The following is a 113608-nucleotide window of genomic DNA, read 5'->3' as shown; positions in this document are numbered from 1 at the left end:
CCCGGATGCCCTCGTCGTCCCCGTCCGGTCCCAGCAGCAGCCGCAGCACCGGCAGTACGGCGTCCGCCCGCGCGCCGTCCAGGCCCGGCCCGAAGCCGGGCGCCCCGGCCGTCGCGCCGGCCGTGCGGCCGTGTCCCCCCGGCCCGCGGCGCACCAGTTCGCCGAGCGTGCGCCGCACCCCTGGCTCGTACGCCGCGAACGTCCGCCGCAGCAGCGGCAGTACGTCCGTGAACGCCTCCGCCGGGACGGCCGTCAGCCACTGGTCGACCAGGCCGAACAGCCGCTCGTCGTGGACCAGGAGCAGCCCGCCGCCGGGGCCGCCGACGAACCCGTCGATCCACGCGGCCGCGTGCGCCGGGGGTGTGCCCGGCGACAGTACGAGCCCCATGAGCCGCGCGGCCTCCTCCTGCGCCAGCCGGCCCTCGTCCAGCAGCAGCCGTACGGCCCGGCCGCGCAGCACCCCCGGGACGGTGTCCCGCGCCGACAGCTTCCGCAGCACGGACCGCCACCGCTCGCGCAGTCTGCCGTCCCCCGCCGCGTGGCTGTCGCCGAGCAGGCCCAGCGCGCCGTGCACCGCGTCGACGTGGCCCCGCATCTCCTCGGCCGCCTCGGCGTCCAGGGAGACACAGGCGGGCGGCAGTCCGACGAAGACCCGCTCGGCGAGACCCGCGGCGACCTCGGTGAGCGCCGCGGTGCCGGTGCCGCGCACGTCGCCGTAGCGCAGCGAGCGGACCAGGGCGGGGAGGGCCTGGGCGAGGTGGGCGACGTCCGTGTCGAGGGCGGCGCGGTCGGCGAGGACGCGCATCACCGTCGGCAGGGCCCCGGGCAGGGCGGCCAGCAGGCAGTGCTCCGCGAGGCCGGTGACGTCGGCGAGGCCGCGCGCGGCGATCGCGTCGCTCTCCGCCTTGGCGGTCGCGGCGGCGAGCACGGTCGTCCCCCACACCCCCGCCTCGGCGGCCCGTACGGCCAGCTCCGGTTCCCAGCGCAGCCGCCAGGTCTCCCGGAAGGTGCCCGTGCCGCCGCGCGATGCGGCGGGCCGGCCCCAGGCAATGCCGAGCAGCCGCAGCCGGTGCAGCAGCCGGCTGCGCTCGGCGTCGGTGTCCTTGCGCAGGTCGAGGTCCAGCTCCCGCTCGGCCGCCTCCGGTTTCAGCCGCAGCCGGCGCCGGGTGCGCTCCAGGTCCCGCTGCAACGGCACCGCGGGCACGGTGGGCGGCACCTCCCCCAGCACGTCGCCGACGACCAGCCGGTCGTGCACCAGCGCCAGGGGGACGTCGGAGCCCTCGCACATCACCGCCCGTACGGCGTCGGTGGCCTCGCCGAGGCCGGGCAGCGGACGTCCGCGCAGCGCGGCGAGGGTGTCCGCGAGCCGTACGGCCTCGATGACGTGCCCGGGCGAGACGGTCCGGTCCTCGGCCCGCAGCAGCCGCGCGACCTTGGTCAGCCACCGCTCGACCGGCCGGTCCGGGGCATCGAACAGGTGCGCGTACCACCCCGGGGAGGTGACGCCCGCGCCGTACCCGCCGGCCCGGGACAGCCTGCGGTGCGTCCACGGCACCCACGTCAGGTCCGTCTTCACACGAGGCAGCCCCTTCAGCAGGGCCCGGTCTGCGGCCACGGTCGTACGGTGCCGCAGCGCCGGCACGTGCCACGCTCCGCAGACCACGGCCACGCCGTCCTCGAACTCCCGCTGCGCGTCCCGGACACGCAGCCGCATATGGGCCTCGCGGATCAGGTCCCGGCCGTGTCCGCCGCTGCCGTACTCCTCCCGCAGCGCCGTCATCGCCTCCTCCAGGGCCGTGAACGGCGCGAGCGCGTCGCCCTTGCCCGCGCCCCGGTGTTCGACGACGTCCTCCCACCAGCGCTCGGCGTCGTCGTACCCGGCGGTCTCGGCGAGCACCCCCAGCGGATCGACCCGCATGTCCTCGTCCGCGGCCCCGGCGCCCCGCTCCGGGCCGTCCTCCCCCTCCGCTCCTCCCTCCCCCTCCTCTTCCTCCCGCTCCCAGGCCAGCGTGTGCGTGGCCGGCAGGTCGATGAAGCGGGCGGGCACCCCGTGCTCCAGCGCCCAGCGGAGCGCGACCCACTCCGGGGAGAACGCGGCCAGCGGCCAGAAGGCCGACCGGCCGGGCTCGTCCACGGCGTGGGCGAGCAGGGCGACCGGCGGGCGCATGTCCTCCTGCGCGGCGAGCGGGATCAGCGGGTCGGCCTCGGGCGGTCCCTCGATCAGCACGACGCGCGGCCGGGCCCCGTCCAGCGCGGCCCGCACGGCCCGCGCCGACCCGGGGCCGTGGTGCCGCACCCCGAGCAGCAGTGGCCCCGCGTCCGGTGCCTCGCGACCGTTCACGCACCGACCTCCCGGCAGGCCCGGTAGAAGTCCGTCCAGCCCTCGCGTTCCCGCACGACGGTCTCCAGGTACTCCTGCCAGACGACCAGGTCCGCCGCCGGGTCGCGGACGACCGCGCCGAGGATGCCCGCGGCGACGTCACCGGCCCGCAGCACGCCGTCGCCGAAGTGCGCGGCGAGGGCCAGCCCGCCCGTGACGACGGAGATCGCCTCGGCGGTCGACAGGGTGCCGCTGGGCGACTTCAGCTTGGTCCGGCCGTCGGCGGTCACGCCGTCGCGCAACTCCCGGAAGACGGTGACGACCCGGCGGATCTCGTCGATGCCGTCGGGCACGGCCGGCAGGTCGAGCGAGCGGCCGATCTGCTCCACACGGCGCGAGACGATGTCGACCTCCGCCTCGGGTGTCCCTGGCAGCGGCAGCACCACCGTGTTGAAGCGGCGCCGCAGGGCGCTGGACAGCTCGTTGACCCCGCGGTCGCGGTCGTTGGCCGTGGCGATCACGTTGAATCCGCGGACGGCCTGCACCTCCTGCCCGAGCTCCGGTATGGGCAGGGTCTTCTCCGACAAGACGGTGATCAGGGAGTCCTGGACGTCGGCCGGGATGCGGGTCAGTTCCTCGATCCGGGCCGTCCGGCCCTCGGCCATGGCCCGCATGACCGGGCTGGGGACGAGGGCCTCGCGGCTGGGGCCCTGGGCGATCAGCCGGGCGTAGTTCCAGCCGTAGCGGATGGCTTCCTCGGGGGTGCCGGCCGTGCCCTGCACCAGCAGGGTCGAGTCGCCGCTCACGGCGGCGGCCAGGTGCTCCGACACCCATGTCTTGGCGGTGCCGGGCACACCGAGCAGCAGCAGCGCGCGGTCGGTGGCGAGGGTGGTCACCGCGACCTCCACGACCCGGCGCGGTCCGACGTACTTCGGGCTGATGAGGGTGCCGTCCGGCAGGGTGCCGCCGAGCAGGTAGGTGGCGACGGCCCAGGGCGACAGGCGCCAACGGGCGGGGCGCGGGCGGTCGTCCTGGGCGGCCAGCGCGGCGAGTTCGTCCGCGAAGGCGTGCTCGGCGTGCGGGCGCAGGGTGTCCGCCGGCCGCGTGTCCGCGGGTGCGGAGCCGTTCCGCCTCGGGTCGACGGACGTCGGTTCTGCGGACACAGACATGGCTGGGTCCCCCCTCCAGCTCGGCCGGTTCGGATCTGTCACCCACCGTGCACCACGCCACTGACAATCGCTCCGACCTGGGCACATGCCCACCCCGACGCGACTGTCAGTGGCGGGACCTACCGTCGGGGACATGACTGATCAGGGGGTGCGCCGGACGACGGACCAAAAGCCGGCACGGGCGTCGGGCGGAGGGTCCGGCGGGGGACCGGACGGGACGGGGACCCAACTCGGCGTGCCCGCGGCGCCGGCGGCGCTCGCGGCGCTGCGGCGGGCGGAGCGCCGGGCCGAGCGGATCACGGCGGGCGCGGCCGAGCTGGAACAGCGTCTGGAGGATCTGCTGCGTGGCGGGCTGGCGTCGGCCGAACGGTCCGGCCCCGCCGTGTGGGAGGAGACCGCCGCCCGCATGGTCGACGCGCAGGCACAGGGACTGGCCAGTCGCGTACGGGAGTTGGGGACGCTCCCGGCCTGCGGTGCGGGCGCCCCGGTGCGGCTGCTGGAGGAGACCGCGCTGCTCCATCTCCTCGCCAGGGCCTGGCTCCGCCGCGAGCGGCTGCCGGAGGATCTGGCGGCGACGGTCCGCTCCCGCGTGGGCCTGACCGCACCGGCGGACGGCCCCGCGATACGGGACGACTGGCTGGTGCTGGCCCAGTACGACCGGTCCGACGGCCACCTGACCACCCGTCGCATCTGGCTGCACGGCGCGGGCTCGGGCCGTACGGCGCTGCTCCTCTCCTACGGTGCCGCGGGCCGCTCCCCCGATCTAACGCTGCCGGCCGGGCTGGCCGTCGACGCGGAGCTGTCCGCGTATCCGGGTGCCGGGCAGCCGCGGATGGCACTGGTCGAGCGGTTCGCGCCGCCCGCGCCGACGACAGTGCGCCCGCCGGGCACGACGACGGCCGGGGCGCTCGCCCGTTACGGCGCCGCGCTGCGTGACGACCCGTGGTGCGAGTCGGTCCCGGTGACCCTGGACCGTGTCGTGCCGGTCCCGGACGGTGACGGCTGGCAGCTGGCGGACGCCGACGAGGACCACGCCCTGCCGATCGGGCAGGCGGGCCGGTCCCGCCCGGGGCTGTGGCGGCTGGTGGCCCTGTCCGGCGGGGCTCCGGTCCGGGTCTTCGGCGAGTGCGGCCCGCACGGATTCACTCCTCTGGCGGCATGGCCGCAGGGCCCCGGTGAGGCGGTTCCCCTGTGCTGACGCGTCCCGCGGGCCCCTCGGGGCCCACCCGCCCCGACACCCCCATGCATCTTTCGGACATCACTGGACACTCGGTGCGCGTGAGTCTTCGACCGCGCCGGGACCCCCGTCGGAAAGGAAGCTCATGAGCAGCACGACCGCCGCCGTGGACGCGTCCCTCCCGGACCGCTGGGAGGAGCTGGTGACCACGGCTCTGCTGGGCACCGACCGGCGCACCCCGCCGGGTGTCGCGCCCGGCCCGCGGGCGCCGTCGGCCCTGCTGGACGCGGCGGCCGTCGCGACCGTACGGCGTCGGGCCGGGCTGCGCCCCGCACCCGCCGCGGAGCGTCTGCGTCCTGCCCCCGACGACCCGCGCCCCGCGCTGCCGACCGCCGCGGCGCGCCGGCTCGCGGTGCTGCTCTCCGACCGGCCCGGTGCGTCCGGCGGCGGCCGCCGGGGCACGGCACCGGACCTCATGGAACTGCTGCCCCAGTGGCTCCACGCGGCGAACGCCCGTGGCTTCGCGGCGCCCCCGCAGGCGCTGCCCGCCCTGCTGGACGCCGCGCGGGGCCGTACGGACCTGCGTCCGGCGACGCTGCGGTTCGCGGGCCCGCGCGCACTGTGGCTGGCCCGGCTCAACCCGGACTGGCGGTTCGCCCTGCGCGCGGCCCCGGGCGGCGGCGCGTCCGCACCCGACCCGAAGGACGGGGAAGGCATACGGAGGCTCTGGCAGGAGGGCCTCTTCGCCGAGCGGGTCACGCTGCTCACGGCGCTGCGTTCCCGTGACCCGGCCGCCGCACGCGATCTCCTCGCGGAGACCTGGGCGGTGGAGCGGGCCGAGGACCGGCTGATGTTCCTGGACTCCCTGCGCGCCGGGCTCCACCCCGACGACGAGACCTTCCTGGAGCGGGCGCTGGCCGACCGCAGCCGCAATGTGCGGGCGACGGCGGCCGAGTTGCTGTCGGCGCTGCCCGGGTCGGCGCTGGCCGCGCGGATGGCGGTACGCGCCGCCGCCTGTGTGGCCGTGGACCGCACGCGGGACGTGCCGACGATCGTCGTGGAGGCGCCGCACGAGTGCGACGCGGCGATGGAACGCGACGGGGTGGTGGCCAAGGCCCCGGCCGGCCGGGGCGAACGGTCCTGGTGGCTGGGTCAGCTGGTGGAGGCGACGCCCTTGGACACCTGGCCGCGGCGCCTCGGCGGGCGGACGCCCGAGGAGATCGTGGCGCTGCCGGTGGCGGACGGCTGGCAGGACGAGCTGCACGCGGCCTGGTGCCGGGCGGCGGTGCGGCAGCGGGACGCGGCGTGGTCCCGGGCGCTGCTCGGGGAGCCCTCCGCGCCGGAGGCCGGCGGTCCGGGGGCGGTGTCCCTGGCGGAACGCGCACGGCTGCTCGCCACCCTGGACGCCGGCGAACGAGCGGTGTGGGTGGCGGGGTTCATCGAGACGCACGGCCTGTCCGAGGCGTTCCAGCTGCTCGGGGTGTGTGCGGTGCCCTGGGCCGCGCCGCTCGGGCGGGCCGTGGTCGACGCGCTCAACATCGCGCGGGACGCAGGGAGTTATCCATGGAGCTTCAGCGGAGTCATGGGCCTGGCCGAACGCTGCCTCGACCCTTCCGAGGCGAGCCGCCTCGACGCCCTGCTGGCGGTACCGGACGAGCCGGAGGACGCGGCCCCCGGAGCCGGGGGCTACTGGTCCGAGGCGTTCCAGCGCCTGGTCACCACGCTGCGTCTGCGCGCCGCGATGCTGGCCGAGCTGACCCCGCCGGTCCCGGCACCCTGACCGGACCGGTCCGTCGCGCCGCGCCGCCGCTCACGGCCCACGCCGGGAAGGGCGGCACCGCTGCCACCACCCGCCCGCACCGCATGAATCCCGGTACGGGGCCGCCCACCGCCACGAGGGCACGAACGGGCGCCGCCGCACGGGCGCCCGAGCCGCGCACCAAGCCGGCACCCGCCGACCCGCCCACGAGGAACCTTCGACACGCCCCGGCCCGTCACCGGCCCACGGGCCGCCCGCTCCGCCGGGACCACGCCCCGACGCCGAGCACCCCCGTACAGGCGGGCCCGGCGGCGCCCCGCCTCCCGGGTGCCGGCCTACGCCTCCGCGGGCTGACGGGCGTTCGCCCGCACCCAGTCCACGATGGACGCCGTGGTGGCACCCGGCGTGAAGATCTCGGCGACACCCTTCTCCTTCAGCGGAGCGATGTCGGCCTCGGGGATGATCCCGCCGCCGAAGACGAGGATGTCCTCGGCGTCCCGCTGCTTCAGCAGGTCGATGACCGCGGCGAACAGCGTGTTGTGCGCGCCCGAGAGGATGGACAGGCCGATCGCGTCGGCGTCCTCCTGGATCGCGGTGTCGACGATCTGCTCGGGGGTCTGGTGGAGCCCGGTGTAGATCACCTCCATACCGGCGTCCCGCAGGGCCCGCGCGATCACCTTGGCCCCGCGATCGTGGCCGTCGAGCCCCGGCTTGGCCACCACCACGCGGATCGGACCGGCTGCCACACCCATCACTGCCTCCATGAAGCGACTACATCCATCCGTATCGACCAGTACCGCACACATCGCACGGACACCCCGGCCCGAACCGGCCGTGGAAGTGAACGAACGTTATCTCCAGCATCCCGCAACCGGCAGTTTCACGGTGCGCAGGGAGGGGGAAATCACACGGTGGGACACGTCCGTCGCGCAGCGTTCCCGGGCCCGCGGTGCGAACCGAGTGCCCGTGCGACACAAGGACATCAGTGGGAACATGCGCATAAGGGATGCGCATCGAGGTCGACCCGCCACCGCGCACCGTCCACGCGTCACCGGCGCGCGCGGCCGACCGCTTTCGGAGCGGCATCCCACGAGGGCACACGGGGGACGAGGCTGTCCCTGCACGTGCCGACAGGAGGTCGGCCATGAAGGTCACCCAGGCAGCTCTTCCGTTCCTGCCCCTCTGCCGGCGCCTCCTGCCGGCCCGGCTGGCGGATCTCTCCGTGACCCTGCTGAAGGCGACCGCCCTCGAGCTGGCGATCCTCGCGGGCCACGTCCTCCTCTATCCCGCCGGGATCATCCAGGAGCGCCGGGGCCCTGACCGCTCCGCGCTGCCCGCACCGGAGGGGACGGCGCAGCTGCCTGTCCGGGCCAAGCCCCCGGTCGTGCTGCTGCACGGCTTCATCGACAACCGCTCGGTCTTCGTCCTGCTGCGCCGCAGTTTGGCCCAGCACGGCAGGCAGCAGATCGAGTCGCTCAACTACTCCCCACTGACCTGCGACATCCGTATCGCGGCCGAACTGCTCGGCCGCCACATCGAGCAGGTGTGCGAGCGCACGGGCAGCACCCGGGTGGACGTGGTGGGACACAGTCTCGGCGGCCTGATCGCCCGGTACTACGTGCAGCGGCTGGGCGGCGACCGCCGGGTGCGCACGCTCGTCACGCTCGGCACCCCGCATTCCGGCACCCGAGTCGCGCCGCTGGCCAACGCCCACCCCATCGTGCGGCAGATGCGCCCGGGCTCACCGGTCCTGGAGGAGCTCGCCCAGCCCGCCCCCGGCTGCCGTACGCGCTTCGTCGCGTTCTGGAGCGACCTCGACCACATCATGGATCCGCTGGAGACGGCGTGCGTCGAGCATCCGGACCTGACGGCGGTCAACGTGCGGGTGAGCGGCGTGGGCCATCTCGCGCTGCCGGTGCACCCGGCGGTGGCGACCGGCATACGGCAGGCGCTGGACACGGCCCACCCGGGTGAACCGTCCGACGGACGGGCGAACGGCCTGACGGTCGCCTGAGACGGCGGGCGCTCGACACGCCCGGCACGCTCCTCCCGACGCAAGGCGATCCTTCGCGTCCACAAGCGATCAACTTCGGTCGGTCACGGCCGACTTGCCGACGCCGACGCGTCACAATTTCGAACAGCCGTCGAACATAGAGCCAAGACCGCGCCCGTGGACCGCCAAAACCCGACCGAATGCCCGTTTCCTGCGGCCGTGAAACCTGGGGAAGATTGTCGCGCCCGCATACCGCCGGGTACAGTCGCCGCACTGCTCTGGCAGCCCCTGTTGTCGAGGCGAAAGAGAAGTTGGTGAACGACCGTCACCCGTCGGGGACCATGGCCCCGGCCCCGGCTTCCGATGCCGCCTCGGCGCCCTACGCGTCGTACGGCACTCAGGAAGCCCAGTACGGCGACTTCACCTCGTACGGCGGCTACGACGCCACGTACTACGGCACCGGCGAGCACACCGCCGGCACCTTCGCCGCCGATCCCCTCTTCGGAAGCCTCCCGGGTGACGACCCGGCCGCGGCCGCCTACACCACCGGTCACTGGTCGGTGGACGGCCAGGACACCGGTCACTACGACGTGTACGCGGCGCAGCAGACCTCCCCGTACGACACCGGCGGCCACGACGCCACCGCCTGGACCACCGGCCTGCAGCCGATGGCGGCGGTCCCGCAGCAGGGTGGTTCCCCCGAGACCGGCCAGTGGGACGCGAGCGGATGGCTCCAGCCCGACCGCACGGACCAGCCGGCGGACCCGACGCAGCAGTGGGACTGGGGCACACAGACCTTCGACAGCGGCGTGTACGACGCCACCCAGTGGAACTCCGACGGCGGCGAGACGGCCGCGAGCCCGCAGGCCTCCGACACCTACGACCCGCAGACCGGCTCCTTCGACCAGGAGACGTACGGCGGGGAGCCGTACGAGCAGGAGAACCTCACGCCGGAGTCGTACGGACAGGAGTCCCTCGGCCAGGACGCGGCGGACCAGCCGTACGCCGAGGACGCCTACCGTGGGGAGCCCGGCCCGGACGAACCCGGGGCCGGTGAACCGGCCGACACCGGCGAACTGCCCGCGGTGTCCCTGCTCGACGAGCAGGAGGAGGTCCTCCCCGCTTCCGCACCGCGCGCCGCCTCCCGTTCCCGCTCCCGCCGCCGCACCCCTCCCAAGCGTTCCGCGCTGCTGACGGTGGCCGTGCCCTCCGCCTGCGTGATGGGGGTCGCCGGCATCGCCGCGGCCTCGGTCGGCGACCTCACCGAGGACGGCGGCCAGGAGACCAGGACGACCGCCGCCGACGCCGCGCCGGTCAAGCCCTCCGCCGCCAACGTCAAGCTGGACACCCAGCTGGAGAGCCTCGCCGCCGGCGCCGACGACTTCGCCGACCGGGCCAGTCGCGCCCAGGGGCGCATCGACCTCAAGGCCCAGCAGGACGCCGAGCGCAGGCGGGCGGCCGAGGAGGCGGCCCGCAAGGAGCGGCTCCGCCCGAAGTTCGCGCTTCCGGTGGCGCAGCACGGCCTCAGCGCCTACTACGGCCAGTCCGGCATCAACTGGATGTCCGTCCACACCGGTATCGACTTCCCCGTCTCGTACGGCACGCCCGTGCTGGCCGCGACGGACGGCACGGTGCGCACCCAGTACAACTCCGCCTACGGCAACATGCTGATCGTGACGGCGATGGACGGCACGGAGACCTGGTACTGCCACCTCTCCACCTACCAGGTGCCCTCCGGGGCGACCGTCAAGGCCGGCGACCAGATCGCGTTCTCCGGGAACTCGGGCAACTCCACCGGCCCGCACCTGCACTTCGAGGTGCGCCCCGGCGGCGGCTCCTCGATCGACCCGCTCGCCTGGTTCCGCAGCCACGGCCTCGAACCGACGTAAGGGCTGCCGGGCCGGAGCGGACTCCGGCCCCGCGACGGGCCACCGTGTCCGGTCGGCTAGAGCTTCTCCACCGGCGCGTACCGCAGCAGCAGGCGCTTGGGCTTGGTGTCACCGAAGTCGATCGTCGCCTCCGCGTTCGCCCCCGTGCCCTTCACCGCGACGACCGTGCCCAGACCGAACTGGTCGTGCGTGACCCGGTCCCCGACGGCCACCGACACCACCGGCTTCTCCGAGGCGCGCCGGGTGGCGAAGCCCGAGGCGCCCGACGCGGACGAACGGGAACGGGACGACGACAGCGACGCCGCCACCCCGGACGCCGGACCGGACGACACCGGCGCGCTCGCGCCCGTCCGCTTCCACTCCAGGTGCGCGGCCGGGATCTCCTCCAGGAACCGCGAGGGCGGGTTGTACGACGGCTGGCCCCAGGCGCTGCGCAGCGTCGACCGGGTCAGGTACAGCCGCTCCCGGGCACGCGTGATGCCGACGTACGCCAGCCGTCGCTCCTCCTCCAGCTCCTTGGTCTGGGCGAGGGCGCGCATGTGCGGGAAGACGCCGTCCTCCATGCCGGTGAGGAAGACGACCGGGAACTCCAGGCCCTTGGCGGTGTGCAGGGTCATCAGCGTGATGACGCCGGAGCCGTCCTCCTCCTCGTCGGGGATCTGGTCGGAGTCGGCGACCAGGGCGACCTGCTCGAGGAAGTCGGCCAGTGTGCCGGTCTCGCCCTCGGCGCGTTCCTGTTCGAACTCCAGGGCGACGGCCGCGAGTTCCTGGAGGTTCTCGATGCGGGTCTCGTCCTGGGGGTCGGTGGAGGCCTGCAACTCGGCCAGGTAGCCGGTCCGTTCCAGGATCGCCTCAAGGACCGTCGCCGGTCCCGCCCCCGACTCGACGACCGTACGGAGGTCCTCCATCAGCGTGTTGAACCGCTTCACCGCGTTCACCGACCGCGCGGCCATGCCGTACGCCTCGTCGACGCGGCGCAGCGCCTGCGGGAAGCTGATCTTCTCGCGCTGGGAGAGGGCGTCGATCATGGCTTCGGCACGGTCGCCGATGCCCCGCTTGGGGACGTTGAGGATGCGGCGCAGCGGCACCGAGTCCTCGGGGTTGGCGAGCACCCGCAGGTAGGCCAGGACGTCCCGGACCTCCTTGCGCTCGTAGAAGCGCACGCCGCCGACGACCTTGTAGGGCAGGCCGACGCGGATGAAGATCTCTTCGAACACACGGGACTGGGCGTTGGTGCGGTAGAAGACGGCGACGTCGCCCGCCTTGGCCTCGCCCGCGTCCGTGAGGCGGTCTATCTCGTCGGCGACGAACTGGGCCTCGTCGTGCTCGGTGTCGGCGACGTACCCGGTGATGAGCGCGCCCGAGCCGGCCTTGGTCCACAGGTTCTTCGGACGGCGGGACTCGTTGCGCTCGATGACCGCGTTGGCGGCGGAGAGGATGGTCTGGGTGGAGCGGTAGTTCTGCTCCAGCAGGATCGTCGTCGCGTCCGGGTAGTCCTCCTCGAACTGGAGGATGTTGCGGATCGTCGCGCCGCGGAAGGCGTAGATCGACTGGTCGGCGTCGCCCACGACGCACAGCTCCGCGGGCGGCACCTCGGCCTCCGGCGGCACGTCGACGGGGTGCTCCGAGGCGCCTCCGACGAGTTCGCGCACCAGGGCGTACTGGGCGTGGTTGGTGTCCTGGTACTCGTCGACCAGGACGTGCCGGAAGCGGCGGCGGTAGTGCTCGGCGACGTCGGGGAAGGCGCGGAGCAGGTTGACCGTCGTCATGATCAGGTCGTCGAAGTCCAGCGCGTTCGCCTCGCGCAGCCGGGACTGGTAGAGCGCGTAGGCCTGGGCGAGGGTCTTCTCGAAGCCGTCGGTGGCCTGGGCGGCGAAGTCCTCCTCGTCGATCAGCTCGTTCTTCAAATTGCTGATCTTGGCGCTGAAGGACTTCGGCGGGAAGCGCTTGGGGTCGAGGTCCAGGTCGCGGCAGACCAGGGCCATCAGCCGCTTCGAGTCGGCGGCGTCGTAGATCGAGAAGGACGACGTGAAGCCGAGCTTCTTGGACTCCCGGCGCAGGATGCGGACGCACGCACTGTGGAAGGTCATGACCCACATGGCGTTGGCCCGCGGGCCGACGAGCTGCTCGACGCGCTCCTTCATCTCGCCCGCGGCCTTGTTGGTGAAGGTGATCGCGAGGATCTGGCCCGGGTGGACGCCCCGCTCGGCGAGCAGGTGCGCGATGCGGTGGGTGAGCACACGGGTCTTGCCGGAGCCGGCTCCGGCCACGATGAGCAGGGGGGAGCCGGAGTGCACGACGGCGGCGCGCTGGTTGTCGTTCAGGCCCTCCAGCAGCGCGGCGGCGTCGATCACCGGGCGGGGGGCGCCATCCCGGTAGTAGGCGTCCCGCTCCGGGGGCGCGTCGAACTTCCCGCCGAACAGGTCGTCCGGAAGGGGCTCCGGGGCGTGCTCGTCCTCGGGTGGCGGCGGGGGCTCGTCCGCGGGGCCCCGCTGGGCCTGGAGGTCCGCCAGGAAGCTGTCGTCAAAGAGGCTGCTCATCGCTCTCCGAGTCTAGGGCGCCGCACCGACAACCCGGGGCCGCCCCGGAAACATCACACGGCTTCCCTCGCGGTCCTGCGGCGGGCACCCTCCACGCCCGCCGTGTCACCGAGAGCGACATCACGAACAAGGTCACGAAAATGTATCGGGCATATCACCCATCAACCTTCACAGGGGCCACACCAGTTGGCTACGGTGCGGTTCGGGCCGCTCGTCCCCCGCCGGCGAACCTCGCCGGGCCGTGCGGCCCCCGCCGAATCCGTCACTGTCCGCCGTGGCAGCCGGAGCCGGGGACCCACCGAGACATGGGGTGAATCGGACCACTCCCTCAGGGAGCGGGCCGTAGGGCAACCCTTCCGAACCACCCGCCCGAACCCGACAGCTAACCCGGTAGGCGGAGCACTGGAAGGAGTCGCCTCCCTTGGCGTCGCACCGCAAGTCGCGCACCCCCGGCGCGCGCGTCGCAGGCATACGCACCCCGGCCCTGGCCACGGCCGCGCTCACCTCCGTGGCCCTGCTCTCCCAGACCGCCCAGGCCGCTCCCACGGACGACGACCGGCCGAGCCTGGAGGAGGTCGAGAAGAAGGTCGGCGACCTGTACCGCCAGGCCGAGTCGGCGACCGAGAAGTACAACGCGGCCGAGGAGAAGACCACCAAGCAGCGCAAGCGCGTCGACACCCTGCTCGACGACGTGGCCAAGCGCACCCAGTCGCTGAACGACGCGCGCGAGGAGCTGGGCTCCTACGCCGCCGCCCAGTACCGCACCGGCGCGGGCCTGCCCGACACGGCGACGTTCCTGCTCGCGCAGACCCCGCAGGACCTCTTCGACCAGCGGCGGGTGCTGGACCGGATGACCGGGCGGCAGAAGGACGCGGTCGACGACTACGTCACCCAGCAGTCCGAGACGATGAAGAAGCGCAAGGAGGCCACCGAGAGCCTCCGGACGCTCACCGAGACGCAGGGCGACCTCAAGACGGCCAAGGCCACCGTCCAGAAGAAGCTCGCCGACGCGCGCGGGCTGCTGGCGCAGCTGACCGCAGAGGAGAAGGTGCGGCTCGCCGCGATCGAGAAGCGGAAGCAGGAGGAGGCCGCCCGCAAGGCGGCGGAGCTGGCCCGCCGGCAGGCCGAACAGCAGCAGGCCCAGGACGAGGCCGTGCAGCAGGGCGGCGGCACCTCGGACGGCTCCGGGTCCACGGGCTCCGGGTCCACCGGCTCGACCGACACCCCGCCGGCCGACTCCTCGTACGCCACCAAGGCCGAAAAGGCCCTCGCCTTCGCCCGCGCGCAGATCGGCAAGCCGTACGTCTGGGGCGCGACCGGGCCGGGCTCCTACGACTGCTCCGGACTCACCCAGGCCGCCTGGAAGGCCGCCGGCGTCTCCCTGCCGCGCACCACCTACGACCAGGTGAACGCCGGCACCACCGTCCCGGTGTCCCAGGCCCAGCCCGGCGACCTGGTCTTCTTCTACGACGACGTCACCCACGTGGGCCTCTACATCGGCAACGGCATGATGATCCACGCCCCGAAGCCCGGCACGTACGTGCGCGAGGAGTCCATCTACTACGACGGCGACTCCGCGATCCACAGCATCGTCCGCCCGGCCTGACGGACAGCCGGTCCCGCCTCGTCGCCCTGCCCCCGGCCCGTCCGCGGACAGGGCGACGGCCGGGACACGGCGGTGATCGGTCGGCGCCCTGGCGCTCACGGCCTCCCGGAAGCCAGACTGGCCCCGATGAACGCCGCCGACCTGCCCTTCTTCCGCTATCACCCCGACCCTGTCGCCACCGGGGCCGTCCGCGAGGGCTCCGAGGAGTGCGCCCGCTGTCACCGGCGGACGGGGTGGATGTACACCGCGACCTTCTACACGGCGCAGGACGTCAGCGGGGACTTCTGCCCCTGGTGCATCGCCGACGGCAGCGCCGCCGAACAGTTCGACGGCGATTTCAGCGACACGTACGGGCTCGACGGCGTCGGCATGGAGACGGTCCGGGAGGTCACCCGGCGCACCCCTGGCTTCCGCTCCTGGCAGGACCCGCACTGGCTCGTCCACTGTGACGACGCCGCCGCGTTCCTCGGCGAGGCCGGCCCCACCGAACTCGCGCGGTACCCGGACGCTCTCGACCGGCTCCGCGCCGACCTGCGCGAGGACGGCCTGCGCGACCCGGACGAGCTCGAACGGTTCCTGGCCTGCCTCGGCGAGGACGCGATCGCCCTGCTGTTCCGCTGCATCCGGTGCGGGACCCACCTGGCCTACGTCGACGCCTCGTGAGCGGGAACGGGGACGTGCCCCGGGGTCAGGTCCAGAGGACCGCAATGAAGATGTTCGCCACGGTCAGCAGGCCGACCAGGCCGAAGACGCCCTTGTCCACCTTCTCCTCGTCCCGCTTCACGTAGACCAGGCCGAGGATCACGATCAGCACGGCCAGCTTCACGCCGATCTTCATGTTGTCGACGGAGTGGTCCTGGGCCTGGTTGAGGCCCACCAGCACGACACCGGTGACCAGCATCGTCAGCGCGCCGTGCAGCATCGCCGGGACGAAGCGGGCGGTGCCCGCGCCCATCGCCTTCATCTGGGTGAGGAAGCCGCCGAGCAGCGACGCGATGCCGATGATGTGCAGACCGACGAACAGGTGGATGAGTACGTCCATGAGGCCGGAGCCTAGCCAGGGGCGTCTCATAGCAGTCCGGCGCCCTCACCCTTCCCGCCTTCACCACATCGGTCATCACCCAGAGTGAGAACGAAGCATCGGGAACACGATCGCTGTCACTTACGGTCACCCGGCGCTCCGTGGGTGTCAGTTCCGCACAAGCCGTATCCGATCCCGCGCGGCCCGGCCTAGCGTCCTGCACCAGGTGACCGGCTCTGCATCGCCGCTCGGACCAGGAGCGGCGGCCGGACACCACCGCCGAAGAAAGGTCCGGCGGCGGACGGCTCCCCTGTCACCCCGCCGCCGGACCGCCGGACGAGAGCCCGGCCGCGGCGGGCGGTCGTGGAAAGGACGGCAGCGAGGGTGGCAGCGCACCGCAGGGTCCGACAGCGTCCGGGGGGCGGCACCACGGCCCGTGCGGCCGTCACCGTCGTCCTCGCCGGAGCGGCCACCGCGGCCGGCTTCGACGGAGCGGCACACGCCACGCCGCAGCCGGCGCCGGCCGGGGCCGACGTGGACCGGCTCTACCGCGAGGCGGAAATCGCCACCGAGAAGTACAACGGCGCGAAGGAGAAGGCGGACTCGGCGCGGCAGCGGCTGAGCGACCTGCAGGACGAGACGGCCCGGGCGCAGGACCGGCTCAACACCGCGCGGGAGTCCCTGGGGACGGTCGCGGCGGCCCAGTACCGCGCCGGCGGCCTCGACCCCGCCCTGCAACTGGTCCTGTCCGACGACCCGGACGCCTACCTCGACGGTGCGGCCCTCGCCGAGCGCGCGGGCAGCCGCCGGCACGCCGAACTGGGCCGGGTGCGCGCCCAGCTGCGGGAGGTCGAGAAGCTGCGCGGTGCCGCCCGCGTCGAGGTGAAGACGCTCACCTCCCGCCGGGCCGAACTGGAGCGGCACAGGAGGACCGTCACCGAGAAGCTGTCATCCGCCCGCAGGCTGCTGTCCGGGATGTCACCGGAGCAGCGCGCGGGGCTCACCGGCGGCACCGACCGCGCCACGCGCTCGGCGGGCGCCCGCGAGGACGCCGCCCCGGCGCAGGCCCCCAACGCCCGCGCCGCACAGGCCGTCGCCTACGCCTACCAGAAGCTGGGCAGCCCCTACGTCTGGGGCGCGACGGGGCCGGACGCCTTCGACTGCTCGGGGCTGGTCCTGGCCGCGTACCGCTCCGCGGGCGTCTCCCTGCCGCGCACCACCTACGCGCAGATCAACGCGGGCCGCCGGGTCTCCCGCTCCGAACTACTCCCCGGCGACCTGGTGTTCTTCTACTCCGGCATCAGCCACGTCGGCCTCTACGTCGGCAACGGGCAGATGGTCCACGCCCCCAACCCCTCGGCTCCGGTCCGGGTGGCCCCGGTCGACCAGATGCCGTTCGCCGGGGCGACGCGGGTGGTGTGACGGGCTCGGCCTCCGTACCGAGGGGCGTGGCGCCGGTTCACACCAGTCGGCGTGCCGTCGCCCAGCGGGTCAGCTCGTGGCGGTTGGACAGTTGGAGCTTGCGCAGCACCGCGGAGACATGGGACTCCACCGTCTTCACCGAGATGAACAGCTGCTTGGCGATCTCCTTGTACGCGTAGCCGCGGGCGATCAGCCGCAGCACCTCCCGCTCCCGCTGGGTAAGGCGGTCGAGGTCCTCGTCGACCGGCGGGGCGTCGGTCGAGGCGAAGGCGTCCAGCACGAAACCGGCCAGCCGCGGTGAGAAGACCGCGTCGCCCTCCTGCACCCGGAAGATCGAGTCGATCAGGTCGGTGCCGGTGATCGTCTTGGTGACGTAGCCGCGGGCGCCGCCCCGGATGACCCCGATGACGTCCTCCGCCGCGTCCGACACGGACAGCGCCAGGAAGCGCACGGGCTGCTCGGTGTCCCCCATCAACGGGGCGCAGCGGCGCAGCACCTCCACGCCGCCGCCACCGGGCAGATGCACGTCGAGCAGGACCACCTCGGGGCGGGTCGCGGTGATGACCGTGACCGCCTGGTCGACGTCGGCGGCCTCGCCGACCACCTCGACGCCCGTCTGTTCGGTCTGCCCGATCTCCGCCTGGACCCCCGTACGGAACATGCGGTGGTCGTCGACGAGGACGACGCGCACATGGCGCCCTCCGGTGCCGCCGGCCGGCTCCGCGGGCCCGGCCCCCGGTGCCGCTCCCGCGGTTGCGTTCGCTTCGGTCGGCTCGCTCATGACGTCTTCTCCGCCCTCTCCATCTCCAGCTCGACCTCCGTGCCGCCGTCCGGCACCGCGCGCAGCCGCGCCGTGCCGCCGTTGCGCTCCATGCGGCCGATGATCGATTCTCTGACGCCCATGCGGTCGGCGGGTATCGAGTCGAGGTCGAACCCGGGACCGCGGTCACGGACGGACACGAACACCGTCTTCCCCTCGACCTCCGCGTAGACCTGGACCGCGCCTCCCTCGCCACCGTACTTGGCGGCATTGACCATCGCTTCCCTCGCGGCCTGCATCTGTGCGCCGATCCTGTCGTCCAGGGGGCAGTCGCCCACGACGACGACCTCCAGGGGGACGCCGTGCTTGTCCTCGACCTCGGCGGCGTTGCGCTTCACGGCCTCGGCGAGGGTGGTGGGCTCCTCGTCCTCGTCCTTGCCGTTGCCCTCGGGCTTGTAGAGCCAGGCGCGCAGGTCGCGCTCCTGGGCCCGGGCCAGCCGGCGCACCTCGCCCGCGTTGTCCGCGTTGCGCTGGATCAGGGTGAGGGTGTGCAGCACCGAGTCGTGGACGTGGGCGGCGACCTCGGCCCGCTCCTGCGCCCGGATGCGCATCAGGCGCTCCTCGGAGAGGTCCTGCGTCATGCGCACCAGGTAGGGGCCGGCGAGCAGGGTGATGCCGACGAGGACCGCGAGCGCGGCCTGCAGCACCGCGCCGAGGTGACTCCCGGAGCCCCGCAGGACGAAGATCCCGGACGCGCCCGCCGTCACCAGCAGCACACCGGCGACGGCCCGCAGCAGCGTCATCGTGCGCCGGCGGCGGCCGACCTCCATCCAGCGGGCCCGGCGCGCGTTGTCCGCCTGCCGCCACACCAGGGCCACGCCCGCGCCGACCAGGACGGTCGGCCAGAGGTAGGCCCGGGCGCCGTTGGTCAGGTTGACGCTGCCCACGAAGATCATGGCCACCACGACCATGAGGAGCAGGGCGACGATCTGTCCCTTGTCCGGTTTCCGCGTGACGAGTCTGCGCCGGCCGTCCGGAGAGGTCTCGGTGCCTATCGGCGAGGGGGGCTTCTGCGCGTCGACGCCACCGACGCCGAGCGGGACGAAGAACCAGAACGCGGCGTACAGCAGGGCCCCGAGACCGTCGGCCATGAACAGGGCGACGAACGCGAGGCGCACCCAGATCACGGGCAGGCCGAGGTGTCCGGCGAGCCCCCGTGCCACTCCACCGAGCCAGCGTCCGTCACTGCTGCGGTAGAGCTTGCGCGGCGGCCGCGGCTCGGCGAGGGGCGCTGCTGCGGCTTCCGACATGGCAACGATGGTCACATGCCGTGCGAGGGAGGGCATCAGGGTCGGCCCCTAGAACTCCCCTGATCCCGTTCTCGGGGACGGCCGGACGCTCCCCGGGCCGCCGCTCGGGGACGGATATCAGGGTCCGGCCAGGGTCGTTCCCACTGCCGCGGGGGCTGCTCGCCCGTCACCATGGACCCATGACGGATCACCAGCATGCCGCGGCGGGTCCGGGCGCGGGTCAGGACCCGCGCCCCGGGCCCCGGTCCGGCGCGACCGCCGCGGACGCGCCGCGTGCGGGCGGACGCGCGGGCGCGGGGAAGGAGGGGACGGCCGCCGCGGCGGCCGGAGCCCCGGGCGGCGCGGAGCCGTCGGCCCCGGAGCCGCACTTCCGGCGCGACCGACGGCACCAGATGTTCGGCGGGGTGTGTTCCGGGCTCGGCCGGCAGTACGACATGGACCCGGTGATCTTCCGGATCACGCTGGCGGTGCTGTCGGCCACCGGCGGCATCGGCCTGATCTTCTACGGCTTCGCCTGGCTGTTCGTCCCGTACGACGACGAGGAGGAGAACCAGGTCCGCAGGCTGCTCACCGGCCGGGTCGACGGCCACACCCTGGCGGCCGTGCTGTTCGCGCTGGTCGGCTGCGGCGTCTTCCTCTCCATGCTGAGCAACGACGGCGTGCTGAGCTTCGCCGTCATACTGTCCCTGCTGCTCGGCGGTGCCGCCTACTGGTCGCGGCGGCGCGGCACCGAGCGCCCGGACCCCATAGCCGCACAGGCCGCCGCCGACGCCCCGCCGGAGCCCCAGGCTCCGCCGATCCCGGCCGCCTACCCGTCGTGGTGGCGCGAGCCCATCGTCAAGGACGGCACCTATGTCGGGGGGACGGGCTATCTGTGGGGCCCCGAGGACTCCCGCGACCTGGACATCGCCACCGCCGTCGGCGTCGGCGTCCGCTCCGGCACCCGTGGGGGCGTCCGGGACGGCGTGCGCCCGCCGCAGGCGCGCCCGCCGAGACAGCGCGGGCCGCGCGGGATCGGCGGCTGGGTGTTCCTGTTCGCCCTGCTCGCGGCCGGCCTGGGCATCGGCCTGACCTGGGACACACAGCCCCTCGGCACCAGCCTGCAGACCGGTCTGGCCGCCGCCCTCGGTGTCACCGGCCTCGGCGTGGCCGTCAGCGCCTTCCTGGGCCGCACGGGAGCCGGATCGATCGTCCTCGCGATCCTCACGGCGGGTCTGCTCGCGGGTTCCACCGCCGTGCCCGAGGACATCGGCACCGACTGGACCCGCACCGGCTGGCAGCCCGCCTCGGTCGCCCAGATACGCCCGCTGTACGACCTGGGCGCGGGTGAGGGGGAGCTGGACCTGTCGGCGATCCGTGTCCCGGCGGGCGACTCCGTCTCCACCCAGGTCGAGGTGGGACTGGGCCGGATCCATGTGATCGTCCCCCGGGACGTGACCGTCCGGCTGAACGTCGAGGTGGGAGTGGGCGACATCCAGTTGCCGGGCGACGGACGGAAGGACGTGGACGTGGCACCGGGCAAGCATCAGCGGATGACCCTGGAGCCGCCCGCCGGTTCCGCGAAGGCCGGCACGCTCCGCCTCGACCTCAGGGTCGGCGCGGGACAGGCGGAGGTGACCCGTGCTACGTCATGAGTTCCAGCCCGGCAGGCTGATCGCCGGCACCGCACTCGTCGCCGCCGCCGTGGTCTACGGCGGTGACGCGGGCGGCGTCTGGGACACCCCCTGGTTCGTGGTGATCCCGGTCGTCGTGGGTGGCCTGTGTCTGGCCGGTGCGGTGGGCCTGATGACCGGACAGGTCCGCCGCCGCCGTGCCCGGCGGGTCCCCTGAGGAGCCGACCCCGACTGCCGACAACTGACAGCCGACAGCCGACAGCCGACAGCCGACAGCCGACAGGAGGTTATGCGACGCCGCGTCGCCGCCGGGCGCGCAGGACGGCGTCCACCGACAGCAGCGGCGCCCCCGCCAGGATGAGCGGGATCCAGCCCATGAGGTAGGGCAGGTCGTTGCCGTAGTAGTAGGGGTCGGCGGCCCAGCTCACGGTCAGCCACAGGCTGAGCGAGATCAGCGCGCCGCCGAGGGCGGCGATCCGGGTGAGCAGGCCGAGCAGGGCGCCGATCCCGACGGCCAGCTCACCGAAGGCGATGGCGTACCCGAAGCCGACGGGGCTCTCCAGCGCCATGTCGACCAGCCCGGGGACGGCGGAGGAGTCCCGGACGGCGCGCATCATGTCGCCGATCGATCCGGCCCCCGAGCCCTTCAGGAAGGCGCTGTCGGTGAGCTTGTCGAGACCGGCGTAGACGAAGGTGACGCCGAGGAAGATCCGCAGGGGCAGCAGGGCGTAGCGGGCGGCGCGGTCCCGCAGGTCGCCGTCGCCGTCTCTGTCGGGACGGGGGGAGTACGTGTCTGCGCGCGTGCCGTGCGTCATCTCGTCCGCTGCCTCTCACTGCCGGGCCCACCTGGACAGACCGAACGTACGGCACCCGGCGCCGCTTGAACCCGGCCGACAGCGTTTTCTCAGGAAGCGGCCGGCCCCCGGCGCCCGGCCGCTCAGGGCTCCTCCGTCCACTCCGGCCCCTCCGGCGTTCTCTCCCGGCCCTTCGCCCTCCGGCCCTGTCCCCTTCCGGCCGGTCCGGCCCCTCCGCTCCGGCCGCTACTCGGTGACGTCGATGGCGTACCGGTTGGTCTCGACGCCGGCCGCCGTGACGACCTGCACCTCGACCCGGCCGGGCTCCACCTCCGCGGGCACGGGCACCGTCAGCAGGTCGTCGGCGGGGTTGTCGAAGCCGCCCACCACCGGCACCAGCGGCACATGGACGTTCACCGCGCCGACCCGTACCACCATGCGCGCCAGCCGGTCGGCGCCCTGCGCTCCGGCCGGTACGAAGCCGGTGCCCCGGATCTCGATGTCGTCGCCGGTCCGGATCGGCCCGTCCAGGTCACCGGCCTCCCGGGCCCGCACCACCGACAGGATCACCGGGCGCCCGCCCTCGGCGTACTTGCCCGCGAGGTAGGTGCCCGCCGACACCAGCACCACCACGGCCAGCCCCCACGGCAGGTCCGGCAGCTGGTCCGGCCGGCGCGCCAGCCGTACCGCCGCGAACGCCAGGGCGACGGCGTTGATCACGACGTACTGGATGTCGGCGAAGGAGCCCCGCCCGGAGTCGTCGGTGAGCAGGTCCGCCGCCCTGGGCCGGTGGGCGCGCACCTTCTGCAGCCGCTGCCCCTGCACCCGCAGCCCGACCACGCGGCGCACCAGCACCGCGATACCGCTCACCACCGCCAGCACCGTCACCACACCGGCGCCGCGGGCGAGGTCGAGCCCGTCGATCAGCGCGTCCCGCTCCCGGGGCCCGGAGGCCGCGGCGAGCCTCCCCACCAGCACGAGCACCGCGAAGGCGAGGAACAGCACCCAGGAGCCTGCGACCGCACGGGACGTGGAGAGGCGGTTGTCCTCCCCGACGACCGGGGCCAGCGCACCACCACGCGCCCGGTGGAACCAGGACGCCGCGGTGAGCGCCCCCGCGACCAGCACCGCGGCCAGCAGCCCGGCCGTGCGGGCGCTGGTCCACCCGGCGCCGATCGCGGTGAGCGCCTGCCCGAGCAGCAGCAGGACGACGCACGCCCAGACCACCACGGCGGTCCGCCGCCACAGCCGGGCCAGCCAGGCCGCGCCCTCGGCCCGGCCGCGTTCGGCGACGGCCTCGGCGGCCTGGGCGAGTTCCTCGGAGACCCACTGCCGGGAGGCGGACGGGGAGTGGGCCACCGCGGCCGGAAGGCCCTGCCCGGTGGCGTACTCGTCCCGCTTCAGCAGGAACGCGGCGACCGCGCGCCGATGTCCTTCACGCGCCCCGTGCGGACAGTCCCCGCAGGTGCAGCCGCCCTCGTGGGCGGCCGCGTCCGCGCCGCCCTGTCTCGCCTCCTGCACCGCCACGCCCGCAGCCGCCTTCCCCACACCCGACATCTCGACACACCACCACGACCGGCGTCGGTGACCGCGTCGGCGGCCACCGGACAACTCCCCCGTGACGAGAGCGAATTGTGCCCTACGACACGGCCCTGCCGTTCCCCGGGCCCGGTCGCCACGGGTGAACCCGCGGGCGCCGGGTTGACGCACCCCACCCGGCGGCGGACACCGCGCGCTCAGTCCAGCAGATCGGGCTCGCTGCGGGTGATGTCCCGCCACATGGGCTGGTAGTTGATCCACGCCACCAGGTCCCCGCCCAACTGCTCCCGGGTGGCGACCGCCTGCCGGTGGTCGATCCGCACGGGCCGGCCCGCCGCCCGCGCGGTGAGCTGCACCTGGCAGGAGCGTTCCATGGTCACGAACCACCAGGCCGCCGCGTCCACCGAGTCGCCCACGGTGAGCAGCCCGTGGTTGCGCAGCACCAGCGCCTTGCGGGAGCCGAGCGCGGCGGCGATGCGCCGGCCCTCCTCGGGGTCGACGGTGACCGAGGTGTAGGCGTCGTAGAGGGCGTGGTCCTCGTAGAAGGCACAGCTCTCCTGGGTGATCGGGTCGAGCAGCTCGCCGAGGGCGGCGAGGGCGCGGCCGTGCACCGAGTGGCAGTGGGCGACGGCGACGACGTCGGGCCGGGCCGCGTGCACCTGGGCGTGGACGGCGAAGGCGGCCTGGTTGACGTGGTGCCCGCCCTCGACGACCTGACCGTCCTGGTTGGCGAGCACCAGGTCGCTCACCGTGACGTGCCGGAACGGCATGCCGAACGGGTTGACCCAGAAGCAGTCGCTGAACTCCGGGTCGCGTGCGGTGATGTGCCCGGAGACACCGTCCTCGTAGCCGAGCCGCCCGAACAGCCGCAGCGCTCCCGCCAGCCGCTCCTTGCGGTGCTTCCGCTCGTCCTCGACGGACTCGTGCATGGGCGGCATGGCGAACTGCAGCTTGTCGGTGGGCACCGGCAGGGGCGGAGTGGGCCCGTGCATGAGTCCTCCCGCGGGGGGGGTTCGCGTACGGGGCGGAAGTTACCCGTGGGCCGCGCCGTACGACAGCTCTGTTCCGTAACACCGGGTACCCGCGGATAACCGACAGAAGATGTCGGGTATCGGGGCCACACTCATCCCATGAGCACGAACACGGGCAGTACGGACACGGACGGCACGGGCACGAACGGCACGAACGGCACGAACAGGGACGGCACGGACACGAGGTCGGGCGACGGACTGAGCTGGCGGTCCTTCGCCGCGGCCGAGCCCGGGCTGGCGAGAACCGTCGAGGAGCGGTTCGCCGCCCACACCCACCACGTCCTCGCGACCCTGCGCAGGGACGGCTCGCCGCGCACGACGGGCCTGGAGGTCCGTTTCGTGGACGGGGAGCTGTGGTTCGGCATGATGCCGGACTCCCTGAAGGCGCTGGACCTGCGGCGCGACCCCCGTTTCGCGCTCCAGGCCAATCCGGGCGAGGGCACGACCATGGGCGGCGGTGACGTGCGGATCTCCGGCCGGGCGGCCGAGGTCCCGGAGGAGGACACGGGGACCCGGTCCAGGTACGCCGAAGAGGTGGAACCGCCGGAGCCGTTCCACCTCTTCCGCACCGAGATCACGGAGGTCGTACGGACCTCCGTGGAGGACGAGAAGTTCCTCGTCGTCCAGGTCTGGAAGCCCGGAGAGCCGGTGCGCACTCTCAAACGGACGTGACCGCGGGGACTACTCCCACTCGATGGTGCCCGGCGGCTTGGACGTGACGTCCAGCACGACCCGGTTGACGTCCCGCACCTCGTTGGTGATCCGGGTGGAGATCTTCCCGAGGACGTCGTACGGCAGCCGCGACCAGTCGGCGGTCATGGCGTCCTCGCTGGAGACCGGGCGCAGCACGATCGGGTGACCGTAGGTACGGCCGTCGCCCTGGACGCCGACGCTGCGGACGTCCGCGAGCAGCACCACCGGGCACTGCCAGATGTCCCGGTCCAGGCCGGCCGCGGTCAGCTCCTCGCGGGCGATGGCGTCGGCGTCGCGGAGCAGGTCGAGCCGCTCCTTGGTGACCCCGCCGACGATGCGGATGCCGAGGCCGGGGCCCGGGAAGGGCTGGCGGTGGACGATCTCCTCGGGCAGGCCGAGCTCCTGGCCGACCATCCGGACCTCGTCCTTGAACAGCTGGCGCAGCGGCTCGATCAGCTTGAACTCGAGGTCCTCGGGCAGGCCGCCCACGTTGTGGTGGGACTTGATGTTGGCGGTGCCGGTGCCGCCGCCGGACTCGACGACGTCCGGGTAGAGGGTGCCCTGCACCAGGAACTCCACCGCGGGGCCCTCGTCGGCGATGATCTCGGCCTGGGCCTGCTCGAAGACCCGGATGAACTCCCGGCCGATGATCTTCCGCTTCTCCTCGGGGTCGGAGACGCCCTTCAGGGCGGTGAGGAAGCGCTCCTCGGCGTCGACGACCTTCAGCTGGACGCCGGTGGCGGCGACGAAGTCCTTCTCGACCTGCTCGGTCTCGCCCTTGCGCATCAGGCCGTGGTCGACGTAGACGCAGGTCAGCTGCGAGCCGATGGCCTTCTGCACCAGGGCGGCCGCGACGGCGGAGTCCACACCGCCGGACAGGCCGCAGATGGCACGCTTGTCGCCGACCAGCTCGCGGATAGCGGCCACCTGCTCGTCGATGACGTTGCCGGTGGTCCAGTTCGGCTCGATGCCCGCGCCCCGGTACAGGAAGTGCTCCAGCACCTGCTGCCCGTGCGTGGAGTGCATCACCTCGGGGTGGTACTGGACGCCGTAGAGCTTCTTCTCGTCGTTCTCGAACGCGGCGACCGGCACGACGTCGGTGGACGCGGTGACGGTGAAGCCCTCGGGGGCGGCGGAGCAGGCGTCGCCGTGCGACATCCAGACCGCCTGCTCCTCGGGGGTGCCCTCGAAGAGGGTGGAGGAGTTCCGGGCGACGTGGAGGTCGGTGCGGCCGTACTCACGGGCGCCGGTGTTGTCCACCTGGCCGCCCAGGGTCTGCGCCATGAGCTGGAAGCCGTAGCACATGCCGAAGACGGGGACGCCTGCCTCGAAGAGCTCGCGGTCGAGGCGGGGGGCACCCTCCTCGTACACGGACGAGGGGCCGCCGGAGAGGATGATCGCCGCAGGGTTCTTGGCGAGGATGTCCGCGACCGGCATGGTGCTCGGCACGATCTCGCTGTAGACCCGCGCCTCGCGGACGCGACGGGCGATGAGCTGGGCGTACTGCGCGCCGAAGTCGACGACCAGGACGGTGTCGGGCGCGTTGGCAGCGGGAGTCGCTGATGACACGAGGTGCCTTCCGGCGGTGGGGAGGGGTCTTGTGCCTCCCGATTCTACCGAGGTGGCGGCGGGGTCGGTCCCGGACCGGGAACCGCCCGGCTCCGAAGACCCCCGTCTCAGCATCCGGCCGGGCTTTGGACCAACCCGCCCTGCCGGGCATACTGGCCGCATGCTCACGCACCCGACCTTCCTCTTTACCTATGGCACCCGGCCCGCCGGCTGCCATGGTCGTGCTGCTTGAGCAACTGACAAGCGACTTCCCAGGCGCCCCGGGCCGACAAGGTCCGGGGCGCCTGTCGTTTCCCGGACCGTTTCGCTCCGGAGGCTCCGCACCACCACTCACCGAGGAGCCCCGAGATGACCGCCACCACCACCGAGCCCACCGAGAAGACCGGCGCCCGCACCGCCGAGGCCGCCGAACTGATCAGCGACGCCCGCGAGCGGATCGACGCGCTCGACGACCGGATCATCGGTCTGGTGCAGGAACGGATGGCCGTGTCGGCCGTGATCCAGAAGGAACGGATCGCCTCCGGGGGCCGCCGGGTGAACCTCTCCCGCGAGATGGAGATCCTCGCCACCTACCGGAACGCCCTCGGCAAGCCGGGCACCGCGCTCGCCATGACCCTGCTGGAGCTGTGCCGGGGCAAGATCTGATTCCACGATCAGAATCCGCGTGTCCGGCGCTGAATCCGCGTTCCCGGCACTGAGGACGCGTTCCCGGTACTGAGGACGCGGGCACTGAAGGCGCGCTCCAGGTACTGACGTACGCATCGCCTCTCACCCGTCCGGCGCGTGACCGGCGGCCCGGACGGGTCGTTGGTACCGGTGTCCGCGCCAGCCAGGGGCGGGCCGGAGCAGCGCCACGCGTGGCTCGCCGGAGCGATGAGACGCACGGGTCATGCCGTACGTCGTGGGACCTCGCTCCGGACAGGTGACCGGGCGGCAGGGGACAGCCATTCCGGTCACGCGAGAAAACGGCCGGCTCCGGGGACGCCCGGAGCCGGCCGACGCATGTTCCGGCGCCGTTCGGCCGCGGGTCTCCCCCCGAGCGCGCACTCCCCTGTGACCCACATCACGTAAAGATTTCGTGAGAGTCAGGACAACCATCCGCGGGGCTCGGTGATCGAACTCACCGACATCTCAGGGATCACACCTGTGCGCCCCGCACGGAGGCGCTACCCCCCGTGTCGCGACCGCGCGGCACACCGGACTCACCGAGGTCTTCATGAAGCTTCGCCGCGCCCTGGCCGCAGCGGCCGCGACGGCAGCGATAGTCCCCGCCGCGCTGCTCGCGGCCCCGGCCGCCCACGCGACCGACCCCGCCCCCGCCACCTCCGCGAGCCGTTCCGCGGAGGACGGCACGACCGAGACCTCCGTCTCGGCCTCCCCGTCCACGACGGAGTCCACCGGCGCGCCGGAGACCGAGGAGACGCAGCCCGGCACCGACGCGACCTCGTCCGCGCCGGCCGGCCCGTCCGCGACCGTCTCCACCACCGCCTCGCCGTCGGCCGGCACCCCCACGCCGAGCCCGAGCGCGAGCACCCCGGTCGAGGAGGACCCCGAGCTCTGCGTCGACGAGGACGGCGAGAGCACCGCCGGGCTCAGCGAGGACCTCCGCAGCGGTCTGTCGGGCCTGCCCGAGACGGTCGTCGCGGGCAGCGGCTGGACCACGTTCTCCTTCGACGTCTCCAACCGGGGCGACGAGGAGATCAAGAACATCAAGCCGCTGATCGGCGTGGCCGCCATCGGCTGGGAGGACGCCCGGGACTACTCCGGCAAGATCACGGTCCAGGCGTACGACAAGGGCACCGGCAAGTGGAACACGCTCGCGGAGGCCGCGGGCGAGGGCGCCACCTTCGCCGCGTTCTCGCTCGGCGCGGGCCAGTCCGTCTCGTACCAGCTGCGGCTCTCCGTGAGCGGCCAGGTGCCGGACGCGCTCGGCCTCACCGGCGGTTTCGCCGAGTACGCGGACACCGAGGGCTGCTGGGTCGCCGACGACCCGAACGGCTGGCTCTACTTCTTCGACATCCTCGCGGCCGGCTCCGACGCCGGTGAGCCGGACGACGCCAAGCCGCAGACCGGCGGCGTCAAGGAGCTCGACAAGGTCAGCGAGGTGAAGGTCACCGGCAGCCTCGCCGAGACCGGCTCGAACTCCGCCCTGCCGGTGATCGGCCTGGTCGGCGGCGCCGCCGTCGTCGCCGGTGCCGGTGCGCTGGTCGTGGTCCGCCGGCGCAAGGCCGGTGCCGAGGCGTAACACGGCGCGCCCGCGCCTCGCGCGGCAACCCAGGACAAGAGGAAAGGACCTGAGCTCGGAGGGGGGCACAGGTCCTTTCCTCTTCGACGTGCGCCGGCCGTTCCCACGGCCGGCACCGCGCTACTTTTTCGGCGGCACCGTCGGCATCCCCAGGAACGGCAGCTTCAGCGCGCCGAACGCGTCCGCCGGGACGGCCGGGGCCTTCGGCTCGACCGGCGTCAGCCGCCGGTACTCCTCCCCCTGCGCCGGACGCGCGTCGGCCTCGCCCTTGTTGGGCCAGAACGACATCGCCCGCTCCGCCTGCGCCGTGATGGTCAGCGAGGGGTTGACCCCGAGGTTCGCGGAGACGGCCGCCCCGTCCACCACCGAGATGCCCGGGTGCCCGTACAGCCGGTGGTACGGGTCGATCACGCCGGTCTCACGGGAGTCGCCTATCGCGCAGCCACCGAGGAAGTGGGCGGTCAGCGGCATGCCCGTCAGCTCACCGACGTTGGAGCCCGCGAAGCCGTTGATCTCGGCGGCCAGCGTGGACGCGCCGTCGGTCGCCGCCTTGATCTGCTTGGGGTTCGGGGCGCCGTGGCCCTGTCGCGCGGTGAGCAGCCCGCGGCCGACCCCGGACGGCTTCAGGTACGTCGTCAGGGAGTTGTCCAGCGACTGCATCACCAGGCCGATGATGGTCCGCTCCGACCAGCGCCGGTTGGACAGCGACCGCAGCATCAGCCAGGGGTGCCGGGCCGCGTTGCCCAGCCAGCCCAGCACCCGGACCGCGCCCGAGGCGTTGTCGGCGTAGGGCACCTGGAGGATGGACAGCGAGCCCATCGAGTTGGAGCCCTTGCCGTAGCGGACCGGCTCTATGTGGGTGTTCTCGTCGGGGTGGATCGAGGACGTGATGGCCACCCCGCGGGTGAAGTCGGCCTTCGGTTCGCCGGTGGCCTTGCGGTAGCGGCGGTCGTCGGTCTGCGCGCCCACCAGGGCCTCGGAGTTGGTGCGGGTCATCTCGCCCAGCCGCTCCGAGAGGTGCGGGAGCTGCCCGCCCGTCCGCATCCGGTGCAGCAGCGTCTGGGTGCCGTAGGTGCCGGCCGCCAGCACGACCCGGCGGGCGGTGAAGGTGCGGCCCCTGCCCTTGCGGCGGTCGTGGGTCGGGAGGGTGGCGACGGCGAACCCGCCGCGCGAGTCCTCCGTCACCGACACGACCGTCGTCATCGGGTGCACGACCGCGCCGGCCTTCTCGGCGAGGTACAGGTAGTTCTCGTTCAGGGTGTTCTTCGCGCCGTGCCGGCAGCCGGTCATGCACTCGCCGCACTCGGCACAGGCCCGCCGCGAGGGCCCCGCGCCGCCGAAGTAGGGGTCGGGCACCTCCTGTCCCGGCTTCGCCTTCACCGTCCCGTCGGCGTCCTCGCCGTCGCCGAAGAACACCCCGACGGGCGCCATGTGGAAGGTGTCGCCCACACCCATCCGCTGGGCCGCCGCCTTCAGGTGCACGTCCGAGGGGGTCATCGTCGGGTTGAGCCGCACCCCGAGCATGCGCCGCGCCTGGTCGTAGTACGGCGCCAGCTCGTCCTGCCAGTCGGTGATGCCGCCCCACTGGGGGTCCTCGAAGAACGGCTTCGGCGGGACGTAGAGGGTGTTGGCGTAGTTCAGCGAACCGCCGCCCACGCCCGCGCCCGCCAGCACCATCACGTTGCCCAGCAGATGGATGCGCTGGATGCCGTACATGCCGAGCCTGGGTGCCCAGAGGTAGTTCTTCAGGTCCCAGGAGTTCTTCGGCAGGGACTCCCGGGTCCAGCGGCGGCCGGCCTCCAGCACGCCGACGCGGTAGCCCTTCTCGGTCAGCCGGAGCGCCGAGACCGAACCGCCGAAGCCCGATCCGACGACGAGGACGTCGTAGTCGTATCCGGCGTCGTCGTCCGGGGCGGGGGCGGGGTTCTCCTGTGACACGTGCTCTCCTCGTCGAAAGCTCTGCGGAAGCGGGGTGCCGGGGGCGGACCTGGCGGGAAGAACCGGCGGAAGGGCCGGGGCCTAGCGGAAACGGAACGCCTTCATCAGGCGCAGGCTGCGGCTCATGAAGGCCGCGTACTTCTCGTCGTCCATGCCGAGCGACGGCGCCATCGGCAGCACCCGCTGCTGGGCGACGGTCTGGGCCTCGGTGTACTTGAGGATCCCCTCGGAGCCGTGCCGGCGGCCGAGGCCGGAGTCCTTCATGCCGCCCATCGGGGACTGCACACTGCCGTACGCGGGCGCGTAGCCCTCGTTGACGTTCACCGTGCCGGTACGCAGACGGGCGGCGACCGCGCGGCCGCGCCGGGCGTCCTTCGTCCACACCGAGGAGTTCAGCCCGTACGGCGTGCCGTTGGCGCGCTCGACCGCCTCGTCCTCGGAGCAGAAGCGGTAGACCGAGACGACCGGGCCGAAGGTCTCCTCCGTGCACACGCTCATCGGGCTCTCGACGCCGTCGAGGATGGTCGGCTCGTAGAAGTAGGGGCCGATGTCCGGGCGCGCGGTACCGCCGGCGAGCACCTGGGCGCCCTTGGCGACGGCGTCCTCGACGTGCCGGGTCACCGCGTCCAGCTGGCGCTGCCCGACCAGGGAGCCCATGTCGGCGCCGTATGCGAGGGAGGTGCCCAGGCGCAGCGCCTTGGTGCGGGCGGCGAAGCGCTCCAGGAAGGCGTCGGCAACGGCCTCGTGGACGTAGAGCCGCTCGATGGAGATGCAGAGCTGGCCGGCGGAGGAGAAGCAGGCCCGGACGGCGCCGGCGGCGGCCTTGTCCAGGTCGGCGTCCTCCAGCACGAGCATGGCGTTCTTGCCGCCGAGTTCGAGGGAGACGCCGACCAGGCGGGCGGCGGCGCCCTGGGCGACCTCGCGGCCGGTGCGGGTGGAGCCGGTGAAGGAAACGTAGTCGGCGTGCCGGACGACCTCGGGGCCGACGACCGGGCCTTCGCCGAGGACCACCTGGAACACGTCGGCGGGCAGACCCGCCTCGATCAGCAGGTCACGGGCCCACAGTGCGGTCAGGCAGGTCTCCGTGTCGGGCTTCATCACGACGGCGTTGCCCGCGACGAGCGCCGGGAGCGCGTCGCCGACGGAGAGTTCGAGGGGGTAGTTCCAGGGCGCGATCTGGCCGATCACACCGCGCGGGTGGCGCAGTTCGGTGACCCTCGTCAGCACCGGCATGGCGCCCGCGTGCCGCTTGGGCCGCAGGTAGGCGGCGGCCCGGCGGCCGTAGTGGCGGGCGGCGACGGCGACCGCCTGCACCTCCTCGTGGGCGTGCAGGCGGGCCTTGCCGGTCTCCAGCTGGATCAGGTCGAGCACCTCGGCCTGGCGGCCGAGCACCAGGTCGTGGAAGCGCAGCAGCACGGCGGCGCGGTCCCGGACGGGGATCTGCGCCCACACGGCCTGGGCGGCGCGGGCCGCCTCGTACGCCTTCGCCACGTCCTCGGGTGTCGACTCGGGGAGGTCGGCGAGCTTCTCGCCGGTGAAGGGCGTGTGGTTGGCGGTGCGGCCGGAGCCCACCACGCCCTTGGTCAGCTGGGCGATCAGCTCCGGCGTGACCACGTCGGCAGCGGTGCGTGCGCCCTGGGGGGCGGGGGCCAGGGGATTGGTGCCGGTGGTTGCCCGGGTCTGCGCGTCCGTCATGAGGCGCAGGGTATGCCCGGGCGCACACTTTGTGTACCCGTCGGTAACAGATTCCCGCAGGCCTCACACAACGCCAGTGAACGCTGGCAACGCACCCGCTGATCAGCACGTTGCCCTCACGCCCGCCCGGGACCCCTGTGATCCCGGTCCGCTCCCGGCCGGACTCGGACCACCACGGGACGGGGCGGGACCTGGTCCCGACTCCCGTGGGAGGTGGGACGGGTCACCTCTTGTGGACGTCCCAGGTGTCGAAGACCGTGCGGGCGATCTCGCGGCCGTCCTCGGCGAAGTAGCCCTTCGCCGGGTGGACGACCCACAGGCGGTACATGTCGCCGGCCGTGTTCCGGTAGTACAGGACCTGGGCCTCACGCTCCAGCGGCGGCGTGGTGGTCGTGGTGAAGACGATCGTGTTCGTCGCCGCGTCCCGGTCCTCGTACGTCGTCTCCCGCGGTCGCCCCTGCGGCGCGGGCCTGTCGGCGATGCCCCAGGAGAACTCGCCGTCCTTCAGCTCGTTCCAGTGGGCGAACGCCTCTTCGGACGCGGACGCCGGGAGCTGGTTGTCCTTGTCGTCGGCCTTCAGGTCGCGGTCGGTCTCGATCCGCACCGTCCCGCTCGGGTCGGTGAAGCCGACCACGGTGCCGTCCCAGTCGTCGGCGGGCTCGTCCTTCACGAAGCCCTCCGGCACCGCCAGGGTGACGCCCACCCGGTCCCCGAGGTCGTGCCGCTTCCAGCCGTCGGGCAGCGGTCCCGCGAAGGGGTCCACGACCACCAGGGTCACCGCGACGGCCGCCGCGACCACCGCCGCGCCCAGGCCCAGCAGCGTCTTGCGGCCGATCCGGATGCCGCCCTGCCGCCCCGGGACGGGCATCGCGGCCACCTGCGTGGGCTGCGGGGCGGGCGGGTTGGCGGCCGCCTCCAGCGCGGCACGCACCTGGGCCGCGTTCGGGCGGCGCGCCGGGTCCTTCTGCAGCAGCCCGGTGATGACCTCGGCGAGCGGCCCCTGTGCGGAGGCGGGCGGCGCCGGCACGGCGTTGAGGACGGACTGCAGCGTCGCGGGGGTGTTGCTGCGGCGGAACGGCGAGACGCCCTCCGTCGCCGCGTACAGCACGACGCCGAGCGACCACAGGTCCGAGGCGGGTCCGGGCCGCTGGCCCAGCACCCGCTCGGGGGCGATGTACTCGGGCGAGCCGACGAAACCGCCGGTGTCGGTCAGGTTGGTCTCGCCCTCGATCTGGGCGATGCCGAAGTCCGTGAGGACGACCCGGTCGTACCGGCCGAGCAGCACGTTGTCCGGCTTGACGTCCCGGTGCAGGATGCCCGCCGCGTGCGCCGCCTCCAGCGCGCCGAGGACCTCCAGGCCCACCCGGGCGGCCTCCCGCACGGAGAGGGTGCCCTCCTCCTGGAGCACCGCGCCCAGCGAGCGGCCCTGGACGAGTTCCATGACGATCCACGGCCGGCCGTCGACCACCGCGACGTCGTGGACGTTGACCACGGCGGGGTGGTCGAGCCGGGCGGCGGCGCGGGCCTCGCGCCGCATGCGCTCGGAGGCGTTGGCCCGTTCACGTTCGGGAAGGTGCTCCGGGACGCGGGGCTCCTTCACGGCGACCTCGCGGTCCACCGTCTCGTCCTTGGCGCGCCAGACCGTGCCCATGCCGCCGTGCCCGAGCTTGGCGAGCAGCCGGTAGCGGCCGGCGATGAGCCGCCCGGCCCCGGGATCGGCCGCCGCCGGACCGGAGGGGTCCTGCCCGCGCGCCGGGCCGGGTCCGGACTGCCGCGGATCCTGCCCGCGCCCGCCGTCCTGTCCCCGACCGCCGTCCGGTTCCCGCACGCCGTCCCGCGCCGGATGCCGCGGCCGGTCGTGCGCGTGCGGCTCGTCGCCACCCTGCGGCGGGACGACGACGGTCGGCGCCGCGTACGGATTGCCGGGGTGCGGCACGGCCGCCGGCGGTTTCGGGTTGGGCGGTTGCAGACCAAAACTGGTCGGCTCTTCGGCCCCGTTGCGGGCTCCCCCGTCACTGCTCATGGGTCCATCCATATCGTGCCGGACCGTCACGCTTCCACAGCGGGCCGCCACCGGTCACAGACCCGTGACCCATGACGGGCCTTATGCCGTCTTCATGGCGCTATGCGGCGGAGGGTGAGGCGTCGTCAGGTGTCCCGGAGGTGCCCGGTGACGCCGAACCGCCGGACTCCGTCGAAGTGGGCGGGGTGCCGGCGCCGGCCTCGGTCGGCCCCGTCCGCGAGGGCACCGGCCGCTGCGGGGTGGTGGTGGAGGGCGGCCGGGGTCCGGGGGCCGGCTCGGTCACGGGTGTGTCCGGAACCGTGGTCGTCGGCGTGCCGCCCCCGTCACCGTCGCGGTCCTGCAGCAGCAGCGCCCCCGCCGACACCCCCGCCCCGGCCATCGCGGCCACCACCAGCGCCGCGACCAGCGCGCCCCGGGTGGGCTGGCGCCGTACGGTACGCCCCTCGGGCGGGCCCGGCGGGCCGGCGACCGGCACCTCCCGCCACACCGGCAGCCGCCTGCGGGGCGGGTCGCGGTCCGGAAGCAGGTCGAGCGGGGCGGTGGCGGGCGTGCGGCCGGTCGCCAGGAACGCCCGTAACATCCGTTCGGCCCGGTCGGCGTCCAGCCGGCGGTCCGGGTCGCGCTCCAGCAGGCCGAGGACCACCGGCAGGATCGGCCCGGCCTGCGCGGGCGGGCGGATCTCGTCGACCACCACCGCGTGCAGCACACCGCTCAGAGAGTCCCGCCGGAACGGCGACTCGCCGCTGAGCGCCTCACAGAGCAGCGCTCCCAGCGACCACAGGTCCGACTCCGGCCCGGTCCGCGCGCCCGACATCCGCTCGGGGGCGGTGTACTCGGGCGAGCCGACGAACATGCCGCTCTCGGTGAGCGTGGTCGAGCCGGGCATCTGCGCGATGCCGAAGTCGGTGAGCAGCACCCGGTCGGTGCCGTTCTCCAGCAGCACGTTGGCGGGCTTGAGGTCGCGGTGCAGCACACCGGCGGTGTGGGCGGCACGCAGCGCGCCCAGCAGGTCGACGCCGATCCGCGCCGCCTCCGCCGCGCCCACCGGCCCGTCGGCGGCGATACGGTCCGCGAGGGACGGCCCATCGATCAACTCCAGCACGATGTACGGCCGTTCGTCGTCCTCGACGACGTCGTGCACGACGATGATGTTCGGGTGGCTGAGCTGGGCGAGCGCGCGTGCCTCCCGCAGGGTGCGGTCACGCTGCCGCCGAGCGTCGGCCGCGGTGAGCGTCTCGTCGAAGGGCAGCTCCTTCACCGCGACACCCCGGCCCAGCAGTTGGTCGGTGGCCCGCCAGACCACGCCCATGCCGCCGCGCCCGAGCTGTCCCTGAAGACGGTAACGACCCGCGATGACGCGGGCGTTGTCCCCGTCGTTCCCGTTGTCCGGCTCCCCCTCGGTCACCATGCGCCCATCATGCCCCACCGGATGTGTTCGCTCCGGTACGGCGATTCGGCCAACGGGCGCACGTCCGCGCACGCCGGGGGCGTCAGGGCTCGCGCCAGCCCTTCAGGATGGTCTCGAACTGCTCCCGGGTGGTCTCCCAGTCCTCGGCGGGAGCGGCCATGTAGAAGGCGTACTCGACGCCGTCGCGCGTGATGTACATCTGGTCGATCGCCCGGTAGGGACCGGGGAACTCGGTGTCCTTGGCCAGCGCGGTCCAGCTGTACTCCAGGCGCGCGGCCTCACGGTCGCGGTACGTGAGCCGCTGCAGGTCCACTCGCCGGTAGTCGACCAGCCGCCGGCCGACCTGCTGGTCGAGGTCGCCCAGGTGCTCGTACGGGTCGTCGAAGTCGGGGGCGTCGTCGGCGGCGATGCGCAGGAAGTGCTTGCCGCCGTCGGGCGTGTAGTCGACCTGCCGGGTCTCCTCGTCGAACACCACCCGCTCCCAGTCCTCACCGGGCAGCACGACGCTGAAACCGAACGGGTCGGTCCGGCGCACCCAGCCCTCGGGCAGGCCGCCCGCGGCGGTCGCGCCCTGGTCCGACGCGTCCGGCGACGGGGTCGGGCGGGCATCGGCGGTCCCGGTCGGGCCAGCCGTGGTGCGGTCCCGTTCCCCGTGCTGCTGGAGCACCACCGCCGTGCCCCCGCCGATGATGGCGGCCAGCGCGACGACCAGGGCGACCGTCCGCGCGCGCGTGCGCCGGCGCGACACGGCCGGCGGCCCGTACGGCGCCTGCACGGACGTCTGCCCACCGCCCCGAGCATGTTGCCGGGTCCCGGCGCCGCCCGGGTACGGCGGTGCCACGGCGCCGGTGTGCTGCCCCGGCGTGGGTGGGCGCGGCACGCGCGCGTCGACGGCCTCGGTCGGCACGTACTCCTGCGCCGCCCGCGGTCTGCGTCCCTCCGCGGCCTCGGCGAGCATCTGCTCGGTCTGCGCCGCGTCGGGACGGGTGGCCGGATCCTTCCGCAGAAGTGCGCTGATGACGGGCGCGAGCGGGCCCGCGTGCTGCGGCGGCTCGGCCTCCTCCTCGACGACGGCCTGCATGGTGGTGATCGGCGAGGTGCGGCGGAACGGCGACAGGCCCTCCACCGCCGTGTACAGCGTCGCGCCGAGCGCCCACAGGTCGGACGCGGGGCCGGGGTCGTGGCCGCGGACCCGCTCGGGCGCCAGGTAGTCGACGGAACCGACGACCTCACCGGTGCGGGTGATCGCCGTGTCGCCGTCTATCTGCGCGATGCCGAAGTCGGTGAGCAGCACCCGGCCGTCCCGGCCGAGCAGCACGTTGCCGGGCTTGACGTCGCGGTGCAGGACACCGGCGGCGTGCGCGGCGCGCAGGGCGCGCAGCACCCACAGGCCGATGCGGGCGGCCTCGCGGGGCTCGACGCGCTCGCACTCCTTCACCGCGTCGGCCAGCGAGTGACCCTCGACCAGCTCCATGACGATCCACGGCCGGGCGTCGTGCTCCAGCACGTCGTGCACGGTGACGACGGCGGAGTGGTTGATCCGCGCGGCGGCGCGCGCCTCCGCGCGGGTACGTGCCAGCAGGGTGGCCTGTTCGCTGTCGGAGACGTAGAGCGCCGCGGTCAGTTCCTTGATGGCGACGGACCGGTGCAGCACCTCGTCGTGCGCACGCCACACCCGGCCCATGCCACCGTTCCCGATGGATTCGCCGAGTCGGTAGCGGCCCGCGACGAGCGAGCCCTGCATCTGATTCACGTTGCCCCGCAATGGTCTTGACAGGGTCAGGGTAGGTACCCGGGACCCTTCCTGGGAACGGAGGGGGTGCCAAGGAGACCGCACTGTGATGGTTCGTGGTGCCCTCTCCGCGGTGCCGCGCTAAGAGCCGGCCCGCCCGGCCGTCTCCCTCTCTACCTGCGCCTTCTCCTCCGCTTCGGCCCCGGCGGTTCAGCCGGTGAACCGGTACGTCGCGGCCGCCTGTTCGTAGAGCCGTGTCACCTCGTCCCGCTCGCTCTCCGGTCCGCGCACCTGCACCACGTGGTAGCGGCCGTCGATCAGCGCGGCGAGGTTGCGCACGTACAGCTCGCCCGCGTCGCCGGTCCAGGTGAACTGGCCCTCGGCCATGGTCCGTCCGCCCACCTCGATGGTCTTCAGCCCGGTGGAGGTGGCCCAGCTGGAGTCGCGGTACGGCTGGAGCTCACGCTCGGTGTCCCGCTGGTAGGCCATGGGGTCGCCACCGAACTGCTGGGCGCTGTCCCGGCCCGGCACCACGATGAGCTCGAAGTCGCCCTTGCGGTACACGACCTGCCCGCTGCCGTTCTTCGCGGTACGCTGCCAGCCCTCGGCGACGGCGACGCTGAAGCCCTCCGGGTCCTTGCGCAACGTGAAGCCGTCGGCGGCCTCGGGGCGGGTGGTCTGGGTCTCCGCCGTGCCCGCCGACTCCTCCGGGCTGCTCTTCGGGCTGTCCCCGGCGCTCGGCGAACCGGCGTCGCCCGACGGGCTCGGCGCGCCGCCGGTGCCGCCGTCGGCAGCCGTGCGGTCGGACGACGGCGACCCGGAGGTCTTCTCGCCGGCCTTCGGCATGAACAGCATCGCGTACGCGATCGCCGCCGCCAGCGCGAGCAGCACCAGCAGAAGAAGGGTACGGCCGAGGCTGCGCGGTGAACCGCCGCGCGGCGCGGCCCGCTTGTGGCGTCCGTGCTGCGCGGGGAGCCCGGCGCGCCGTCTGCGCACCAGCTCGCCCCGGCGCCGTATGACGGGCAGACGGCGGGCGTCGACCGGCGGGGCCGTGACGACGTTCAGGCCCGCCTCCGGTTCGGGCGCCGAACGCACCAGCGACCGCAGCCAGCCGCGCAGCTCCTCGAAGTCCGGTCGCTCGGTGGGGTCCTGGCGCAGCAGGGACTCCACGACCGGCCGCAGCGGGCCGCACTCCTCGGCGAAGGCGGGCGGCTCGGCGCAGACCATCTGCACCAGCTCGGCCGTCGACTCCTCCGGGTAGGGCGCGTGCCCCTGCACGGCACGGAACAGCAGGGCGCCCAGCGCCCACAGGTCGGTGGCGGGCCCGATGGGCGCGGCGAGCTGCCAGTTCTCGTGCACGGGGCCGGCCTGTTCCGGTGCCCAGCGCTCGGTGACGGCGCCGACGACGGCCATCCGGGCCTGCCGGGCGCGCTCGGCGGCCAGCGCGGTGGCCGGCCCCCGGCGCGCGGGGGCGGTCCGCGCCGCCGGGCCGTCCCAGCGGGCACCCGGGGCGGCGGTGGCACCGGTCGTCCCGGCGGGGGCGGCGGGCGCGGGGAGGGCGGGGGTGGCGCCCGTGTCCGTGCCGATGCGAGGGGTGGCACCGTGCCAGCCGGAGGCGGCCACCCCGTAGGGGTCGGCTATCTGTCCCGGCGGCGTCTGCCCGGTGCCCTCGTCGGGGGCGGGCCGGGCGCCGGGCAGGGCGGCGCGGGTGCCCTGCTGGGCCTCCTGGATCCGGGCCGCGGCGCGGGCGCCCGCCCGGTAGGCGGCGATGGCCCCGGCACGTGCCGCCCGGACGTCGCCCGCGCTGTCGAGGGCGCGGGGCGCGACCACGGGCGACAGGTCGCCCGGTGCGCCGGACCGGCCGCCGTCCGGCAGCCGGCCGGCCCGGGCCTCGATGGCCGCACGGCGCGCCGCGTCCGGATCGGGGTCGGCGGTGAACCCGGGCGGCCAGGCCGGTCCGCGTCCGCCGTCCGTCCCGGGGCCGCCCGCCGGGCCCAGCGCCTCGAGCGCGGTGCTCGGCTCCGGCTCGTCGTCGGGCGGCGGCACCGGGTCGTAGCCGCACAGCGCCTCCTCGGCGGCGCCGACAGCCAGCCCGGTGAGCATCACCCGGCCGTCGTCGCAGACCAGCACCGTGCGCGCGGTGATGTTGCGGTGCACCCAGCCGTGCGTGTGCAGCACCCTGAGGGCCGTGAGCACGTCGGAGGCGACCTCGGCGGCCCGGTACGGCGACAGCGGCTTCTCGGCGAGCAGCGCGGCCAGCGGGCGCGCGGCGACGTACTCGCTGACGATCCACAGCGAACCGCCCTCCGCGAACACGTCGAAGACCTGGTCGAGTCGGGGATGGTCGGGCAGGGCGGCCGCGGCCTGCGCGGCCTCAACGGCGCGCCGCACCACCGGGTCGGCGGGCCGCCGCGCGGCCCCCCGGGCGCCGCCGGGCGCGGATCCGCCGCGGCGCGCGCTCCCGTCCCGGGCGGTGAAACCGTCGGGCAGCCCTTCGGCGTCCAGCACCTCGGCCTCGACGACCTCCGGCAACGGCACCTGCCGCACCAGGACCTCGGAACCGCTGTAGGTGTCGAAGGCCCGGGTCTCGGTCAGTTCGTACTCGTCGGAGGGGGGCAGGGGCAGGCGGTAGCGGTCGGCGAGAACCCGTCCCGCATAGTCGTCCACGATGCCTCCCCCGGCACTACGGTCGGTCAGTTCCGCTCTCCGGACGGGCCGTTCCGGTTCCGTACGGTCCGCAACCACTCACGATACGTGCCGGAGGCAACCCGCAGAGAGGGGATGCCACATCTGGTTCCCCGATCCGCGGGCCGGTCACGCTCAGGACTTCGGCCGGAACGTCTCCGTCAGCGTCCGCCAGGTGTTCCGGCGCTGCTCGCCGTCCCACGCGTCGGCCCTGGCCGTGTACATCAGCCCGTACCCCAGGCCGTCGTTGACGACGGTGCCCCGGTCGACGGAGCGGAACGTGGTCCCGCCGTCGACGTAGGTGAACTCCCAGTCGGCCGTCTTCCAGCCGCGGTACTCCACCGCCACGATCCGTATGCGCTTGTACTGAGGACGCACCATGGCGCCCTCCTGGTTCTTCCAGTCGGCGACCGGGTCGTCCTTGGGCGTGGTGGTCCAGCCGATGAGCAGCTTCTGTCCGTCCGGCCCTGTGAAGCGGTCCCCGGCCCCGTCCGACGACTTGTACTTCCAGCCCGCGGGCAGGCCGATCGAGTAGCCCTGCTTCCCCTTGTACGTCGTGTACGGCTCGGGCTTCGTCGCGCCGCCGTCGGCCGAGCCGCCGGCGCCCGCGCCCGGGCCCGTCCCGGTGCTGTCCGGGGTGGCTCCCCCGGTCGCTCCCGTGCCGGACGACGCGGTGGCCGAACCGTCGGTGCCGGTGCCGTCCTTGTCGTCGTTCCTGGTGTCGGCGCTCGGGGTGCTTCCGGCGGTGGTGCGGTCGCCGGTGCCGCCCTGGGCGCCCTTGCCGTCCTCGTCGCCGCCGCCGAGCGTCAGGGCGAGCACGGTGCCGATCACGGCGAGGACCACGACCAACGCGATGACGACCAGAGTGCGGCGCGGCACCACGTCGGTGATCGGGGCGCGTGGCGCGGGCCGGGCGGGCAGGTCCGGCGGGGTCATCACGGGCCAGCCCGAACTGCGGCCGCCGGAGTCGGCGTTGCGGTGGGCACCCGTCTGGGGTACGGCGTCCGCGGCGGGACCGGTGGCGGTGGACGGCGCGGGGGCGGCAGCACCGGCGCCGGACGCGCGGGTCGCCGCGTCGGGCGCCGAAGCGGCCGTGCTGCCGCCGGACTTGGTGCGGGCGGCGCCCGCCGCGCCGGCCCCCACGGCGGCCTTGCGCACGGAGCGCAGGGCGCCGCGCAGCTTCTCCGCGGCCTCCTCGCCCCGCTTGGGGCCGGCATCGCGCTCGTCGGGCTGCTCGGGCAGCGGCACCACACGGGTGGCGTCCGACGGCTGCCCGTCGGAGCCCTTGGTGTCGGGTGCCGCGATGACGGCGCTCAGCATGGCCCGCGCGGCCCGGTCGTCGAGGCGCTGGGCGGGATCCTTGTTCAGCAGGCCGTGGATGACGTCCCTGAGCGGTCCGGCGTTCTTCGGCTCCTCGAGCGGCTCGGTCATCACCGCCGTGAGCGTCGCGATCGCGGAGCCCTTGTCGTACGGCGGGGAGCCCTCGACCGCCGCGTAGAGCAGTCCGCCGAGGGACCACAGGTCGGCGGCCGGTCCGGGCTTGTGACCGCGGGCCCGCTCCGGGGAGATGTAGGAGGGGGCGCCGACGAGCATGCCCGTCGAGGTGATGGAGGGGTCGCCCTCGACCTGGGCGATGCCGAAGTCGGTGAGCACGACCCGGCCGTCCTCCGCGATCAGCACGTTCGACGGCTTCACGTCACGGTGCAGGATGCCCTCGCGGTGCGCCGACCGCAGCACGTCGAGCACGGCGAGTCCGACCTCGGCCGCGCGGCGCGGCTCCAGCAGGCCGTCCTCCCGGATGACCTCGGCGAGCGACTTGCCCTCGACGAGCTCCATGACGATCCAGGGCCGGTCGTCCTCCTGGACCACGTCGAAGACGGTCACGGCGCTGGTGTTCCGGATCCGCGCGATCGCCTTGGCCTCGCGCAGCGTCCGGGTGATCAGCCGCCGCTTCTCCTCGTCGTCGATGTTCCCCGGGAAGCGGAGCTCCTTGACGGCGACCGTGCGGCCCAGGGTTTCGTCCTCGGCCCGCCACACCGTCCCCATGCCGCCGCGGCCGAGCACGTCTCCCAGCCGGTACCGCCCGGCGAGGAGACGTGCGCTCTTGTCCTGACGGGATGTCCCCGCCCGCTCCGCCTCCGACATGCGTCCCCTCATGCAACCCGCCCTGACAGAGCCTTCATTGTCCCTCACCCGACAAGTGCTCGACGCCCAGGGTGCCCCTGTCCGCACACCGGACACGGCGGGCGGAGGGACCGGGGGAACGAAGTGTTCCCCACCCTGCCGGACGGGTCCCGACAAAGAGGGACCCTGAACCATGCGGTTTTGGACACAGATGGGCCGCCCTGCGTCACCCGGCGAGGCCGCCCGGCCGGCCGTCACCCCTGCTCCGGCCTCGTGTCCGTCCCGGCCCGACGTCCGACGCGGGTCCCGAAGAGGTCCGAGCCGTGGCCGACTTGTGCCCCCGTCACGCCCGCGACGACCACCGCTGCGACGAAGAACGCGACGAAGAACCGCGAAATCCCGGCTCTTACAGCGGCACGATGTCGGGCGCCCCCAGGCGGGCCGCGTCCGCCGTCAGGTCGTCGGGCTGCCGCTGTGACTCCCGCTCGGCCTCCACCCGCTTCTCGTAGTGCCGCACCTCGCGGTCGATCTGGCCGCTGTCCCAGCCCAGCACCGGCGCCATCAGTTCGGCGGCCTCGCGCGCGCTGCGCGTGCCCCGGTCGAAGGTCTCGATGGATATGCGGGTGCGCCGGGTCAGGACGTCCTCCAGGTGCCGCGCGCCCTCGTGCGAGGCGGCGTAGACGACCTCGGCCCGCAGGTAGTCGTCGGCGGCCCGCAGCGGCTCGCCCAGGGAGGGGTCGGCGGCGACGAGGTCCAGCACTTCCTCGGCGAGCGACCCGTACCGCTGGAGCAGATGCTCCACCCGGACCGGGTGCAGGCCGGTGCGGGCCGCCGTGCGGGCACGGGAGTTCCACAGCGCGTGGTAGCCCTCGGCGCCCACCAGCGGCGTGTCCTCGGTGACGCAGTCCGCCACGCGCAGGTCGAGCCCGTGCACCGCGGCGTCCACCGCGTCCTTGGCCATCACCCGGTACGTCGTGTACTTGCCGCCCGCCACCACGACCAGGCCGGGCACGGGGTGGGCGACGGTGTGCTCGCGGGACAGCTTGCTCGTGGCGTCCGACTCGCCCGCGAGCAGCGGCCGCAGCCCCGCGTAGACCCCTTCGACGTCGTCGCGCGTGAGGGGCACCGCGAGAACCGAGTTCACGTGCTCCAGGACGTAGTCGATGTCGGCGCTGGAGGCGGCCGGGTGGGCCTTGTCGAGGTCCCAGTCGGTGTCCGTGGTGCCGACGATCCAGTGCCGGCCCCAGGGGATGACGAACAACACGGACTTCTCGGTGCGCAGGATGAGCCCGGTGGTGGAGTGGATGCGGTCCTTGGGCACCACCAGGTGGACCCCCTTGGAGGCCCGTACGTGGAACTGGCCGCGCTCGCCGACCATGGCCTGGGTGTCGTCGGTCCACACCCCGGTGGCGTTGACCACCTGCTTGGCGCGGATCTCGTACTCGCCGCCGCCCTCCACGTCCTGCACCCGGGCGCCGACGACCCGCTCGCCCTCGCGCAGGAACGCCGTCACCCGGGCCCCGTTGGCGGTCTTCGCGCCGTAGGCCGCGGCGGTGCGCACGAGGTTCAGCACGAAGCGGGCGTCGTCCATCTGGGCGTCGTAGTACTGCAGGGCGCCGACCAGCGCGTCCTTCTTCAAGCAGGGAGCGACACGCAGGGCGTGACGACGGCTCAGGTGGCGGTGCACGGGCAGGCCCCGGCCGTGGCTGTGGGTCATCGCCATGGTGTCGTAGAGCGCGACGCCCGCACCGGCGTAGAGCCGCTCCCAGCCCTTGTGCTGGAGCGGGTAGAGGAACGGCACCGGCCGCACGAGGTGCGGGGCGAGCTTCTCCAGCAGCAGGCCGCGCTCCTTCAAAGCCTCACGGACCAGGGCGAAGTCGAGCATCTCCAGATAGCGCAGGCCGCCGTGGATCAGCTTGCTGGACCGACTGGACGTGCCCGCCGCCCAGTCACGGGCCTCGACCAGTCCGGTGGACAGGCCGCGCGTCACCGCGTCGAGCGCCGTGCCCGCACCGACCACTCCGCCGCCCACCACCAGCACGTCCAGCTCGCGCTCCGCCATGGACGCCAGTGATTCGGCGCGCTGCGCCGGACCCAGTGTCGCTGTCCTCACCGCTGCCTCCCGCTCATCGGTCGCATCGGCCGCACCCGTGGGGCGAAGCCCGGTCCCACACCCTCATGCCCAAATTCTGACCGGCTTGCCCGACTTCAGCCACACGCCGCCACGGCCTGTGGACAACCCTGCGGGACGAATCACCGAAAACGAGCCGATCAATCCCACATATCGGTCATATTTACTCCTAGTCTGACATTGCGCTCGCCTGTCCAGTCCACGGCGCTTGCGCACCTGTCGCACTCCGGCTATCGGGAAGGACGGCCTACGCCATGCCCGCAGATCTCGCCGTCATCGGACTCGGCCCCTACGGACTGCCTCTGGCGCAGGCCGCCGTCGCCGCCGGCATCCCCACCGTCGGGTTCCGCACCGGCCCCGAGCCCGGCTCCCTCAGCCCCGCCGAGCAGCGCCGCATGCTCGCACAGGGCTTCCGGGTCACCACCAGCGCGGCCGAGCTCGGCCGGGTGCGCACCGCCGTGATCTGCGCGCCCACCCCGCCCGCCGCGGACGGCGGGCTCGACCTCTCCCAGGTCGAGACGGCCGCCCGCACCCTCGCCGCGCAACTGCGCCCGCACACCACCGTGGTCCTGGAGTCCCCCGTGCCGCCCGGAACGACGGAGGGACCGCTGCTGCGCCTGCTGGAGTCCGGCTCGGGCCTGCGCGCGGGACGCGACTTCCACCTCGCCCACTCCCCCAGTCGGGTGGACCCGGGCAACCGCGACTTCACCCCCGCCAACACCCCGAAGGTCATCGGCGGCCTCACCCCCGCCTGCACCGAGTCGGCGGCGGCCTTCTACGGCCGGATCACCGACAAGGTGGTCCGCGCCCGCGGCCCGCGCGAGGCGGAGACGGTGCAGCTGCTGGAGACCAACTTCCGGCACGTCAACATCGCGCTGGTGAACGAGATGGCGGCCCTCTGCCACGACCTCGGCATCGACCTGTGGGACGTGCTGCGCTGCGCGGAGACCAAGCCCTTCGGCTACCTCGCGTTCCGCCCCGGCCCCGGCGTCGGCGGTCACACCGTCCCCCAGGACCTCACCGCGCACGCCGGCCGCACCCTGCGGATGGCGGAGCTGGCGCAGGAGGTCAACGGCCGCATGCCCCGGTACGTCGTGCAGCGCGCCGCCGCGCTGCTCAACGAGCACGGCAAGTCCGCCCGCGGCGCGCGCGTGCTGCTCCTCGGGGTCACCTACAAGGCCGACCTCGCCGACCTCCAGGGCAGCCCGGCACAGGAGATCGCGGTCCGCCTGATGGAGCTGGGCGCCTCCATCAGCTACCACGACCCGCACGTGCCGTCCTGGAACGTGGACCGCCCCGTCCCCCGCGCGGACTCCCTCTACGAGGCGGCAGCCGACGCCGACCTCACGATCCTGCTCCAGCAGCACCGCACCTACGACCTCCAGGGCCTCTCGGTGAAGGCCCAGCTCCTCCTGGACACCCGGGGCGCGACCCCGACGGGGGCGGCGCAGCGGTTGTGAGAGAGGGTCCGAACATCCGAGATCCAAGATCCACCTCCTCCGGCACTTCACCGTCGACAGACGGAGCCGATGCCAGCGGGTAGGCCGGTGGTGGCGCCCCAGGGGCGCCGTCCAGGACACCAGCGGCCTCCACCGGGCACATCGTCGTGAACAGGCGCCGGCGCCACCGCGCGCCCCCGCAACGCCACGGGCGCTCCTCGCGACCTCCTGGGCACGCAGAGGGGCCGGTCACCCGTTCAGGTGACCGGCCCCTTTCGCGTGCCGTGGGAAAGTCCGCCCGGCGACTACCGGCGGTGCTGGGAGTCCGCCACCGTCACCTCGACGCGCTGGAACTCCTTCAGCTCGCTGTAGCCCGTGGTGGCCATGGCGCGGCGCAGGGCGCCGAACAGGTTCATCGAGCCGTCGGGGGTGTGGGACGGCCCGGTGAGGATCTCCTCCAGCGTGCCGACCGTGCCGAGGTCGACCTTCTTGCCGCGCGGCAGCTCCTCGTTGACGGCCTCCATGCCCCAGTGGTGGCCCCGGCCCGGCGCGTCCGTCGCGCGGGCCAGCGGGGAGCCCATCATCACGGAGTCCGCGCCGCAGGCGATCGCCTTGGGCAGGTCGCCGGACCAGCCGACGCCGCCGTCCGCGATGACGTGCACGTACCGGCCGCCGGACTCGTCCATGTAGTCGCGGCGGGCCGCGGCCACGTCGGCGACGGCGGTGGCCATCGGGACCTGGATGCCCAGCACGTTGCGCGTGGTGTGCGCGGCGCCGCCGCCGAAGCCGACGAGGACGCCCGCCGCACCGGTGCGCATCAGGTGCAGCGCGGCCGTGTAGGTGGCGCAGCCGCCGACGATCACCGGGACGTCGAGCTCGTAGATGAACTGCTTCAGGTTGAGCGGCTCGTGCGAGCCGGAGACGTGCTCCGCGGAGACCGTGGTGCCGCGGATGACGAAGATGTCCACGCCCGCGTCGACGACGGCCTTGGAGAACTGGACGGTGCGCTGCGGGGAGAGCGCGGCGGCGGTGACCACGCCCGAGTCGCGCACCTCCTTGAGGCGCTGCCCGATCAGCTCCTCCTTGATGGGAGCGGCGTAGATCTCCTGGAGGCGGCGGGTGGCCGCGTCGTCGGGCAGGCCGACGACCTCGTCCAGCAGCGGCTGCGGGTCCTCGTGCCGGGTCCACAGGCCCTCGAGGTTCAGCACGCCGAGGCCGCCGAGCTCGCCGATGCGGATCGCGGTGGCCGGCGAGACGACCGAGTCCATGGGAGCGGCCAGGAACGGCAACTCGAAGCGGTAGGCGTCGATCTGCCAGGCGATCGAGACCTCCTTCGGGTCCCGCGTACGGCGGCTGGGGACGACGGCGATGTCGTCGAAGGCGTACGCCCGGCGGCCGCGCTTGCCGCGCCCGATCTCGATCTCAGTCACGTCTGTGGCCTTTCCCTGATGCGTTGCAGCGCCTTCCAGTATCCCCGACGGCCACGGCGCCCACCGCCCCGGACGTCACGCGAGGGCGGCCCCGGTGGCCCGGAGCCGCCCTCGGGAAGCCCGCCGCTACTGACGGCTGTAGTTCGGTGCCTCGACCGTCATCTGGATGTCGTGCGGGTGGCTCTCCTTGAGGCCCGCGGAGGTGATCCGGACGAAGCGGCCGTTGTCCTGGAGCTCAGGCACGGTCCTGCCGCCGACGTAGAACATCGACTGGCGCAGGCCGCCGACCAGCTGGTGGACGACGGACGACAGCGGACCGCGGTAGGGCACCTGGCCCTCGATGCCCTCGGGCACCAGCTGCTCGTCGGAGGCGACGCCCTCCTGGAAGTAGCGGTCCTTGGAGAACGACTTGCGGTCGCCGCGCGTCTGCATGGCACCGAGCGAGCCCATGCCGCGGTACGACTTGAACTGCTTGCCGTTGATGAACATCAGCTCGCCCGGGGACTCCTCGCAGCCCGCGAGCAGCGAGCCGAGCATCACCGTGTCGGCGCCGGCGACGAGCGCCTTGGCGATGTCGCCGGAGTACTGCAGACCGCCGTCGCCGATGACCGGGACGCCGGCCTCCTTGGCGGCCAGCGCGGCCTCGTAGATCGCGGTGACCTGCGGGACGCCGACGCCGGCGACGACGCGGGTGGTGCAGATGGAGCCGGGGCCGACACCGACCTTGATGCCGTCGCAGCCCGCGTCCACCAGCGCCTTGGCGCCGTCACGGGTGGCGATGTTGCCGCCGATCACGTCGACGCCGGAGGAGTTCGACTTGATCTTGGCGACCATGTCACCGACGAGCCGCGAGTGGCCGTGCGCGGTGTCGACGACGATGAAGTCGACGCCCGCCTCGATCAGCGCCTGGGCGCGCTCGAAGGCGTCACCGGCGACACCGACGGCCGCGCCGACCAGCAGGCGGCCCTCGCCGTCCTTGGCCGCGTTGGGGTACTTCTCGGCCTTGACGAAGTCCTTGACCGTGATCAGGCCCTTGAGCACGCCGTGGTCGTCGACCAGCGGGAGCTTCTCGATCTTGTGCCGGCGCAGCAGCTCCATGGCCTCCGGACCGGAGATGCCGACCTTGCCGGTGACCAGCGGCATCGGCGTCATGACCTCGCGCACCTGACGGGAGCGGTCGGTCTCGAAGGCCATGTCACGGTTGGTGACGATGCCGAGCAGCTTCTTGTTGCCGTCGGTCACCGGGACACCGCTGATCCGGAACTTGGCGCACAGGGCGTCGGCCTCGGCGAGCGTGGCGTCCGGGTGGATGGTGATGGGATCGGTGACCATGCCGGACTCGGACCGCTTCACCAGGTCGACCTGGTTGGCCTGGTCCTCGATGGACAGGTTGCGGTGCAGCACACCGACACCGCCCTGGCGGGCCATCGCGATCGCCATGCGGGACTCGGTCACCTTGTCCATGGCGGCGGACAGCAGCGGGATGTTGACCCGCACGTTCTTCGAGACGTACGAGGCGGTGTCGATCTCGTCGGGTGCCATGTCCGACGGGCCCGGCAGCAGCAGCACGTCGTCGTAGGTCAGCCCGAGTGTCGCGAATTTTCCGGGCACTCCGTCGACGTTGGCAGTCATGACACCTTCCCCAAATGGCCTTGATCGGTGCGGATGTCCATGCTAACGGGAAGCGTGGGTGTCTCATTCCACGGTTCCGCACGACTCCCGGCTTCGTATGTTCGTACGGGAACGGATGATCGTCCGTTCATGTGCGTCTCGCGCCTACGCGAAGAGACGGTGCCCGGGCGGGTGTTACTGCTCCGCCAGGGCTCGCAGCCGGCTCAGCGCGCGGTGCTGGGCCACCCGGACCGCGCCGGGTGACATTCCCAACATCTGACCTGTCTCCTCCGCGGTGAGTCCCACGGCGATGCGCAGCAGGATCAGCTCACGCTGGTTCTCGGGGAGGCTGGCCAGCAGTTTCTTGGCCCACTCGGCGTCGCTGCTGAGCAGGGCGCGCTCTTCCGGACCGAGGGAGTCGTCGGGCCGCTCCGGCATCTCGTCGGACGGCACGGCGGTCGATCCGGGGTGCCGCATCGCGGCGCGCTGGAGGTCGGCGACCTTGTGGGAGGCGATGGCGAAGATGAACGCCTCGAAGGGCCGGCCGGTGTCCTTGTAGCGGGGCAGCGCGAGCAGCACCGCCACGCAGACCTCCTGTGCGAGGTCCTCGACGAAGTGCCGGGCGTCGCCCGGCAGCCGGGACAGACGGGTCCGGCAGTAGCGCAGCGCGAGCGGGTGGACATGGGCGAGCAGGTCGTGCGTGGCCTGCTCGTCTCCGTCGACCGCGCGATGGACGAGCGCACCGATGGCGCCTGGGGCCGTGCCCGCCTCGTCGTCGCGCATCGGTCCATGGTGCCCTGCCGACGTCTGGTCCGCGGCACCGTGTCCCTGGTTGTGCACCGAAGCGTTATGAGCAGGTGCGCCGGAAGTCATCCCTTGCGCCCTCCCCTTCCGCTCGACCGACTCGTCCCCGAGGAACTCCACACCTCAAGGATGCGGCATCCGCCGCGAAACGAGCAGTGGGTGCCTCCCGGCCGCGGCGAACACCACGTCCGGGCCGTGCGCGGGCCCACACGGCGAGGCTGCCGCGAGGGTCTCCCGGCCCAGGTCCGGAGGGGTCCCCGGCACCGGGTGCGCTTCCCGCGCCGCGCGGGAAGGAAGAATCCGTCACACCAGCAGGGGCGTTCGGTGCACCGGCGTTCGGAACATCCCACCCGGGTCGGCAGCTCGGCACCACCCACACATCCCACCGGGTCGGCCGATCGGCACCGCCCACTGTCCGCATGACGCGCAGGGCCGACGACGCCGCCGTCCGTGCGCAGCGGGAGAGCGGCGACGCGACCGTCGGTACGACACGGGAGACCACGGGCCCCGACGCACGCGCGACGCGAGAACCCCCGGACGGCGACGCACGCATGATGCGAGCACCCCAGGGCATCGCCACGCACACAGCGAGGGAAATGCCGGACGCCGCCATCCGCGCAGCGAGGGAGACCCTGGGCGCCGCCCGTCGCACCGCAACGGGAACCTCGGGCGCCGCCACCCGTACCGCGTGGGAAACCGGCGCCGACGTCCGCCGCATCGCACACAGACGTCCGCGTGCCGGCCGTACCCACGGCCGTCGCACCGCCTCGTGCCGCGCACGGACCACCCGCCCGCAGCGCCGCACCCGCGGACCGCCCGCGACACCACGCCGACGGAACGCACGCACGCGCCCCGGCGGGGCTGCCGCTGGGCCGCCGTTCGCCGGACCCGGGCTGGGCACCGTATCGCGCGCCCGTCCGGGTCCGAGGGACGGGGCCTAGCGCACCAGACCCCACCGGAACCCGAGCGCCACCGCGTGCGCCCGGTCCGAGGCGCCGAGCTTCTTGAAGAGACGCCGCGCGTGGGTCTTCACCGTGTCCTCGGAGAGGAACAGCTCGCGGCCGATCTCCGCGTTGGAGCGGCCGTGGCTCATGCCTTCGAGGACCTGGATCTCACGCGCGGTGAGCGTGGGCGCCGCGCCCATCTCGGCCGAGCGCAGCCGACGCGGGGCGAGCCGCCAGGTCGGGTCGGCGAGCGCCTGTGTGACCGTGGCGCGAAGCTCCGCGCGCGAGGCGTCCTTGTGCAGGTAGCCGCGGGCCCCGGCGGCGACCGCGAGGGCCACGCCGTCCAGGTCCTCGGCGACCGTGAGCATGATGATCCGTGCTCCGGGATCGGCGGAGAGCAGCCGCCGCACTGTCTCGACGCCGCCCAGACCGGGCATGCGTACGTCCATCAGGATCAGGTCCGAGCGGTCGGCACCCCAGCGGCGGAGGACTTCCTCGCCGTTGGCCGCCGTCGTCACGCGCTCGACACCGGGCACGGTCGCGACCGCGCGGCGGAGCGCCTCTCGGGCAAGCGGGGAGTCGTCGCAGACGAGGACGGAAGTCATGGCCGCCCTCCGCAGCTGATGCGCGTCACCTTGAGCCTCCAGGCTGGTACGAAATCGTCACCTGTGCGGTCGACCGTCTCGGACGCCTGCCCGAGCGCTTGTTCCTTCAACCGCCTCGCACTCTCAACGACGGTCACTCGAAAGAGTTACGGGGCCGTCTGCCATCTTCGGCACTCTACGTGAGGAGGTGCTCACGGTGGAGACATGCGCGACGTACCCCCGAACTTTCATCACAACCCATGCCCCATTTAGACCCTTTTCTTCCCCTTCGTCGGTGTCCGGAGCTAGATTCGCAATGAGTCATATTTTCATCTCCTTTGATCGTAGTTGTACGGTCGTGGACATCGGATCCGCCCGAGTAACGGCTACAAGGGGTCACGCAATGGCAGATTTCTCCCGCCTTCCCGGACCGAACGCGGACCTGTGGGACTGGCAGCTCCTGGCTGCCTGCCGCGGGGTGGACAGCTCGCTCTTCTTCCACCCGGAGGGCGAACGCGGCGCCGCGCGCAGTGCACGCGAGAACTCGGCCAAAGAGGTGTGCATGAGGTGCCCTGTGCGCGCCGAGTGCGCCGCCCACGCGCTGGCCGTGCGCGAGCCGTACGGCGTGTGGGGCGGCCTGACCGAGGACGAGCGCGAAGAGCTGATGGGGCGGGCCCGCAACCGGCTGGTCTCCGCGTCGGGTGCCGCCGGGCACGCAACCGCCTCGAACACCTGAAGGAACGTTTCTCCAGAAGGAACCGTCACCAGAACCGGCGGGCACGCGCGCGTGCCCTTCATCCGTCACCTGGCGGCCGTCGCCGCCAGCTTCTCCAGCGTCGCGGTGACCGCGGGCACCTGGGCGAGGTCCGGGAGGGTGAGCGCGACGATCTCCCGCCGCACGGCGGGCTCCAGGGCCACGGTCCGCACACCGCGGGGCCGCACCGACTCGAGTGCGAGCTGGGGCAGGACCGCGACACCCAGTCCCGCGCCGACCAGGCCGGCCACCGCCGGGTAGTCGTCGGTGGCGAAGTCGATGCGCGGGGTGAAGCCGGCCGTCTCGCACACCTCCACCAGCTGACCCCGGCAGCGCGGACAGCCCGCGATCCACGGTTCGTCCGCGAGTTCGCCGATCGCGACGGACTCCGCGCGCGCCAGCTTGTGCCGTTCCGGCACCAGCGCCACCAGGCGGTCCGACAGCAGCGGCCGCACCACCAGGTCGTCCCACTCCTCCGCGCCCTCGTACCGGAAGGCGAGGGCCACGTCGCAGTCGCCCTCGCGCAGCAGCTCGACGGAGCGCGGCGGTTCGGCCTCCTCCAGCGAGACCCGGGTGCCGGGATGCGCGTCGCGCAGGGCGGCGAGCGCGGTCGGCACGAGCGTGGAGCTGCCGCTGGGGAACGACACCAGACGGACTCGTCCGGCGCGCAGCCCGGCGATGGCCGCGACCTCCTCCTCGGCGGCGGTGAGCCCGGAGAGGATGCCCGCCGCGTGCCGCACCAGCGCCTCACCGGCCTGGGTCAGCCGCATCTCGCGGCCGGAGCGGATGAGCAGCGGCGTGCCGACGGACGCCTCCAGGGCCTTCATCTGCTGGCTGACGGCGGGCTGGGTGCATCCCAGCTCGCGGGCGGCGGCGGAGAAGGAGCCGGTGGAGGCCACGGCGCGCAGCACACGGAGGTGGCGGGCTTCGATCACCCTGCCAGGGTACCCGCAGGGATAAGCCACCCTTTGGTCAACGGGGCATTATTGCGTCGACGCTTTGATGCACATGGCTTACCGTGCAGCGCATGAAGCTTCTCTCTGTGAACCTGGGCCGCCCCAAGGCCGTGCCGTACACGGGCCAGCGCGACGGTCTGACCGGCATCGACAAGCGTCCGGTGGACGGGCCGGTGCGGGTGGCGGCGCCGGGGCCGAAGAGCGTCGGCGGGAGCGGCCTGGCCGGTGACGCGGTCTGCGAGACGCGGCACCACGGCGGGGACGACCAGGCGGTGTACGCGGTGGCCCGCGAGGACCTCGACGAGTGGGAGCGCGCGCTGGGGCGCACACTGTCCAACGGCTCCTTCGGCGAGAACCTCACCACCGAGGGCATCGACGTGTCCGGCGCCCTGATCGGCGAGCGCTGGGCGGTGGGTCCGGAGGTCGTCCTGGAGGTCACCTCGGGACGCATCCCGTGCCGTACGTTCCAGGGCCATCTGGAGGAGAAGGGCTGGATCAAGCGGTTCACGGAGCGGGGCGCGCCGGGGGCGTACTTCCGGGTGATCACTCCCGGCGAGGTGCGCGCGGGCGACGCCGTACGGATCGTCCACCGCCCGGACCACGAGGTGACGGTGGCCCTGCAGTTCCGTGCCGTGACCACGGAGCGCGACCTGCTCCCCCGGCTGCTGGCGGCCCATGAGGCGCTGCACCCGGAGGCGCTGGCGCGGGCGCGGGCACACGTGGAGAAGTACGAGGCGGCCGCCGAGGTGTGACGGTGCGTCGGACTCCGCCGGGATCGGTCGGCGGAGCCGCCGCACCCGGAACCGACCGCGACCGAACGCAGAGCGGACGGCGAACGCATGCGGGGCGAATGCACGGCGCATGCGGGGCGGATTCAGAGCGGACGCTTCCGCTCCGGGGTCACTAGTCTTGCGCCATGACAACGGCTCTGATTACGGGATCGACGGCTGGGATCGGTGCCGCGTTCGCGCGGCGGCTGGCGGCCGACGGGCATGACCTGGTGCTGGTGGCCAGGAACACCGGCCGGCTGCGGGAACAGGCCACCGAGCTGCACGACCGCCACGGCATCGAGGCGGAGGTGCTGACCGCCGACCTGGCGGAGGACAAGGGCATCGAAGCGGTCGCCCAACGGCTCGGTGACCGCAAGAACCCCGTCGACCTGCTGATCAACAACGCCGGTTTCGGGCACAAGGGCCGCTACCTCGAAGTCCCCATGTCCGACGAGCTGATGATGCTCAAGGTCCACTGCGAGGCCGTGCTCCGGCTCACCTCGGCGGCGGTGGAGGCGATGCGGGAGCGCGGGCGGGGCGGTGTCGTGAACGTCGCCTCGACGGCCGCGTTCCTGCCGCGCGGGACGTACGGCGCGTCGAAGGCGTGGGTCGTGCAGTTCACCCAGGGCGCGGCGCAGGACCTGGCAGGCCAGGGCGTGCGTCTGATGGCGCTGTGCCCCGGCTTCGTACGGACCGAGTTCCACCAGCGGGCCGGGATGGGCACGGACAACATTCCCGGGTGGATGTGGCTGGACGCGGACAAGGTCGTCGCGGCGGCGCTGGCGGACCTGGCCCGGGGCAGGACGCTCTCCGTCCCGGACCCCCGGTACAAGGTGCTGCTCGGGGCGTCCAAGCTGGTCCCGCGCGGAATGATGGGCGGGCTCTCCTCGCGGACGGGACGCAAGTACGGCCCCCGCTGACGACGGCGGGACGCGGACCTCCCCCCGGAGGAAGATGGGACGTGACAGCCCAGCCCAGCCCGGACCGACGGGGGCCGGAGGTGACGTCATGACCTTTGTACAGCTCATCGACTGCAGGACGAACCGGTTCGAGGAGATGGACCGGCTCCTGGACCAGTGGGTGGAGCAGACCAGGGGGAGGCGGACGGCGACGCACGCGGTCGTCGGAAAGGACCGCACCGACACGTCGCACCTGGTGGAGATCGTGGAGTTCCCGTCGTACGAGGAGGCGGTACGGAACGCGCGGCTGCCGGAGACGGACCGGATCTTCCGCGAGATGAGCGCCCTGTGCCAGGGCACGCCGACCGTCACCGACCTGGACGTGGTGCGCGACGCGCGGCTGAACGGGGACACGGCACGGCGGTTCTTCGAGGTCGCGACCGCCTCGGACGACCTGTCCCCGCTGACGGGCCTGGTCGAGGAGGACTACCACGACCACGATCCGTCCAACGAGCAGGACGTCCACGGCCTGGACCGGCTCCGCCGCGAGCTGGACACGTGGCGCGCCGGCTTCGACTTCACGTTCCGCGTCGAGGACCGGATCGCCCAGGCGGACCGCGTGTGCACCCGATGGAGCTGGGACGGCATCCACAAGGGCGACTTCCTCGGCCTGCCGGCCACGGGCAACAGGGTCACCATGACCGGCGCGACGATCCTCCGCTTCAGCACGGAGGGCAAGATCGCCGAGGGCTGGTGGCAGTACGACCGCCTGGGCCTGATGGCGCAGTTGGGGGCGGTGGAACCGGCGGGACGGTGACCGGGAGGTGCGCGCGCCCGCCCGGTGTCCCGTTCTTACGGCCGGTCCCCACGGCCCCGTGGGGGCGAACACCGATCTCCCTGCCCGTGGGTGTGAGGGGGTTCTCGTCCGAGGCCCGCACGGGCCGTCACGGGAGGGGGTTACAACCATCCCCGATCGTCGCGCGTCACAGACGCAGAAGTGGAGGTGAGGTCCCCGACCAGGGCGGGCGCTCCCTCCTGAGGATCGCACCGAAGGACGTGGGCGCCATGGCCGTCCGTACCCCGTACCGCTCGCCTCGCGGGCTCACCGCTGTCGTCGCGCTGGTCGCACTCGGGGCCGTCGGCTGCTCGGACGTGTCCGAGGCTGTCGACGGCGCCAAGGACGGGGCGAAGAAGGCCGCGCGTCAGCGGTCGGTGTTCTCGCTGGACGTCGGGGACTGCTACAACCCGAACGGCAAGGCGGAGGGCGAGGCGTACCTCGTGGAGATCGTGCCCTGCGCCGAGGCGCACCAGGGCCAGGTCATCGGTGAGTTCGAGATGGAGCAGGGCCGGAAGTACCCCGGCGAGGACGCCGTCACGACGATCGCGGACACCCGCTGTCCCGTCGAGGCGCAGAAGTACGCCCCGGACACCTGGGCACTGCCCCAGGGTGTCGGCCTGTCCTACTACACCCCGACCGCCGAGAGCTGGGCGACGGACGACCGCCTCGTCAGCTGCACGTACAGCCTGGACAAGGGCACGTTCAAGGGGTCGCTGGACACCGCGAAGACCTTCGAGCCGGAGCAGCTCACGTACCTCAAGGGCTCCAACGCGGTGTACGAGGCCCTGTGGGCCAACCAGCCGGAGACGGACGACATCGAGGGTGACCTGGACGCCTACCAGGCTCAGGCCAAGGCCCTCGCCGCCGCCCTCGACACCCATGTCAAGGGGCTGAAGGGCGTCCGGGGCGCCGAGGTCGGCACGCTGCGCGGGACGCTGGCCAAGGCGGCCGGCGAGTGGCGGAAGGCCGCGAACGCCGGCGACCTCGACACGTTCTACGTCGCCTACGACGCCGGGTTCACCCTCATCGACCCGAACAAGTCGGTCGCCGCCCGCAAGGAACTGGGCCTGGCCACCACCGTCCCGGCCGACGAGGCCGAGGTCTGGGCCCCCTGACCTCGGGTGACCGGTCGCCCGGCCCTGGCCTAGTCGCCCCCGCCGCCCCCTCCTCCCCCGTCGCTCCCTCCGCCGTCGCCGCCCCCGTCCCCGGCGTCGCCGCCGTCGCTGCCCCAGCCGTCGCCACCGCCGGGTTCGTTGTCGTCGCGGCCGCGGCCGAGGTTGGTGAACCAGGGCTGGTCCCAGGCCGTGTCGTCCACCGGGTGGCGGGGGTTCGTGGTGCGGAACCTCGCCAGGCCCGTCGCGTCGCCGAGGCCGAAGGACACCGCGACCAGGTGGGCCAGCACGGCGTCCAGCGGGTCGGGGCTCTCGTGGCGGACGTCAACCAGCGGTAGCAGCAAGGTGCCGGGGGCGGGGGCCGCCCCGCGGGGCGGGCGGGTCAGCAGGGCGACCCGCGTCTCACCGCGCAGCAGCCAGGAGCTCGCCGCGTCCTCACGTCGCAGGGTCCACTGCCGGTCGGGCAGACGGATCTCCACCGTGCTCCTGGACTTGCGGAACTTCTTGCGCAGCGACAGCTGTGCGACGGCGTCCCCCACGGTCAGGACCAGCCCCGTGCCCCCGGCGCCGTCGTTGCCGAGGAAGCCGTACGGTGCCCGCAGCCGTACGGCGGGTGCGTACGGGCCCCAGACGTCCGCGCGGACCTGGCGGCGGTCCACGGCGACCGTGACCGGGCCGGCCGGGCCGGGCGCGTGGCGGCGGGCGATCCACAGCGGCACGCCCTCCTCCCGCGCCCGCGCGGCGAGGGCGGCGACCTGCCCGGGGCCGCCGCACCGGCGCACCGCCAGCTCGCCCAGCGCGCGGGCGAACGCGGCGGCCTGACGGGTCCTCACGGGCCCGCAGGTGCCGGTGGCCCGGGTGACGGGCACGGCGCCGGCGCCCTGGGGCAGCGATTCCAGGGGCCGTTCGGCGCCCCCGCCGCCGAGCCAGGCACCCCGCAGGAACGCATCCGCCATGGCGGCGAGGTTCAGCTCCTCCAACGGGGTCGTCCGGCCCCCCCGGCGCAGCCCGGCCTCGCTGAGACGCACGGTCCGCGCGAGCGGATTGCGTGAGCGTTCTCCGTAGAGCGCCTGGTCCATCGCCGTCCCCCTGAGTCGTTCCGGCCGCCGTGTGCACAGACTCCGGGCGGGGCATGATCGGTTCCAGGACGGGCGGGAGCGTCCGCCGGGCCCGCGGTGGGTACGGCGAAGGCCCGGCTCCGCGTCCGGGTGGACGGGGAGCCGGGCCCTCACTCGGTGTCCGGCGACCTCAGGTCGTCGGTGCGGCCTCGGGGTCGTCACGGCCTCGCGGCCGTCAGTGCGACGTCCGGGTCGTCAGTGGGCGTGGCCGTGGCCGTGACCACCGGCGGCCGGCTCTTCCTCTTCCTTCTTCTCGACGACCAGGGTCTCGGTCGTCAGGAGGAGGGAGGCGATGGAGGCGGCGTTCTCCAGGGCGGAGCGGGTCACCTTGACCGGGTCGATGACGCCGGCCTTGACCAGGTCGCCGTACTCGCCGGTGGCGGCGTTGTATCCGCTGCCCTTCTCCAGCTCGGCGACCTTGGAGACGATGACGTAGCCCTCGAGGCCGGCGTTCTCGGCGATCCAGCGCAGCGGCTCGACGGCGGCCTTGCGGACCACGGAGACACCGGTGGCCTCGTCGCCGGTCTTGCCGAGGTTGCCCTCGAGGACCTTGACGGCGTGGACCAGCGCGGAGCCACCACCGGAGACGATGCCCTCCTCGACCGCGGCGCGGGTCGCGGAGATGGCGTCCTCCAGACGGTGCTTCTTCTCCTTCAGCTCCACCTCGGTGGCGGCGCCGACCTTGATCACGCACACGCCGCCGGCGAGCTTCGCGAGGCGCTCCTGGAGCTTCTCGCGGTCCCAGTCGGAGTCCGTGGCCTCGATCTCGGCCTTGATCTGGCCGACGCGGCCGTGCACGTCCTCCTTCTTGCCGGCACCGTCGACGATGGTGGTGTCGTCCTTGGTGACGGTGACGCGGCGGGCGGAGCCGAGCACGTCCAGGCCGACCTGGTCGAGCTTGAGGCCGACCTCCTCGGAGACGACCGTGGCGCCGGTGAGGACGGCCATGTCCTGCAGCATCGCCTTGCGGCGGTCACCGAAGCCGGGCGCCTTGACGGCGACGGCGTTGAAGGTGCCGCGGATCTTGTTGACGACGAGGGTGGACAGGGCCTCGCCCTCGACGTCCTCGGCGATGATCAGCAGCGGCTTGGAGGCGTTGGCCTGGATGACCTTCTCCAGCAGCGGCAGCAGGTCCGCGATGGCGGAGATCTTGCCCTGCGTGATCAGGATCTGCGGCTCGTCGAGGACGGCCTCCATGCGCTCCTGGTCCGTCACGAAGTACGGCGACAGGTAACCCTTGTCGAAGGCCATGCCCTCGGTGAAGTCCAGCTCCAGCCCGAAGGTGTTGGACTCCTCGACGGTGATGACACCGTCCTTGCCGACCTTGTCCATCGCCTCGGCGATGAGCTCGCCGACCTGCTGGTCCTGGGCGGACAGCGCGGCGACCGCGGCGATGTCGGACTTCTCGTCGATCGGGCGCGCGGTCGCGAGGAGGTCCTCGGACACGGCGGCGACGGCGGCGTCGATGCCCTTCTTCAGGGCGGCCGGGGAAGCACCGGCGGCGACGTTCTTCAGGCCCTCGCGGACCAGCGCCTGGGCCAGCACGGTGGCGGTGGTGGTGCCGTCACCCGCGATGTCGTTGGTCTTGGTCGCCACCTCCTTCACCAGCTGCGCGCCGAGGTTCTCGTACGGGTCCTCGATCTCCACCTCGCGGGCGATCGTGACACCGTCGTTGGTGATGGTGGGGGCGCCGAACTTCTTGTCGATGACGACGTTGCGGCCCTTGGGGCCGATCGTCACCTTCACCGTGTCGGCAAGCTTGTTGACGCCGCGCTCGAGGGCGCGACGGGCGTCCTCGTCGAACTTCAGGATCTTCGCCATGGCAGCGGGAGCCCTCTCGGAAATCTAGATGAAATCACTGCGCCCCTGGGCCGCCCGGCTCCTTGTCGGATGCTGGGGCCAGGGGCGCAGTGTTCGAGCAGAAGTACTTGCTACGAGATCGAGGTCTCCGGGGCAGGCCCCGGGGTCCTCCTACTTCTCGACGATCGCGAGGACGTCGCGGGCCGAGAGGACGAGGTACTCCTCGCCGTTGTACTTGACCTCGGTGCCGCCGTACTTGCTGTACAGAACGACGTCGCCGACCTTCACGTCGAGCTCGACGCGCTTGCCGTCCTCGATGCGGCCCGGACCGATGGCCAGGACGACGCCCTCCTGGGGCTTCTCCTTGGCAGTGTCCGGAATGACCAGGCCCGAAGCCGTGGTCTGCTCGGCGTCGAGCGGCTGGACCACGATGCGGTCCTCGAGCGGCTTGATGGCAACCTTGGAGCTGGCGGTCGTCACGATCCGACCTCCCCCTTCGGAGATCTCACGGGGTTAACTGTCTGAGGTGGCGACCAGGTCGATCCGTCGTCGCGGGTGCCGGACCTGCCCGTCGCGTGTTGGCACTCTCCAGGGGGGAGTGCCAGACCTGAGACTATGACCGCGATTAGCACTCGGTCAAGCGGAGTGCCAATTGCCGTGCGGCGCGTCGGGGGGTGGGGGGCGTTTTCCGGCGCGGGGTGGTGTGGTGCCGGTGTCGGTGTGGCCGCCCTCGGGGGCTGCGCCCCCGGACCCCCCTGCCGGCCCTTCGGGCCTCGTCCTCAAGCGCCGGACGGGCTGGATGTGGCGCCGGACGGGCTGGGAGTGGCCCCGGCCGGGCCGGAAGTGGCCGGGCCTGGATGCCGGCCCACGTGGTCCTCGAGTCTGCCCACCTTCAAGTCCCGCTCGTCCAGTTCCGCCAGGAGCCGTGTCGTGCGGTCCGCGAGCGACAGGGGCGGGGCCTCGCCCGACGGTACGGAGACGATGTCGCCGGGGAGCAGCCGGTGCGGGCCGTGGGCGTACGTGAGGTGGCCGTCCGGTTCTAGGGTCACGCGCCACAGCACCACCGCCGCGATGCCGCAGTCGGCGGCGGCGCGCAGCGTGGTGGTGTCGTACGTGCCGTACGGCGGGCGGAAGAGGCGGGGGCGGATGCCGAAGCGGGACGCCAGCTTGCGCTGCTGGCCGCAGATCTGGGCGCGCTGCCCGGCGTAGGGCAGGCCGGGCAGGGCGGGGTGGTCCAGGGTGTGGTTCTGCAGGTTCGCGCCGACCGCGCGCAGGCGGGCGAAGTGGCCGTATCCGGGGCCCATCACGCTGTCGGTGAGGAACATGCTGACGGGCAGCCGGCGCTCGCGCACCAGGTCGATGAAGCGGGGGTCGCGTTCGGCACCGTCGTCGTAGGTGAGGAAGACGGTGCCGTCGTCGGTCGTGACGTGGTCGACGACCGGCGGGAGCGGGGCGGTGGCGGCGGCCGTCGGTGCGGCCCGGGAGGACACGTGCCCGGCGCCGGGCGCCGCGCACCCGGCGGCGGCCGCGGCGAGCAGGACGAGCGCCGCGGGGAGGGGCCACGGAGCCCCGCGCCACCTCACAGGTAGTCCTCCAGCCTGCCCACGGCGTACCCCTCGGCCGTGACCTTGTCGAGGAAGCGGCGGATCATGTCCGGCATGGTGCCCTTCCAGTCGTCACGGCCCCGGAAGTGGGAGAGCACGATGTCACCGGGGTGGATCTTGCGGTCCCACTCGCGGTACTCCCAGTGGTCGGCGAAGACCTCCTCGTTCCACAGCGGGACGTGGGTGATCCCGCAGCTCTTGGCGGCGCGCAGGGTGTTCTTGTCGTAGTTGCCGTAGGGCGGGCGGAAGAGGACCGGGCGGGTGCCGTAGTGCTCCTCGACGACGTCCTGCATGCCGCAGATCTCCCGCTTCTGCCGGGCACGGGAGAGCGCCGGCAGATAGGGGTGGTGGAGCGTGTGGTTGTGCAGGCTCACGCCCCGCTTCTGCATGTCCTTGAAGTAGCCGTAGTCGTCGTTGACGACGTAGTCGCTGAGGAAGGCGCTGTACGGCACCTTCAGCTCGCTCATCATCCGCAGGAACTCGGGGTCCTTCTCGGCGCCGTCGTCGATGGTGAGGAACACGACCTTCTCCTCGACGGGGACGGTGGTGAACACCGGCGGGAGATCCAGCCGTTCATGGCCGTCGACCTCGAACCCCTCGCGGGTGGTGATCCTCGGCTTCTCGGCCGGCGGCGGTGGCGCGGCCAGCGGGACCTTCTTCAGGCCCCAGCGCTTGGCGGCGGCGGCCCGCGCGGCCTGTGCGGCGCGCAGCTTGCCCGCGTAGGAGTCGAGTGCGCGGGCCGGGGGTGCCTGGAGGGGCTGCTGGCCGCCGGCCGGTTCGGCCGGCTCGCGGTCCTGGCCGCAGCCCGAGGCGAGGACGGCGAGAGCGAGGACCGCGAGGCCGGTCCGTACCCCCACCCGCGTCCACTTCTTATCGTTTTGTCCTACTACTCGCATGGGCCCGGATCCTCGCAGCCGACCGGGCCGCTCCCGGCCCGACACCGCGGCCGGGGGCACACGGTCCACCGACTGGCCCACAATGACCCGGTGAACGACCTCGCCCCGCTCCTCACCCCCGAAGGCCGCGCCCTCCTCGACGAGGTGCGCGACACCGATCCCGCCCGCGAACTCGCCGTCGCGACCCGGCTGCGCCGCGACCACCCCGCCGAGCTGGTCTCGGCCGCGCTCGGCCAGGCGCGGCTGCGGCAGCGGGCGGTGGCGAAGTTCGGGGCGGAGGACGCGTCGCGGATGTTCTTCACCCCGAACGGGGTCGAGCAGTCGACCCGCCGCAGTGTCGCCGAGTACCGGGCGGAGTGCCTGCGGGCGGCCGGGGTGCGGTCGGTCGCGGACCTGTGCTGCGGGATCGGCGGGGACGCGATCGCCGTCGCCCGCGCCGGCATCCGGGTGCTGGCCGTCGACCGGGACCCGCTGACCTGCCAGGCCGCCCGCGCCAACGCCGGCGCGCTCGGGCTCGCCGGCCTGATCGAGGTGCGCGAGGCGGACGTGACGGAGGTGGACACGGCCGGGTACGACGCCGTGTTCGTCGACCCGGCCCGGCGCTCCTCCAGGCGCGGCCGGATCTTCGACCCGGAGGCCTACTCCCCGCCCCTGTCCTGGGCGGTGTCCGCCGCGCTGAAGGCCCCGCTCGGCCTGCTGAAGATCGCTCCCGGCATCCCGCACGAGGCGATCCCCGCCGAGGCGACGGCCGAGTGGGTCTCCGACGGCGGGGACGTGAAGGAAGCCATGCTGTGGTTCGGCTCCGGGGTGACGCCGGGGGCGCGGCGGGCGACCCTGCTGCCCGCCGCGGCCGGGATCCACTCCACCCCCGCCACCCTGCTGCCGGACCCCGCGGTCCGGCCGGTCGGGCGGTACCTGTACGAGCCCGACGGCGCCGTCATCCGCGCCCATCTGGTCGCCCAGGTGGCCGAGGAGGTCAGGGGCGGGCTGATCGACCCGACCATCGCCTACGTCACCGCCGACGACCTGCACCGCACCCCGTACGCCACCGCCTACGAGATCACCGATCAGCTGCCCTTCAACGTCAAGAAGCTGAAGGCGCTGCTGCGGGAGCGCGAGGTGGGTGTCCTCACCGTCAAGAAGCGCGGCTCGGCCGTAGAGCCGGAGGAACTGCGCCGCAAGGCCCTGCCGAAGCCGCACGGCACCGCGTCGGTCACGGTCTTCCTGACCCGCGTCGCCGGCGCACCCACGATGCTCCTGGGCCACCCGGCACCGTGACCGGCCGCCGTCGGCCGGCGCGCGCAAGCCGGCCGGCGGCGCGGGCGTCGCGCGCCTGATCGGCCGCCGTCAGCCACCCGACGGGCTCCGGCCGCCGGGCACGCCGGCCAGAACCACCCAGGTCCCCTCCCGGCGGCGTTCCGGCACCCCCGGCGACGGCCCGCCGCCCCGCGCACGCCGACCTGTCACCGCCCCCGCGCACGCCTGACGCTCACCCGCCTAGGTCCCTCGCGCGACGTAGCAGCAGCTCCCGTTCCCGTGCGTTGCCCGCCAGCCGGGCCGCTCGCGTGAACTCGGCCCGGGCCTCGTCCGTGCGGCCGAGGCGGGCCAGGAGGTCGCCGCGGACGCTCGGCAGCAGGTGGTAGTCGCGCAGCGCCGGCACCTCGGTCAGCGCGTCCACCAGCGGCAGCGCCGCCTCCGGTCCCTCCGCCATGGAGACGGCGACCGCGCGGTTGAGCTCGACCACCGGCGAGGCCGTGCGGGCGGCGAGCAGGCCGTAGAGGGCGGCGATGCGCGGCCAGTCGGTCTCCTCGTAGCGGTAGGCGTGCGCGTGGCAGGCGGCGATGGCCGCCTGGAGGGCGTACGGGCCCGGAGGCCCGGAGGCGACGGCGTCGGCGCGGGCCAGCGCGGCCACCCCTCGGCCGATGAGCAGGCGGTTCCAGCGGGCGCGGTTCTGGTCCTTGAGCAGCACCGGCGCACCGTCGGGGCCGGTGCGGGCGGCGGTCCGGGACGCCTGGAGCTCCAGCAGCGCGGTCAGCCCGTGCACCTCGGGTTCCTTCGGCATCAGCCCGGACAGCACACGGGCCAGCCGCAGCGCGTCCTCGCACAGGGCGGGTCGCAGCCAGTCGTCGCCGGCCGTGGCGGCGTACCCCTCGTTGAAGATCAGGTAGATGACGTCGAGGACCGAGCCGAGCCGGGCCTCGCGGTCGGGCCCGTACGGCACCTCGAAGGCGACGTTCCGCCGGGCCAGGGTGCGCTTGGCGCGCACGATGCGCTGCGCCACCGTCGGCTCGGGCACGAGGAAGGCGCGGGCGATCTCGGCGGTGGTCAGACCGCCGAGCAGCCGCAGGGTGAGGGCGGTGCGGGCCTCGGCGGAGAGCGCCGGGTGGCAGACGGTGAAGACGAGCCGCAGCAGGTCGTCGTCGATGTCGTCCGGGTCGGCGGGCACCTCGGGCGGGGCGGTCACCGTGGCCGCGTCCCGGCCGATCTCGGCCAATTTGCGGGCGTAGGTCTCGCGGCGGCGGACCAGGTCGACGGCGCGGTTGCGGGCGGTGGTCATGAGCCAGGCGCCCGGGTTGTCGGGGACCCCGTCCCGCGGCCACTGCTCCAGGGCCGCGACGAGGGCGTCCTGGGCGAGTTCCTCGGCGATGCCGACGTCCCGGACGATCCGGGTGACCCCGGCGATCACCCGGGGGAACTCCATGCGGAACACGGTCTCGACGTCCCGGCCGCGTCTCCGGCCGGCCCGGTCCGCTCCGGTCCGCCCGTCCCGTCCGGTCCGGCGGTGGGCTGTGGTGTCACAGCCCACCATCAGACACCCGTACGGCGGTGAGGCCAAGCGGGCCCGGCGGGCCGGGACGTCAGCCCTCCTCGATCTCCCGGACCTCGCAGGTCACCGTCCAGTGCGGCTCGTGCACCTTCAGGAACCGCTTGGTCCACTCGATCGCCTCGGCCCGGTCCTTGGCCTGGAGGAGGGCGTACCCGCCGATGACCTCCTTGGTCTCGGTGAACGGCCCGTCGGTCACGGACAGCCGGCCGCCCTCGTAGTGCACCCGGGTGCCCTGGGCGGTCGGGGTCAGCCCGGCGGTGTCGAGCAGGACTCCGTTCTTGGTCATCTCCTCGATCAGCTCGCCCATGCGCTGCATCAGCTCGGGGCTGGGCCGCCCTCGGGGGAGTTGTTCTCGTCGATCCGGATGAGGGAGAGATAGCGGGGCATGGTGGCTCCTCGTGGTGGGCGGGCCGGGTCCTTCCCGGCCTCTCACCCCTGCGTCGAACGGCGGGGACGGCAATCGACACCAGCACAAAGATTTTTTCTCCGGTGCGCGGCCCGCGCACGTCGCCTCACCTCGGCGAGACCCCGAGCATGCGCGTCGCCTCACTTCAGCGACGCCCAGAGTTGTTCTGCCTCCGGCTCGTCGGCCACGACCCGGTTGGGATCGGACGGGGCGGGCAGCACCGGCATGGTCACCGTGGTGACGCGGTCGGCGGTCAGGCCCCGCAGGCTGCGGGCGAAGCGGGTCAGTTCGCCGAGGGAGTCCAGGCCGGTGTCGGTGGTGAGGCCGGCGGTGGCGGCGTCGGCGACCTCGTAGAGCACGGTGGGGCCGGTCAGCAGGTCCAGCTCGGTGATCTGCCGGACCAGTGCCTTCACCAGGCCCTGCTGGAGCGCGATGCGGCCCAGGTCGCTGCCGTCGCCGACGTCGTAACGGGTTCGGGCCAGTGCGAGGGCCTGGGTGCCGTCCAGGTGGTGGGTGCCGGCGTCCAGCGTGAGGTGGCTGCGGTCGTCGTCGATGTCCTGCCGGGTCGTGACGGTCACCCCGCCGAGCGCGTCGACCAGGCGTGCGAACCCGGCGAAGTCGATCTCCAGGTAGTGGTCCATGCGGACACCGGTGAGTGTCTCAACGGTCTTCACCGCGCACACCGGCCCGCCCACCTCGTACGCGGTGTGGAACATGACGCCCGAGGCCGGGCGCGTCGACTCCCCGTCGTCCAGGGGGCAGGACGGCCGGTCGACGAGGGTGTCGCGCGGGATGCTGACCACCGTCGCGGCGGTGCGCCCGGCGTCGAGGTGGACGACCATCGCGGTGTCGGACCGGGCGCTGCCGCCCTCCCCGCCGCCCAGCCGCCGGTTCTCCGCGCCGCTGCGCGAGTCCGAGCCGAGCACCAGGAGGTTCAGGGACCCGGTCGGCAGGGGCGAGGCGTCGGCGGCCGCGTACGGCGACGGGGACGGCGTGGTCACGCCCTTGGCGGGGCGGTCGTCCCCCAGGGCGTGGTCGATGTCGACCCCGCGGATGTTGCCGTCGAGACGCAGATACGCCCAGGCCGCCGCGCCCGCGCCCAGCACCAGCAGTCCGGCGAGCACGCCCCCGAGGATCTTCGGCGCCCGTCTCCGCCGCCGGGCGGGCGGTATGTCCGCGCCCCCGGCGTCCCCTCCGCCGCTGTCCCCGCTCGTCCCCTGATGTCCCGTCACAATCAGGAACGTACGTCCGAATTATGACGGGCGGCGCTTCCCGGCCGTTTTTCTCGGGAAATTCTCAGACACGGAACGATCCCGGCCACACGGCCGGATCGGACGCCCTGCCGGATCGGACGCCTTGCCGGACCGGACCGCCGACCGGGTCAGACCCTCCCGGGCGGGGCCGTGCTGCTGCGCACCACCAGGCTGGTCGCCAGCTCCACCCGGGTCGCCGTGGAGCTGTCCTCGCCCTTGCCGAGGTCGAGGACCAGCCTGGCCGCCGCCTCCGCCATCTCCGTCAGCGGCTGCCGCACGGTCGTCAGGGGTGGCCCCACCCAGCGGGCCACCGGCAGGTCGTCGAACCCGACCACGCTCAGGTCCTCCGGGATCCGCAACCCCAGCTCACGCGCCGCCTCGTACAGCCCGAGCGCCTGGAGGTCGTTGCCGGCGAAGACCGCGGTGGGCCGGTCCTCGCGGCGCAGCAGGGCGAGACCCAGCTGGTAGCCGGCGTCGTGGTGGAAGTCGCCGGTCACGATCAGCTCCGGGTCGACCGGCAGCCCGGCGGTGTCCAGGGCGGCCCGGTACCCGTCGACGCGGGCCCGGCTGCACATCATCCGCGAGGGCCCGCTGATCGCCCCGATGCGGGTGTGGCCCAGCTCGACCAGATGCCGGGTGGCCGCGAGGCCGCCCTGCCAGTTGGTCGCGCCGATGGAGGGCACGTCGGTGCCCGGGTCACCGGCCGGGTCCATGACCACGAAGGGGATGGAACGGCTGGTCAGCAGCGCCCTGCCGGACTCGTCGAGGCCGGACAGCACGAGGATCACGCCGTGCGGGCGGCGGGCGGCCACCTGGTCGGCCCAGGTGCGGCCCGGCGTGAGCCGTCCGGCGCTCTCGGAGAGCACGACGCTCAGCCCGGCGTCCCGTGCGACGTTCTCCACGCCCCGGATGACCTCCATCGCCCAGGCGCTCTCCAGCTCGTGGAAGACCAGGTCGATCAGGGGCGACCGGGTGGCCTCGGCGCGACGGCGCCGGTAGCCGTGGGTGCGCAGCAGCTCCTCGACCCGGGAGCGGGTACCCGGGGCGACGTCGGCGCGGCCGTTGAGCACCTTCGAAACAGTCGGCGCGGAGACACCCGCCTCGCGGGCGATCTCGGCGAGCGTCGCGGTCTGCGAGCTGCGCCCGTTGGTCCGGGTCTCAGCGGGCTGCGGAGAAGTCATGGCGGCGATCGTATCTCCGCGGGGCCCGACGGCGAAGACCTGCGACCGTCCGGAACATTCGAAACGTATGACGAAACATTCGCCTTCGGTCCCTCACGCCTCGCATCCCCGCCCGCCGCGCCGCCCGCCGCGTCGCCCACCGCCCCGCCGGCCGCTCCGCTCAGACGCTCCCGAGCGACTCGAACCGCCACCGGTGGACCGCCCGCGTGACCAGCGTGCTCTCCGGCTCAGGGAGCTCGGGGAGTTCCGCGTCGTACGGGGCCTTCCACCAGGTGATGACGAGGACGCGGTCCTGCGGGGCGCGGAAGGTCTCGCGGCGCACCGGTCGCCGCGGCAGTTCCCGGGCCCGCTCCTCGGCCCAGGCGAGCAGGTCCGCGCCCCGGCCGGGCACCGCGCGGGCCTCCCACATCAGCGCGACCGTCATGAGTACAGGTTCTTTCCCGAGGTCTCGTGGACGTGGTCGTGGGAGGGGGCGGTGCCCGGTACGTGCGGGTCGGTCACCGGGAGCGAGGAGTCCGCGGAGAGGTCCCAGTCGGAGGGCCGGCGGTCGCGCGCGACCATCTCCGCGCCGAGGGCGGCCACCATCGCGCCGTTGTCCGTACACAGCTTGGGGCGCGGCACCCGCAGCCGGATGCCGGCCGCCTCGCAGCGCTCCTGGGCCAGCGCCCGCAGCCGGGAGTTGGCGGCCACGCCACCGCCGATCATCAGGTGGTCGACGCCCTCGTCCTTGCAGGCCCGCACGGCCTTGCGGGTGAGCACGTCCACGACCGCCTCCTGGAAGGAGGCCGACACGTCACGCACCGGCACCTCCTCACCCGCCGCCCGCTTCGCCTCGATCCAGCGGGCCACGGCCGTCTTCAGCCCGGAGAAGGAGAAGTCGTACGCCGGGTCGCGCGGGCCGGTGAGGCCGCGCGGGAACGCGATCGCGGCCGGGTCGCCCTCGCGGGCGTACCGGTCGATGACGGGGCCGCCGGGGAAGCCGAGGTTCAGCACGCGGGCGATCTTGTCGAACGCCTCGCCCGCCGCGTCGTCGATGGTCGCGCCGAGCGGCCGCACGTCGGAGGTGATGTCCTCGGACAGCAGCAGCGAGGAATGGCCGCCGGACACCAGCAGCGCCATCGTCGGCTCGGGCAGCGGCCCGTGCTCCAGCTGGTCGACGCAGATGTGCGAGGCGAGGTGGTTGACCCCGTAGAGCGGCTTGCCGAGGGCGTAGGCGTACGCCTTGGCGGCGGAGACGCCGACCAGCAGCGCGCCGGCCAGGCCCGGTCCCGCGGTGACGGCGATGCCGTCGAGGTCGCGGGCGCTCACCCCCGCCTCCTTCAGCGCGCGGTCGATGGTGGGGACCATCGCCTCCAGGTGGGCGCGGCTCGCCACCTCCGGGACGACGCCGCCGAAGCGGGCGTGCTCGTCGACGCTGGAGGCGACGGCGTCCGCCAGCAGGGTGGTCCCGCGGACGACGCCGACGCCGGTCTCGTCGCAGGAGGTCTCGATCCCCAGTACCAGGGGTTCGTCAGCCATGGATCTCGGTTCCTTGTACGCCGTTCACGGAATGGTCCGGGGTCACGGAGGAGGACGGGTCGGTCAAGCGCATGACCAGCGCGTCCACGTTGCCCGGCTGGTAGTAGCCGCGCCGGACTCCGATGACCTCGAAGCCGAAGCGTTCGTAGAGCTTCTGGGCGCGGACGTTGTCGACGCGGCACTCGAGCATCACCTCGGTGCACTCGAACTCCGTCGCCGCGCGGAGCAGCTCGGTCAGCAGCCGCGAGCCGAGCCCGGTGCCCCAGTGGTCGCGGGTGACCGCGATGGTCTGGACGTCGGCGGCCGGGGCGTCGCCGGCGTCGCCCTCAGCGCCGGAGGTGGTGAGGCCGGCGTAGCCGACGATCCGGTCGCCCTCCTCGGCGACGACGTAGCGCCGGGTCGCCCCGGGGCCGCGGGCGTGGGCCAGTTCGGACCAGAACATCCCGCGCGACCAGGCGTCCTCGGGGAAGAGGTCCCGTTCCAGCTCCAGCACGGAGTCGATGTCCCACCAGCGCATCTCGCGCAGTACGAGCGTCTCGGTTCCCGTCACTTGGGGGTGACCACCTTGTAGTTCTTGGGGACCTGGGCATCGGGCCGCCGCAGGTACAGCGGCCGGGGCGCGGGCAGTTCCTCGCCCGCCGCCAGCCGCTCGGCGGCCAGCCGGGCCAGGGCGGCGGCGCTGACGTGCTCCGGCTCGTGCGCCTTGGGGAAGGTGTCCGGGTACAGCAGCGCTCCGGCACCCACCGCGGGCAGCCCCGCGACCTGGTCGGCGATGTCGGCGGGCCGGTCCACGGCCGGGTCGGTGAGGCGGGTGCGGGAGTCGGCGTACCGCGCCCAGTAGACCTCCTTGCGCCGGGCGTCGGTCGCCACGACGAAGGGGCCCTCCAGGTCGGCCGCGTAGGCCAGGCCGTCCAGCGTGCACACACCGTGCACGGGCACGCCGAGGGCGAGCCCGAAGGTGTCGGCGGTCATCAGGCCGACCCGCAGGCCGGTGTAGGGGCCGGGGCCGGTGCCGGCCACGATCCCGGTGACGGCGTCGAGCCGCAGACCGGCCTCGGTGAGCACCCGGTCGACGGCCGGGAGCAGCAGTTCACCGTGGCGGCGGGCGTCCACCTGGCTCGACGAGGCGATGACGTCGTCGCCGTCGTGCAGTGCGACGGTGACGGCGGGGGTGGCGGTATCCAGAGCGAGCAAGAGCACGCAAACAGCCTACGGCTCCCGCGCCCCGGCCACGGCCGCACCGGCCGGACGGTCACGGACTGCTACGGTCGCGTCACGTCCGTACAGGACAGGACAGAACGGGACACATCGGGACAGGGGTGACGGCGATGGCGGGGACCAGCTCGATGATCGTGGCGGGGCTGACCGCGGCGGCCCTCGCGACGGTCGGTTATCTCGGCCACCGCGCGGCGGACACCGTCCCGCCGGACCTGCGTCACCGGTCGGCCGGCTCCCCGGCCCCCGCGCCCACGGCACCCCGGGGCGACAGCCGCCCGGCCGCGCTGCCCCCGCGCTCGGGGCTGGGCCAGCGCGTCGTCTACTCGCTCAGGCACGACCGGGTGTGGCTGGTGGACAGGGGCGGCAAGGTACGGCGCACCTTCGGGGTCAGCCCCAGCACGGTCGACCCGGCGCCGGGCACCTACCGGGTCACGTCCCGGTCGGGGTCGGTCACCGGCTCGGACGGCGTGCCGGTGGAGCACGTGGTGCGTTTCGCCGCCGTCGACGGCACGGTGATCGGCTTCAGCGCGGCGGTCGACGGCTCGGCGCCCGTGCTGGACCCGCAGGAGCGCACGGGCGGGATCCGGGAGACCCGGGCGGACGGCGCGGCGATGTGGAAGTTCGCGACGATCGGCCGGGCGGTCGTCGTCGTGCCCTGAGCGCTCAGGCGGCCTCGCGGTGCCGGCGCACCGGTTCCCGCCGCCGCGGCTCGGGGGCGGGCGGCGGGGTGGAGACCGCCGCGGCCGCCGCGCAGGCGGCGAGCAGGTCCCGCATGGGCACCCCGGAGACCGGCTGCGGCCGCGGTGCGGATTCACGCGCGCTGTGGGTGGCCGGCATGGACGCCTCCTGGAAGTCGGGGGCGGACGTGGTTAGGTATGCCTAACCACGAGCTGGATACCATGTGACCACGCCGGACACGCCGGACGCAACACCGTGCCGACACCTTGTCGGAATCCGGGCGCGGGCCCGTCCGCTCAGGCGGACAGCACGCTCAGCTCGGCTCCGGCCCAGCGCTCGCCCAGACCGCGCACGGTCACGTGCCGCACCTCGTCCGTGGTGTCGCCGACCGCCCGGTGGATGACGACGTGCAGCCGGTCCTCGGTCAGCTCCTCGACCTTGCCCTCGCCCCACTCCACGACGACCACCGACTCCGGCAGCGAGACGTCGAGGTCCAGGTCCTCCATCTCGTCGAGGCCTCCGGACAGCCGGTAGGCGTCGACGTGCACGAGCGGCGGGCCGTCGCCCAGCGAGGGGTGCACCCGGGCGATGACGAACGTCGGCGAGGTCACGGCGCCCCGCACGCCGAGCCCCTCGCCGAGCCCGCGGGTCAGCGTCGTCTTGCCGGCCCCGAGCTCGCCTGAGAGCAGCACGAGGTCACCCGCGCGCAGCAGCTTGGCGAGGCTGCGCCCGAGGTCGCGCATCTGCTCGGGGGAGGTGACGGTCAGTTCAGCCGGGGTCTGCGGTACTGCTGCTTCCATAGCCACCCACGGTAGCCCCTGAGGGCACCGCGCCCACGCGCACGAGCAGGTCGGCGAGGCGGTCGGTCACCTGCTCCGGATGCTCCAGCATCACCAGGTGCCCGGCGTCGGGCACCATCACCAGCTCCGCGTCCGGGAGCAGGCCGGCGATGGACTCGCTGTGCTCACTGGGGGTGACAAGATCCCCCACCCCGGCGAGCACCAGCACCGGCAGCCCGACGAAGTGAGCCAGGGCCTCCGCCTTGTCGTGACCGTCGAACGCCGGGTAGTACTCGGCCACCACGTCGATCGGCGTCGACTCGATCATCCGCTCGGCGAACCGCGCGACCGCCGGATCGACGTCCCGCGAGGCGAACGAATACCGCTTGACGACCCCGGCGAACAGGTCGGCCGTCGCCCGACGCCCCTTCTCCACCAGTTCGGCCCGCTGGCCCAGCGCCTTCAGCACCCCGGGCAGCACCCGGCGCACCGCGTTGACCCCCGCCACCGGCAGCCCGAAGTTAACCTCCCCCAGCCGCCCCGACGACGTGCCGACCAGGGCGACCCCCGCGCACCGCTCCCGGATCAGCTCGGGGAACTGGTCGGCGAGCGCCATCACCGTCATCCCGCCCATGGAGTGGCCGACGAGCACCAGCGGCCCCTCGGGAGCGGCGGCGTCGATGACGGCCTTCAGATCACGCCCGAGCTGCTCGATGCTGACGGGCTCGCCCCGCTCCACCTGCGCCGCGCCACGCGCCGAACGGCCGTGGCTGCGCTGGTCCCAGTGCACGGTCCGCACCACACCCCGCAGCGCGGCCCGCTGGAAGTGCCACGAATCCTGATTGAGGCAGTACCCGTGGCTGAACACCACCGTCACCGGAGCGGGCGGGCGCCGCCCGAACAACCGCCGCCGCCGCTCGTCCTGCCCGTCGGGCTCGACGTCGTCGACCTCGTAGTACAGCTCGGTGCCGTCGTCGGCGTACGCCTTGCCGGGCGTGCCGCGCAGGGAGCCGTAGGGACCCGCCGAGTCCAGGACCAGCCGGGCCTTGCGGCGCATGCCCCGGCCGACCGTCATCCGTTCTATGGCGACACCGGCGGCGGCACCGGTGGCCAGCACGCCTATCGCGAGGCCCGCGACACCGGTGGCCCGGCGCCACCCCCCGGCGGACGCGGCCGTAACGGCCTGCGTACTGCTCTCGCTCACGTACCGCTCCTCTTCCCCTGAACCCACGCAGGGCGCTTACCCGCTCTGTTCGCCGTTCACATGAACGCGCGGGACGCGGGTCCCGATCCGGGTGACGATCTCGTACGCGATGGTCCCGGACGCCTGCGCCCAGTCCTCCGCGGTGGGCTCACCCCGGTCACCGGGACCGAACAGGATCGCCTCGGCACCCGGCCCGGGCTCGTCCCCGCCCAGATCCACGACGAACTGGTCCATCGCGACCCGCCCGGCGACGGTCCGCCACTTGCCCTCGACCAGCACGGGCCCGGCGGACGAGGCGTGCCGCGGAATGCCGTCCGCGTACCCGAGCGGCACCAGGCCCAACGTGGTCTCCCCCGGGGTCACGTAGTGGTGCCCGTAACTGACCCCGTGGCCGCCCGGCACGTGCTTCACCAGCGACAACGACGCCGACAGGGTCATCGCCGGCCGCAGCCCCAGCTCCTGCGGCGTGCCGATCGCGGGGCTCGGCGAGACGCCGTACAGCGCGATGCCGGGCCGCACCAGATCGAAGTGGCTCTCGGGCAACGTCAAGGTCGCGGGGGAATTCGCGATGTGCCGCACCTCGGGTTCGACACCCCGCGCCTCGGCGTACGCCACCATCTCGCGGAACTGCGACAGCTGGGCGTCGATGGACGGATGCCCCGGCTCGTCGGCACAGGCGAAGTGCGACCAGAGTCCGGTGACCCGCAGCAGCCCCTCGGCCTGGGCACGCACCGCGGCCGTGACCAGCTCGGGCCAGTCGCGGGGCTGGCAGCCGGCCCGCCCGAGCCCGGTGTCCGCCTTGAGCTGCACCCGTGCGGGCCGTCCGGCGAGACGGGCGGCCCGGGTGACCTCCTCCAGCGCCCACATCCCGCTCACCGAGACGTCGACGTCCGCCTCGATCGCCTCACGCCAGGGCCCGCCGGGCGTCCACAGCCAGCACATGATCCGGACGTCCGCCGGCACACCGGCGCCGGGCGCGCGCAGCGCGAGCGCCTCCTGCGGCGTGGCGGTGCCCAGCCAGGTCGCCCCGGCGGCGACGGCCGCGCGGGCGCAGGGGGCGGCGCCGTGCCCGTACCCGTCGGCCTTGACGACGGCCATCAGGGCGGCGTGGGGGGCGCGGTCGCGCAGGGTGCGGACGTTGGCCCGTACGGCGGCCAGGTCGATCACGGCACGGGCCCGCAGTTCCGCGCCGGGCGGGGCAACTGTCTCTTTCATCCCGCACAGTGTCTCAGAGCGCCCGCGCTCCCCCCTTGCAGCGGGGGTACGGCACCTGTCCTCACGCGCCGCCCGCACGGGCGCCCCCAAGCCCTCTCCAGCGGACGTTCGCACATCTCACCCGGCACGGCCGCGGGCGGTCACCTGACCGCAGCCCACACAACCACCCGGCGCGGGCGCGGGCCGGGGGGGAGCCCGCGCACCCCGGCGCTCACGGGGCACCGCCGCGCCCACCCGTGCCGCCCCAGCGGCACGACTGCCCGCGGTTGGCGGGGCACGAAGGACGATGGCGCGCCACGGTGTTGGTGTGGTCGCGTACGGCGGGGATGTGGTGGGTGGGGGCGGTCGCCCGCAGCGGCTGGCGCGTCCGCACCCTGTACTTCGCATCTGGCGCTCTCGCGCCAGACCGAGGACGACCGCCCCCACCCCGCCCCGCACCACCCCAACCCTGGGCGCCACCCCCCCCCCACCGGACAGAACCCTGCGCCGCAGGCGTCGCGCCCTACCCCCGCACCACACTCCGCCAGGCCTGCGCGATCCGCCCCGCCACATCCTCCGCGGTCACCGGCGCCCCTCCGCCGCGAACCGCCCCGCCAACCCGTGCAGATACGCCGCCACACTCCCGCGTCCATCGCCGGCAACCCCGCCGCCAGCAACGACCCCCGAGCCCGACAGCACGTCCCCGCTCCCCGCCGTGGCCAGCCACGGCGTCCCCGTCGGATTCACCCGCACCACACCGGCGCCCTCACCAGCACCCCCACGCCCCGCCGACGCGACCAACGTCGTCGACCCCTTCAACAGCACCGTCGCCCCGTACCGCCCGCCAACTCCGCACCGCGGCCAGCCTCCCCGCCTCCACCTCCTCCCGCTCGACACCAAGCAGCGCCGCCGCTCCCCCGCGTGCGGCGTCATCAGGGTCGGCGCCCGGCGCCCCCGCACCACCCCCACCTCCGCCAGCCGCAACCCGTCCGCGTCGATCAGCACCGGCACGTCCGCCGCCAGCACCTCCCCCACCGTCGCCGCGTCGTCACCGGCACCCGGTCCGACCACCCACGCCTGCACCCGCCCCGCGTGCTTCGGCCCCGGTCCGACACCAGCGTCTCCGGATGACGGGCGATCACGGCCTCCCCCGCCGGCCCGACGTACCGCACCCCCGGCCCCGCCCCGCAACGCCCCCGCCACCGCCAGCACGGCGGCCCCGGTACCGCGCGGACCCCGCCGCGACCCCACGACCCCCCGCCGGTACTTGTCGCTCTCGGCCGCCGGCACCGGCAGCAACCGCGCCACGTCCGCATGCTGCAACGCCTCGACCCGCGCCTCTTGCCGGACCCCCTCACCCACCTCCAGCCCGATGTCGACGAGCCGCACCGCCCCCGCGTACTCCCGGGCCGGATCGATCAGCAGCCCCGGCTTGTACGCACCGAAGGTCACCGTCAGATCCGCCCGCAGCGCCCTCCCCGCACCTCTCCGGTGTCCGCGTCGACCCCGCTCGGCAGATCGACGGCGACGACGACCCCCGCCCCCGCTCGGCGGCCTCCGCGAGCGGCACCGCGTCCGGCCGCAGCCCGCCCTTCCCCCCGATCCCGACGATCCCGTCGACGACAAGGTCGGCCCGCTCAACGGCGTCGGCCCCGCCCCGGCGTCCGCCACACGACCGCCCGCCCGCAGCAGAGCCGCGAGCCCACCCGGGTGAGCCGCCCCGGCGCCAGCAGCACCGCCGCACCCGGCCCCCCGCCGGGCGAGCCGCGCCCCTGCGTACAGGGCGTCACCCCCGTTGTCCCCGCTCCCCACCAGCAGCACCACCCGGCTGCCGTAGACCCGACCGGACACCCGCCCCAGCACGTCCGCACACACCACGGCGAGCCCCGCCGCGGCGCGCTGCATCAGCGCCCCCTCCGGCAGCCGCGCCATCAGTTCCCGCTCCGCCGCCCTGACCGTCTCCACACCGTAAGCAGTCCGCATACAACCGAGTTTCCCCCCGGATCCCCTCCCGTCACGGAACCTCCTGCACCGGTCGACCCGCTGACCACCACGACCGACACTCGGCACGACCGACGCTCGACACGACCGACACTCAGCACGACCGACACTCAGCACGACCGGCGCTCAGCACGAAGCGGGGTGCGGCACCCGAAGGCACCACACCCCGCTACGAAAACCTGCGGCGAGAACCCGCTACGAGACCCCGCGGCGAAAAGCCGACCCGCACCGCACCTCAGTTGGTCGCGAGCATCCCCGCCCGCAGCCGCTTCAGCGTCCGCGACAGCAGCCGCGACACGTGCATCTGCGAGCAGCCCAGCCGCTCACCGATCTCCGCCTGCGTCAGCTCCTCCACGAACCGCCAGTGGACGATCTTCCGCTCGCGCTCGTCCAGCTCGGCGATCATCGGGGCGAGGGCGTGGAAGTCCTCGACCAGCCCCAGCGCCGCGTCCTCGGCGCCGATGAAGTCCGCGAGGACGCTCTCGCCGTCCGGCTCGCTGCCGATGGCGGCGTCCAGCGACGCCGAGTTGTAGCCGTTGGCGGCCAGCCGGGCCTCGTTGACCTCGGCCTCGGTCAGGCTCATCAGCTGCGCCAGCTCGGCGGTGGTGGGCGTACGGCCCAGGCGGCTGCGCAGTTCCTCGGTGGCGCGGGCGAGCTGCACCCGGGCCTCCTGGAGCCGGCGCGGGACGTGCACGGACCACGACGTGTCGCGGAAGAAGCGCTTGATCTCGCCGACGATGTAGGGGATCGCGAAGGAGGTGAACTCAACCTCACGGGACAGCTCGAACCGGTCGATGGCCTTGATCAGTCCGATCATGCCGACCTGGACGATGTCCTCCATCTCCTCCGGACCGCGGCTGCGGAACCGGCCGGCCGCGTAGCGGACCAGGGACATGTTCATCTCGATCAGCGTGTTACGCGCGTACTGGTACTCGTGCGTACCCTCTTCCAGCTCCGTGAGCCGCCGGAAGAACTGCCGGGACAGTTCACGCGCGTCCTGCGGCGCCACCTGGCCGGGATCCGTAACCTCCGGCAGCTCGGTCACGCTCTGCGCCTGGTCCGTCCGCGCCATTGTCGACGTCACAGTGAAACCCTCCCTATGTGTGCCCCCGCTCCATCCGGCTCCCCGCTTGTACCCCCGTCCTGGCGAAGCACGCACCTCATTCTCAGAAAATCTCTCAGCCTTCCGCGATCACGACCGCGGAGGCCACCCCGGCGTCGTGGCTCAGCGACACGTGCCAGGAGCGCACACCGAGCTGTTCCGCCCGGGCGGCGACGGTTCCCCTGACCTTCAGCCGGGGCTGTCCGCTGTCCTCGCACCACACCTCGGCGTCGGTCCAGTACAGCCCGGCGGGCGCGCCGAGCGCCTTGGCCAGCGCCTCCTTGGCCGCGAACCGGGCCGCCAGGGAGGCGACGCCGCGCCGCTCCCCGCCGGGCAGCAGCAGCTCGCTCTCCACGAAGAGCCGCCTGGCCAGCCCGGGCGTGCGTTCCAGCGACGCGGCGAACCGCTCGATCTCGGCGACGTCGATCCCGACTCCGATGATGCTCATGCGGGCACCCTAGTTGCGCGGGCCCCGCGGCCTCCCGCCCCCATCCGCTACTCGACGGTCACGGACTTGGCGAGGTTCCGCGGCTGGTCGACCTCGTTGCCGCGGGCGGTCGCCAGCTCGCAGGCGAACACCTGCAACGGCACCGTCGCCACCAGCGGCTGCAGCAGCGTCGGCGTGACGGGGATGCGGATCAGATGGTCGGCGTACGGGACGACCGCCTCGTCGCCCTCCTCCGCGACCACGATGGTGCGGGCGCCACGGGCGCGGATCTCCTGGATGTTGGAGACGATCTTGTCGTGCAGCACGGACCGCCCACGCGGCGAGGGCACCACGACCACCACCGGCAGGTCGTCCTCGATCAGAGCGATCGGCCCGTGCTTCAGCTCACCCGCCGCGAAGCCCTCGGCGTGCATGTAGGCGAGTTCCTTGAGCTTCAGCGCGCCTTCCAGCGCCACCGGGTAGCCGACGTGCCGGCCCAGGAACAGCACCGTGTTCTTCTCCGCCAGGGAACGGGCGAGCCGGCGCACCGGCTCCATGGTCTCCAGGACCTGGTCGACGGCGTCGGAGATCGAGGCGAGGTCCCGCACCACCGCGCGGATCTCGTCGGCGTACTTGGTCCCGCGCACCTGCCCGAGGTACAGGGCGACCAGATAGCAGGCGACCAACTGCGTCAGAAAGGCCTTGGTCGACGCGACGGCGACCTCGGGGCCGGCATGCGTGTAGAGGACGGCGTCCGACTCCCGGGGGATCGTCGAGCCGTTCGTGTTGCAGATCGCCAGCACCTTGGCGCCCTGCTCCCGGGCGTGCCGCAGCGCCATCAGCGTGTCCATCGTCTCGCCGGACTGGGAGATGGCGACGACCAGGGTCTGCTGGTCCATGATCGGGTCGCGGTAGCGGAACTCGCTCGCCAGCTCCACCTCACACGGCACCCGCGTCCAGTGCTCGATGGCGTACTTGGCGATGAGCCCCGCGTGGAAGGCGGTGCCGCAGGCGACGATGACGACCTTGTCGACCTCGCGCAGCACGTTCGCCGGGATGCGGACCTCGTCCAGGGTCAGCGAACCGGACCCGTCGATGCGGCCGAGCAGGGTGTCGGCGACCGCCTTCGGCTGCTCGGCGATCTCCTTGAGCATGAAGTAGTCGTAGCCGCCCTTCTCGGCGGCGGAGGCGTCCCAGTCGACGTGGTACTCACGGACGTCGGCCGGGGCCCCGGCGAAGTCCGTCACCGTCACCGCGTCCCGGCGCAGTTCGACGACCTGGTCCTGCCCCAGCTCGATCGCCTCGCGGGTGTGCGCGATGAACGCGGCGACGTCGGAGGCGAGGAACGTCTCCCCTTCTCCGACCCCCACCACCAGCGGCGAGTTGCGGCGCGCGCCGACGACCACGTCGGGCTCGTCGGCGTGCACGGCGACGAGGGTGAACGCGCCCTCCAGCCGCCGGCACACCAGCCGCATGGCCTCCGCGAGGTCGGCGCAGGCGGAGTACTCCTCGGCGAGCAGATGCGCGACGACCTCGGTGTCGGTCTCCGAGCTCAGTTCGTGCCCGCGTTCGGTCAACTCCTCGCGCAGGGCGGCGAAGTTCTCGATGATGCCGTTGTGGACGACGGCGACCCGGCCCGCGTTGTCCAGGTGCGGGTGGGCGTTTGCATCCGTCGGCCCGCCGTGGGTGGCCCACCGGGTGTGCCCGATCCCGGTCGTCCCGGCCGGCAGGGGCCGCTCACTCAGCTCCTTCTCCAGGTTGACCAGCTTCCCGGCCCGCTTCGCCGTGGCCAGTCCGCCGTCGGCCTGCACGGCGACGCCCGCCGAGTCGTAGCCCCGGTACTCCAGTCGCTTCAGTCCGGCCGTCACGACGTCGAGCGCCGACTGCGGCCCCACATAACCCACGATTCCGCACATGAGCGGCAGCCTACGGTCCGTCAGTCGCCTGAAACGGCCTCCGCGTGCCCGAAATCGGAAATTCCCACCGGTGCACGAGACACCGGTGGGAGGGTTCCGCGTCAGCCGAGCTTGCCGGCCTGGGCGGCGACGACGTCGGCCGGGACCTCGAAGTCCTTGCCGGTGGCCATGGACGCGAGGTTCACGGCGCTGAAGGTGGCCACGGTCGAGCCCTTGCGCACGACGACGATCTTGGCGGGCGCCTTGACCCCCTCGTCGGCGGCGACCGTCAGCGTGACGGCGGCACCCTCGTCGCCGCCGTCGGGCGCGTCGCCGGTGGCGACCTTCGCGACCTCCAGCGGCTCGCCGACGACGGTGGCCTTGAACCCGCCCGCGCACTTCTCGGCCGCCGTGACGAGGCCCTTCACGGCCCGCTCGGCGCCGTCGCCGTCGTAGGAGGCGAGGTTGATCAGCATCTTCTCGGTGTCCAGCGCGGCCAGCAGCGCGTCCTCGGGCTTGGCGTCCGCCGACGGCTTCACCGGGTCACCGGTCCAGGACCGCTTCACGGACGCGGCCGGCTCACCCTGGGCCACGCCGGCCTGGGCGTGCGCGAGCGGCAGACAGGCGGCGTCCTTCGTCTCCACCTTCTCGACGGCGATGTCGTCCGTCGGGGGAAGCTGGGTGGCGACCTTGCCGCTCTTGACGTCCGCCTGCGCGAGGGCGGCCTTCTCCAGCTCGGCGGCGGTGAGCGCCTTGGCCGGGGCGGCGGAGGAGGCGGTGGGCGCCGCCTTGCCCTTGCCCTCGTCGGCCTTGTCCTGGTCGTCGCCGGAACCGCCGCAGGCGGTGACGAGCACCGCCAGCGCGGCGGCGGAGGCGGCGAGCGCGGTTCGACGGACGGAACTGGTTCTCACGGAGGAACTCTTTCTCGAAGGTGCGGAGGACTCCGCAGCACGTGCGCGCACTCTGGACACAGCTGCCTCACAGTTGATCATCGGACCCCCCACGGAATCCCGGCGTGACACAGCACACCTGTCGCCGCGGTCGAACTCCGTTAACAATGGACTGTGATCTCTCCGGTCTCCTCGATGCCCCGGAGCGCCCACCGGCAGCGGCCGGAGGCGACTCCCTACCTCGACCTCACCCGTTCCGAGTGGAGCGCGTTGCGCGACAAGACGCCGCTGCCGCTGACGGCGGCGGAGGTCGAGCAGCTGCGTGGCCTGGGCGACGTGATCGACCTCGACGAGGTGCGGGACATCTATCTGCCGTTGTCCCGGCTGCTCAACCTCTACGTCCGCGCCACCGACGGCCTGCGGGGGGCGCTCAACACGTTCCTCGGCGAGAAGGGGTCCCAGTCGGGCACGCCCTTCGTCATAGGGGTCGCCGGTTCCGTCGCGGTCGGCAAGTCCACGGTGGCCCGGCTGCTGCAGGCGCTGCTGTCCCGCTGGCCGGAGCACCCACGGGTGGAACTGGTCACCACGGACGGCTTCCTGCTGCCCACGAAGGAACTCCAGGCACGCGGCCTGATGTCGCGGAAAGGGTTCCCCGAGTCCTACGACCGCCGCGCGCTGACGCGGTTCGTCGCCGACATCAAGGCGGGCAAGGCCGAAGTCACCGCCCCCGTCTACTCCCATCTCATCTACGACATCGTCCCGGACCAGAAGCTCACGGTGCGCCGGCCGGACATCCTGATCGTCGAGGGCCTCAACGTCCTGCAGCCGGCCCTGCCGGGCAAGGACGGACGCACCCGGGTGGGGCTCGCCGACTACTTCGACTTCAGCGTGTACGTCGATGCCCGGACCGAGGACATCGAACAGTGGTACCTAAACCGGTTCCGCAAGCTGCGGGACACGGCGTTCCAGGATCCGTCCTCGTACTTCCGGAAGTACACGCAGGTGTCCGAGGAGGAGGCACTGGACTACGCCGGCACGATGTGGCGGACCATCAACAAGCCGAACCTCGTCGAGAACATCGCCCCTACGCGGGGCCGGGCGACGTTGGTGCTGCGCAAGGGTCCGGACCACAAGGTCCAACGCCTGAGCCTGCGCAAGCTGTGAGGCCCCTGGTCGGCGGCTGAACCGAACGGCCCCCGGCCCACCCGTCACCTGCGGCTACCCTGCCGCCATGCTGCATCTGCGTCTGATCACACCCGCCGGGCAGACCGAGGAAGCGGTCCGGTTGATCGAGGGGACGAGGGGGACCACGCATCTGTGTGTGCTGGCGGGAGCCGCCCGCGACCCCGCCGGGGACGTCGTGCTCTGCGACGTGGCCCGGGAGGCCGCCGACGACCTGCTGAGCGGCTTGCAGCGGCTGGGGCTGGACACGACCGGGTCCATCGCCGTGGAGAACGTCGACCTGTCGCTGTCCGAGCGCGCGGACCGGGCCGAGAAGGAGGCGCCCGGGGAGGGCGCGGACGCGGTGCTCTGGGAGCACCTCACCGAGGCCACCCACGAGGAGTCGACCCTCTCGGTCACCTACCTCTCGTTCCTCACGCTGGCGACCATGATCGCGGCGTGCGGTGTGGTGCTGGACAACGCGGTCCTGATCGTGGGGGCGATGGCGGTGGGCCCGGAGTTCGGCCCGCTGGCCGGCATCTCCACGGCGACGGTGCAGCGCCGGCCGCGCCTCGCGATGCGTTCACTGATCGCCCTGCTGGTGGGCTTCGCGGTGGCGATGGTGCTGACGGTGGGGTTCAGCCTGTTCATGGACGCGGTGGGGCTGTTCACCAAGGAGCAGCTGGAGGGGGAACGGCCGCAGACCGGCTTCGTGTACGCCCCCGACTGGTTCTCCTTCGTGGTGGCGGTGCTGGCCGGGGCGGCCGGCACGCTGTCGCTCACGTCCGCGAAGTCCGGAGCCCTGGTGGGAGTCGCCATCTCGGTGACGACGGTGCCGGCCGCGGCGAACGCGGCGGTGGCCCTGAGCTACGGGGACACCGTCCAGACGTGGGGTTCCACCGAGCAACTGCTGCTCAACCTGCTCGGGATCACGCTGGCGGGAACACTGACGCTGCTGACACAGAAGCGGCTGTGGCGGAAGCAGCACGCACGCCTGCGAAGGCGTGCGGCTGCCTGACCGTGCGGACCCGCCCGCGGCGGGCAGGGGACGGGGTGGAGGTCGGCGCCGGCGGCGGCCGGCGCGCCGACACCGCTCACCCGTCAAGACGCACTCTCGCGCCGGGCCGAGGACGACCACCCCCACCGCGGCCCCGCACCACCACCCACCGGGGGCGCTGCATGAACCCCCACCGGGGCGTTACACCTCAGCCCAGTGCGGACTTCACCGCATCGGCGAGCCGCCCGGCCACCGACCGCGCCTGGTCGATGTCGGCCGCCTCGACCATCACCCGCACCAGCGGCTCCGTCCCCGACGGACGCAACAGCACCCGCCCGGTCTCCCCCAGCTCACGCTCCGCCTCGCCCACGGCCGTGGCCAGCTCCGCGGACGTCTTCACCCGCGACTTGTCCACATCGGGAACGTTGATCAGCACCTGCGGCAGCCGCTCCATCACCGACGCCAGCTCCCGCAACGACCGCCCGCTCTCGGCGACCCGCGCCGCAAGCAGCAACCCCGTCAGCGTCCCGTCCCCGGTCGTCGCGTGGTCGAGGATGATGACGTGCCCGGACTGCTCGCCGCCCAGGGCGAACCCGTGCTCCTTCATCTCCTCCAGCACATACCGGTCCCCGACCGCCGTCTGGACGAGCCGGATCCCTTCCCGCTCCATGGCGAGCTTGAACCCGAGGTTCGACATCACGGTCGCCACCACGGTGTCGGACCGCAGCGCGGACCGCTCCCGCATGGCCAGCGCGAGGACCGCGAGGATCTGGTCCCCGTCGACCTCCTCGCCCGTGTGGTCCACGGCCAGGCACCGGTCCGCGTCACCGTCGTGCGCGATTCCCAGCGCGGCACCGTGCTCCACCACGGCGGCCTTCAGCTGCGCGAGATGCGTGGAACCGCAGCCGTCGTTGATGTTCAGCCCGTCCGGCTCGGCCCCGATGGTGACGACCTCGGCCCCGGCCTGCCGGAACGCCTCGGGGGACGCCAGGGACGCCGCCCCGTGCGCCTCGTCCAGCACGATCTTCAGCCCGTCGAGCCGGTTCGGCAGCACACCCACGAGGTGGGCGACATACGTGTCCAGCCCCTCCTCGTGGTCCCGTACACGCCCGACCCCGCTCCCGGTCGGCCGCTCCCAGGGAGCACCGGTGCGGTGCTCCGCGTAGACGGCCTCGATCCGGTCCTCCAGCTCGTCGGCGAGCTTGTGCCCTCCGCGGGCGAAGAACTTGATGCCGTTGTCCGGCATGGCGTTGTGGCTGGCGGAGAGCATCACGCCGAGGTCCGCGCCGAGCGCGCCGGTGAGGTGGGCGACAGCCGGCGTCGGCAGCACGCCGACGCGCAGGACGTCCACGCCCGCGCTGGCCAGTCCCGCGACCACGGCGGCCTCGAGGAACTCCCCGGAGGCGCGCGGGTCACGCCCGACGACGGCGGTGGGCCGGTGCCCTTCGAACGTGCCCGCCTCGGCCAGTACGTGCGCCGCGGCCACGGAGAGGCCGAGCGCCATCTCCGCCGTGAGATCCGCGTTGGCGACACCGCGCACGCCGTCCGTGCCGAAGAGTCGTCCCACTTGTCCTCCTGAGGATGCGTCAGTATCGACAGCCGTCCAGGGCCCCGCCACCAAGGTCCCGCCGAGGCGATGGACCGGCCCGTACGGCCGACGGCTGTGCCACTGACAAAGCTGAGCTTGTGCTGTGCTCGACCGTCGGGTGTTCGACGGTCGCGGACCGTCCGCGGCTCCCGAGCGACAGGAACACGCACCACGGTCTCACCGGGCGTACACCACGGCGTCACCGCCCGACCATCCGATCACATTAGCGTTTGAGCGCCTTGTGCCGTTATACGCCCACGGCAGTGAATAAACGAACGCCCCGGCAGCACGATGGCGTGCCGCCGGGGCGTTCGGAGTACGCGCGAGCGCCCTGTGATTAGCGCTTGCTGTACTGCGGAGCCTTGCGGGCCTTCTTCAGACCGGCCTTCTTCCGCTCGACCGCACGGTCGTCGCGGCGCAGGAAGCCGGCCTTCTTCAGCGCACCGCGGTTGTTGTCGACGTCCGCCTCGTTCAGCGCACGGGCGACACCCAGACGGAGCGCACCGGCCTGACCGGAGACACCGCCACCCGCGATGCGGGCGATGACGTCGTAGCGGCCTTCGAGCTCGAGCACCTTGAAGGGCTCGTTGACTTCCTGCTGGTGCACCTTGTTCGGGAAGTAGTCCTCGAGGGTGCGACCGTTGATCTTCCACTTGCCGGTGCCCGGGACGATCCGGACACGGGCGATGGCGTTCTTGCGACGGCCCAGGCCGGCGGCCGGCTGGGGCTCACCGAAGCGGGACGCCATGGACTCCGAGGTGTACTCGCCCTCGACGGGCGCGTCCGACTCGGTGGTGTAGCTGTCGATGTCAAGCTCTTCGAGCGGCTGCTCGGCAGTGGTCTCGGCCACGATGCTCCTCAGATTCTCTTCAGTCTTAGGGGGTGGCCGGACTTACTGCGCGACCTGGGTGATCTCGAACGGCACCGGCTGCTGGGCAGCGTGCGGGTGCTGGTCGCCCGAGTAGACCTTCAGCTTCGAGAGCATCTGACGGCCCAGGGTGTTCTTGGGGAGCATGCCCTTGACGGCCTTCTCGATGGCCTTCTCGGGGTTCTTGGCAAGCAGCTCGTCGTAGCGGACGGAGCGCAGACCACCCGGGTAGCCCGAGTGGCGGTACGCCATCTTCTGGGTCCGCTTGTTGCCGGAGAGGTGCACCTTGTCGGCGTTGATGATGATGACGAAGTCACCGGTGTCGACGTGAGGGGCGTAGATCGGCTTGTGCTTGCCACGCAGGATGGAGGCGGCAGTGGAGGCCAGACGGCCCAGGACGACGTCCTGAGCGTCGATGACGTGCCACTGGCGCGTCACATCGCCGGGCTTGGGGCTGTACGTACGCACGGTTCGTAGCCTTCGCTTCTTCAGTGAATGGTCCTGACAAGGTCACCGAAGACGATCACGACAGCCCTGACCGCACAGCGGTGACGCAAACCGCGTGCTGGTCGCTGGTCATCGGCCCGGTGGACCGGTGTAAGGGCCCCTCACGTGAGAATGAGTAAGCCACTACACACAACAGAGATGCAGAATACCCGCGCTCGGCCGACCGGGTCAAAACGAGCCCGCCGACCGTGGGCCACCCCCGAGTCTAGGGCCGCACCCCGCCTTCCACGGGCGTACGCCACTCCTTCGGCTCCTCCCCCGGATCCGCCGCCCCGCGCGCACCCCGCACGCCGTGGTACGCCACCGTGCCCGCCAGCACACACAGCGTGACCGCGTCCCGGAAGGCCCGCCTCTTGTCCGACTCCAGCCACGGCCAGGTCACCCCCGGCAGCTGCGGCACCAGCGCGAGCCAGAACCACGGCCGCCGGGCCACCGCCCCCGCGTACGGCAGGCCGGCGAGCAGCAGCGGCAGCACGACCAGCAGGTAGTGGTTGTAGGACGGCCGGGACACCAGGAACGCGGACAGCATCAGGCCGGCGGACGTCTCGGACAGGCGCAGCGCCTCCGGCCCAGGCCCCCGCCACCGCCGGTACGCGCAGACCACGCCCACCGCGGCGGCGGCCACCGCCAGCGCCGTGGCCAGGGCCTGCGGCACGCCGAGCCGGGGCAGCACGGCCGCGGGGCCCGCCTCGTAGAGCCGCAGGAAGGCGTCGTCGGCGGTGAACAGGAAGGGCAAGGTCCGCGTGAGGAAACCCGTGGGATCGGGCAGGAACAGCGCGGCCACCACCGAGGACACCACCGGCACCAACACCACCAGGGCCAGCGCGCCCCACCGCCGCGCGAAGAGGAACAGCAGCGCCATCGGCGCGAGCAGCGGCTTCAGCGCCACCGCCACCCCGATCACCGCGCCCGCCGCGATCCACCGGCCCCGGCTCGCCAGCAGCAGACACAGGGGCAGCGCCAGCACCGCCGTCACCGTCCAGTTGCCCAGCCGTACCAGCTGCGCGAACGGCGCGAACCCGACCACGAGGCCGGCCAGCCCGAGGACGGCGAGCCTGCTGTGCAGCGCGACCCGGTGCAGCAGCAGCGCGCACACCCAGCCCAGGACGAGCGCGACAGTCACCAGCACCGGCATCAGGACGTCCAGCACGGACCGCGGCAGCAGCGCCTGCGGGGCGGCGGCGACGACCGCGCTCGGAAAATAGAGGAAGTGCGCGTCGTCGTACGGCGATCCGCCGTCCAGCCAGGTGCGCGCCGCGTCCACGACGATGCTGTTGTCCATGCCTCCGTCCGAGGTCACCAGCACCGTACGGGTCGTCAGCGCGCCCAGCACCGCCAGCAGTCCGAGCCACCAGACGGCACCCGCAGGCCGCACCAACCACCCGGAGATGTCGCTTTTGTCCGTCGCCATGGACGCAACGCTAGGGCCTCGCGGGCTCGTTGAGGCGGACCAGCACACCCCTTGCCCCGTCTAAGATGCGCCCCATGAGCTTTGGGCAGGGGGGACCTCCGCAGCAGTGGGATCCCTGGAAACCGAATTCCCAGCAGCCGTGGAGCAGCGGCAGCGCCGGCGGGTCACCCGACTGGGCCGCGCTCGCCGACGCGTCCGAGGCGCGCGCGAAGCGGCGCCGGCTGCTGTTCATAGGCGGCGGCGCACTCGCGACCGTCGCGATAGGCACGGCCGTGGCGGTCGCCGTCGTGTCCGCGAACGGCGGCAGCCAGGCCTCCCCGGGCACCTCCTCCCAGCTGCCGGGGACGTCCGACCTGCCGAGCCCCACCGGCACGGTCCCGTCGTTCGCGCCGACGAGCGCGCCGCCCCCGCTGGACCCGAAGGAGTTCGTCGCCAGCGCGCAGAAGGACAAGGCGCCGCTGAGCCCCGACATCCTCTTCCCGGGCACACAGCTGACCATGGGCGACACGGTCTACAAGAAGGGCCCGACGGCGGACACCACCAACTGCGGCTCCGCGGCCAAGGCGACGCTCCCCAAGGTCCTCGCCGACAACAAGTGCGCGCGGATGATCCGGGTCACCTACACCCGGGACGGCGTGGCGGTGACGGTGGGCGTGGCGGTGTTCGCGACCGAGGCGCAGGCCACGAAGGCCAAGCAGCAGGCGGACAGCAAAAGCATCGTCAAGTCGCTGTCGGGCGGCGGCGTGAAGGACTTCTGCGTCGGTGCGGTGTGCCGTTCGACGACCAACGCCTACGGCCGCTACGCCTACTTCACCCTGGCCGGCTTCACCAACGGCAAGGACGTGACGGAGAAGGACAAGGCCGTCTTCAAGACCGGCGACGACCTCCAGGAGTTCACGTACCGTCAGATCCGCCGCAGGGGCGAGGCACAGGCGTCCGCGGCGGCGGTCGGATAGCGCCGCCCGCGCGACGTCAGCAGCAGCCTGCCGGCGGCAGGGTCCGCTTGTTGCGCGCCTCGACGCTGCGCGCCGCGAGCAGCTCGTCGGCCGGGTAGCCGACCTCCTCCAGGGTCAGGCCGTGCGGGCGTACGACATGGACCGCCGAGTCCCGTACGCCCGCCGCCAGGACCTTCGCGGGCCAGTCCGGCGGGCGGTGGCCGTCGCCCACGAACAGCAGCGCGCCGATCAGTGAGCGCACCATGTTGTGACAGAAGGCGTCGGCCCGCACGGTGGCGGTGATGATCCCGTCGTCCCCGCGCACCAGGCTCAGCTGCTGCAGCGTCCGGATGGTCGTCGCGCCCTCGCGTCGCTTGCAGTAGGCGGCGAAGTCGTGCTCGCCCAGCAGGCCGCGCGCGGCGTCGTTCATGGCGTCCACGTCCAGCGGCCAGTCGTGCCACAGCACGTGGTTGCGCAGCAGCGGGTCGACCCCGCCGGGGTTGTCGGTGACGCGGTAGGCGTAGCGCCGCCAGATCGCGGAGAACCGCGCGTCGAACCCGCTGGGCGCCTCCCGCAGCGCCCACACACGCACGTCCCGCGGCAGCCGCCCGGCGAGCCGCTTCAGCAGCTTGGTGTGGTGCTCGGCCCACACCTCGCGCGGCAGGTCCACGTGCGCGACCTGGCCGCGGGCGTGCACACCGGCGTCGGTTCGCCCCGCCACGGTCAGCTCGTACGTCGTCGTGGACCGCGTCACGGTCCGCAGCGCGTCCTCGATCTCCGCCTGCACGGTCCGCCGTCCGCCGGCCTGCTTGGCCCACCCGGAGAACTCGGTCCCGTCGTAGGAAAGATCCAGCCGAACCCGCACCACACCACTCACCCGGACATCTCCATTCCACAACGAAGCGGGCCCGCTCCTCGAAAGAAGCGGGCCCACGACAACGCCCCTCAGGGGCGCGGGAACTGCGCGCTCAGCCACGACGGCGCCGCAGCCGGGCGACCACCCGGTCCCCGCCAGGAACGCTTACGCGTCCTTCGACTCCTCGGCCGCGGCCTCGTCGTCGCCCTTGGTCGTGTCGACCTTGGCCTCGGTGGCCTCGGTGGTCTCGGCGTCCTTGGCGGACCGCTTGGTCGCCGCCTCGGCCTCGCCGACCGCGGTCTGCTGCACCGTCAGCGCCTCGACCAGCTCGATGACGGCCATGGGCGCGTTGTCGCCACGGCGGTTACCGATCTTGGTGATGCGGGTGTAGCCACCGGGACGGTTCTCGTACCGCGGGCCGATCTCGGTGAAGAGCGTGTGGACGATGCTCTTGTCCGTGATCACCTGCAGCACCTGACGGCGGTTGTGAAGGTCGCCCTTCTTCGCCTTGGTGACCAGACGCTCGGCGTAGGGGCGCAGCTTGCGCGCCTTCGCCTCGGTGGTGGTGATGCGGCCGTGCTCGAAAAGCGCCTTCGCGAGGTTCGCGAGCATGAGCTTCTCGTGCGCGGCGCTGCCGCCCAGACGGGCACCCTTGGTGGGCCTCGGCATGATGACTCTCCTGTGTGTCTGCCCCGGCCGTATCAGGTACCGGGGTCAGTATCCGAGCAGGCGGACGCCTGTCGGAGATCCAGGCCCCCGAAGGGGCCTGGAGGGGGCGCGGGGAACTGCGCGATCACGCACAGCGCACCCGCACCCGAGTACGGACCGTAAGGCCCGAGCTCTTAGTACTGCTCGGTCTCCACGAATCCGGCGTCCGCGTCGTCGTCCGCCCCGAAGGCGTCCGCCGCGGCGGTCGGGTCGAACCCGGGAGGCGAGTCCTTGAGCGCCAGGCCCATGCCGGCCAGCTTGGCCTTGACCTCGTCGATGGACTTCGCGCCGAAGTTGCGGATGTCGAGCAGGTCCGCCTCGGACCGCGCGACGAGCTCACCCACGGAGTGGATGCCCTCACGCTTGAGGCAGTTGTACGACCGGACCGTGAGCTCCAGCTCCTCGATCGGCAGCGCCAGGTCGGCGGCGAGGGCGGCGTCCGTCGGGGACGGACCCATGTCGATGCCCTCGGCGTCGATGTTCAGCTCGCGGGCGAGACCGAACAGCTCGACCAGCGTCTTACCGGCGGAGGCCATGGCGTCACGGGGACGCATCGCCTGCTTGGTCTCGACGTCGACGATCAGCTTGTCGAAGTCGGTCCGCTGCTCGACTCGGGTCGCCTCGACCTTGTAGGTGACCTTGAGGACCGGCGAGTAGATCGAGTCGACCGGGATCCGGCCGATCTCCTGGCCGACCTGCTTGTTCTGCACGGCGGAGACGTAGCCGCGACCGCGCTCGACGGTCAGCTCCATCTCCAGCTTGCCCTTGCCGTTGAGCGTGGCGAGGACGAGGTCCGGGTTGTGCACCTCGACACCGGCCGGGGGCGCGATGTCCGCGGCGGTGACCAGACCCGGGCCCTGCTTGCGCAGGTACATCACGACCGGCTCGTCGTGCTCCGAGGAGACGACCAGCTGCTTGATGTTGAGGATCAGGTCGGTGACGTCCTCCTTGACGCCCGGCACGGTGGTGAACTCGTGCAGGACGCCGTCGATGCGGATGCTGGTGACAGCGGCACCGGGGATCGACGACAGGAGGGTACGGCGGAGGGAGTTGCCGAGGGTGTAGCCGAAGCCCGGCTCCAGCGGCTCGATCACGAACCGGGAGCGGAATTCGTCGACGACCTCTTCGGTCAACGAGGGACGCTGAGCGATCAGCATGTGTGGATCAGATCCTTCTTTCGTGGACGCCCGCTATTTGACGCCCGACGGAAACCGCACCCGGTGACAAGTGCGGGTACTGCAAGGGTACGGGCGATACGGCCCTTGCGAGCCGTACCGCCCGGAACCTCAGGAAACCGGTGCCTCAGACGCGGCGGCGCTTCGGCGGGCGGCAGCCGTTGTGCGGGGTCGGGGTGACGTCCTGGATGGAGCCGACCTCGAGGCCCGTGGCCTGCAGGGAGCGGATGGCGGTCTCACGACCGGAACCCGGACCCTTGACGAACACGTCGACCTTGCGCATGCCGTGCTCCTGGGCGCGGCGGGCGGCCGACTCGGCGGCCATCTGCGCGGCGAACGGCGTGGACTTCCGGGAGCCCTTGAAGCCGACGTGGCCGGCGGAGGCCCACGAGATCACGTTGCCGGACGGGTCCGTGATCGAGACGATCGTGTTGTTGAACGTGCTCTTGATGTGCGCGTGGCCGTGAGCGACGTTCTTCTTTTCCTTGCGGCGCACCTTCTTGGCAGCGCCCTGACGACCCTTGGGGGGCATCTATAACTCCTACGGGAGGTGGTCGGTCCTGCAGCAAGACCGCTGGATGAGCGTCCGCTGAGGACTACTTCTTGCCCGGCTTCTTCTTGCCGGCGATGGCGCGACGCGGGCCCTTGCGGGTACGCGCGTTGGTGCTGGTGCGCTGACCGCGGACGGGCAGACCGCGACGGTGACGCAGACCCTGGTAGGTACCGATCTCGACCTTGCGGCGGATGTCGGCCTGGATCTCGCGACGGAGGTCACCCTCGGTCTTGATGTTGTTGTCGACGTACTCGCGGATCGCGACGAGCTGCTCCTCGGAGAGGTCGCGAACGCGGGTGTTCGGGTCGACGCCGGTGGCGGCCAGCGTCTGCTGCGAAAGGGTCCGGCCGATGCCGAACACGTAGGTGAGGGCGATCTCCACGCGCTTTTCGCGCGGGATGTCAACACCGGAAACGCGTGCCATTCAATGGCTCCAGTTGATTGTCGGAGGTCTTCCACAGGACCGGATCCCCGCCCGCCGTACCAGGTACGGGCCGGGTCCCCGGCCTCCGAGCCGGGGGTGTCGAGCCGTGAGGCTCGGGACCTGCGTATGAACGTGTGTTGCTCGCGTCGCGCGAAGTCTGCGGAAGTCGCAGAGGGTGGATCAGTGCTGCGGTCAGCCCTGGCGCTGCTTGTGGCGCGGGTTGTCGCAGATGACCATGACCCGGCCGTGACGGCGGATCACCCTGCACTTGTCGCAGATCTTCTTGACGCTCGGCTTGACCTTCATGGGTGTGAGGTTCTCCGGGTCAGTGCCATCACCCCGGCGGGCCGGGGAGCGGGCAAGATCTACTTGTACCGGTAGACGATCCGGCCACGCGTCAGGTCGTACGGAGACAGCTCCACCACGACCCGGTCGTCAGGGAGGATGCGGATGTAGTGCATACGCATCTTGCCGCTGATGTGTGCCAGGACCTGGTGGCCGTTCTGGAGCTCGACCCTGAACATGGCGTTCGGAAGAGACTCGACGACAGTGCCCTCGATCTCGATGGCACCTTGCTTCTTGGCCACGCTTCGCCCTTCGAATCGACTACCTTGATCGACTCCGCGTGCACCATGACCACATGCAGACATGCGGGTGCACAAGAGCCGACGAGTCAGTCTACGTCAGGGCCCCCGGAAAAACGAATCGAGAGATCCTGCCCCGTCGGGGAGATCCTTAACCGAGCGGGTCCGGCGCCGCCGTGATGCCCAGCACCGATTCTTGACGCCGCCCTCGCGGGCTCGGCGCCGGGGCGCCTCACAAGCTTCGCGCGGCTGCGCCGTCCTCCGGACCGGCGGGCAGGGCCCGGGCCGTCGTCAGGCCAGCGGGTCCGGCGCCGCCGTGATGCCCAGCTCGGCGAGCTTCGCCTTGCCGCCGTCCGGGGCGGTGAGGACCAGCGGGCCCTGTTCGGTCAGCGCGACCGAGTGCTCCCAGTGCGAGGACCAGGTGCCGTCGGTGGTGATCACGGTCCAGTCGTCGGAGAGGACCTCGGTCCGGGGAGTCCCGAGGGAGACCATCGGCTCGATCGCCAGGCAGAAGCCGGGAACCAGCTTGGGGCCCTTGCCGCGCTTGCGGTCCACGTAGTTCAGCAGGTGCGGGTCCATGTGCATCTCGGTGCCGATACCGTGGCCGCCGTAGTCCTCGATGATCCCGTACTTGCCGCCGCCGGGCTTGGGCTGGCGGCGGATGTACGTCTCGACGGCCCGGGAGATGTCGACCAGCCGGTTCCCCTGCTTCATGGCCGCGATGCCGGCCCACATCGACTCCTCGGTCACCCGGGACAGCTCGATCAGCTCCGGGGAGTGACCCGAGCCGACGAACGCGGTGTACGCGGCGTCGCCGTGCCAGCCGTCGATGATCGCGCCGCAGTCGATGGAGATGATGTCCCCGTCCTTGAGGATCACGTCGTCGGACGGGATGCCGTGCACCACGACCTCGTTCACCGAGGTGCAGATGGTGGCGGGGAAGCCGCCGTAGCCGAGGAAGTTCGGCTTGGCGTCGTGCTCGGCGAGCACCTTGCGGGCGACCTGGTCCAGATCCCTGGTGGAGGCCCCGGGCACCGCGGCCTCCCGGGTGGCCGCGTGGATGGCGGCGACGACCAGCCCCGCCTCGCGCATCTTGGCGATCTGCTCAGGGCTCTTGATCTGCACCATGGGGACGACGGCCTTTCTGGACCAGAGGGAAAGACGAACGCTTCCAACGATACGGGCGTCCGCGGCCCCGGTTCCCGCCGAGGGGCGGCGAAGCGGGGCCCGCCCATGCCACAGCCGCGGCCCCTCGGAGGGGAACCGCGGCTGTGAACGGCGGGAGCAGGGCTACTGGCCGCTCTTCAGCGCCTCCAGCGCCCGGCCGGTGACCTCGTCGACGGGACCCATCGCGGAGATGGTCACCACCAGGCCCTGGGCGCGGTAGTAGTCGATGATCGGCTCGGTCTGCGTGTGGTAGACCTCCAGCCGCGTGCGGACGGTCTCCTCGGAGTCGTCGTCGCGCTGGTACAGCTCGCCACCGCAGAGGTCGCAGACGCCCTCCTGCTTCGGGGGGCTGTAGCTCACGTGGAACACGTGCGCGGAGTCCTTGCGGCAGACGCGCCGGCCGGCGATCCGCTTCACGACCTCGTCCTCGGGGGCCTCGAGGTCGAGCACCGCGTCCAGCTTGATGCCCTCGGTCTTCAGCAGCTCGTCCAGCGCCTCGGCCTGCGACACGTTGCGCGGGAAGCCGTCCAGCAGGAAACCGCCCTCGGCGTCGGGCTGCTCCATGCGGTCCTTGGCCATGGCGATGGTGACCTCGTCGGGGACGAGGTTACCGGCGTCCATGTAGGACTTCGCGAGCTTCCCGAGCTCGGTCTGCCGGCTGATGTTGGCGCGGAACAGGTCGCCCGTGGAGATGTGCGGGATGCGCAGTTTCTCGGCAAGACGGGTGGCCTGTGTGCCCTTCCCAGCACCCGGCGGCCCGACGAGGACGATTCGCATCAGCGGAGGAACCCTTCGTAATTGCGCTGCTGGAGCTGGCTCTCGATCTGCTTCACGGTCTCGAGACCGACACCCACGATGATCAGGATGCTGGTCCCGCCGAACGGGAAGTTCTGGTTCGCCCCGAAACCAACCAACGCCATCGTCGGTACGAGAGCGATCAGCCCCAAGTACAGCGAACCCGGCCAGGTGATCCGGTTGAGTACGTAACTCAGGTACTCAGCGGTCGGTCGGCCAGCCCGGATGCCCGGGATGAAGCCACCATACTTCTTCATGTTGTCCGCGACTTCCTCGGGGTTGAACGAGATCGCCACGTAGAAGAACGCGAAGAACACGATGAGCAAGAAGTACAGCGTCACGTAGATCGGGTGGTCACCGCGGACGAGGTGCGCCTCGATCCAGGTCTTCCAGCCCGAGGTGCCACTGGAGAACTGCGCGATGAGCGCCGGGATGTACAGCAGCGACGAGGCGAAGATGACCGGGATCACACCGGCCTGGTTCACCTTCAGCGGGATGTAGGTGGACGTCCCGCCGTAGGAGCGGCGTCCGATCATGCGCTTCGCGTACTGGACGGGGATCCTGCGCTGGGCCTGCTCGACGAAGACGACCAGGCCGACCATGACCAGACCCACGGCGATGACGGTGCCGAACTCGATCCAGCCGCCCGCCAGGCTGCCCTGCTCCTTGATGGCCCACAGGGCGGAGGGGAAGGTGGCGGCGATCGAGATGAACATGAGGATCGACATGCCGTTGCCGATGCCGCGGTCGGTGATGAGCTCACCGAGCCACATGACCATGGCCGTACCGGCGGTCATGGTGATGACCATGGTGATGGTCACGAAGATCGACTGGTCGGGGACGATCTGGCCCGCGACCGGGCAGCCCTGGAAGAGGGCGCCGCTGCGGGCGGTGGCCACCAGGCCGGTGCCCTGCAGGATGGCGAGCGCGACCGTCAGGTAACGGGTGTACTGCGTGATCTTCGCCGTGCCGGCCTGTCCCTCCTTCTTGAGGGCTTCCAGGCGCGGGATCACCACGGTCAGCAGCTGCAGAATGATGCTCGCCGTGATGTACGGCATGATGCCGAGCGCGAAGACCGTGATCTGGAGCAGCGCACCGCCGCTGAACATGTTCACCAGACCGAACAGGCCCTGGTTCGCCTGGGCGGCGTCGATACAGGTCTGGACGTTCCGGTAGTCGACACCCGGGATGGGAATGTGCGTACCGACCCGGTACACCACGATGATGCCGAGCGTGAAGAGCAGCTTCTTGCGCAGGTCGGGCGTCTTGAACGCCCGGGCGAACGCGGTGAGCACGGTGCCTCCTGCGACCCCCCGCGCAACTGCGTCAAGGGTGATGGTCTGAGATTCCGACTGAGGACGAATACGTAACGGTCAACTGCCGCCCTGAGTGCCCCGCGTGGGGCGCCCGAGGTCAACGGGCAGCGCAGGCCACCTTACCGGCGAGACTGCCGCCCTAGGAACGACCAACCGGGGATACCCCATTTGTGGGGTATCCCCGGTCGGGATCGCTCTACGTCATCAAGACACCTGACGGGGTCAGACGAGCTCGGTGACGGTACCGCCGGCGGCGGTGATCTTCTCCTTGGCGGAGCCGGAGACGGCGTCGACCGTCACCTGCAGCGCCACGGAGATCTCGCCCTGGCCCAGGACCTTGACGAGGCTGTTCTTGCGCACGGCGCCCTTGGCGACCAGGTCCTCGACCGTGACCTCTCCGCCCTCGGGGTAGAGCGAGGCGAGCTTGTCCAGGTTCACAACCTGGAACTCGGTCTTGAACGGGTTCTTGAAGCCCTTGAGCTTCGGGAGACGCATGTGGAGGGGCATCTGGCCACCCTCGAAGCGCTCCGGAACCTGGTAACGGGCCTTGGTGCCCTTGGTACCACGACCGGCCGTCTTACCCTTCGACGCCTCACCACGACCGACACGGGTCTTCGCGGTCTTGGCGCCGGGGGCGGGACGGAGGTTGTGGATCTTGAGCGGGTTGTTCTCCGCCATGATCAGTCGACCTCCTCGACCGTCACGAGGTGGCGGACGGTGTGCACCATGCCGCGGAACTCGGGACGATCCTCCTTGACGACCTGCGTGTTGATGCCCTTGAGACCAAGGGAGCGCAGGGTGTCACGGTGGTTCTGCTTGCTGCCGATGTAGGACTTGACCTGCGTAATCTTGAGCTGCGCCATGATTACGCACCCGCCCCGGCACGCGCACGGAGAAGAGCCGCGGGAGCGACGTCCTCGAGGGGCAGACCACGGCGGGCCGCGATCTCCTCGGGACGCTGCAGGCCCTTGAGGGCCTCCACGGTCGCGTGCACGATGTTGATCTGGTTGTCGGAGCCGAGCGACTTCGACAGCACGTCGTGGATACCGGCGCACTCGAGCACGGCGCGCACCGGACCACCGGCGATCACACCGGTACCGGGCGACGCGGGCTTGAGCAGCACGACGCCGGCAGCCTTCTCACCCTGGATGGGGTGCGGGATGGTGCCCTGGATGCGGGGGACCTTGAAGAAGTGCTTCTTGGCCTCCTCAACACCCTTGGCGATGGCGGCCGGCACCTCCTTGGCCTTGCCGTATCCGACACCCACGGTGCCGTCACCGTCGCCCACCACGACCAGCGCGGTGAAGCTGAAGCGACGACCACCCTTCACAACCTTGGCGACACGGTTGATCGCGACGACGCGCTCAACGTATGCGGTCTTCTCGGCGGCAGCTGCGCCGCCGTCACGGCCCTTCCGGTCCCGCCGCTCGCCGCCACCGGCACCGCCACCGCGGCGCTGGGGTCCAGCCATTGGAATTACCTCTCTCTGTTTCCGCTAGCTACGGAACCGGCTCAGAACTTCAGTCCGGCTTCGCGGGCGGCGTCCGCCAGAGCGGCGATGCGCCCGGCGTACTGGTTGCCACCACGGTCGAACACGACGGCCTCGACACCGGCGGCCTTGGCGCGCTCGGCGACCAGGGCGCCGACCTGCTTGGCCTGCGCGGACTTGTCGCCCTCGCCACCGCGGACGGACGCGTCCAGGGTGGACGCCGACGCCAGGGTGTGACCCTTCAGGTCGTCGATCACCTGCGCCACGATGTGGCGGTTGGAACGAGTCACGACCAGGCGAGGACGCTCGGCGGTGCCGGCGACCTTCTTGCGGATCCGGATGTGACGACGCTTGATAGCAGCACGCTTGTAGGCGTCGCCCTTGAGGATCTTCTGCCCGTATGCCATGGCTTACTTACCCGCCTTTCCGACCTTGCGGCGGATGACTTCGCCCTCGTACTTGACGCCCTTGGCCTTGTACGGGTCGGGCTTGCGCAGCTTGCGGATGTTGGCCGCAACCTCGCCGACCTTCTGCTTGTCGATGCCCTCGACCGAGAAACGGGTGGGGGCCTCCACCTTGAAGGTGATGCCCTCGGGGGCCTCGACCGTGATCGGGTGGCTGTAACCGAGGGAGAACTCCAGGTTCGAACCCTTGGCGACAACGCGGTAACCGACACCGCTGATCTCGAGCTTCTTCACGTAACCCTGGGTCACGCCGGTGATCATGTTCGCCACCAGCGTGCGGGACAGGCCGTGGAGGGCCTTGTTCTGACGCTCGTCGTTGGGGCGGGTGACGTTCAGAACGCCGTCCTCACCCTTGGCGATCTCGATCGGCGCCACGACGGTGTGGGTCAGCGAGCCCTTGGGGCCCTTGACCGAAACCGTACGGCCGTCGATGGTGACGTCCACGCCGGCGGGAACCGCGATGGGGAGCTTGCCGATGCGCGACATAGCTGTTTCCTCCGTTCCCTTCCGCTACCAGACGTAGGCGAGGACTTCCCCACCCACGCCCTTCTTGCCGGCCTGCTTGTCGGTGAGGAGCCCGTGCGACGTGGAGATGATCGCCACGCCGAGGCCGCCCAGCACCTTCGGCAGGTTGGTGGACTTCGCGTACACCCGGAGACCGGGCTTGGAGATCCGCTTGATGCCCGCGATGGAGCGCTCACGGTTGGGACCGAACTTGAGGTCCAGGACGAGGCTCTTGCCGACCTCGGCGTCCTCGACCTTCCAGCCCGTGATGAAGCCCTCCTGCTGGAGGATCTCCGCGATGTGCGACTTGATCTTCGAGTGCGGCATCGCCACGGTGTCGTGGTACGCCGAGTTCGCGTTCCGCAGACGCGTAAGCATGTCTGCGATCGGATCAGTCATGGTCATGAATTGGCCTTCGGCCTCTCTCGCCGGGGTTTCCTGGTGCGCCATCCCTCTCCCCGATCCGAGACGGGACGGGTGCGGCGCGGTGGACCTACGGCGTAGTAAGTCGTATGGGCACGGCAGGCGCCCAACCCCACAAGCCTAAGCCATGGGGAGTGGGCGTCCTGCCGCCCCAGTTGCTTACCGAGAGTCCTGAGAGTCGGGAAGTACCCGACTACCAGGAGCTCTTGGTCACGCCCGGCAGCTCGCCACGGTGAGCCATCTCACGAAGGCAGACGCGGCACAGGCCGAACTTGCGGTACACGGAGTGCGGACGGCCGCAGCGCTGGCAGCGGGTGTAGCCGCGCACTCCGAACTTGGGCTTGCGAGCAGCCTTCGCGATGAGAGCCTTCTTCGCCATCTCGCTCACGCCTCCTTGAACGGGAAGCCGAGGTGACGGAGAAGGGCACGGCCCTCTTCGTCGTTGGTCGCCGTGGTCACCACGGTGATGTCCATACCCCGGACACGGTCGATCTTGTCCTGGTCGATCTCGTGGAACATGACCTGCTCCGTGAGACCGAAGGTGTAGTTGCCCCGGCCGTCGAACTGCTTGGGGGACAGACCACGGAAGTCGCGGATGCGCGGGAGCGCGAGCGACAGGGTGCGGTCCAGGAACTCCCACATGCGGTCGCCACGGAGGGTGACGTGGGCACCGATCGGCTGACCCTCACGCAGCTTGAACTGCGCGATGGACTTGCGGGCCTTGGTGACGGCCGGCTTCTGACCGGTGATCGTGGTGAGGTCGCGGATGGCGCCCTCGATCAGCTTGGAGTCGCGGGCGGCGTCGCCCACACCCATGTTGACCACGATCTTGACGAGGCCGGGAACCTGCATGACGTTCTCGTAGGAGAACTGCTCACGCAGCTTGCCCGCGATCTCCTCGCGGTACTTCGTCTTCAGACGCGGAGTGGTGGTGGTCGTCATCAGATGTCCTCACCCGTCCGCTTGGCAACGCGGATCTTGTTGCCCTCGTCGTCGAAGCGGTAACCGACGCGCGTGACGACCTTGTTGCCGTCCTTCTCCACGACCAGCTGGACGTTGGAGACGTGGATCGGGGCCTCGGTGGTCACGATGCCGCCGGCCTGCGAACCGCTGGCGGTCGGACCGGCCTTGGTGTGCTTCTTGACCCGGTTGACACCCTCGACCAGGACGCGGTCCTCGCGGGGGAAGGCCGCGATGACCTTGCCCTGCTTGCCCTTGTCCTTACCGGTGATGACCTGGACCAGGTCGCCCTTCTTGATCTTCATGCTCACAGCACCTCCGGCGCGAGGGAGATGATCTTCATGAACTTCTTCTCGCGCAGCTCACGGCCCACCGGGCCGAAGATACGGGTGCCGCGAGGGTCGCCGTCGTTCTTCAGAATGACGGCGGCGTTCTCGTCGAAGCGGATGTACGAGCCGTCCGGACGGCGGCGCTCCTTGACGGTGCGAACGATGACCGCCTTGACGACGTCACCCTTCTTCACGTTGCCACCGGGGATCGCGTCCTTGACGGTGGCGACGATGACGTCACCGATGCCCGCGTAGCGGCGACCGGAGCCACCGAGCACACGGATGCAAAGGATTTCCTTCGCACCAGTGTTGTCGGCGACACGCAGTCGCGACTCCTGCTGGATCACGTCTATCTCCTGTTTGTCTGCCGGTTCCCCGGGGGCCGTTCAGGAACGGCCCCCGGAGCCTGGCGGAACTGTCCTGCGAGGAATGCCCCGCAGGAGATTTACTTGGCCTTCTCGAGGATCTCGACGACGCGCCAGCGCTTCGTGGCGGACAGCGGCCGGGTCTCCATGAGGAGGACGCGGTCGCCGACACCGGCGGCGTTCTGCTCGTCGTGCGCCTTGAGCTTGTTGGTACGGCGGATGACCTTGCCGTACAGCGCGTGCTTGACGCGGTCCTCGACGGCGACGACGACGGTCTTGTCCATCTTGTCGCTGACGACCAGACCCTCACGGGTCTTACGGAAACCGCGGGCGGCCTTCGTCTCTTCAGTCACGTTGTTCTCGCTCATGCGCTCTCCACCGTCTCGATGCCCAGCTCGCGCTCACGCATCAGGGTGTAGATCCGCGCGATGTCCTTGCGGACGGCCTTGAGCCGACCGTGGTTCTCGAGCTGACCCGTGGCCGCCTGGAAGCGGAGGTTGAACAGCTCTTCCTTGGCCTCGCGGAGCTTCGCCAGAAGCTCCTCGTTGCCCAGCTCGCGCAGCTCTGACGCCTTGGTACCGGCCGACATCACGCTTCACCTGCCTCGCGCTTGACGATCTTGCACTTCATCGGCAGCTTGTGAGCCGCACGGGTCAGGGCCTCGCGCGCGATCTTCTCGTTGGGGTACGACAGCTCGAACATGACGCGTCCGGGCTTGACGTTGGCCACCCACCACTCCGGGGAGCCCTTACCGGAACCCATGCGGGTCTCGGCCGGCTTCTTGGTGAGGGGGCGGTCCGGGTAGATGTTGATCCAGACCTTGCCGCCACGCTTGATGTGACGGGTCATGGCGATACGAGCCGCTTCGATCTGGCGGTTCGTCACGTACGCCGGGGTGAGCGCCTGGATGCCGTACTCGCCGAACGCAACCTGCGTGCCACCCTTCGACATGCCGTTGCGCTTCGGGTGGTGCTGCTTGCGGTGCTTGACCCTACGGGGGATCAGCATGGTGGTCAGGCCTCCGTTCCGGTGCTCTCAGCCGGAGCGGCCGCCGGAGCCTCGGCCTTGGGGGCCTCGGCAGCGGGAGCCTGCTGCGGCTTGCGACCGCGACCGCCACGCTCGCCACCGCGGCCACCACGGGCCGGGCGGTCGGCACCGCCACGGGCCGGGCGGTTGCCGGCGCGGGCAGCGGCGTTCTCGGCGCGGACCTCGGCGATGTTCTTGACGTCGCCCTTGTAGATCCAGACCTTCACGCCGATGCGGCCGAAGGTCGTCTTGGCCTCGAAGAAGCCGTAGTCCACGTTCGCGCGGAGCGTGTGCAGGGGCACACGGCCCTCGCGGTAGAACTCCGAGCGGGACATCTCGGCGCCACCGAGGCGGCCACCGCACTGGATCTTGATGCCCTTGGCGCCCGCCTTCATGGCCGACTGCATGCTCTTACGCATGGCGCGGCGGAAGGAGACGCGGGAGGAGAGCTGCTCGGCGACGGCCTGGGCGACCAGCTGAGCGTCGGTCTCGGGGTTCTTGACCTCGAGGATGTTCAGCTGGACCTGCTTGCCGGTGAGCTTCTCGAGGTCGCCGCGGATGCGGTCGGCCTCGGCGCCACGGCGGCCGATCACGATGCCCGGACGCGCGGTGTGGATGTCCACACGCACACGGTCGCGGGTGCGCTCGATCTCGACCTTGGAGATGCCGGCGCGCTCCATGCCGGACGTCATCATCCGACGGATGGCGACGTCTTCCTTGACGTAGTCCTTGTACAGCTTGTCGGCGTACCAACGCGACTTGAAGTCGGTCGTGACACCGAGCCGGAACCCATGCGGGTTAACCTTCTGGCCCATTACCGGGTTCCTTCCTTGCTGCTGACGACCACGGTGATGTGGCTGGTCCGCTTGCGGATCCGGTAGGCGCGGCCCTGGGCGCGCGGACGGAACCGCTTCAGGGTCGGGCCCTCGTCGACGTAGGCCTCGGAAATGAAGAGGCTGTCGACATCGGTGTGGTCGTAGTTGTGCGCGGCGTTGGCAATGGCGCTGTCCAGCACCTTGCCCACCGGCACGCTCGCGGCCTGCGGGGCGAAACGCAGGACCGCCTGAGCCTCCGTGGCGTCCATGCCACGGATGAGGTCCACCACGCGGCGGGCCTTCATGGGCGTGACGCGGATGTACCGCGCCTGGGCCCTGGCTTCCATGGTTGTCCCTTCAGTGTCTGTCATGGTCGATTGCACCCCGCCGACTAGCGGCGCTTCGACTTCCGGTCGTCCTTGACGTGGCCCCGGAAGGTGCGGGTCGGCGAGAACTCGCCGAGCTTGTGGCCGACCATCGACTCGGTGACAAACACCGGGATGTGGGTCTTGCCGTTGTGCACCGCGATCGTGTGGCCCAGCATCGCCGGGACGATCATCGAGCGACGGGACCAGGTCTTGATGACGTTCTTGGTACCGGCTTCGTTCTGCGCGTCCACCTTCTTGATCAGGTGGTCGTCGACGAAGGGTCCCTTCTTCAAGCTACGAGGCATCTCAACCCGTCCTTAGCGCTTCTTGTTCGTCTTGCGGCGGCGGACGATGTACTTGTTCGACGCCTTCTTGGGCGAACGAGTACGGCCTTCCTTCTTGCCCCAGGGGGACACGGGGTGACGGCCACCGGAGGTCCGGCCCTCACCACCACCGTGCGGGTGGTCCACCGGGTTCATGACGACACCGCGGACGGTCGGGCGGACGCCCAGCCACCGCTTGCGGCCCGCCTTGCCCCAGTTGATGTTGCTCTGCTCGGCGTTGCCGACCTCGCCGACCGTGGCGCGGCAGCGCTGGTCGACCAGGCGGATCTCACCGGAGGGCATGCGGAGGTGGGCCATGGTGCCCTCCTTCGCGAGCAGCTGCACCGAGGCGCCGGCGGAGCGGGCGAACTTGGCGCCGCCGCCGGGACGCAGCTCGATGGCGTGCAGCGTCGTACCCACGGGGATGTTGCGCAGGGCAAGGTTGTTGCCCGGCTTGATGTCGGCCCCGGGACCGTTCTCGACGCGGTCGCCCTGGTTCAGGCCACGCGGCGCGAGGATGTAGCGCTTCTCGCCGTCCGCGTAGTGCAGGAGCGCGATGCGCGCGGTGCGGTTGGGGTCGTACTCGATGTGCGCGACCTTCGCCGGCACGCCGTCCTTGTCGTGACGACGGAAGTCGATCACGCGGTAGGCGCGCTTGTGGCCACCGCCCTGGTGGCGGACGGTCACACGACCGGAATTGTTACGGCCGCCCTTGCTGTGCAGGGGACGGACCAGCGACTTCTCCGGCGTGGACCGCGTGACCTCGACGAAGTCGGCGACGCTGGAGCCACGACGGCCCGGAGTCGTCGGCTTGTACTTGCGGATACCCATTTCTCAGTCCTCGTCCGATATCGAACGATCCTGACCGCTTACGCGGTCGGACCGCCGAAGATGTCGATACGGTCGCCCTCGGCGAGGGTCACGATCGCGCGCTTGGTGGCGGCACGCTGGCCGAACCCGGTGCGGGTGCGCTTGCGCTTGCCGACGCGGTTGATCGTGTTGACCCCGGTGACCTTGACCTCGAAGACCGCCTGGACGGCCTCCTTGATCTGCGTCTTGTTGGCACGCGGGTCGACGAGGAACGTGTACTTGTTCTCGTCGATGAGCGCGTAGCTCTTCTCCGACACCACGGGCTTCAGCAGCACGTCACGGGGGTCCGTGTACGCCTTGCTCGCCGGGGTGACGACGGTGTTCTTGCCTTCGGCCTCGTGGCGGCGCGCCTTGGCGACGCGAGCGGCCTTGGCCGCCTTGGCGGCCTTCGAGGCGATCGAGGGGTGACGGGCAGCCATCAGACCTCGCTCCCTTCGTTGTCGTTGGCCTTGTTCGGGCCGGCGACGAAGGACTCGAAAGCGGCCTTGGTGAAGACCACGTCGTCCGAGACGAGAACGTCGTACGTGTTCAGCTGGCCCGGCTCCAGGATGTGGACCTGGGGCAGGTTGCGGGCGGAGAGCCACGCGGCCTCGTCGGCGCGGTCGACGACCAGGAGCAGGTTCTTGCGCTCCGAGATCTTGCCGAACAGCGTCCTGGCGGCCTTCGTGGAGGGGTTCTCGCCCTCGACCACGCCGGTGACGACGTGGATGCGGTTGTGGCGCGCCCGGTCGGTGAGGGCGTGACGCAGGGCGGCAGCCTTCATCTTCTTGGGCGTGCGCTGCGAGTAGTCGCGCGGCACGGGACCGTGCACGACGCCACCACCGGCGAACTGCGGCGCGCGGGTCGAGCCCTGACGGGCGCGGCCGGTGCCCTTCTGGCGGTACGGCTTCCTGCCACCACCACGGACCTCGCCACGGGTCTTCGTCTTGTGGGTGCCCTGGCGGGCAGCGGCCAGCTGCGCGACGACGACCTGGTGGATCAGCGGAACGCTGACCTTCTCGACGTCGAAGATCTCCGCGGGGAGCTCGACGGTACCGGCCTTGTCGCCCGCCGGCGAAAGGATGTCAACAGTGCTCATCGGTTACCTCAGGCCCCCTTGGCCGCGGTGCGGACCAGGACGAGGCCGCCGTTCGGACCAGGAACCGCGCCCTTGATGAGCAGCAGACCCTTCTCCGCGTCAACGGCGTGGACGGTCAGGTTCTGGGTGGTGACCCGCTCGTTGCCCATACGACCCGCCATGCGGAGGCCCTTGAACACACGACCCGGGGTGGCGCAGCCACCGATGGAACCGGGCGAGCGGTGCTTGCGCTGGGTGCCGTGACCGGCGCCGAGGCCCTTGAAGTTGTGACGCTTCATGACACCGGCGAAGCCCTTGCCCTTGCTCTTGCCGGTGACGTCGACCTTCACGCCGGACTCGAAGACCTCGGCGGTGACTTCCTGGCCCAGCGTGTACTCGGAGGCGTCCGACGTGCGGATCTCGACGAGGTGACGACGGGGGGTGACGTCGGCCTTGGCGAAGTGACCCTTGAGGGGCTTGTTCACCTTGCGCGGGTCGATCTCGCCGAAGGCGATCTGGACGGACTCGTAGCCGTCGACGTCGTTCGTGCGGACCTGGGTGACGACATTGGGGCCGGCCTTGACGACGGTGACCGGGACGACACGGTTGTTCGCGTCCCACACCTGCGTCATGCCGAGCTTCTCGCCCAGGATGCCCTTGATCTGCTTTGCCATCTCTTCAGATCACCGGCCTCAGAGCTTGATCTCGATGTCGACACCGGCCGGGAGGTCGAGTCGCATCAGAGAGTCAACGGTCTTGGGGGTCGGGTCGAGGATGTCGATCAGGCGCTTGTGCGTGCGCATCTCGAAGTGCTCGCGCGAGTCCTTGTACTTGTGCGGCGACTTGATGACGCAGTACACGTTCTTCTCTGTGGGCAGCGGCACCGGGCCCGCGACCGACGCACCAGTGCGAGTCACCGTCTCGACGATCTTCTTCGCCGAAGAGTCGATGACCTCGTGGTCGTAGGCCTTGAGCCGGATGCGGATCTTCTGTCCCGCCATGGCTACTTCGTAGTCCTGTCTCTCATTACGCTCTGGAACCCGGAGCGGCTCCCCTCACCTCCGACCCACGCGGTCGGGCGTGTCGCACTCCCGCTGACATGAATGTCCCTTGTTCGAACATCCCTGCGGGATTGACACGGCCCTGCCGAAACCGTGAACCGGGGGCGAAAGGCCCACCGGGCGCCTGGCCGGTGCCGCGCCCACGCTTCCCGGAAGATTCCCGTACGTCCGCCCCTGATCAGGGGCGACGAGTACTGTGGGACTCGCTTCCGGTCCTCCCGGCGGGAGGCGCGCAGCATCAACACTCGACCGAGCAACTCGGACAGTCTGCCATAGGGGACGGCGCGCTGGCCAATCGAGCGGAAGAGATTACCCCGAGGGGGGTCGGGAGCAAACCCTTCCGGGCTCGCCCCGCCTCCGGGCGGTCAGGGAGTGGCCTCCGGGCGGATCCGGGAGGTGAGCCTGCACAGGGCTTCGTCGGGGGTGGGGGCCAGCAGGTGGACGTGGTCCATACCCGCGTAGACGGCGCCGTCCTCCGCCATGGCGAGGTACTGGTTGCCGCGGTCGCGGGTGCCGACGGGGTAGAGCTCGGTACCCGCCTGTTCGGCGAGGTCGTCGATGACCTCGGCGTCCCACATCGCCGCGAGGGGGTCGAGCGAGAACTCCATCCACGGCATCGAGTCCGCGGGATCGCGGTGAGGGACGCCCAGGGCACCGAACTCGGCGAGGAAGCGGCGTGCTGCGTCGTGCAACTCGAACTCACCGGTGTGCAGGAGAATGCTCTCCCACGTGTCCGTGGCCACTTCCCGGCCCGGGGACCAGCCCGCCGCCCTCAGCACACGTCCCGTCTCCTCGGGCCAGCGCGACTCGGTGTCCGGACCGGCGTGCCCGGCACGGAAGTGCCGCCAGAAGGGGTGCTCCTGCGCTGCCCCATCAGGTGACCAGAGCCCGGACTGCGCGCGCTGTGTCTCCACCAGGCGGTCCAGCGCCTGATCGATGCTCGTCCCCATCGGTTGCGCACTCTCCCGCACGAGGTGGAGCACACCGTCCTCGCTGATGCCGAGGAGGCTTGCTCCCTGGTCCGCGGTGCCCACCGGACACAACGACGTTCCCGCTTCACGGCAGGCCTCGGCGAAGCGCTCCCTCTGCCACGCGGCCTGCAGAGGGTCGAACCGAACCGCCGACGCGGTGGTGATCGAGTCGGCCGGCCAGCCGTACGTGACAAGGCCGCCGAACTCGGCGAGGAACGCCTCGGCGGCGCCATGGAGCACGAATGCCCCGCGCTCGCCCGGTACCGACTCCCAGGTCCCCGTGGGCACGGCACGGCCGGGCTTCCAGCCCGCACGGCGCAGCACGTCCCCGGTCTGCCGCGACCACCCGCGTGTCAGGTCCACCGGGGCACCTCTTTCGCTCACTGTCGACCTGGCGCAGTCCTTTGCTCAGCCAAGCAGCAGCCAACACGACGCGTCCAACGGTGACCGACCGGCGTGCCGGGGGTCCTGCGGACCAGGCCCGCAATTGCCTACGGACAACGCCCTGCAGGACACGCACATCGCTTGAGCCACGGCGGCAGCTCCCGGAACGGTACGAAGGTCAGCGTGTCATCGACGGCGTTCACGGCGATGCTCGTACTGCCGGGCCCCTCCGCCCGCAGCACGGCGTGCAACTCCGGCGTCAGCGCCCCAGTAAGCCGTGCCGCGGTGCCCACCGCCGTGAACGCGAACCCCCGCTGGTCCCGGTCCGGCAGCCGCGTCGCCCGGGCCCGGGCGATCCGGGGCGACGCCTCCTCCAGCGGACAGTTGAGGGCCAACCCGATCGCCGCCGTCCCCAGACGCCGCTCGCCATGCTCGAAAACGGCATCCCAGTCCGCGGGGTCGCGATGCCCCGCAGCCCCTCGCCGGTCTCCCAGTCCCATGCGGATACTGTGCTCACCCGGCCACACCATGCGTAACTCGCCCGGTTCATGAACGCCGGCCTCGTAGGGCCTTCCATGCGTCACTGACCGCGTAGGCAGTTTCCAGTCGCCAGGTTTCCAGTTTGTCCAACACCTTTGATACGGCTTTCCACCGCTTGAGCCACGGCGGCAGGTTCCGGAACGGCACGAAGGTCAGGGTGTCGTCGATGGCGTTCACGGCCATGCTTCTGCGGCCGGGCCCCTCCGCCCGCAGCACGGCGTACAGCTCCGGCGTCAACGCCCCGTTGAGCCGTGCCGCGGTGCCCACCGCCGTGAACGCGAACCCCCGCTGGTCCCGGTCCGGCAGCCGCGTCGCCCGGGCGATCCGGGGCGACGCCTCCTCCAACGAACAATTGAAAGCCAACCCGATCGCCGCCGTCCCGAGATGGTTCTCACCGCGCTCGAACGCAGCATCCCACTCTGCCGGATCATCGAGGCCCAACAGCCCTTCGCCGCTTTCCCAGTTCCAGCCGGACGCCATCACGAACCGCCTCCGTCACCTGTCAGTCGTCGCACTTGGGAGGAAGCACCTTCTGTTTCTTCTTGTTGTTGATCATTCCAGCCCTGACAAGTTTGGTCAGGTCTTTCTCCTTGACAGCGCCCGACGGGTATGAGGCCTGTACGTGGCCGTGGTAGATCTCTTTGACGATCTTGCCGTTCTTGTCGGTTTCGTAGTGGTGCCGGTCGAGGACCACGATCTCGTTGTTGACGTGGTCCACGCCGATGCGCCGGAAATCATCCGGGTTGGTGCCATCGCCTCGTGTGATGGACCGGTCAAGCGCAGCCTGGCCGTTCGTGGGGGCGCGGCCGATCTCGCCCTTGGCTGACGATCCACTGGTCGAGCCATGCTTGTCGTACGTCGAGTCGTCGTAGATGCGGACCGGCTCGTCGCCCTCGAGGCCCAGCGGGTCGCTCCAGCGCAGCGGGTTGTCGACGTACCTGTGGTGGTTCGGCGCCGGGACCAGGCCGAGGGGGTCGGGGGTGAGGTAGCTCGCCGTGTCCGGGTCGTAGTAGCGGGCCAGGTTGTAATGCAGGCCCGTCTCCGGGTCGCGGTACTGGCCGGGGAAGGCCAGCGGGCAGAGGGCGTCGTCGCCGCCGGTCAGGGGGCGTCCCCATAGGCTGGTGGCGGCCCGCCAGGCGACCGTGCCTTCCTCGTCGATCAGCTCGTTGGGGGTTCCGGCCAGGTCGGTGACGATCGCGTAGAACTGCCTGTCGATCGCGTCCTGGGCGTCGGTGCCCCGACGGGCCCGCACCTGGGCCGCCGCCCGGTGGGTGCCCGGATCCCACTCCCAGGTGTCGGTCTCCACCCGCCCGTCGCGTAGCCTCTGCTGCTCCGCCAGCGTGGCGCGGTCCCAGCTGAAGAGAGTCTCGTCGGTGACGGAGCCGTCCTCGTGCACGCGCCACTTGGCGGTTCGCCGGCCGAGTACGTCGTAGCGGTACCGCCACACACCGCTGTCGGGCGTCACGGCCTCGGTGAGGCGGTCGTCGGCGTCCCAGGTGTAGGCCCAGATCCGCCGTAGCCCGGACAGCGTGCGCCGGATCACGCGGACCACGCGGCCCTGGCCATCGTGCTCGTACGTGGTGCGGCCCGCCGAGGTGACCTTCGTGCCGGTGTGCCGCAGCGGGCCCTGTGTGTCCTGCCCGCCGGGGGCGGGGTGAGCGGCCTCGCTGAGGTTGCCCAGTTCGTCGTAGGCGTAGGCCTCGGTCCAGGTGTCGGCCGACACACGGGTGACGCGGCCCGCGCGATCCAGGTCGAACCTGCGGGTGCCGCCCAGCCGGTCGGTGATCGAGGTGACGTGGCCGTCCCCGCGGTAGGCGTACGAGCGGGTCTGGCGTACGTGCGCGGCGCCCTGGGTGTGGGCACTGATGACTTGTCCGACGAGGCGGTGGCCCTCGTCCCAGGACTGCGTCAGCATCGCGGCGCCGGCCAGCCCGCGGGCGGTCTCCCGGCCGGCCGCGTCATGGGTGAAGGCCAGCTCTCCGGCGTCGGTGACGAGCGACGTGGGCAGTCCCGCCGAGTCGTACGACCAGCGCGAGGTGGCGCCGGACGGTGTGGTGCGCCGTATCCGTCGGCCAAGTAGGTCGTACTGGCTGGTGACCGTACGGCCGTCGACGGTTTCGCTGAGGATCCGGCCCAGGGCGTCGTAGCCGTAGGTGACCTTGCTGCCGGAATTCACGGCCTCGATCAGGCGGCCGGCCATGTCGTAGCGCAGGGTGGTCACGTCACCGGCATCCGTGCGTGCCGTGACCACTCGCCCGGCGGCGTCGCGGATGAGGCGAACCGTCCGCCCGGTGCCGTCAGTCCGCTCCACCTGGTGGCCGGTGGGGTCGAGGACATACCCGAGCCTGCGGCCGTTGAAGTCCGTCTCGCCGGCCAGGCGGCCCGCCGCGTCGTACCGGTAACTCCATTCGTGACCGCGCGGGTTGATCACGCCGACGAGCCGCAGCTCCGCGTCGTGGATGAAGCGGTAGCGGGTGCCGTCCGGGTCGGTCCGAGCACTCGGCAGGTCGAATGCGCCGTACTCGAAGGCGGTGACGAAGCCACCGGCGTCACGGTGCGACGTGAGGTTGCCCTCGGCGTCGTACGACCAGGTCTCGCGCCCGCCGTCGGCCCCCTCCCGCCACAGCAGGCGGCCCTCCGGGTCCCACTCCTGCCGGACGGTTCCACCGACCGGGTCCTCGATGTGCACGACGCGCCCGAACGCGTTCCGTCGCACGGTGACGACGCTGCCACGCGGGTCCACGGCCCGCACCTGGAGCCCGGCGGCATCCGTCTCGAAACGGAACGTGTTGCCGAGCGCGTCGGTCTGTGCGATCCGGTGTCCCCGCTCGTCATAGGTGTACGAAGTCACGGCGCCCAGCGGATCCGTACTGGTGAGGAGGTTGTCCCGGTCGTCGTAGGTGCACTCCCACCGCGCACCGTCGGACTCCGTGATGGCGACAGGCAGGAAGCCGTCGTACTCCACCTGGACGCCGGTCCCGTCCGGCCTGTCCATCCGTACGGGCTGACCGTGCGCGTCCAGAGTGAAGCGGGTCGTGTTGCCCAGCTCGTCGGTACGGGAGAGCAACCGCCCGAACCGGTCCCACTCGGTGTGCACGCTGTGCCCGAGGGGGTCGGTCACGGTGGTGAGCCGGTACAGGTCGTCGTACTGGTACGTCGTCGTGTCGCCGAGTGCATCCGTGTAGTGCGTCTGCCGGTTGTCGGCGTCGTAGTCGATGGTGCAGGTGAGAGTGCCGTCGGCGCCCTCTCCTGCGATGCAGCGGTCCAGGGCGTCGTAGGTGAAGCGGTACCAGTAGTCGTTGCGGTCGGTCCACGACGTGATGCGGGCTCGCTTGTCGTACGTGAGCTTCAACGGCCGGCCGGCGAGGTCGCGGATCTCGGTCAGGTTCCCTTCGGAGCTGTAGCCGAAGCTCCTGATGACGGTGGACTCCGGCCCGTCTTCGGTGGTGCGCAGGCGAAGCCGGGCGACGCGCCCGTCCACCGTGTCGACGTACAGGTGCCGGCCACCCGAATCGCGGACCGCGACCGGGGTGCCGTCGGCGTCACGGTCGAAGTCGACGCGGTACCCGTTGGTGTCGGTTATCGCAGCCAGGGGCAGAGTGAAGGCTTCGTCCACCGCCGCCGGGCTCGGCCGGGGCGCGAAGTGACGGGTGATCCCGCTGGCCGGGTCGGTGACGCGCAGAGGAGCACCTGCCGCGCCGTCCCAGTCCAACGGCCAGCGAGGGCCCTCCAACGGCATGACAGAGCTTCCCGGTTCGGGCACCGGATAGAAGAGCAGCATGCCGTCCTCGGTGGCGAAGACGGCTCCCTCGTCGTCCAGCTCGAGGCGTTCGTCCAGAGTGGACGCCCACGAGGGGCCGAAGCAGCGGCCCCACTGGTAGGTGGACAGGTGGGTACGGCGCAGTACCAGCGGGACGAGACCGGGGAGGTCGACATCGGTGGCCTCCATGAGCATTTCGCCGGAGACCATGTCGATCGGGTCGCCGTTCTTGCAGCGTCCCTTGGCGGGCTTGGACTTCGCCACGGCGTCGTCGGCTTCCCTCCGCAGCCCCTTGCCGAGCCCCTTCGCCATGCCCTTGAGCCCCGCCTTACCGGCGGTCTTTAGGCCTTTGGCGAGTCCGCCGAGGGTGGTGAGGCCCTTCATGCCGGGTATGCAGTCCAGCGCGGCCAGTCCGACGTCCCAGAGGGACGCTTGCCCCTTTGAGTATTTGTAGAGCGTGTCGGCGAGGACGACGAGGGCGGCGATCAGGACGATCGCGCCGAGGATCGGCCCGCCGATGATCATCGCGACGATACCGACGACCGCCACCACGATCTTGCAGGCAGCGACGATGTTGTCCCAGTTGTCGGTGAACCAGTCGCCGATCTCCTCCCACCACGACCGGTTCTGGATCCCCGCGTCGGAGGCCTCGTCGATCTTCGACTTCGCGTCCCGCGCCGCCTCCTCACGCATCTTCCGCGCGTCCGCGGCCATCTTCTTCGCCGCGTCCAAAGCGTTCTGCGCGGACGTGAGGTCCGACTGCGCCTTCGTGTGCGCGCTCTTGGCGCTCTGCACGTCCCGGGTCGCGGCCCGCACCTTCGCCTCGTCGGGCTTGTCCGCGTCCGACTTCGACCCCGTCGGGTCGTCCTTGTACTTGTCGGCCTCCTTCGTCGCCCGCCCCACCCACGAATCCGCCGACGCCAGCTTCGACTTCGCCGACGTCAGATCCGCCTGCGCCTCACGCGCCTTCGCCAGCGCCTTGTCCGCCAGCGCCTGCGCCCGCTCCAGCTTCGGCCAGTAGTCCGCCAGCGCGTCCCCGCACAGCGCGTACGACTTCTCCAGCTTCTTCAAGTTCTTCGGAACGCCGGAGAACTCCTCCTTGAACACCTCCGCCGACTTCCCCGCCCACTCCGCCAGCGTCCCCTCACCGGCCATCCCCTTCACCAGACGCAACGCCTCGGAGACGTCGTCGGCGAAGTCGTGCAGGAACCTCGCGAGCTTGCGCACCCGCTCCGGGTCACCGGGCGTCGGATCCCTGTCCAGATCAATGACATGCCAATCACTCGGCCGGTGACCCACCATCCCGCAACCCCCGTCACGCGCACATCGTCAACACCCGTATGCACACGTGAACCTACCGGGATCAGCAGTTCGACGGAAAGATCAGGCAGTCGCGCCTCAGCCGGTTCAGGAACGCCGTGCGGGCGAACCCTCGTTGGGCGGTGTCCGGGAGTCGTCCCGCTCACCCCGCGCGAACGCCGCGGCCCACTCCCCCGGGTCGTCGAGGCCCAGCAGCCCTCCCCCCGTCGCCCAGTCCCGCGGCCGCGTCATGCCCGCTCAGTCCGCGAAGCGGAACGTCGACGTGATCGCGTCGAAGATGTCGAAGAAGGACTCCGCCAGGTCCAGGACCTGGCTGCTGCCGGCGACCAGCGCCACCTTGCCCTCCTGGCCGGGCACCGGGATGAACGTCTGCATCAGCACCGCCCGTATCGTGCGGCCCAGTTCGTCACCCGGCACCGGCACGTCCTCGACGCCGTACGTCCGGGCCGCCGGGCCGACGCCCGGGATGTCGACGGTGGTCACCTTGCGCCAGCTCTCGCCCTCCCGCTTCGCCTCCTTGACCGCGAGCTGGGCGGCGATCGCGTCCGGGTCCGTCGGCAACGGGTCGCCCTTGCTGGTGCGGCCGCCGACCAGCGACACCGTTACCGAGCCGGTGATCGGGATGTCACCCCCGAAGCTCTCCGCCATGCAACCGCAGTACAGCGCGCCCGACTTCCAGGCGTCCGCCGCGGCCTTGCGCAGGAAGGAGACGTACGTGTCCCGGTGCGGGGCCAGCTCGGGATGGGCGCGCAGCCGCTCGTTCACCATGCGGTGGATCGAGTCGTCCCGCGACTCCGGCCGCACGTCGAACTCCCACCAGGATTCCGGCACCTTGATCCGGAAACCGCCCCGTTCGACGGTCAGCGCTTCCATGTAACGGGCCATGACGCCGGCGTCCCCCTTCGCTCGATGACGTGCCGACATCGTGCCATCGCGCCGTCATCGCGTGTGGCGCGGGCCCGTCAGTCGTCGAAGGCCACCAACGTCAGCCCGCCTTCGCCACCGTCAGCAGCACCGCCGCGTCCTCCAATGCCTCCAGGCCGTGGCGGGTGTCCGGGATGACGACGAGGTCACCGGTGCGGCCCTCCCAGTCCGCGGCGCCGCTGGTGAGGCGGACGCGGCCGCGCAGGACGAGCAGGGTGGCCTCACCGGGGCTGTCGTGCTCGGCGAGGCTCGTGCCGGCGGTCAGCGCGAGCAGGGTCTGGCGCAGGGTGTG

General features: G+C 71.8%; 109 protein-coding genes, 2 pseudogenes and 1 riboswitch (2 of these 112 only partly in view). Of the genes and pseudogenes, 23 read left to right on the top strand and 88 right to left on the bottom strand.

Annotation, left to right across the window (positions count from 1 at the left end):
* Both F3L20_RS03865 and F3L20_RS03860 read right to left on the bottom strand, forming a co-directional pair.
* On the bottom strand, window positions 1-2341 hold the 5' portion of the coding sequence (locus F3L20_RS03865; RefSeq protein WP_150152213.1) for a DUF5682 family protein. 26 nt of this gene lie to the left of the window's left edge; the window shows 2341 of its 2367 coding nt (coding positions 1-2341); the start codon lies at window positions 2339-2341; the stop codon falls past the left edge of the window.
* On the bottom strand, window positions 2338-3489 hold the full coding sequence (locus F3L20_RS03860) for an ATP-binding protein (protein ID WP_150152211.1): 1152 nt from the start codon (window positions 3487-3489) through the stop codon (window positions 2338-2340). The genes F3L20_RS03865 and F3L20_RS03860 overlap by 4 nt, the downstream gene beginning before the upstream one ends.
* Window positions 3490-3622: 133 nt before the next feature.
* Here F3L20_RS03860 and F3L20_RS03855 point away from each other — a divergent pair, with 133 nt between their 5' ends.
* On the top strand, window positions 3623-4687 hold the full coding sequence (locus F3L20_RS03855) for a hypothetical protein (protein WP_150152209.1): 1065 nt from the start codon (window positions 3623-3625) through the stop codon (window positions 4685-4687).
* 124 nt (window positions 4688-4811) lie between these two features.
* On the top strand, window positions 4812-6446 hold the full coding sequence (locus F3L20_RS03850; protein ID WP_150152207.1) for a DUF5691 domain-containing protein: 1635 nt from the start codon (window positions 4812-4814) through the stop codon (window positions 6444-6446).
* Between the two features lie 314 nt (window positions 6447-6760).
* Here the strand turns inward: F3L20_RS03850 and F3L20_RS03845 are convergent, their stop codons facing one another.
* A complete protein-coding gene (locus F3L20_RS03845; protein ID WP_024883274.1) occupies window positions 6761-7177 on the bottom strand; it encodes a cobalamin B12-binding domain-containing protein in 417 nt (138 codons plus the stop codon).
* Between the two features lie 392 nt (window positions 7178-7569).
* Between F3L20_RS03845 and F3L20_RS03840 the strand changes: the two genes are divergently transcribed.
* Window positions 7570-8439 carry an esterase/lipase family protein gene (locus F3L20_RS03840; protein WP_150152205.1) on the top strand — a complete coding sequence of 290 codons (870 nt, stop codon included), beginning with the start codon at window positions 7570-7572 and terminating at the stop codon, window positions 8437-8439.
* Window positions 8440-8618: 179 nt separating this feature from the next.
* Window positions 8619-10307 (top strand): M23 family metallopeptidase, encoded by a 1689-nt coding sequence (locus tag F3L20_RS03835; RefSeq protein ID WP_150152203.1) that lies wholly within the window; start codon window positions 8619-8621, stop codon window positions 10305-10307.
* Between the two features lie 56 nt (window positions 10308-10363).
* Here F3L20_RS03835 and pcrA read toward each other — a convergent pair whose 3' ends face one another.
* The gene (gene pcrA / locus F3L20_RS03830; protein ID WP_150152201.1) at window positions 10364-12847 is read right to left on the bottom strand and encodes a DNA helicase PcrA; all 2484 of its coding nucleotides are present in this window, start codon (window positions 12845-12847) and stop codon (window positions 10364-10366) included.
* A 241-nt stretch (window positions 12848-13088) separates the two neighbouring features.
* Window positions 13089-13261, top strand: a riboswitch (cyclic di-AMP (ydaO/yuaA leader).
* Between the two features lie 7 nt (window positions 13262-13268).
* On the opposite strand from pcrA, the gene F3L20_RS03825 reads away from it, so the two are divergent.
* Both F3L20_RS03825 and F3L20_RS03820 read left to right on the top strand, forming a co-directional pair.
* Entirely contained in the window at window positions 13269-14453 is a 1185-nt protein-coding gene (locus F3L20_RS03825; protein ID WP_150152199.1) for a C40 family peptidase, read from the top strand.
* A 126-nt stretch (window positions 14454-14579) separates the two neighbouring features.
* Window positions 14580-15116 (top strand): CbrC family protein, encoded by a 537-nt coding sequence (locus F3L20_RS03820; RefSeq protein WP_150152197.1) that lies wholly within the window; start codon window positions 14580-14582, stop codon window positions 15114-15116.
* 25 nt (window positions 15117-15141) lie between these two features.
* On the opposite strand, the gene F3L20_RS03815 is transcribed toward F3L20_RS03820, so the two are convergent.
* Window positions 15142-15495, bottom strand: a complete 354-nt coding sequence (locus tag F3L20_RS03815; RefSeq protein ID WP_150152195.1) for a hypothetical protein — start codon at window positions 15493-15495, stop codon at window positions 15142-15144.
* Window positions 15496-15858: 363 nt separating this feature from the next.
* Between F3L20_RS03815 and F3L20_RS03810 the strand changes: the two genes are divergently transcribed.
* Window positions 15859-16896: an NlpC/P60 family protein gene (locus F3L20_RS03810; RefSeq protein WP_150152193.1), complete on the top strand. Its 1038-nt coding sequence runs from the start codon at window positions 15859-15861 to the stop codon at window positions 16894-16896.
* A 37-nt stretch (window positions 16897-16933) separates the two neighbouring features.
* On the opposite strand, the gene F3L20_RS03805 is transcribed toward F3L20_RS03810, so the two are convergent.
* Both F3L20_RS03805 and F3L20_RS03800 read right to left on the bottom strand, forming a co-directional pair.
* Entirely contained in the window at window positions 16934-17677 is a 744-nt protein-coding gene (locus F3L20_RS03805) for a LuxR C-terminal-related transcriptional regulator (protein ID WP_150152191.1), read from the bottom strand.
* Window positions 17674-18966, bottom strand: a complete 1293-nt coding sequence (locus tag F3L20_RS03800; protein ID WP_150152189.1) for an ATP-binding protein — start codon at window positions 18964-18966, stop codon at window positions 17674-17676. Before F3L20_RS03800 ends, F3L20_RS03805 begins: the two co-directional genes overlap by 4 nt.
* 179 nt (window positions 18967-19145) lie before the next feature.
* On the opposite strand from F3L20_RS03800, the gene F3L20_RS03795 reads away from it, so the two are divergent.
* Entirely contained in the window at window positions 19146-20600 is a 1455-nt protein-coding gene (locus F3L20_RS03795) for a PspC domain-containing protein (protein WP_150152187.1), read from the top strand.
* Window positions 20587-20796, top strand: a complete 210-nt coding sequence (locus F3L20_RS03790) for a hypothetical protein (protein WP_150152185.1) — start codon at window positions 20587-20589, stop codon at window positions 20794-20796. Before F3L20_RS03795 ends, F3L20_RS03790 begins: the two co-directional genes overlap by 14 nt.
* Window positions 20797-20866: 70 nt before the next feature.
* Here the strand turns inward: F3L20_RS03790 and F3L20_RS03785 are convergent, their stop codons facing one another.
* From F3L20_RS03785 to F3L20_RS03770, 3 genes are all read right to left on the bottom strand, one after another.
* Window positions 20867-21394, bottom strand: coding sequence for a DoxX family protein (locus F3L20_RS03785; RefSeq protein ID WP_150152183.1), 528 nt, complete (start codon window positions 21392-21394; stop codon window positions 20867-20869).
* 225 nt (window positions 21395-21619) lie between these two features.
* Entirely contained in the window at window positions 21620-22900 is a 1281-nt protein-coding gene (locus F3L20_RS03780) for a hypothetical protein (RefSeq protein WP_150152181.1), read from the bottom strand.
* A gap of 209 nt (window positions 22901-23109) precedes the next feature.
* Window positions 23110-23904: a class II aldolase/adducin family protein gene (locus F3L20_RS03770; protein WP_150152179.1), complete on the bottom strand. Its 795-nt coding sequence runs from the start codon at window positions 23902-23904 to the stop codon at window positions 23110-23112.
* Window positions 23905-24042: 138 nt separating this feature from the next.
* On the opposite strand from F3L20_RS03770, the gene F3L20_RS03765 reads away from it, so the two are divergent.
* Window positions 24043-24615 carry a pyridoxamine 5'-phosphate oxidase family protein gene (locus F3L20_RS03765; RefSeq protein ID WP_150152177.1) on the top strand — a complete coding sequence of 191 codons (573 nt, stop codon included), beginning with the start codon at window positions 24043-24045 and terminating at the stop codon, window positions 24613-24615.
* Window positions 24616-24624: 9 nt separating this feature from the next.
* Here F3L20_RS03765 and guaA read toward each other — a convergent pair whose 3' ends face one another.
* Window positions 24625-26205, bottom strand: a complete 1581-nt coding sequence (gene guaA, locus F3L20_RS03760; RefSeq protein WP_150152175.1) for a glutamine-hydrolyzing GMP synthase — start codon at window positions 26203-26205, stop codon at window positions 24625-24627.
* A gap of 348 nt (window positions 26206-26553) precedes the next feature.
* On the opposite strand from guaA, the gene F3L20_RS03755 reads away from it, so the two are divergent.
* Both F3L20_RS03755 and F3L20_RS03750 read left to right on the top strand, forming a co-directional pair.
* Window positions 26554-26850 carry a chorismate mutase gene (locus tag F3L20_RS03755; RefSeq protein WP_150152173.1) on the top strand — a complete coding sequence of 99 codons (297 nt, stop codon included), beginning with the start codon at window positions 26554-26556 and terminating at the stop codon, window positions 26848-26850.
* Window positions 26851-27421: 571 nt separating this feature from the next.
* On the top strand, window positions 27422-28450 hold the full coding sequence (locus tag F3L20_RS03750) for an LPXTG cell wall anchor domain-containing protein (protein WP_150152171.1): 1029 nt from the start codon (window positions 27422-27424) through the stop codon (window positions 28448-28450).
* 120 nt (window positions 28451-28570) lie between these two features.
* On the opposite strand, the gene F3L20_RS03745 is transcribed toward F3L20_RS03750, so the two are convergent.
* From F3L20_RS03745 to F3L20_RS03710, 8 genes are all read right to left on the bottom strand, one after another.
* Entirely contained in the window at window positions 28571-30388 is a 1818-nt protein-coding gene (locus F3L20_RS03745) for a GMC oxidoreductase (RefSeq protein WP_150152169.1), read from the bottom strand.
* 81 nt (window positions 30389-30469) lie between these two features.
* Window positions 30470-32083: a succinic semialdehyde dehydrogenase gene (locus tag F3L20_RS03740; RefSeq protein ID WP_150152167.1), complete on the bottom strand. Its 1614-nt coding sequence runs from the start codon at window positions 32081-32083 to the stop codon at window positions 30470-30472.
* Window positions 32084-32306: 223 nt separating this feature from the next.
* Window positions 32307-34106 carry a serine/threonine-protein kinase gene (locus F3L20_RS03735; RefSeq protein WP_150152165.1) on the bottom strand — a complete coding sequence of 600 codons (1800 nt, stop codon included), beginning with the start codon at window positions 34104-34106 and terminating at the stop codon, window positions 32307-32309.
* Window positions 34107-34206: 100 nt separating this feature from the next.
* Window positions 34207-35514, bottom strand: coding sequence for a serine/threonine-protein kinase (locus tag F3L20_RS03730; protein WP_150152163.1), 1308 nt, complete (start codon window positions 35512-35514; stop codon window positions 34207-34209).
* 82 nt (window positions 35515-35596) lie between these two features.
* Entirely contained in the window at window positions 35597-37258 is a 1662-nt protein-coding gene (locus F3L20_RS03725; protein WP_150152161.1) for a serine/threonine-protein kinase, read from the bottom strand.
* 198 nt (window positions 37259-37456) lie between these two features.
* Window positions 37457-39913, bottom strand: a complete 2457-nt coding sequence (locus F3L20_RS03720; protein WP_150152159.1) for a protein kinase domain-containing protein — start codon at window positions 39911-39913, stop codon at window positions 37457-37459.
* A gap of 153 nt (window positions 39914-40066) precedes the next feature.
* Window positions 40067-42076 carry a serine/threonine-protein kinase gene (locus tag F3L20_RS03715; RefSeq protein ID WP_150157206.1) on the bottom strand — a complete coding sequence of 670 codons (2010 nt, stop codon included), beginning with the start codon at window positions 42074-42076 and terminating at the stop codon, window positions 40067-40069.
* Between the two features lie 385 nt (window positions 42077-42461).
* Window positions 42462-44168, bottom strand: coding sequence for a glycerol-3-phosphate dehydrogenase/oxidase (locus F3L20_RS03710; RefSeq protein WP_150152157.1), 1707 nt, complete (start codon window positions 44166-44168; stop codon window positions 42462-42464).
* Between the two features lie 272 nt (window positions 44169-44440).
* Between F3L20_RS03710 and F3L20_RS03705 the strand changes: the two genes are divergently transcribed.
* The gene (locus F3L20_RS03705) at window positions 44441-45646 is read left to right on the top strand and encodes a nucleotide sugar dehydrogenase (RefSeq protein WP_150152155.1); all 1206 of its coding nucleotides are present in this window, start codon (window positions 44441-44443) and stop codon (window positions 45644-45646) included.
* A 284-nt stretch (window positions 45647-45930) separates the two neighbouring features.
* On the opposite strand, the gene F3L20_RS03700 is transcribed toward F3L20_RS03705, so the two are convergent.
* From F3L20_RS03700 to F3L20_RS03685, 4 genes are all read right to left on the bottom strand, one after another.
* A complete protein-coding gene (locus F3L20_RS03700; RefSeq protein ID WP_150152153.1) occupies window positions 45931-47055 on the bottom strand; it encodes a GuaB3 family IMP dehydrogenase-related protein in 1125 nt (374 codons plus the stop codon).
* 126 nt (window positions 47056-47181) lie between these two features.
* Window positions 47182-48687 (bottom strand): IMP dehydrogenase, encoded by a 1506-nt coding sequence (guaB, locus tag F3L20_RS03695; RefSeq protein WP_145829979.1) that lies wholly within the window; start codon window positions 48685-48687, stop codon window positions 47182-47184.
* Between the two features lie 174 nt (window positions 48688-48861).
* On the bottom strand, window positions 48862-49449 hold the full coding sequence (locus F3L20_RS03690) for a sigma-70 family RNA polymerase sigma factor (protein ID WP_024883245.1): 588 nt from the start codon (window positions 49447-49449) through the stop codon (window positions 48862-48864).
* 958 nt (window positions 49450-50407) lie between these two features.
* Window positions 50408-51019 carry a response regulator transcription factor gene (locus F3L20_RS03685; RefSeq protein ID WP_003948568.1) on the bottom strand — a complete coding sequence of 204 codons (612 nt, stop codon included), beginning with the start codon at window positions 51017-51019 and terminating at the stop codon, window positions 50408-50410.
* A gap of 382 nt (window positions 51020-51401) precedes the next feature.
* Here F3L20_RS03685 and F3L20_RS03680 point away from each other — a divergent pair, with 382 nt between their 5' ends.
* Window positions 51402-51734, top strand: coding sequence for a WhiB family transcriptional regulator (locus F3L20_RS03680; RefSeq protein ID WP_024883244.1), 333 nt, complete (start codon window positions 51402-51404; stop codon window positions 51732-51734).
* A gap of 65 nt (window positions 51735-51799) precedes the next feature.
* Here the strand turns inward: F3L20_RS03680 and F3L20_RS03675 are convergent, their stop codons facing one another.
* Complete coding sequence (locus F3L20_RS03675; protein ID WP_150152151.1) at window positions 51800-52687, bottom strand: LysR family transcriptional regulator; 888 nt, start codon at window positions 52685-52687, stop codon at window positions 51800-51802.
* Between the two features lie 92 nt (window positions 52688-52779).
* Here F3L20_RS03675 and F3L20_RS03670 point away from each other — a divergent pair, with 92 nt between their 5' ends.
* The 4 genes from F3L20_RS03670 (at window position 52780) to F3L20_RS03655 (ending at window position 56330) form a co-directional block, all read left to right on the top strand.
* Complete coding sequence (locus tag F3L20_RS03670; RefSeq protein WP_150152149.1) at window positions 52780-53460, top strand: MOSC domain-containing protein; 681 nt, start codon at window positions 52780-52782, stop codon at window positions 53458-53460.
* Window positions 53461-53624: 164 nt separating this feature from the next.
* Window positions 53625-54398: an SDR family NAD(P)-dependent oxidoreductase gene (locus F3L20_RS03665; protein WP_150152147.1), complete on the top strand. Its 774-nt coding sequence runs from the start codon at window positions 53625-53627 to the stop codon at window positions 54396-54398.
* Between the two features lie 88 nt (window positions 54399-54486).
* Entirely contained in the window at window positions 54487-55194 is a 708-nt protein-coding gene (locus tag F3L20_RS03660) for an ester cyclase (RefSeq protein ID WP_150152145.1), read from the top strand.
* A gap of 248 nt (window positions 55195-55442) precedes the next feature.
* Window positions 55443-56330 carry a septum formation family protein gene (locus F3L20_RS03655; protein ID WP_150152143.1) on the top strand — a complete coding sequence of 296 codons (888 nt, stop codon included), beginning with the start codon at window positions 55443-55445 and terminating at the stop codon, window positions 56328-56330.
* 29 nt (window positions 56331-56359) lie between these two features.
* On the opposite strand, the gene F3L20_RS03650 is transcribed toward F3L20_RS03655, so the two are convergent.
* The 5 genes from F3L20_RS03650 to F3L20_RS03625 form a co-directional block, all read right to left on the bottom strand.
* Window positions 56360-57406 (bottom strand): hypothetical protein, encoded by a 1047-nt coding sequence (locus F3L20_RS03650; RefSeq protein WP_150152140.1) that lies wholly within the window; start codon window positions 57404-57406, stop codon window positions 56360-56362.
* Between the two features lie 234 nt (window positions 57407-57640).
* Complete coding sequence (gene groL, locus F3L20_RS03645) at window positions 57641-59266, bottom strand: chaperonin GroEL (protein ID WP_150152137.1); 1626 nt, start codon at window positions 59264-59266, stop codon at window positions 57641-57643.
* A gap of 150 nt (window positions 59267-59416) precedes the next feature.
* The gene (gene groES / locus F3L20_RS03640) at window positions 59417-59725 is read right to left on the bottom strand and encodes a co-chaperone GroES (protein ID WP_073932713.1); all 309 of its coding nucleotides are present in this window, start codon (window positions 59723-59725) and stop codon (window positions 59417-59419) included.
* A 299-nt stretch (window positions 59726-60024) separates the two neighbouring features.
* Window positions 60025-60828, bottom strand: coding sequence for a polysaccharide deacetylase family protein (locus F3L20_RS03630; protein ID WP_150152134.1), 804 nt, complete (start codon window positions 60826-60828; stop codon window positions 60025-60027).
* Window positions 60825-61745 carry a polysaccharide deacetylase family protein gene (locus F3L20_RS03625; protein WP_150152131.1) on the bottom strand — a complete coding sequence of 307 codons (921 nt, stop codon included), beginning with the start codon at window positions 61743-61745 and terminating at the stop codon, window positions 60825-60827. The genes F3L20_RS03630 and F3L20_RS03625 overlap by 4 nt, the downstream gene beginning before the upstream one ends.
* A gap of 90 nt (window positions 61746-61835) precedes the next feature.
* Here F3L20_RS03625 and F3L20_RS03620 point away from each other — a divergent pair, with 90 nt between their 5' ends.
* Window positions 61836-63023: a THUMP-like domain-containing protein gene (locus F3L20_RS03620; RefSeq protein ID WP_150152128.1), complete on the top strand. Its 1188-nt coding sequence runs from the start codon at window positions 61836-61838 to the stop codon at window positions 63021-63023.
* A 211-nt stretch (window positions 63024-63234) separates the two neighbouring features.
* Here the strand turns inward: F3L20_RS03620 and F3L20_RS03615 are convergent, their stop codons facing one another.
* The 8 genes and pseudogenes from F3L20_RS03615 to tsaB all read right to left on the bottom strand — a co-directional run bounded on the left by F3L20_RS03615 (window position 63235) and on the right by tsaB (window position 70130).
* Window positions 63235-64446: an RNA polymerase sigma factor gene (locus tag F3L20_RS03615; protein ID WP_240810829.1), complete on the bottom strand. Its 1212-nt coding sequence runs from the start codon at window positions 64444-64446 to the stop codon at window positions 63235-63237.
* A gap of 157 nt (window positions 64447-64603) precedes the next feature.
* Window positions 64604-64959: pseudogene (locus F3L20_RS03610) on the bottom strand (YciI family protein).
* A gap of 159 nt (window positions 64960-65118) precedes the next feature.
* Window positions 65119-66102, bottom strand: coding sequence for an LCP family protein (locus F3L20_RS03605; RefSeq protein ID WP_150157205.1), 984 nt, complete (start codon window positions 66100-66102; stop codon window positions 65119-65121).
* A 257-nt stretch (window positions 66103-66359) separates the two neighbouring features.
* Window positions 66360-67412, bottom strand: a complete 1053-nt coding sequence (locus tag F3L20_RS03600; RefSeq protein WP_150152122.1) for a LacI family DNA-binding transcriptional regulator — start codon at window positions 67410-67412, stop codon at window positions 66360-66362.
* Between the two features lie 160 nt (window positions 67413-67572).
* Window positions 67573-67836 carry a hypothetical protein gene (locus F3L20_RS03595; RefSeq protein WP_145829967.1) on the bottom strand — a complete coding sequence of 88 codons (264 nt, stop codon included), beginning with the start codon at window positions 67834-67836 and terminating at the stop codon, window positions 67573-67575.
* Window positions 67833-68930: a tRNA (adenosine(37)-N6)-threonylcarbamoyltransferase complex transferase subunit TsaD gene (gene tsaD, locus F3L20_RS03590; RefSeq protein WP_150152119.1), complete on the bottom strand. Its 1098-nt coding sequence runs from the start codon at window positions 68928-68930 to the stop codon at window positions 67833-67835. Before tsaD ends, F3L20_RS03595 begins: the two co-directional genes overlap by 4 nt.
* Complete coding sequence (gene rimI / locus F3L20_RS03585) at window positions 68923-69480, bottom strand: ribosomal protein S18-alanine N-acetyltransferase (RefSeq protein WP_206338856.1); 558 nt, start codon at window positions 69478-69480, stop codon at window positions 68923-68925. Before rimI ends, tsaD begins: the two co-directional genes overlap by 8 nt.
* Complete coding sequence (gene tsaB / locus F3L20_RS03580; protein WP_150152116.1) at window positions 69477-70130, bottom strand: tRNA (adenosine(37)-N6)-threonylcarbamoyltransferase complex dimerization subunit type 1 TsaB; 654 nt, start codon at window positions 70128-70130, stop codon at window positions 69477-69479. The genes rimI and tsaB overlap by 4 nt, the downstream gene beginning before the upstream one ends.
* 128 nt (window positions 70131-70258) lie before the next feature.
* Between tsaB and F3L20_RS03575 the strand changes: the two genes are divergently transcribed.
* Complete coding sequence (locus tag F3L20_RS03575) at window positions 70259-70807, top strand: hypothetical protein (protein ID WP_150152114.1); 549 nt, start codon at window positions 70259-70261, stop codon at window positions 70805-70807.
* Window positions 70808-70811: 4 nt separating this feature from the next.
* Here F3L20_RS03575 and F3L20_RS33900 read toward each other — a convergent pair whose 3' ends face one another.
* The 10 genes and pseudogenes from F3L20_RS33900 to F3L20_RS03535 all read right to left on the bottom strand — a co-directional run bounded on the left by F3L20_RS33900 (window position 70812) and on the right by F3L20_RS03535 (window position 80339).
* Window positions 70812-70985 (bottom strand): hypothetical protein, encoded by a 174-nt coding sequence (locus tag F3L20_RS33900; protein ID WP_167534456.1) that lies wholly within the window; start codon window positions 70983-70985, stop codon window positions 70812-70814.
* 137 nt (window positions 70986-71122) lie between these two features.
* Complete coding sequence (gene tsaE / locus F3L20_RS03570) at window positions 71123-71626, bottom strand: tRNA (adenosine(37)-N6)-threonylcarbamoyltransferase complex ATPase subunit type 1 TsaE (protein WP_150152112.1); 504 nt, start codon at window positions 71624-71626, stop codon at window positions 71123-71125.
* Window positions 71595-72809 (bottom strand): alpha/beta fold hydrolase, encoded by a 1215-nt coding sequence (locus F3L20_RS03565; protein ID WP_167534455.1) that lies wholly within the window; start codon window positions 72807-72809, stop codon window positions 71595-71597. The genes tsaE and F3L20_RS03565 overlap by 32 nt, the downstream gene beginning before the upstream one ends.
* A gap of 36 nt (window positions 72810-72845) precedes the next feature.
* Complete coding sequence (gene alr, locus F3L20_RS03560; RefSeq protein ID WP_150152106.1) at window positions 72846-74024, bottom strand: alanine racemase; 1179 nt, start codon at window positions 74022-74024, stop codon at window positions 72846-72848.
* Between the two features lie 561 nt (window positions 74025-74585).
* Window positions 74586-75455 carry an NAD(P)H-hydrate dehydratase gene (locus F3L20_RS34405; RefSeq protein WP_240810917.1) on the bottom strand — a complete coding sequence of 290 codons (870 nt, stop codon included), beginning with the start codon at window positions 75453-75455 and terminating at the stop codon, window positions 74586-74588.
* A 354-nt stretch (window positions 75456-75809) separates the two neighbouring features.
* Window positions 75810-75908: pseudogene (locus F3L20_RS34400) on the bottom strand (hypothetical protein); the annotation flags it as partial.
* Window positions 75909-76239: 331 nt separating this feature from the next.
* Window positions 76240-77076 (bottom strand): RNA polymerase sigma factor SigF, encoded by an 837-nt coding sequence (locus F3L20_RS03550; protein WP_167534654.1) that lies wholly within the window; start codon window positions 77074-77076, stop codon window positions 76240-76242.
* A gap of 106 nt (window positions 77077-77182) precedes the next feature.
* The gene (locus F3L20_RS03545; protein ID WP_145829813.1) at window positions 77183-77554 is read right to left on the bottom strand and encodes a holo-ACP synthase; all 372 of its coding nucleotides are present in this window, start codon (window positions 77552-77554) and stop codon (window positions 77183-77185) included.
* A gap of 47 nt (window positions 77555-77601) precedes the next feature.
* The gene (gene glmS / locus F3L20_RS03540; RefSeq protein WP_145829812.1) at window positions 77602-79449 is read right to left on the bottom strand and encodes a glutamine--fructose-6-phosphate transaminase (isomerizing); all 1848 of its coding nucleotides are present in this window, start codon (window positions 79447-79449) and stop codon (window positions 77602-77604) included.
* A 101-nt stretch (window positions 79450-79550) separates the two neighbouring features.
* Window positions 79551-80339 (bottom strand): hypothetical protein, encoded by a 789-nt coding sequence (locus F3L20_RS03535; protein ID WP_150152103.1) that lies wholly within the window; start codon window positions 80337-80339, stop codon window positions 79551-79553.
* Between the two features lie 174 nt (window positions 80340-80513).
* Between F3L20_RS03535 and coaA the strand changes: the two genes are divergently transcribed.
* Together coaA and F3L20_RS03525 are read left to right on the top strand one after the other, a co-directional pair.
* Window positions 80514-81482, top strand: a complete 969-nt coding sequence (gene coaA / locus F3L20_RS03530; RefSeq protein ID WP_167534454.1) for a type I pantothenate kinase — start codon at window positions 80514-80516, stop codon at window positions 81480-81482.
* Window positions 81483-81549: 67 nt separating this feature from the next.
* Window positions 81550-82497: a DUF389 domain-containing protein gene (locus F3L20_RS03525; protein ID WP_150152097.1), complete on the top strand. Its 948-nt coding sequence runs from the start codon at window positions 81550-81552 to the stop codon at window positions 82495-82497.
* Between the two features lie 187 nt (window positions 82498-82684).
* On the opposite strand, the gene glmM is transcribed toward F3L20_RS03525, so the two are convergent.
* From glmM to F3L20_RS03505, 4 genes are all read right to left on the bottom strand, one after another.
* Entirely contained in the window at window positions 82685-84043 is a 1359-nt protein-coding gene (gene glmM, locus F3L20_RS03520) for a phosphoglucosamine mutase (protein ID WP_150152094.1), read from the bottom strand.
* A gap of 358 nt (window positions 84044-84401) precedes the next feature.
* Window positions 84402-84914, bottom strand: a complete 513-nt coding sequence (rpsI, locus tag F3L20_RS03515) for a 30S ribosomal protein S9 (RefSeq protein WP_024883215.1) — start codon at window positions 84912-84914, stop codon at window positions 84402-84404.
* A gap of 42 nt (window positions 84915-84956) precedes the next feature.
* Window positions 84957-85400 (bottom strand): 50S ribosomal protein L13, encoded by a 444-nt coding sequence (gene rplM, locus F3L20_RS03510; protein WP_019526965.1) that lies wholly within the window; start codon window positions 85398-85400, stop codon window positions 84957-84959.
* Window positions 85401-85644: 244 nt separating this feature from the next.
* The gene (locus F3L20_RS03505; protein WP_240810828.1) at window positions 85645-86850 is read right to left on the bottom strand and encodes a glycosyltransferase family 87 protein; all 1206 of its coding nucleotides are present in this window, start codon (window positions 86848-86850) and stop codon (window positions 85645-85647) included.
* Between the two features lie 74 nt (window positions 86851-86924).
* Between F3L20_RS03505 and F3L20_RS03500 the strand changes: the two genes are divergently transcribed.
* Complete coding sequence (locus F3L20_RS03500; protein WP_150152091.1) at window positions 86925-87806, top strand: hypothetical protein; 882 nt, start codon at window positions 86925-86927, stop codon at window positions 87804-87806.
* Window positions 87807-87822: 16 nt separating this feature from the next.
* On the opposite strand, the gene truA is transcribed toward F3L20_RS03500, so the two are convergent.
* The 37 genes from truA to F3L20_RS03310 all read right to left on the bottom strand — a co-directional run.
* Window positions 87823-88662 carry a tRNA pseudouridine(38-40) synthase TruA gene (gene truA, locus F3L20_RS03495; RefSeq protein ID WP_382683079.1) on the bottom strand — a complete coding sequence of 280 codons (840 nt, stop codon included), beginning with the start codon at window positions 88660-88662 and terminating at the stop codon, window positions 87823-87825.
* 144 nt (window positions 88663-88806) lie between these two features.
* Window positions 88807-89310: a 50S ribosomal protein L17 gene (gene rplQ / locus F3L20_RS03490; protein ID WP_150152085.1), complete on the bottom strand. Its 504-nt coding sequence runs from the start codon at window positions 89308-89310 to the stop codon at window positions 88807-88809.
* Window positions 89311-89483: 173 nt separating this feature from the next.
* Window positions 89484-90506, bottom strand: a complete 1023-nt coding sequence (locus F3L20_RS03485; protein ID WP_003966937.1) for a DNA-directed RNA polymerase subunit alpha — start codon at window positions 90504-90506, stop codon at window positions 89484-89486.
* A gap of 145 nt (window positions 90507-90651) precedes the next feature.
* The gene (gene rpsK / locus F3L20_RS03480) at window positions 90652-91056 is read right to left on the bottom strand and encodes a 30S ribosomal protein S11 (RefSeq protein ID WP_003956432.1); all 405 of its coding nucleotides are present in this window, start codon (window positions 91054-91056) and stop codon (window positions 90652-90654) included.
* Between the two features lie 64 nt (window positions 91057-91120).
* Window positions 91121-91501, bottom strand: a complete 381-nt coding sequence (gene rpsM, locus F3L20_RS03475; RefSeq protein ID WP_004984507.1) for a 30S ribosomal protein S13 — start codon at window positions 91499-91501, stop codon at window positions 91121-91123.
* A 192-nt stretch (window positions 91502-91693) separates the two neighbouring features.
* Window positions 91694-91807 (bottom strand): 50S ribosomal protein L36, encoded by a 114-nt coding sequence (gene rpmJ / locus F3L20_RS03470; RefSeq protein ID WP_003974245.1) that lies wholly within the window; start codon window positions 91805-91807, stop codon window positions 91694-91696.
* A gap of 59 nt (window positions 91808-91866) precedes the next feature.
* The gene (infA, locus tag F3L20_RS03465; protein ID WP_004927214.1) at window positions 91867-92088 is read right to left on the bottom strand and encodes a translation initiation factor IF-1; all 222 of its coding nucleotides are present in this window, start codon (window positions 92086-92088) and stop codon (window positions 91867-91869) included.
* A gap of 288 nt (window positions 92089-92376) precedes the next feature.
* Window positions 92377-93213: a type I methionyl aminopeptidase gene (gene map / locus F3L20_RS03460; protein ID WP_150152082.1), complete on the bottom strand. Its 837-nt coding sequence runs from the start codon at window positions 93211-93213 to the stop codon at window positions 92377-92379.
* A gap of 162 nt (window positions 93214-93375) precedes the next feature.
* Window positions 93376-94029 (bottom strand): adenylate kinase, encoded by a 654-nt coding sequence (locus tag F3L20_RS03455; RefSeq protein ID WP_150152079.1) that lies wholly within the window; start codon window positions 94027-94029, stop codon window positions 93376-93378.
* Entirely contained in the window at window positions 94029-95342 is a 1314-nt protein-coding gene (gene secY / locus F3L20_RS03450; protein WP_145829802.1) for a preprotein translocase subunit SecY, read from the bottom strand. Before secY ends, F3L20_RS03455 begins: the two co-directional genes overlap by 1 nt.
* Before the next feature lie 243 nt (window positions 95343-95585).
* A complete protein-coding gene (gene rplO, locus F3L20_RS03445; protein ID WP_024883206.1) occupies window positions 95586-96041 on the bottom strand; it encodes a 50S ribosomal protein L15 in 456 nt (151 codons plus the stop codon).
* 2 nt (window positions 96042-96043) lie between these two features.
* Complete coding sequence (gene rpmD / locus F3L20_RS03440; protein WP_003974250.1) at window positions 96044-96226, bottom strand: 50S ribosomal protein L30; 183 nt, start codon at window positions 96224-96226, stop codon at window positions 96044-96046.
* A 2-nt stretch (window positions 96227-96228) separates the two neighbouring features.
* Complete coding sequence (gene rpsE / locus F3L20_RS03435; protein WP_004927232.1) at window positions 96229-96834, bottom strand: 30S ribosomal protein S5; 606 nt, start codon at window positions 96832-96834, stop codon at window positions 96229-96231.
* Window positions 96835-96875: 41 nt separating this feature from the next.
* Window positions 96876-97259 (bottom strand): 50S ribosomal protein L18, encoded by a 384-nt coding sequence (gene rplR / locus F3L20_RS03430; protein ID WP_004927235.1) that lies wholly within the window; start codon window positions 97257-97259, stop codon window positions 96876-96878.
* 3 nt (window positions 97260-97262) lie between these two features.
* The gene (rplF, locus tag F3L20_RS03425) at window positions 97263-97802 is read right to left on the bottom strand and encodes a 50S ribosomal protein L6 (protein WP_024883205.1); all 540 of its coding nucleotides are present in this window, start codon (window positions 97800-97802) and stop codon (window positions 97263-97265) included.
* Between the two features lie 24 nt (window positions 97803-97826).
* Window positions 97827-98225 (bottom strand): 30S ribosomal protein S8, encoded by a 399-nt coding sequence (rpsH, locus tag F3L20_RS03420; protein ID WP_024883204.1) that lies wholly within the window; start codon window positions 98223-98225, stop codon window positions 97827-97829.
* Between the two features lie 211 nt (window positions 98226-98436).
* Window positions 98437-98622 carry a type Z 30S ribosomal protein S14 gene (locus F3L20_RS03410; protein WP_003948630.1) on the bottom strand — a complete coding sequence of 62 codons (186 nt, stop codon included), beginning with the start codon at window positions 98620-98622 and terminating at the stop codon, window positions 98437-98439.
* 5 nt (window positions 98623-98627) lie between these two features.
* On the bottom strand, window positions 98628-99185 hold the full coding sequence (rplE, locus tag F3L20_RS03405) for a 50S ribosomal protein L5 (protein WP_006130773.1): 558 nt from the start codon (window positions 99183-99185) through the stop codon (window positions 98628-98630).
* Window positions 99185-99508: a 50S ribosomal protein L24 gene (gene rplX / locus F3L20_RS03400; protein ID WP_033272457.1), complete on the bottom strand. Its 324-nt coding sequence runs from the start codon at window positions 99506-99508 to the stop codon at window positions 99185-99187. The genes rplE and rplX overlap by 1 nt, the downstream gene beginning before the upstream one ends.
* Before the next feature lie 2 nt (window positions 99509-99510).
* The gene (gene rplN / locus F3L20_RS03395; RefSeq protein ID WP_003998823.1) at window positions 99511-99879 is read right to left on the bottom strand and encodes a 50S ribosomal protein L14; all 369 of its coding nucleotides are present in this window, start codon (window positions 99877-99879) and stop codon (window positions 99511-99513) included.
* 98 nt (window positions 99880-99977) lie between these two features.
* The gene (rpsQ, locus tag F3L20_RS03390; RefSeq protein WP_019526950.1) at window positions 99978-100265 is read right to left on the bottom strand and encodes a 30S ribosomal protein S17; all 288 of its coding nucleotides are present in this window, start codon (window positions 100263-100265) and stop codon (window positions 99978-99980) included.
* Window positions 100262-100486, bottom strand: a complete 225-nt coding sequence (rpmC, locus tag F3L20_RS03385) for a 50S ribosomal protein L29 (protein WP_003974259.1) — start codon at window positions 100484-100486, stop codon at window positions 100262-100264. The genes rpsQ and rpmC overlap by 4 nt, the downstream gene beginning before the upstream one ends.
* Entirely contained in the window at window positions 100486-100905 is a 420-nt protein-coding gene (rplP, locus tag F3L20_RS03380; protein WP_004984526.1) for a 50S ribosomal protein L16, read from the bottom strand. The genes rpmC and rplP overlap by 1 nt, the downstream gene beginning before the upstream one ends.
* 5 nt (window positions 100906-100910) lie before the next feature.
* A complete protein-coding gene (gene rpsC / locus F3L20_RS03375) occupies window positions 100911-101738 on the bottom strand; it encodes a 30S ribosomal protein S3 (RefSeq protein WP_004927271.1) in 828 nt (275 codons plus the stop codon).
* Window positions 101738-102085 carry a 50S ribosomal protein L22 gene (gene rplV, locus F3L20_RS03370; RefSeq protein ID WP_006130776.1) on the bottom strand — a complete coding sequence of 116 codons (348 nt, stop codon included), beginning with the start codon at window positions 102083-102085 and terminating at the stop codon, window positions 101738-101740. The genes rpsC and rplV overlap by 1 nt, the downstream gene beginning before the upstream one ends.
* Window positions 102086-102129: 44 nt before the next feature.
* Complete coding sequence (gene rpsS / locus F3L20_RS03365; RefSeq protein ID WP_010036728.1) at window positions 102130-102411, bottom strand: 30S ribosomal protein S19; 282 nt, start codon at window positions 102409-102411, stop codon at window positions 102130-102132.
* A 12-nt stretch (window positions 102412-102423) separates the two neighbouring features.
* Window positions 102424-103260: a 50S ribosomal protein L2 gene (gene rplB / locus F3L20_RS03360; RefSeq protein WP_033272458.1), complete on the bottom strand. Its 837-nt coding sequence runs from the start codon at window positions 103258-103260 to the stop codon at window positions 102424-102426.
* A 38-nt stretch (window positions 103261-103298) separates the two neighbouring features.
* Window positions 103299-103718, bottom strand: coding sequence for a 50S ribosomal protein L23 (gene rplW / locus F3L20_RS03355; protein WP_006130779.1), 420 nt, complete (start codon window positions 103716-103718; stop codon window positions 103299-103301).
* Entirely contained in the window at window positions 103718-104377 is a 660-nt protein-coding gene (rplD, locus tag F3L20_RS03350; protein WP_145829800.1) for a 50S ribosomal protein L4, read from the bottom strand. Before rplD ends, rplW begins: the two co-directional genes overlap by 1 nt.
* Window positions 104378-104385: 8 nt before the next feature.
* A complete protein-coding gene (rplC, locus tag F3L20_RS03345) occupies window positions 104386-105030 on the bottom strand; it encodes a 50S ribosomal protein L3 (protein WP_024883197.1) in 645 nt (214 codons plus the stop codon).
* Window positions 105031-105048: 18 nt separating this feature from the next.
* On the bottom strand, window positions 105049-105357 hold the full coding sequence (gene rpsJ, locus F3L20_RS03340; RefSeq protein ID WP_003948644.1) for a 30S ribosomal protein S10: 309 nt from the start codon (window positions 105355-105357) through the stop codon (window positions 105049-105051).
* A gap of 425 nt (window positions 105358-105782) precedes the next feature.
* Window positions 105783-106751 (bottom strand): SUKH-3 domain-containing protein, encoded by a 969-nt coding sequence (locus F3L20_RS03335; protein WP_150152076.1) that lies wholly within the window; start codon window positions 106749-106751, stop codon window positions 105783-105785.
* 567 nt (window positions 106752-107318) lie between these two features.
* Window positions 107319-107792: a hypothetical protein gene (locus F3L20_RS03325; RefSeq protein ID WP_150152073.1), complete on the bottom strand. Its 474-nt coding sequence runs from the start codon at window positions 107790-107792 to the stop codon at window positions 107319-107321.
* 22 nt (window positions 107793-107814) lie between these two features.
* Window positions 107815-112299, bottom strand: coding sequence for a DUF6531 domain-containing protein (locus F3L20_RS03320; RefSeq protein WP_240810827.1), 4485 nt, complete (start codon window positions 112297-112299; stop codon window positions 107815-107817).
* A gap of 180 nt (window positions 112300-112479) precedes the next feature.
* A complete protein-coding gene (locus tag F3L20_RS33895) occupies window positions 112480-112623 on the bottom strand; it encodes a hypothetical protein (protein ID WP_167534419.1) in 144 nt (47 codons plus the stop codon).
* Window positions 112624-112629: 6 nt separating this feature from the next.
* On the bottom strand, window positions 112630-113277 hold the full coding sequence (locus F3L20_RS03315; protein WP_150152066.1) for a hypothetical protein: 648 nt from the start codon (window positions 113275-113277) through the stop codon (window positions 112630-112632).
* Window positions 113278-113377: 100 nt separating this feature from the next.
* Window positions 113378-113608 carry the 3' portion of a cupin domain-containing protein gene (locus F3L20_RS03310; protein ID WP_150152063.1) on the bottom strand. 102 nt of this gene lie beyond the right edge of the window, so 231 of the gene's 333 nt are visible here — the last part of the coding sequence; its start codon lies beyond the right edge, outside the window; it ends in the stop codon at window positions 113378-113380.

The organism is Streptomyces tendae, from assembly GCF_008632955.1.
Classification (GTDB): Bacteria; Actinomycetota; Actinomycetes; order Streptomycetales; family Streptomycetaceae; genus Streptomyces.
Note: the sequence above shows the minus strand (reverse complement) of the source record. Positions and strands in the feature narration are given on the sequence as shown.

Coding starts and splice junctions, on each gene's coding strand:
- F3L20_RS03680 (WP_024883244.1), top strand. CDS start 51,402: ATGGCAGATTTCTCCCGCCTTCCCGGACCGAACGCGGACCTGTGGGAC.
- rplX (WP_033272457.1), bottom strand. CDS start 99,508: ATGAAGATCAAGAAGGGCGACCTGGTCCAGGTCATCACCGGTAAGGAC.
- rpmD (WP_003974250.1), bottom strand. CDS start 96,226: ATGGCGCAGCTCAAGATTACGCAGGTCAAGTCCTACATCGGCAGCAAG.
- rplO (WP_024883206.1), bottom strand. CDS start 96,041: ATGGCGGAGAACAACCCGCTCAAGATCCACAACCTCCGTCCCGCCCCC.
- rpsK (WP_003956432.1), bottom strand. CDS start 91,056: ATGCCCCCCAAGGGTCGTCAGGGCGCTGCCAAGAAGGTGCGCCGCAAG.
- F3L20_RS03730 (WP_150152163.1), bottom strand. CDS start 35,514: ATGGTGACCGAGGGGGAGCCGGACAACGGGAACGACGGGGACAACGCC.
- F3L20_RS03410 (WP_003948630.1), bottom strand. CDS start 98,622: ATGGCGAAGAAGGCTCTCATCGCGAAGGCTGCTCGCAAGCCCAAGTTC.
- F3L20_RS03740 (WP_150152167.1), bottom strand. CDS start 32,083: ATGACGGACGCGCAGACCCGGGCAACCACCGGCACCAATCCCCTGGCC.
- F3L20_RS03795 (WP_150152187.1), top strand. CDS start 19,146: ATGACGGATCACCAGCATGCCGCGGCGGGTCCGGGCGCGGGTCAGGAC.
- F3L20_RS03735 (WP_150152165.1), bottom strand. CDS start 34,106: ATGAGCAGTGACGGGGGAGCCCGCAACGGGGCCGAAGAGCCGACCAGT.
- F3L20_RS03800 (WP_150152189.1), bottom strand. CDS start 18,966: ATGTCGGAAGCCGCAGCAGCGCCCCTCGCCGAGCCGCGGCCGCCGCGC.
- F3L20_RS03850 (WP_150152207.1), top strand. CDS start 4,812: ATGAGCAGCACGACCGCCGCCGTGGACGCGTCCCTCCCGGACCGCTGG.
- rpsJ (WP_003948644.1), bottom strand. CDS start 105,357: ATGGCGGGACAGAAGATCCGCATCCGGCTCAAGGCCTACGACCACGAG.
- F3L20_RS03755 (WP_150152173.1), top strand. CDS start 26,554: ATGACCGCCACCACCACCGAGCCCACCGAGAAGACCGGCGCCCGCACC.
- F3L20_RS03660 (WP_150152145.1), top strand. CDS start 54,487: ATGACCTTTGTACAGCTCATCGACTGCAGGACGAACCGGTTCGAGGAG.
- F3L20_RS03575 (WP_150152114.1), top strand. CDS start 70,259: ATGGCGGGGACCAGCTCGATGATCGTGGCGGGGCTGACCGCGGCGGCC.
- F3L20_RS03820 (WP_150152197.1), top strand. CDS start 14,580: ATGAACGCCGCCGACCTGCCCTTCTTCCGCTATCACCCCGACCCTGTC.
- groL (WP_150152137.1), bottom strand. CDS start 59,266: ATGGCGAAGATCCTGAAGTTCGACGAGGACGCCCGTCGCGCCCTCGAG.
- F3L20_RS03625 (WP_150152131.1), bottom strand. CDS start 61,745: ATGCGAGTAGTAGGACAAAACGATAAGAAGTGGACGCGGGTGGGGGTA.
- rpmJ (WP_003974245.1), bottom strand. CDS start 91,807: ATGAAGGTCAAGCCGAGCGTCAAGAAGATCTGCGACAAGTGCAGGGTG.
- tsaE (WP_150152112.1), bottom strand. CDS start 71,626: ATGGAAGCAGCAGTACCGCAGACCCCGGCTGAACTGACCGTCACCTCC.
- F3L20_RS33895 (WP_167534419.1), bottom strand. CDS start 112,623: ATGACGCGGCCGCGGGACTGGGCGACGGGGGGAGGGCTGCTGGGCCTC.
- F3L20_RS03615 (WP_240810829.1), bottom strand. CDS start 64,446: ATGGAGTTCCCCCGGGTGATCGCCGGGGTCACCCGGATCGTCCGGGAC.
- F3L20_RS03650 (WP_150152140.1), bottom strand. CDS start 57,406: ATGGACCAGGCGCTCTACGGAGAACGCTCACGCAATCCGCTCGCGCGG.
- F3L20_RS03600 (WP_150152122.1), bottom strand. CDS start 67,412: ATGACTTCTCCGCAGCCCGCTGAGACCCGGACCAACGGGCGCAGCTCG.
- pcrA (WP_150152201.1), bottom strand. CDS start 12,847: ATGAGCAGCCTCTTTGACGACAGCTTCCTGGCGGACCTCCAGGCCCAG.
- F3L20_RS03685 (WP_003948568.1), bottom strand. CDS start 51,019: ATGACTTCCGTCCTCGTCTGCGACGACTCCCCGCTTGCCCGAGAGGCG.
- F3L20_RS03705 (WP_150152155.1), top strand. CDS start 44,441: ATGCCCGCAGATCTCGCCGTCATCGGACTCGGCCCCTACGGACTGCCT.
- glmS (WP_145829812.1), bottom strand. CDS start 79,449: ATGTGCGGAATCGTGGGTTATGTGGGGCCGCAGTCGGCGCTCGACGTC.
- rpmC (WP_003974259.1), bottom strand. CDS start 100,486: ATGTCGGCCGGTACCAAGGCGTCAGAGCTGCGCGAGCTGGGCAACGAG.
- F3L20_RS03655 (WP_150152143.1), top strand. CDS start 55,443: ATGGCCGTCCGTACCCCGTACCGCTCGCCTCGCGGGCTCACCGCTGTC.
- F3L20_RS03725 (WP_150152161.1), bottom strand. CDS start 37,258: ATGCAGGGCTCGCTCGTCGCGGGCCGCTACCGACTCGGCGAATCCATC.
- rplQ (WP_150152085.1), bottom strand. CDS start 89,310: ATGCCGAGGCCCACCAAGGGTGCCCGTCTGGGCGGCAGCGCCGCGCAC.
- rpsS (WP_010036728.1), bottom strand. CDS start 102,411: ATGCCTCGTAGCTTGAAGAAGGGACCCTTCGTCGACGACCACCTGATC.
- rplE (WP_006130773.1), bottom strand. CDS start 99,185: ATGACGACCACCACCACTCCGCGTCTGAAGACGAAGTACCGCGAGGAG.
- F3L20_RS03845 (WP_024883274.1), bottom strand. CDS start 7,177: ATGGGTGTGGCAGCCGGTCCGATCCGCGTGGTGGTGGCCAAGCCGGGG.
- F3L20_RS03500 (WP_150152091.1), top strand. CDS start 86,925: ATGAGCTTTGGGCAGGGGGGACCTCCGCAGCAGTGGGATCCCTGGAAA.
- F3L20_RS03485 (WP_003966937.1), bottom strand. CDS start 90,506: ATGCTGATCGCTCAGCGTCCCTCGTTGACCGAAGAGGTCGTCGACGAA.
- F3L20_RS03855 (WP_150152209.1), top strand. CDS start 3,623: ATGACTGATCAGGGGGTGCGCCGGACGACGGACCAAAAGCCGGCACGG.
- F3L20_RS03315 (WP_150152066.1), bottom strand. CDS start 113,277: ATGGCCCGTTACATGGAAGCGCTGACCGTCGAACGGGGCGGTTTCCGG.
- rplB (WP_033272458.1), bottom strand. CDS start 103,260: ATGGGTATCCGCAAGTACAAGCCGACGACTCCGGGCCGTCGTGGCTCC.
- F3L20_RS03690 (WP_024883245.1), bottom strand. CDS start 49,449: ATGCGCGACGACGAGGCGGGCACGGCCCCAGGCGCCATCGGTGCGCTC.
- F3L20_RS03860 (WP_150152211.1), bottom strand. CDS start 3,489: ATGTCTGTGTCCGCAGAACCGACGTCCGTCGACCCGAGGCGGAACGGC.
- F3L20_RS03765 (WP_150152177.1), top strand. CDS start 24,043: ATGAGCACGAACACGGGCAGTACGGACACGGACGGCACGGGCACGAAC.
- rplC (WP_024883197.1), bottom strand. CDS start 105,030: ATGGCAAAGCAGATCAAGGGCATCCTGGGCGAGAAGCTCGGCATGACG.
- F3L20_RS03325 (WP_150152073.1), bottom strand. CDS start 107,792: ATGGCGTCCGGCTGGAACTGGGAAAGCGGCGAAGGGCTGTTGGGCCTC.
- rplR (WP_004927235.1), bottom strand. CDS start 97,259: ATGGCATACGGGCAGAAGATCCTCAAGGGCGACGCCTACAAGCGTGCT.
- tsaD (WP_150152119.1), bottom strand. CDS start 68,930: ATGGCTGACGAACCCCTGGTACTGGGGATCGAGACCTCCTGCGACGAG.
- rpsC (WP_004927271.1), bottom strand. CDS start 101,738: ATGGGCCAGAAGGTTAACCCGCATGGGTTCCGGCTCGGTGTCACGACC.
- F3L20_RS03670 (WP_150152149.1), top strand. CDS start 52,780: ATGAAGCTTCTCTCTGTGAACCTGGGCCGCCCCAAGGCCGTGCCGTAC.
- rplF (WP_024883205.1), bottom strand. CDS start 97,802: ATGTCGCGCATCGGCAAGCTCCCCATCGCGGTTCCCGCCGGCGTGGAC.
- F3L20_RS03455 (WP_150152079.1), bottom strand. CDS start 94,029: ATGCGAATCGTCCTCGTCGGGCCGCCGGGTGCTGGGAAGGGCACACAG.
- F3L20_RS03505 (WP_240810828.1), bottom strand. CDS start 86,850: ATGGCGACGGACAAAAGCGACATCTCCGGGTGGTTGGTGCGGCCTGCG.
- rpsE (WP_004927232.1), bottom strand. CDS start 96,834: ATGGCTGGACCCCAGCGCCGCGGTGGCGGTGCCGGTGGCGGCGAGCGG.
- coaA (WP_167534454.1), top strand. CDS start 80,514: ATGCCCCGGAGCGCCCACCGGCAGCGGCCGGAGGCGACTCCCTACCTC.
- rplP (WP_004984526.1), bottom strand. CDS start 100,905: ATGCTGATCCCCCGTAGGGTCAAGCACCGCAAGCAGCACCACCCGAAG.
- F3L20_RS03770 (WP_150152179.1), bottom strand. CDS start 23,904: ATGCACGGGCCCACTCCGCCCCTGCCGGTGCCCACCGACAAGCTGCAG.
- F3L20_RS03665 (WP_150152147.1), top strand. CDS start 53,625: ATGACAACGGCTCTGATTACGGGATCGACGGCTGGGATCGGTGCCGCG.
- F3L20_RS03805 (WP_150152191.1), bottom strand. CDS start 17,677: ATGAGCGAGCCGACCGAAGCGAACGCAACCGCGGGAGCGGCACCGGGG.
- F3L20_RS03840 (WP_150152205.1), top strand. CDS start 7,570: ATGAAGGTCACCCAGGCAGCTCTTCCGTTCCTGCCCCTCTGCCGGCGC.
- rpsM (WP_004984507.1), bottom strand. CDS start 91,501: ATGGCACGCGTTTCCGGTGTTGACATCCCGCGCGAAAAGCGCGTGGAG.
- F3L20_RS03595 (WP_145829967.1), bottom strand. CDS start 67,836: ATGACGGTCGCGCTGATGTGGGAGGCCCGCGCGGTGCCCGGCCGGGGC.
- alr (WP_150152106.1), bottom strand. CDS start 74,024: ATGAAAGAGACAGTTGCCCCGCCCGGCGCGGAACTGCGGGCCCGTGCC.
- F3L20_RS03785 (WP_150152183.1), bottom strand. CDS start 21,394: ATGACGCACGGCACGCGCGCAGACACGTACTCCCCCCGTCCCGACAGA.
- rplD (WP_145829800.1), bottom strand. CDS start 104,377: ATGAGCACTGTTGACATCCTTTCGCCGGCGGGCGACAAGGCCGGTACC.
- F3L20_RS33900 (WP_167534456.1), bottom strand. CDS start 70,985: ATGCCGGCCACCCACAGCGCGCGTGAATCCGCACCGCGGCCGCAGCCG.
- rplV (WP_006130776.1), bottom strand. CDS start 102,085: ATGGAAGCCAGGGCCCAGGCGCGGTACATCCGCGTCACGCCCATGAAG.
- F3L20_RS03525 (WP_150152097.1), top strand. CDS start 81,550: ATGCTGCATCTGCGTCTGATCACACCCGCCGGGCAGACCGAGGAAGCG.
- F3L20_RS03835 (WP_150152203.1), top strand. CDS start 8,619: ATGCCCGTTTCCTGCGGCCGTGAAACCTGGGGAAGATTGTCGCGCCCG.
- rpsQ (WP_019526950.1), bottom strand. CDS start 100,265: ATGAGCGAGAACAACGTGACTGAAGAGACGAAGGCCGCCCGCGGTTTC.
- rplW (WP_006130779.1), bottom strand. CDS start 103,718: ATGGCTGCCCGTCACCCCTCGATCGCCTCGAAGGCCGCCAAGGCGGCC.
- F3L20_RS03715 (WP_150157206.1), bottom strand. CDS start 42,076: ATGTCGGAGGCGGAGCGGGCGGGGACATCCCGTCAGGACAAGAGCGCA.
- F3L20_RS03815 (WP_150152195.1), bottom strand. CDS start 15,495: ATGGACGTACTCATCCACCTGTTCGTCGGTCTGCACATCATCGGCATC.
- F3L20_RS03750 (WP_150152171.1), top strand. CDS start 27,422: ATGAAGCTTCGCCGCGCCCTGGCCGCAGCGGCCGCGACGGCAGCGATA.
- map (WP_150152082.1), bottom strand. CDS start 93,213: ATGGTGCAGATCAAGAGCCCTGAGCAGATCGCCAAGATGCGCGAGGCG.
- guaB (WP_145829979.1), bottom strand. CDS start 48,687: ATGACTGCCAACGTCGACGGAGTGCCCGGAAAATTCGCGACACTCGGG.
- F3L20_RS03550 (WP_167534654.1), bottom strand. CDS start 77,076: ATGGCGCGGACGGACCAGGCGCAGAGCGTGACCGAGCTGCCGGAGGTT.
- F3L20_RS03545 (WP_145829813.1), bottom strand. CDS start 77,554: ATGAGCATCATCGGAGTCGGGATCGACGTCGCCGAGATCGAGCGGTTC.
- rpsH (WP_024883204.1), bottom strand. CDS start 98,225: ATGACCATGACTGATCCGATCGCAGACATGCTTACGCGTCTGCGGAAC.